This window comes from Pseudomonas sp. XP2 (assembly GCF_053557975.1).
The window spans coordinates 76,235-178,796 of the sequence record NZ_JBNRIK010000011.1; the positions used below are offsets into that span (position 1 = coordinate 76,235).

Below are 102,562 nucleotides of genomic sequence, written 5' to 3' on the forward strand. Positions count from 1 at the left end.
TGATGTAATCGCCCATTTTGGTGCCCAGCGAGCCATGGCCGCCGGCGGTTACCAGCACATACTGCTTACCATCCTTGCCGGTGTAGGTCATCGGCGTGGCCTGGCCACCCGCTGGCAGGCGGGCACTCCACAGTTCCTTGCCGTTGTTTACATCATAAGCGCGCAGGTATTGGTCCAGGGTGCCGCTGAGGAAGCCGACGCCACCGGCGGTGACGATCGAACCGCCCATGCTCGGCACGCCAACCGGCAGGCCGATCGGTACCGGGGTGCTGTCACGAGTGGTGCCGTTCCTGTGTTTCCACACCACCTTGTTGGTGAACAGGTCGATGGCGGCGACATAGCCCCAGGCCGGTGCCTGGCACGGTACGCCCAGCGGCGACATGAACGGGTGCATGGTGACCGCGTACGGCGCGCCGGTATTCGGCTGCACGCCGCTGGTCTCGCTTTCGCGCTTGCTGCCTTCGGCCACCTGCTCGCGCGGGACCATCTTCGACACGAAGGCCATGTAGTTGGGCGAGGTGAACAGCAGTTGGCGGACCGGGTCGACGGACACGCTGCCCCAGTTGAATACACCCACGTTGCCCGGGTAGATCAGCGAACCCTGCTCGGAAGGCGGGGTGTACTGGCCTTCGTAGCGCAGTTCGCGGAACTGGATGCGGCACAGCATCTGGTCGAATGGCGTAGCGCCCCACATGGCCTGTTCGGTCAGCTCAGGGCCCAGCAGGTTGAGGTCGGAGCGGGCCTGGGTCGGCGAGGTGTGGTCGCCCTTCACTGCGCCTTGCGGGGTGGGGATTTCGCGAATCGGCACGATCGGCGTACCGTCGCGGCGGTCGAGCACGTACAGGCTGCCTTGCTTGGTCGGCACGATGATCGCGGGTTTCACCCCATCGTCAGTCTTCAGGTGGACCAAGGTCGGCTGGCTGCCCACGTCCATGTCCCACAAATCGTGGTGGGTAAACTGGTAGTTCCAGCGGGCCTTGCCGGTGGCCAGGTCAAGGGCGACCACGCCGGCGCTGTACTTCTCGGCGCCCGGGGTGCGGTCGGCGCCCCACTGGTCCGGGGTCTGGTTGCCCAACGGCAGGTAGATCATGCCCAGGTCTTCGTCGACGCTGGCGATCGACCACATATTGGCCGAGTTGCGGCTGTACATCTTGCCGGCGGCCAACGGCTTGGTGTCATCCGGGTTGTTGCTGTCCCAGTTCCACACCAGGTGGCCGTCGTGCACGTCGTAGGCGCGGATCACGCCCGACGGCTCGTTGGTCGACTCGTTGTCGGTGACATGGCCACCAATGATCACCAGGTCACGGGTGATAGCGGCAGGCGAGGTGGAGTAGTAGCCGCCGGCAGTGAAGGGACCGATGCCGGTGGTGAGGTCGATCACGCCTTGGTTGGCGAAGCCTTCGCAGACTTTGCCGTTGTCGGCGTTGATGGCAATCAGGCGGGCATCTGCGGTAGGCAGGTACAGGCGGCGTGGACAGGCCTGGGCTACGGCCTGGCCGGCGTCGGTAATTTTCGGCGCCGGGCTGCCGTCGCGGCTGACATAGCGGTTTTCGTCATAGTACGAAACGCCGCGGCAGGTCATGTGGGCAAAGCCTTTGAAGGTGCCGGTCGGGCTCTTGACCTGCGGGTCGTAACGCCAGATTTCCGCGCCGGTGTCCGGGTCCAGGGCCAGCAAGCGGCTGTGTGCGGTGCAGGCGTAGAGCATGCCGTTGACCTTCAGCGGGGTGTTCTGGTTGGTCAGCTCCACAGGGTCGTTGTCGGTCGGCAGGTCACCGGTGCGAATGCGCCAGGCTTCTTCCAGGCGGTAGGCATTCTGCGGGGTGATCTGGCGCAGCGGTGAATAACGGTCGCCATGCTCGGTGCGGCCATAAGCCTGCCATTCGCCATCAGGCATGGATGGGGCGGCGCTGGCCATTTCGCTGCTTTCGCGGCCCAGTTCGCCGAACACTTCGCCGGGGTGGGTGAACTGGCTGCCCAGCGCACATGCGCCCGAAGCAACCACCGCAACGCCGAGCAGTGCAGTGTTGGCTTTGCTGGCCGGGCCGATCAACGGACGACGTGCCCACGGCAGCAGCAGCACCACGCCGATAGCAAACCAGATGGCCAGGCGTGGCACCAGTTGCCACCAGTCCAGGCCCACTTCAAGCAGCGCCCATACAGTGCTGCCCAGCAGCACCAGGCCGTACAGGCCCAAGGCAATGCGGCGTTGGGCCAGTAGCAGGATGCCCGAGAGGGCAAAGCCGATACCGGCAATCAGGTAGTACAGCGATCCGCCCAGCTGGCTTAGCTTGATACCACCGGCCAACAGGGCCAGGCCCATCAGCAACAGCAGCGCGCCGATCAGGCGAGGGAGCCAGCGGCTTCCTTGGTTGGCACCTTCAGTGCTCATCTTAGGTTCTCCGTCAGGTCAAAAAAGGGTGGTTAGAAACTGCTCTGGATCTTCAGGCCACCGATCAGGGCGCCATCGACCTGCGACACCCCGCCCGGGTGGCGGATGTACTGCAGGTTGGGGCGTACGGTGAGCCAGTCGGCCAAGTGGATGCCGTAGTACAGCTCGGCGCTGTACTCGGTGTCCTGCACCGGCAGAAAACCTGGATTGTCATAGTCGTAGAGGCCTGCGGCCTGGTTGGCCAGGCGGGCGTTCTTGCGGTAGGCGGGGTTGACGTGCACGCGGGCCAGGGCGAAACCGATGTCGTCCTTGGCGCGGGCGTCGAAAGGCCCTTTGTATACCAGTCCTGCCTGCACATAGTTGTCGATGGCATTGGTCTTCTTGTCGTGCACCGTGGCGTTGGCGAACAGGCTCAGGCCTCGCGACCTCTCGGATGCCAGCGAGGTTACTTGCTGCTGGGCGCCGAGCCACATGCCGTGCTTGCTCGAACTGCTGCGGTAGGCGGCGCCGCTGAGGGCGGCCGGCTGGCCGTTGCTGTCCTTGAGAACATCCTGTGCCTTGGCATTACTGTAGTAGTAGCCAGCGCGATATTCCCCTTTCAAACCTTGGATACGTGGGGTCCATACCAGTTCGACTGGCATTACCGCGCCTTGGGTGTCGCTGCCGCTGAGCTTGAAGCCGTTGCCAGATTCGAGGTTGGAGGGGTTCTGCTCGAACACGCCCACCTGGGTGTAAAGCGTGTCGCTGAGGTTGTAACGCACGCGCAGGGCCCATTGGCTGACCGGCCAGTTGTACCAGATGCCACCCACCCAGTTGCCTACCTGCGAGCCGCAGAAGGCCAGGTTCTGGAAGTCGCAAGGGAAGCTGTTGAAATCTTCGCCTTCGCCGAAGCGACCGAATTTCACATCCAGCGCACCCTCGAAGTACTTCTGCTTGATCCACATCTGCGTCAGCCGCCAGGTTTCGCCACGGCCCCAGACTTCCTGGGCCGAGGTGAAGCCGCCGACGCGAGGATCGTTGATGCGGTCGTTGCTGATGTTGTCGCCGTGGCGCTCGGTAAGGGTCAGCTGGAACTCGGTGTCATGCCAGCCGAAAATCTTGTCCAGGTCCAGGTGGCTGCCAAAGGTGAACTGGTCGCTGTAGCGAGCGGTACGGTCGTGGTCGAAGCCACCGTGCAGGTTGCTGCCCATCTCGCCGGTGTAGCCGAGGGTGAAGTCGTAGCCTTTTTCCAGCAATTCGCTGCGAGTGCCGCCCCAGTCACCGAGCATCCATGGGGAGTCGCTGGCGAACATTTCGCTGGCGGCGGCGGGTGTCGCCAAGGCGCTGAGGGCAAGGCCGATGTAACAGGTTTTGGGCAGTTGGAGCATGAGATAGCGCTATCTTTTTGATTATTGAAAAAACGGCAAGCGCATCGAAGGGCGTGCCCTTCAATGGATATGGCGACAGGATGGTTTTAGTGAAGCGATTCAGCTTCAGGCGGGCAGGATATAGCGGAAGTTGTAAGAAAAAAAGACAAATTGTCGCAGGGGATTGTTGTTCAGCGGGTAACAATAGCCTGAAGAGGGGCGCAAAGCGCCCCCGCGATTTCAGAAGGTGGTACGCAACCCCACTTCGACACTACGCCCCGGCGCCGGCGCGATATCGCGCAGGATCGAGCTGGCATAACGCACGGTCTGGTCGGTCAGGTTTTCGCCGCGCACGAACGCCAACCACTGGCTCTGGCCAACTTCGAAGCGGTAGCCAACGCTTGCACCCAGTGTGGTGTAGCCATCGGTGCTGGTTTCGTTGGCCGGTTTGCGGTGCTGCGACGCGGCATGCTGGACATCGACCCGCGCCTGCCAGCGGTCAAGTTCCCACACCAGGCCGCTGTTCAGGCGCAGCGGGGCGATGCGTGGCAGCGGTTCGCCGCTGTCGAGGTTCTTGGCCCGGGTGTAGTCACCAGACAACTCCAGCGCGAAGCTGCCGTAACGGTTCTCGACCAGTTGCCAGCGGTCCTGGGCCTCGATGCCGTAAAAGCGCGCCCGCACGCCCTGGTACTGGTATTCCGGGAAACCGTCGTGGTCATGGTCGTGATCGTGGTCGTGGTCTTCCTCGCCATGGTCGTGATCATGCCCGCCCTCGCGCAGGTTGCCGGTGCCGATCAGCCCGATGTAGTTGCGAAAGTGGCTGTAGAACACCCCGACACTGCCTTTGTGGGTGCCATTGTCGAAGCGCAGCGCCAGGTCGGCAGAGATGGCCTTTTCCTTGTTCAGGCTGGCGTCGCCAACTTCAAAAGCGCCGGTGGCCACGTGCGCGCCATTGGCGTACAGCTCGTAGAACGTCGGGGCGCGCTCGGTGTAGCCGAGGTTGGCGGCCAGCGACCAGATCGGGTCGAGCTGGTACACCGCACCTGATGACAGGCTGAAGGCGTTGAAGCTGCTGGCACTGTCGGCATCGACGAAGTTTTCGTTGCCTTTGGCGTCAGGGTCTACCCGAGTGTGCTCCACGCGTGCGCCCAGGCTCAGGTTCAGCCGCTGTGTGGCCTGCCATTGCTCCAGCATAAACAGCGCGAGGCTGTTGGTATGGGTGTGTGGGACAAAAGCCTCTTCGCCCAGGGCGGAAAATTCGTTGCGGCTGACCTGAGCACCGATCACCCCCTCCACCGGCCCGAGCGGTTGGTGGCGGGCTTCGATACGGGCTTCGTAGCCCTTGTTCTTGAAGGTGGTGTGCACCTCGCCTTCTTCGACCTCGCTGTGTTCGTAGTCGGTATAGCCAGCATCGACCTTGACGGAGCTGAACGGGCCATCCAGGTCACGCAGTTCGGAGGCGAAGGCGTAGTGGTCCTGTTTCATGTCCAGGCGCACACCGGATTCGGCCACCGAGCCGTAATTGCTGTCGTAGCGGCTATAAGACAGGCCGGCGTAACCGTGATCCCAGTGATAGGCGCCACCGACGGCACCGCCATCTTGGCGGCCGTCGCTGTTTTCCAGGCGGTGTTTGCTGCCGGGCTCATCGGCGTCACGTACCTTGGCGCTGCGGGCGTAGCCGGGGATGCGCAGGTCGTTGAATTGGCGGCTGTTGGCATCGAGATGCAGGGCGAAGGCACCGTTGCCCGCCTCCAATTTGCCGGCGCTGCTGCGGGTGGTGTCGGCGCCACCGTAGCGCAGCTCGCCGGCACCGTGGATGCCTTCGATCGGTGCGTCCGGGATGCGGTTGTCGAAGGTATTGACCACGCCACCGATGGCGTTGCCGCCGTAGAGCAGGGCGGCCGGGCCACGGACGATCTCGACGCGCTCGACGGTAACCGGGTCCAGCGGCACGGCGTGGTCATAGGACAGCGATGAGGCATCCAGGGCGCCGACGCCATTGCGCAGGATGCGGATGCGGTCGCCGTCCAGGCCGCGGATCACCGGGCGGCTGGCGCCAGGGCCGAACCAGGTAGAGGCGACCCCGGGCTGCTTGTTCAGGGTTTCACCGAGGCTGCCGTGCTGTTGTTGCAGCAGGTTGTCGCCTTCGAGCACGGTGCTGGGGGCGGTCAGCTGGCGGTTGCCCAGCGGATTGGCGGTAATTACCTGTGGTTCGAGTTCCACGGCCTGGCTGGGCGATGCAGCCAGCCAGAGCGCGACGGCAAGGGGGGAGAGACGAAGCGTTGGGTACAACATGGCGATGGGGCGTTCCTTGGCAGATGCTTTTTTAGTGTTACAACATAACATAACTATTTCAGCACAGAGGTTTTACGCCTGGCCAGCAGTTTTTCTGTCGACTTGACGGATCCCGCCCGCCACTACACTCGTGTAAGGTGCGCATCTTTCCAACGGAGCACAGCATGAGCACGGCCCAACACAACGCGCTGCACGGCAAGACCCTTGAACAGATCCTCACCGAGCTGGTGGCGCACTACCAATGGCAGGGCCTGGCCGAACGCATCGATGTGCGTTGCTTCAAGAGCAACCCCAGCATCAAGTCGAGCCTGGCCTTTTTGCGCAAGACACCGTGGGCGCGGGAAAAGGTCGAGCAGTTGTACGTGAAGCTGCAGCGCCAGGCCTGATATGCCGCGTCGCCCCTGGCTGACCAGCATCGCCGTGCTCGGCTGGTTCGGCCTGACCGTGCAGGTATACCTGGTGCTGCTGGCGCGCTGGCAGGAACAGGCCAGCCTGATTGGCGGCCTGATCAACGTGTTCGGCTATTTCACCGTGCTGACCAATACCTTGGTGGCGGCGGTGGTCAGTTATGCGGCGTTCGGTCGTGAAGGCCGAGTCAGGCGTTTTTTCCTGTCGCCGTCGGTGAGTACTGCGGTGGCTGCCAGCATCGTGCTGGTGGCGCTGGCCTACAGCCTGTTGCTGCGTCACTTGTGGCAACCGCAGGGCTGGCAATGGCTGGCGGACGAGTTGCTGCACGACGTGATGCCGGTGCTTTATGCCGTGTACTGGTGGTGGGAGGTGCCCAAGGGCAGCCTGAGGCTTTGGCAGTTGGCGGTGTGGGCGATTTACCCGGCGGTGTACTTCGCCTACGCGCTGTGGCGGGGGAGCGAGATTGGCGTGTATGCCTACCCGTTCATCGATGTGGCGAGCCTGGGGTATGGGCAGGTGATGCTCAATGCCCTGGGGGTGCTGGCGGGGTTCTGGGGGATAGGGCTGGTGTTGCTGGGGCTGGATAAGTGGCGCGGGTCGAACAGATTCGCTTAGCGTGCACTGGCCCTATCGCCGGCAAGCCACCTCCTGCAGGTACCCCATAGCCTTCATGGGCTGTGCAATGACTGTGGGGGCCGGCTTGCCGGCGATAGGGCCAGTACAGGCAACCAAGATCACTCGTCGTCCGCAGTCCCGTCGGCACGCCAGTAGGCCGCTGCCTTCAGCGCATCCTCCGGCACCCCTTTTTCCAGCAATAGCGCCTTGGCCTGGCGGGTCAGGGCTTTTTCCAGCGCCACCCAGCCGTACAACCGACCTTGCGGCAAGGTCAGGTTCTTCAACAGTTCCAGCAAATCTTCTTGCTGGCGACGCACCCAGATGACTTCGACTTGTGACTTGCTCGGCAGCGGCTGGCGCTCCTGCTCGTCTTCGATCTGGATCACCGCCAGCACCTGGCGGCCAGCCGGCAGTTCGTCCAACCGCCGACCAATCGCCGGAATGGCGGTTTCGTCACCGATCAGCAGGTAGCTGTCGAAAATATCCGGCACCACCATTGATGCTCGTGGCCCAGCGATGTCCAGGGTTTGCCCAGGCGCGGCCTGGGCGGCCCAGGTGGAGGCGGGGCCATCACCGTGCAGTACGAAGTCGATGTCCAGTTCATTGGCCACCAGGTCGATGCGCCGTGGCGTGTACTCGCGCATGGTCGGCCGTGCGCCACCGTCCCGGCCCATATTACGGGCCTCGATGGCCTGCTGTTGCTCCGGCGTTTCGGCGAACAGCAGCTTGATATGGTCATCACTGCCCACGCTGGTGAAACCCTGCAGTTCGGCACCGCCGAGGGTGATGCGGCGCATGCGTGGGGTCAGTTCGGTGACCCGCAGTACCTGCAAACGGCGTTGGCGGATCTGGTGGTTGACGCGGTGGATGGTGTCACTCATGGGAAGCCTCCTCCCTGACAGGTTCGGCCGGCCCGGAGGCGATGGCCTTGGCGGTATGGTTGAGCAAGTCGCGGACCCGTTGGATCTCTTCCGGTGTCCAGCGGCCGCTGTGCATGTGCAGTGCGTGGCGCAGGTTGCCGACTGCTTCATGGATTTCTGGCGGGCGGTCGTGGCCGCGCAGGGCGCGTTTGCTGACCTCGATGCGCATGCGCACGCCGTCCAGGGCGACAGCCTGCTCGGCCAGGGCGCTGCGCCCGGCGTCGGTGATGGCATAGAGGCGTTTGCTGCCTTGCACCTGGCCACTGATCAACTCGGCCTCTTCTAGAAAATTCAGCGTGGGGTAGATCACCCCGGGGCTAGGGCTGTAGCTGCCGTCGAACAGGTTTTCGATCTGGCGGATAAGGTCGTAACCGTGGCCGGGCTGGTCTGCGAGCAGGTCCAGCATCAGCAGCTTGAGGTCACCTGGGGCGAAGACGCGTGGACCGCGCTCGCCGCGGCCGGGGCGCCGCTCGAAGGGATCATGGGGGGTGTGTTCGCGCATGGGGACAGGGCTCCGTCGTTTGCGATATATCGTAAGATATTACTCAAGATATATCTAAAGACAAGCCTCTGGATGCTGATGATTATCATCTAGTCATTCGATACGTTCCCTGCCGCAGTCGTTGTGTTCACGGCCACCTGTGGCGGTTTGCACTCATTCGGATTGCCCGGCTGCAGGTACGGCATGAGAATCGGGGCCATGCCTTTGAGAACCTGCACCGGCAGCGCCGAGGTGAATTTGAATGCCTCTGCCGAGCGCCCCGGCACGAAGGCGGTGAGGGTGCCGAAGTGGTTGTCGCCAAGGAAGAACACAAAGGTGGCTGTACGGTTCAGCGAGCGCGAGCCAATCAGCCTGCCACCGGCGCCGAAGCTTTCAATGCGGTTGTCACCGGTACCGGTCTTGCCCCCCATCACCAGTGGTGTACCGTCCTGCAGCTTGAAACTGCCGGAAATACGCCGCGCCGTGCCTGCATCCACCACCTGCGACATGGCGCCTTTCAGTGCGCGCGCCACTTCCACGGGCAGAATCCGCACGCCCCGGTCCGGGTCGGTGATCAACTTGGTCTCATAAGGTGTATTGGCTGCAAAGTGCAGGGTGTCGATGCGCAGGGTAGGCAGGCGTATGCCGTCGTTCTGGATGATGCCGACCAGTTCGGACAGGGCGGCAGGACGGTCGCCCGAACTGCCGATCGCGGTGGCCAGCGAGGGCACGAGGTGGTCGAATGGATAGCCAACGCGCTTCCAGCGCTGGTGGATGTCGAGGAAGGCTTCGATCTCCACCATGGTGCGGATGCGGCTATCGCGGGCCCCTTGGTAGCGGCTCTTGAACAGCCAGCTGTACACCTCTTGGCGCTCGAAACGGCTGGCGTTGACCATTTCGGTCAAGGTCGAGCTCGGGTTCTTCAGCAGGTAGCCGAGCAGCCAAAGGTCCAGCGGGTGGACCTTGGCAATGTAGCCCTGGTCGGGCAGGTCGTATTTACCGGGGCCATAGGCATCGTACATCTCTGACAGGCGGCCGTCGGTCAACTTGCCCAAGGCAGCCTTGTCGCCCTTGAGGTGGGCACGTACGAAGGCATTGAAGGTTTCCTGCCCTGCTTCAGGGAACAGGTAGCGGTGCACCGCTGCCAGCCGCTGTGGGGTCACGCGCATGCTGTCCAGGAAGGTGTCCAGGCGCTGCTGCGAGGTTTTGCGCTGGTATTTCTTCCAGAAGCGCATCAGGTAGTTGGTGCCTTCCTTGTCGGCGAAGCGGGCCAGGTATTCCTGGCGGCGAGGGTCGGCGTCGTCCTTGAGCAGCGGCACGCGGTTGTACGGCTGCTGGTAGGTCACGTAGCGCACCAGGTCGCGCATCAGGCGGATGAACGGCAGGTTGATCGATTCGCGTAGGGCATCCTTGAGTGTCGGGTTGCGGCTGTTGTCTTCCTTGCGGAAGTTGTTGAACACGTGCATGCCGCCGCCTGTGAAAAAGGCTTCACCGGTATTGGCGGAGTATTTGCGCTCCAGCGCGGCGTCGAGCATGGCGTCCAGGCTCTGGTTCTTGCTGTTCTGCGCCAGCCATTCCAGCGACCACTGGGTAATGCGGTCGAGTTCGGCGACTTCGACCTTCTTCAACTCGGCAGCGGGCTTGCCGGCGTACTTGTCATGCAGTTCGGCGATGATCTCCAGGTATGTGGTCAGCACCCGCAACTTGGCGGTGGAGCCCAGCTCCAGCTTGCTGCCTTCGTTGATGTCAAAGGGCTGGTTGGTGCTGTCGGTCTGCACCCGTACTCGCGAGCCGTCGGCCGTGCGCTCAAACAAAGTGAAGCTGTAGCTCACCTGGTCGGTGGTCTTGGTGGTGAGCAGGCGCTCGCCGATCAGCCCCATCTGCGCGGCAAACTCGGGGTCGGCAAGGTTTTTCAGGTACTGGCTGACCTGCAGTTGCAGGTCGGCCTGCAGGGTACTGGTGGCCGACACATCGAGGCGGTCGAGATCATACAGCGGGCGGTTGAGCATGGCTGCCAGCCGGTTACGCGCCAGGCTGATGCCCTTGTTGGTGACGATCGGCACGATGGTTGGCTGCGCTACCCAGTCGCGATAGACCGCTTTGCTGGCCAGTGCGGCTTCGGCCAGTGGCTGCTCTATCACATTGTTTGCGGCGAGCACGCGGATGTGCGAATCGGTGAGTTCGGCCAGCTCGACCCGGCCCTTGGACAGGTAGTGGGACGGGCGGCGCTGGGCAATCATCAGCGACAGCACCTGGCGCAGGGCAAGGCCGCGTGTGGCCATGCTTTCGGCGTCAGTGGCGGTGGAATTCAGCGCCAGGTTGACCTGGTCGAAGTCGGCGCCGTACCACACCCGCAAGCCTTCGGCCATGCCGTGTACTTCGCCGTGCCCGGGCACGGCCGACAGCGGCACACTGTTGAGGTAGTCGCGCACGATGCGCTGGCGTGCTTCGGTGGTATCCGGGCCGCCCCGGTAGGCGCGCACGCTGGCAGAAATCATCTGTCGGATTTTCTCGGCACCCGACACGGTCAGGCCGTCCGGTGAGTGGCGGTACTTTTCCAGTTGCGTGGCCAACGTGCTGCCGCCCGCAGACTGACCAGGCAAAGCCAGGTACTTGGCCACCTGGCTGTAGGCGGCTTTGGCAAAGCGTGGCCAGTCCACGGCGGGGTTGTTGCGCGGGTCCTGGGTATCGAGCAGGTCGCGGTTCTCGATGAACAACAGGCTGTTGACCATCACCGGCGGGATCGCGGCAAAGTTCGGGTACAGGTGCTGTGGATAGTTGTACTGGTACAGCGTGTCGCCGCGGCAGTCAGTGATCGACAGGCCGGCCTGAATTTTCTCGATATAGGGCGCGAACAGCCCATGATCGACGTAGTTCATCAGCGCAGGGGAGAACCTCACCTGTTCAGTGATCAGGTAATCGCGCTTGAGCAGGCGTGGCAGGAATTCGCCCAGGGCGCTGTAGCCCAGTCGTTTGTCGAACGGCCCTTCACCGGGGTAGATAATGGCGTCACTAGGGCCAGGCTCCAGCGAGTAGGTCAGCGTAGCGGCCAGTTTGCTGAACTCGCGCGATTGCAGTTCGGAGGTGCGGAATTCGTCATACGCAGCGAAGCCGATGGCTACCAGCGCCACCAGCAGGATGAGGATGATCAGCCGCCACCAAAGCCGACGCTGACGGGGGGGCTTCGGTTGGGGCGTCTCGGCCGGAGGTATCTCGGGTGCTTCCGTTCTGCTTGGTTCCGATTGCCACAGTGCGCCCATAGTCTTCAATCCGGCCAGGTGTTTTCGTCTTGCTTGTCTGAAGCTTAGACGTTGAGCGGGTGAGGTGAAAAATTTGTAGGAGGTGGAGAAAAGCGGGTAGGGCTATGCGGCTTTGGTGTGGGTTTTTTGACCCCGAGATGTTGCTATGGTGCCGGGGCAGTTTTCCGGGCCGCTGCACGGGCGAGAAAACTTGCTGATTATTCCTGTATATACAGCGAAAAACCCTGCAACGGTCTTCCTATACTGCTCGGCCCCTTCGCCCTGCCGGGCGCTCTACCCCGGCACACGGGCCGGCCCACGAAGCCAGCCTGGCAAGCAGACGCCACGCCTATCGGCCTGGCCGGTGCTGCACGAAGGTCAAATCCAATAACAAAATGAGGTTGTATTGCTATGCCAGTCGGCAACCACTCTGCCCATGGCCAGGCCAATGAAGGCGGCCCGCTCAAGCGTGAACTGGGCGAACGGCACATCCGCCTGATGGCGCTGGGCGCCTGTATCGGCGTCGGTCTTTTCCTCGGTTCGGCCAAAGCCATCGAAATGGCCGGCCCTGCCATCATGCTGTCCTACATCATCGGTGGCTTGGCCATCCTGGTGATCATGCGCGCCCTTGGCGAAATGGCCGTGCATAACCCGGTCGCCGGGTCGTTCAGCCGCTATGCCCAAGACTACCTCGGCCCGCTGGCGGGCTTCCTCACCGGGTGGAACTACTGGTTCCTCTGGTTGGTGACCTGTGTCGCCGAAATTACTGCAGTAGCCATCTACATGGGTATCTGGTTCCCCGACGTGCCCCGCTGGATCTGGGCCCTGGCAGCCTTGGGTAGCATGGGCGCCGTTAACCTGGTAGCGGTGAAGGCCTTTGGTGAATTCGAGTTCTGGTTCGCCCTGATCAAGATTGTCACCATCATCGCCATGGTCCTTGGCGGCATCGGTGTCATTGCCTTCGGCTTCGGCAATGACGGTGTGGCTGTAGGTGTCTCCAACCTGTGGAGCAACGGCGGCTTCATGCCGAATGGCGTGACCGGCGTGCTGATGTCGCTGCAGATGGTGATGTTCGCCTACCTGGGTGTGGAAATGATCGGTTTGACCGCCGGCGAAGCACGCAACCCGCAAAAGACCATCCCACAGGCCATTGGCTCGGTGTTCTGGCGCATCCTGCTGTTCTACGTCGGTGCGTTGTTCGTGATCCTGTCGATCTACCCGTGGAACGAAATTGGCAGCCAGGGTAGCCCGTTCGTCATGACCTTCGAGCGCCTCGGCATCAAGACCGCCGCCGGCATCATCAACTTCGTGGTCATCACCGCGGCACTGTCGTCGTGCAACGGCGGGATTTTCAGCACCGGGCGCATGCTCTACAGCCTGGCACAAAACGGCCAGGCCCCTGCCGCCTTTGCCCGTACCTCGAAGAATGGCGTACCGCGCAATGCACTGCTGCTGTCGATCGGCGCGCTACTGCTGGGCGTGCTGGCCAACTACCTGGTGCCGGAAAAAGTGTTTGTCTGGGTAACGTCGATTGCCACCTTCGGTGCAATCTGGACCTGGGTGATGATCCTGCTGGCGCAGCTCAAGTTCCGTGCCGGTCTTTCCACTGCTGAGCGCAAGGCACTGAAGTACCGCATGTGGCTGTGGCCGCTGAGCTCCTACCTGGCGCTGGGTTTCCTGGTGCTGGTGGTTGGCTTGATGGCGTACTTCGAGGATACCCGTGTGGCCCTGTACATTGGCCCGGCGTTCCTGGTGCTGCTGACCGTGCTGTACTACGCGTTCCGTCTGGCGCCGAAAGACGTACAAGGTGTGGCCAGTACTGCTTCCTGATCTGAAACCTCTGGGGCCGCTTTGCGGCCCATCGCGGCGCAAGGCCGCTCCTACAGGAGATCGCGTATTTCTGCAGGAGCGGCCTTGTGTCGCGATCTGGCTGCGTAGCAGCCCCAGGGCTCTATCAGGCAGCCACTTCGCTGTGTGGCTCAAAGCTGTCGGCCCGGGCCAGTTGCCACATGCGTGAATAGAACTGCCCGTTCACCTCGCCGGTCAGCAACTCGCCCGGTTTCAAGAACACATGCATCTGCGAGAACAGCTTGATCTCGGTGGCCGAGACGCGCCGCACCAGGTGCTTGGCTTCCAGCTGCGCCGGGTGGTCCAGGCCCGCCGCCGCGAGCATTTCGGCCAGGGCACGCAAGGTGTTGTGGTGGAAGTTCAGCACCCGTTGGGCCTTGTCCGGCACCACCAGAGCGCGCTGGCGCAGTGGGTCTTGCGTGGCCACGCCGGTGGGGCACTTGTTGGTGTGGCAGCTCTGCGACTGGATGCAGCCAATGGCGAACATGAAGCCACGCGCCGAGTTGGCCCAGTCAGCACCAATGGCCAGCACGCTGGCGATGTCGAAGGCGCTGACGATCTTGCCGCTGGCCCCGAGCTTGATCTTGTCACGCAGGTTCAGGCCAACCAGCGTGTTGTGCACGAACAGCAGGCCTTCGCGCAGCGGCACACCGATATGGTCGGTGAACTCTACCGGTGCGGCGCCGGTGCCGCCTTCCTTGCCATCGACGACGATGAAGTCGGGCAGGATGCCGGTTTCCAGCATGGCCTTGGCGATGCCCATGAACTCCCACGGGTGGCCCAGGCAGAACTTGAAGCCGACTGGTTTGCCGCCGGACAGCTCACGCAGCTGGGCAATGAACTGCATCATCTCGATCGGCGTGGAGAAAGCGCTGTGGCGCGACGGCGAGATGCAGTCTTCGCCCATCAGCACGCCTCGGGTCTCGGCAATCTCTTGGGTTACCTTGTGTTTGGGCAGGATGCCGCCGTGGCCGGGCTTGGCGCCCTGGCTCATCTTGATTTCGATCATGCGCACCTGCGGGCTGCGCGCCTGGGCGGCGAAGCGTTCGGGGTCGAAACGCCCGTCCGGCGTGCGGCAACCGAAGTAGCCGCTGCCCAGTTCCCAGACCAGGTCGCCGCCATGCTCGCGGTGATAAGGGCTGATACTGCCTTCGCCGGTGTCATGGTGGAAGTTGCCCAGCTTGGCGCCCTGGTTGAGGGCGCGGATGGCATTGGCGCTGAGAGAGCCGAAGCTCATGGCCGAAATGTTGAAGATCGAGGCCGAGTACGGCTGGCTGCACTGCGGCCCGCCGACGATGACGCGGAAGCTGCTCGGGTCGGCCAGCGGCGCCGGGCGCATGGAGTGGCCGATGAACTCGAAACCAGACTCGTATACGTCTATCAGGGTGCCGAACGGTTTGTCCGAGGCTTCGTTCTTGGCCCGGGCGTACACCAACGAGCGCTGAGCGCGGGAGAATGGCAGGGCGTCGCTGTCGGACTCCAGCAAGTACTGGCGGATTTCCGGGCGAATGGCCTCGACCAGATAGCGGATGTTGCCCAGGATCGGGTAGTTGCGGCGTACGGCATGGCGTTGCTGCAGCAGGTCGAACAAGCCGATCAGGCTGAGGATGCCCGTGGTCAGGGTGAACGGCCACAACCATTCGTGGTGGGTGAAGGGCAAGCTCGCCAAGGTGAACAGCACGCAGGCTGCGAAGAAGGCATAGCGACTGAGGAGTGACAGGCTCATACAGGGTCCTTGCGATGGCGCGGTCAGGCTCAGGGCCTGGGGGCAAACCCCGACCATAGCCAAGTTGCGGGGCCCTGCAAATTAAAATCGGGGTAGCGAAAATCATTCTCGCCAAGTTATGTACTGGCTGTACCCGCCCTATCGCCGGCAAGCCAGCTCCTACAGGTCATCACCAGCTTCGAGCGAAGTGACATCTTTGTGGGAGCTGGCTTGCCGGCGATAGGGCCGGTACAGCCGCTAACGCTCAGTGCTTGTCACGCAGCAGTTTCTGCCGCCAGATTTCCTGCTCTTGTGCGAGCGCCTCGACCAGATACGAGTAACGCCCGGCCACCCGTACCGCCACCGGTACCCCGTCGCGATACAACAAGCGGTTACCACTCACCGCTGGCACTTTCGCCCCGGGCAGCAACGAGCCGGTCAGGTTCAGCGGGTCATTGCCACTCACTACCAGCAACGTCCCGTCCGGGTCGCGGCGGCGCACCTGCCGCAGCAACCCCACCGCCTCCGGCAAGGCGAACTGTTCACCCGCCAGCCCGGCAATGAAGCGCCCACCACGGATCTCGCCACGCGCCTCCAGCCGGTGATAGCAGCGCAGCAGTTCACGCCAGGGCGGCAGTACATCACTCTCGCGCTCCAGCAGCCGCCAGCAGATCACGCCATAGCGGCGCAGCAGGGTGCGGGCGATGTACTCCAGGCGCTGGTCTTGATCCGGTGGCGTAGCGCTGCGGCGCAGCAGTGCCCAGCGCCCGGCATGCGCCATGCTGCTGGAAAGCGGCGGGTGGCCACGGCGGCTGTTACGAGAGCTGCGCTTGGCTGCAGGGGTGATCAGGCTGCGTAAGCCGGTGAAACTGTCCGCACCGACCAGGCCCGAACCCACCAGCTCCTGCAGCGCAGTTTCCAGTTCGCTGGGCAGCAGACGTGCCTCATGCGCCAGTTCATCGAAGAACAGCGCCCCCTCGGTTTTAAGCGCTTCGTGCACACGTTGCGCACGCAGGCCAAGGGCATCCACCGTTGGGGCGGGCGCCAGGCTGCGCCATGTGTTCAGCTGGTCGCGCGGCAGCAGCACCAGTGGGGTACTTGATAGGGTGCTGCTCGCCAAAGTTGCCGCCAGCCGGCTCCAGGCAAACTGGCCGCTGCGGCAGGCATCGTCGAGCCAGTGGGGGCTGTAGTCCTTGATGCGCGAAGGCAGCAGTTCCGCCTCCCACGCCCCGGCGGCGCTGGGGAACCCCTGCAACTGGCCCAGCACTTCGGCCAGTGCCTGCGGACCACGCAAGCGCTCGTCAGGTGCCAAGTGCTGCCAGTCGAACAGAAAGCGCATGAAGTCCTGGAGGCTGACCGGTTCGATCTCCCGGCGCAGGCGTTTCACGGTGTAGCGATGAATGCGCGCCAGCAAATGGCGTTCGCACCACTGCAGGTCGGTTGCACCAGGGCTGAAATGCCCGCGCAGCACATAGCCTTCAGCTTCCAGGCGGGCCAGTGCCTGCTCGACGGCTGGCAACGGCTTGCCAAGCGGTGCGGCTATCTGTGGCGCGGTGCTGGGGCCATGGCCACTCAGACGGGCACGTAACAGTTCAGTCAGGGCAAGGTCCGGCTCGGGGGCCTGATCGAACCCAGGCAGCATCTGCAAGGCAGGTTCCAGCACAGCGTCCGGATACACGCTCTGCAGCAGGCCCAGTCGCTCACGCGCCAACCACAGCTTTTCGTCCGCCAGGCGCAAGGCCCGACCATTTTTGGCCAGTTGCCTGAGCAACAGGTCCCAGCTGGCATTGCCCTGCACTTCAGCTTGGCTGATGGCGCCCAGGCCCATCAGCGCTTCGTGCATTTCGTCTGCATTGCCTGGCTGTGGCCAGGCTTCTGCCGCGACGGCGGCGATGGCATCAGCGTCCAGCGCGCCCAGGTCGTCGCCACTGTGCACTTCGCTCCAGCGTCGGTTGAGTACTGCCTGGGTGCGCCGTTCTTCCAGCGGGGCATCGTCCAGAAAAGCGTACGGCTTGGCATTGAGAATGGCAGAGGCCAGTGGCGAAGGCGCGGGCAGGTCGCGGCACAACAGACGTACCGCCCCGCTTTCCATGCGTCGCAACAGGGCCAGCCAACCTTCGCTGTCCATCGCCTCATGCAGGCAGTCGTCCAGGGTTTGTTCGACCAGCGGGTGATCGGGTATCTGCCGCTCGCCGGCAATGTTTTCCAGGCAGGCGATCTGGTCTGGGAACACGGCGGCCACCAAGTCTTCGCTCTTCATGCGCTGGATCTGTGGCGCGACCTTGCGCCCGCCCACGAAGCGCGGGAGGGCCATTGCAACGCCGGCGTTCCAGCGCCAGCGTACGCCAAACAGCGGCGCATCCAGCACCGCCTGGACGAGGATCTGCTCGGCACTGCGGCTATTGAGGTAATGCCACACCTCGTCCAGCGCGAAACTGTGGCTGGTCGACAGCGACAGCACGATGGCATCTTCGCTGGCGGCAGCCTGCAGCTCGAAATTGAAGGTGCGGCAGAAGCGTTTGCGCAGGGCCAGGCCCCACGCGCGGTTGATGCGGCTGCCGTAGGGCGAATGGATGATCAGCTGGGTCCCGCCGGACTCATCGAAAAAGCGCTCCATCACCAGCGTGTCCTGCGAGGGCAGGGCGCCAAGCACCTCGCGGGTGCGGGCCAGGTAGTCGAGCAACTGGCTGGCGCTGTCTTCGTCCAGTTCGAAGGTAGCCTGCAACCATGCCAGTACCTCGACCATGTCGCCGTCAGCCTGGGCCAGTTGCTGGTCGACCCGTGCCTGCAGCCGCGCCACGGCGGCAGACAGCTCGTTGCTGCGCCCGGGCGCTTCACCCAGCCAGAACGGAATGGTCGGCGGCAGGCCATGGGCATCTTCCACCCGTACGCGGCCCGCCTCGACGCGCAGAATGCGATAGGAGGCGTTGCCCAGCTGGAAGATATCGCCGGCAATGCTCTCCACGGCAAAGTCTTCATTGACGCTGCCAATGTTCAGCGCCTGTGGTTCCAGCAGTACGGTGTAGTCGGCGTTGTCAGGGATGGTGCCGCCGCTGGTCAACGCCGTCAGTTGGCTGCCGCGACGGCCGCGCAAGGTGCCGCTGACCGCATCGCGGTGCAAATAGGCGCTGCGGATACCCTGGCGGCCGTTGTAGCCCTCGGCGAGCATGCTGAGCAGCGCCTGGTAGTGGCGCTGGTCGAGCTCGGTGTAGGGCGTGGCCTGGCGCAAGCAGTCGAACAGGGCTTGTTCGTGCCAGTCCTTGTTACTGGCTTCGGCCACGATCTGCTGGGCCAGCACGTCCAGCGGTGCCCGGGGTATGTGCAGCTCGTCCAGTTCGCCTTGGCGCACGCAGTCCAGCAGGGCCACGCATTCGATCAGGTCATCGCGTGAGGTGGCGAACAGGCGCCCCTTGGGCACGCCGTCCACCTGGTGGCCGGCGCGGCCAACCCGTTGCAGGAAGGCGGCAATCGAACCTGGCGAGGCGATCTGGCACACCAGGTCGATATCGCCGATATCAATGCCCAGCTCCAGCGAAGCGGTGGCGACCAGCACCTGCAAATGGCCGCGCTTGAGCCGCTGCTCTGCACCCAGGCGCAGCTCCTTGGACAGGCTGCCATGGTGCGCGGCGACCGCCTCCTTGCCCAGCCGGTCGCTGAGGTGACGGGTGATGCGCTCGGCAAGGCGCCGGGTGTTGACGAATACGAGCGTGGTGCGGTGTTCGCGGGCAAGGGTGGCCAAGCGGTCGTAGACCAGGCCCCAGACATCATTGGCCATTACCGCGCCAAGTGGCACCGGCGGCACTTCGATGGCCAGATCGCGTTCGCGCGCATGGCCTACATCGACGATGGCGCAGGGGCGCCCGCTACCGACCAGAAACTGTGCCACCCGCTCGACCGGGCGTTGCGTGGCGGACAGGCCGATACGCCGCAGTGGCCGTTTGCACAAGGCTTGCAGGCGTTCGAGGGTCAGCGCCAGGTGGGCGCCACGCTTGTTGCCGGCCAATGCGTGAATTTCGTCGACGATTACCGTGTGCACGTTGGCCAGGCCTTCACGGCCCGAAGCCGAGCCCATCAACACGTACAGCGATTCGGGGGTTGTCACCAGAATGTGCGGGGCCAGCTTGCGCATGGCAGCACGTTCCTTTTGTGGCGTGTCGCCCGTGCGCACGGCTGTGGTGATGTGTGGGGCGTTCAGGCCCTGGTCTGTGAGGGCCAGGCTGATGCCTTCGAGCGGGGCCTGGAGGTTCAGGCGAATATCATTCGACAGGGCCTTCAGCGGTGAAACGTAGATCACCTGGGTTTGCGCGGGCAGCTCACCTTGGTGCTCCAGGCCTTCACGGAACAGCTCGTCGAGCACCGCCAGGAAAGCACTGAGGGTTTTGCCCGAACCGGTCGGCGCGGCCAGTAACATCGACTGGCCCGCATGGATCAGCGGCCAGGCCTGTGCCTGGGCTTCAGTGACCGTGGCGAAATGGCGACGGAACCAGGTGCGCACGGCAGGGTGGAACAGCGCGAGCACCGGGTGGTGTTTGGCGGGCAGGTTCATGTGTTGGTTATGGAGTGTACGCGGCGGGTTGGCAAGGGGCCGTTCGTCGCGGATGCTATGTTGCCTGCGCTGGCCCTATCGCCGGCCAGCGCAGGCGATACCTTCTTTGATTTCTTGAGTGAGTATGATTCATGCCGAACATAATCCGCATCGCCGCCGCCCTGCTGATCGACCCTCAGGGCCGAACCCTGCTGGTGCGCAAGCGCGGCACCGGGGCTTTCATGCAGCCAGGCGGCAAGATCGATGCCGGTGAAACGCCGGTGCAGGCACTGGTGCGCGAGTTGAACGAGGAGCTGGGCTTGCACATCGACCCGGCCCAGGCTGTGCACCTGGGCCAGTTCAGTGCCCCAGCCGCCAACGAGCCAGGCTTCGAAGTGCAGGCCGAGTTGTTTCGTGTCGACAGCGCCGCAGCCGTGGTCCCGGCTGCGGAGATCGAAGAGGTTGTCTGGCTGGCCGCTGACCAGGCGCCCGTCATGCCACTGGCGCCGCTGACCCGCGACCTGATCCTGCCGCTGTACCGCCAGGCGCTCAACGCACCGCGCTGACCCCATCGAGGGTGGCGAACGAGGTGTCTTTGGCGGTCAGCAAAAAGTCGCGCATGTAAGGCGCATCGAGCATGTCGGTGCGCACGGCCGCATAAAGGGTGGCGAACAGGCCTTTCTCACCCAGGCGTTTGCCCTTCACATAGCCGCGCGAGCTGTACTCGTGCAGTGCCCAGTGCGGCATGCCGCATACCCCGCGGCCGCTGGCTACCAGCTGCATCATCATTACCGTCAGCTCCGAGGTGCGTACGGCGGCCGGCTCGATGTCGGCCGGCTCCAGGAAGCGGGTGAAGATGTCCAGGCGGTCGCGCTCCACCGGGTAGGTGATCAGCGTCTGGTCGAGCAGATCTTGCGGCACCATGTAAGGCTTGCTGGCCAGCGGGTGCTGGTTGGCCACCGCCAGCATTGCCTCATAGGTGAACAGTGGCACATACGTGATGCCTGCCAGGTCCACCGGGTCGGAGGTCACCACCAGGTCCAGGTCGCCGCGGGCCAGGGCCGGCAATGGGGCGAAGGCAAAGCCGGAGGCCAGGTCCAGCTCCACCTCCGGCCAGGCGTCGCGGAACTGGTCGATGGTTGGCATCAGCCACTGGAAGCAGCTATGGCATTCGATGGCCATGTGCAGGCGCCCGGCAGTGCCGCCGGCCAGGCGCGCGATGTCGCGCTCGGCGCCGCGCAGCAGCGGCAGGGTGGCATCGGCCAGTTGCAGCAGGCGAAGCCCGGCACTGGTGAAGCGGATCGGCTTGGTCTTGCGCACGAACAGGGGCAGGCCCAGGCGTTCTTCCAGTTCCTTGAACTGGTGCGATAGCGCCGACTGGGTCAGGTGCAGGCGCTCGGCGGCCTCCACCAGGCTGTCGGCTTCGCGCAGGGCATGAAGGGTTTTCAGGTGGCGGATCTCCAGCACTGCTGACTCCGGGGTTGAAATTTAAAGAAACAGGGGGTGAGTTGAGTTTCCCTCATGTTGGCGCGGCTGTCGACTGGGCATTTGGATGCACCGCCTGGCGGGAGTCATGAAACTGTCACCGAACTGTGGCAGCGCGATCGAACAGAATTCATCAGACTCGCGCTCTACTGGGGATCTGCATTCTGGTGTTTCTTTCATGCGGGCTTTTTGGCTTTTTCTTTTCTTCATGTTCAGCGTACCGGCGAGTTTCGCCGAACAGCATTGTGACGCCCATGTGCCGGTGCAGCGTGCCGAGCTGGGCGCCGTCAGCCTGGTGTACCAGAGCGTCGGGGCGCAGCGTGACCCGGCCTTGCTGCTGGTGATGGGCCTGGGCGGGCAGCTGATTCATTGGCCGGACGATGTGGTCGAGGCCCTGTGCCGCCAAGGCTTTCGGGTGATCCGCTACGACAACCGCGATGTCGGCCTGTCACGCTGGAACCAGGTGCCACCGTCGGCCAACCTGACGGTCGAGCTGTTGCGCTACAAGCTGGGCCTGCCGGTGGCGGCGCCCTATACGCTGACGGATATGGCCGATGACGGCTTGCGCCTGATGGACGCATTGGGTGTACGCCAGTTTCATGTCTTGGGCGTGAGCATGGGCGGCATGATCGCCCAGCATCTGGCAGCCATGGCCCCCGAGCGCGTGCGCAGCCTGACATTGGTCATGTCCAGTTCAGGGGCAGCGGGGCTGCCTGCGCCGGCCCCGGCGCTGGTGCAACTGCTGGCCCGGCGTAGCGCGCCGAACCGCGAAGTGGCCATCGAGCAGCAGGCCGACCTGCTGGCGGCTTTAGGCAGCCCCGAGGTGCGGGACGACCGCGCAGTATTGCTGCGCCAGGCGGCGGTCGCCTATGACCGGGCGTTCAACCCGGACGGGGCCAAGCGCCAGATCATGGCGATACTGGCCGAGCCCAGCCGCGTCGAGCTTTTGAACCAGCTTCGTGTGCCGACGCTGGTGGTGCATGGCACGGCCGACCCGTTGTTGCCGGTGATGCACGGCGTGCACCTGGCGGCGCATATCCAGGGCAGCCAGTTGCGCCTGATACCTGGGTTGGCGCACCGCTTTCAGGAGCCGTTCAAGGCGCCGCTGCTGGGGGCGGTATTGCCTTATTTGCAGGCGCACAGGCAAGAGGTCACGCACATCGCCGGGCTCTGACTCCGCGAAGCAGCCAGCGCGCATTTTGATCAGTGCATCCGCACCCACAAGGTCACCAGCACGGTCGCGGCCATCAGCCACGCTACCGTGGCCAGGGCCATCGACGTCTCCAGGCGCAGGCGGTCGACCAGCACATACAGGGTTGCCAGGTACACGAAATAGGGAATGATCGACCACATGCCGAACAGGATGGTGGCCTTCAAGTCGGCAATGCCGCGCCCCTTGCCAACGATGTAGTGGGCAATCAGGGCAAAGGTGGGAAACAGCGGCACCAGCCCTGCGATGTAGTAGTTGCGCGTCTTCGACAGCACCGCCAGCAGCACCACCACGCCAGCACCGAGCGCAGCTTTGAATACCAGGTCCACGTTTTCTTTCCAGTTTGGGTTGAGGTCAGCCGAGGCCGTACTTTTTCACTTTGTCGAACAGCGTGGTCTTGGCCATGCCCAGCTCCTGGCTGGCCTGGCTCAGGTTGCCGCCCGTGCGTTGCAGTGCATCGCTGAGCAGGTTGCGCTCGAACGCTTCCACTGCCTCGGCAAAGCCCAGGCCCTGGCTGGCGCCGCCGCTGGGGCCCTTTTTGAACGCCGGCAGGCCCAGGGCATAGCGTTCGGCCACGTTGCGCAACTCGCGCACGTTGCCCGGCCAGTCGTGGGCCATCAGGCGTGACAGGATCTGGCTGTCCAGCATCGGTGCTTCACGGTCGAAGCGCAGGGCTGACTGCTGGAGGAAGTGTTCGAACAACTGCGTGATGTCTTCACGGCGCTCGCGCAGGGGAGGCAGCTCCAGGGTTACCACGTTCAGCCGGTAGTACAGGTCGCTGCGGAACTGGCCGCTCTGGCCCATGCTATCGAGGTCGGCCTTGGTCGCTGCAATCACCCGGCAGTCCACCGGGATGCTCTGGTTCGAGCCCAGCCGCTCCAGCGTGCGTTCCTGCAGTACGCGCAGCAGCTTGATCTGCAGGTTGATCGGCATGCTTTCCACTTCATCGAGGAACAGCGTGCCTCCGTTGGCGTGTTCGATCTTGCCGATACGGCGTTTGCCGGCGCCAGTGAAGGCGTTGGCCTCGTGGCCGAAAATCTCGCTCTCGAACAGGTTTTCCGGCAGGCCGCCACAGTTCAGCGCTACAAAGGGCTGGCCCTGGCGCCGGCTGAAATCGTGCAGGCAGCGGGCGACCAGCTCCTTGCCGGTACCGGTCTCGCCTTCGATCAGCACGTTGGCCGAGGTATCGGCGACGTTGGCGATCAGTTCGCGCAAGTGTTCCATGGCCGGCGAACGACCAATGATGCGCCCCTCCAGGCTGCTCTGCTCGGCCAGTTGACGGCGCAGGGCCACCACCTCGCGTGACAGCCCGCGATGTTCGAGGGCGCGGCGCACCACGTCGACCAGGCGTTCGGGGGAGAACGGTTTTTCCATGAAGTCGTAGGCGCCATTGCGCATGGCACCGACCGCCATGTCGATGTCACCGTGACCGGTAATCAACACCACCGGCAGGCTGCGGTCACGGGCCTTCAGGCGGTTGAGCAGTTCCAGGCCATCGATGCCCGGCAGGCGGATATCGCTGACGACGATGCCGGCGAAATCGTCGCCGATGCGTTCCAGCGCTTGCTCGGCGCTGCCCACGCCCTCGCAGGCGATGTCCTCCAGGGCCAGTGCCTGCTGGCAGCCGAGCAGCACATGCGGGTCGTCTTCAACGATCAGGACGGTAAGTGGCGCTTGGTTCATGGTTGCTCTGCCGGTTCGCTAGGAGGGGTGACCAGGGGCAGAGCCAGGACGAAGGCCGTGCCGCCAGTGGCGGGGTGCTCGACATTGAGGCTGCCCTTGGCGGCGGCGGCAAGGCTCGCCGACAGGGTCAGACCCAGGCCCAGGCCATGTTCGCCCGGTTTGGTGGTGAAGAAAGGTTCGAACAGGTGCTTGCGCGCCTCAGCGTCGATGCCGTGGCCATTGTCGCGCACCTGCAAGCGGTACTTGTCACCCTGCAGCTCGCCTTCCAGCCACAGCTCGGGCAACGGTTGTGCGGCCATGGCATCGAGGGCGTTGCCGATCAGGTTGACCAGAATCTGCTCCAGGCGGGTCTGGTCGATGGCCAGTTGCTGGTCCTCGAACTGGTGGTGCAACTGCAAATGGCAGGCGCTGATGCGGTTGGCCAACACCTGCAAGGTGGCCTCTACCGCCTTGGCCAGTGAGGCCTGGCCGCTGTCGTCACTGCGCCGGGCGAACGAGCGCAGGCTGGCGGTGATGCGCCCCATGCGGTCGATCAGGTCGTTCATGGTACGCAGGTTGGTACTGGCCGTTTCCAGCGCCCCGCGTTCGAGGAAGCGCACGGTGTTGCCAGACAACGTGCGCAGCGCGGCCAGCGGCTGGTTCAGTTCATGGGCAATGCTGGTGGACATCTGCCCGATGGCGGCCAGCTTGCCAGCCTGCACCAGCTCATCCTGGGCGTGGCGCAGGGTCTGTTCGGCATGCCTGCGCTCGCGAATCTGGCCTTTCAGGCGTTCGTTGCTGGCGCGCAGGTCTGCCGTGCGTTCGGCAATGCGTCGCTCCAGCTGGTTGTTGGCTGCCTCAAGTGCTTCGCGGGCCGCCAGGCGGGTGGCAATGACCTTGCGCCGCTCGTTCCAGGCGATGCCGAGTATGGCCAGCAAGGCAAAGGCTACGCCCACCAGGACGCCCTGCACCATGGATTCGCGGCGCAGGTCCTGCAGCGGGGTCAGCAGGGTGAAGTGCCAGGGTGTATCGGCCAGGCGCCGGGTCTGGGCCAGGTAGGCGACTTCGTGCTGCTTGCCGTGCGCGGTTTCACTGTTGGCCGGAAAGGTCAGCTTTTCCACGCCATCGGCCAGGGTTTCCCGGGCCAGTGGCTGCAGTTCGTTGAGCGGCCACCAGTAGTATTGCAGGCTGCGCGCCAGGCGCTCCTTGATTTGCGGGGTCAGCGGGCGCACCGACTTCAGGCGTCGGGCCGGGTCACTGGAGAGGATGATGATGCCGTTCTCGTCGCTGACGAATGCTTCCAGGCGGGCACGCTGCCAGCGCTCCTCGAGCGTATCCAGACGCACCTTGATCACCGCCACGCCAATGATCTTGCCGTGTTCTTCAAGCCCATGGGCCAGGTAATAGCCGGCTTCGCCCGTGGTACTGCCGATGCCGTAGAAACGCCCGGGTTCGCCGCGCACAGCCGTCTGAAAGTAGGCGCGGAACGACAGGTCTTCACCGAGAAACGAGTCGGCGTCGCGCCAGTTGCTGGTGGCCTGTACCCGGCCATTGGTGTCGAGGACGAAGATGGCGCGGCTGCGGCTGCGCCGATTTAGCCCCTCAAGGTATTCATTGACCGTTTGGCGCGAGCCGCCGTCCGGCTCGGTGAGCAGGTGTGAAACGCTGTCTTCCAGCTCGAGCAGGCTGGGCAGGTAGGTATATTTGCTGATTTCGCTTTCGACCGTACGCGCGTGCAGCTCCAGCTGGCGCTCGCCGTTTTCGCTGAGGGTGCGGATGCCGTTGCTCTCGCTGATCAGGTAGCCAGCCATTCCCAGGCCGACCATCAGCAGAATGATCAGTGGCGGTAACAGCAATTGTCGGATCAGGCGGGAATTCACGGCAGGCTTGGCAGGGAGCAGTAGCGAGGGGTCGCATTTCATCACAGTGGCCTTGTCACGACCAGCATCCGCTGCCCGGTGGGTCCCGTGGCAGCGGATGCAGTGGCCGGATTAGTGCTGCAGGATCTTGCTGAGGAAGTGCTGGGTGCGCTGGTCGCGGGCACTCTGATCGCCGAAGAACTCTTCCTTGGTGCAGTCTTCGATGATGCTGCCCTTGTCCATGAAGATGACCCGGTTGGCGACCTTGCGGGCAAAGCCCATCTCGTGGGTCACGCACATCATGGTCATGCCTTCGTGGGCCAGTTGCACCATCACGTCCAGCACCTCGCTGACCATTTCAGGGTCCAGTGCCGAGGTGGGTTCGTCGAACAGCATGACGACCGGGTCCATTGCCAAGGCGCGGGCGATGGCCACGCGTTGCTGCTGCCCGCCGGAGAGTTGGCCGGGGTGCTTCTTGGCGTGGGCGCTGAGCCCTACACGGTCGAGCAGGGCCAGGCCCTTTTGGGTGGCTTCTGCCTCGCTGCGGCCCAGCACCTTGCGCTGCGCAATGGTCAGGTTCTCGGTGATGGTCAGGTGCGGGAACAGTTCGAAGTGCTGGAACACCATGCCCACCCGCGAACGCAGCTTCGGCAGGTTGGTCTTCGGGTCGGAGATCGACGTGCCGTCGACCACGATGTCGCCCTTCTGGAACGGCTCCAGCGCGTTGACGCACTTGATCAGGGTGGACTTGCCCGAGCCCGACGGGCCGCAGACTACCACCACCTCACCTTTCTTGACCTCGGTGCTGCAATCGGTCAGTACCTGGAAGTCGCCGTACCACTTGTTGACGTTCTTGATGGAAATCATACGGTGATCCTTTTTTGCAGGCGCTTGACCAGCCACGAAGCGGAGAAGCTGATGATGAAGTAGACGACGCCGGCGAAGATCAGGAACTCATGGGAGCGCCCGATGATATCGCCGTTGGAACGTGCCGAGTTGAGGAAGTCCACCAGGCCCACGGTGTATACCAGCGAGGTGTCCTGGAAGAGGATGATGCTCTGTTGCAGCAGCAACGGGGTCATCTTGCGGAAGGCCTGGGGCAGGATGATCAGGCGCATGGTCTGCGCGTAGTTCATGCCCAGCGCTTGCGCGGCGCCCATCTGGCCTTTGGAAATCGACTGCACGCCGGCACGCACGATCTCGCAGAAGTACGCCGCCTCGAACATCATGAAGGCTACCACGCAAGAGGTGAACGCACCCACTGGCGTGTCTTCGCCGGTAATCCACCGCAGCACGAACGGCACCGCCAGGTAGAACCAGGTGATCACCAGCAGCAGCGGGATCGAGCGGAAGTAGTTGACGTAGGCACCTGCCACACGTGACAGCAGCTTGCTCGACGACAGGCGCATCAGCGCCAGGATGGTGCCCAGTGCGATACCGCCGACAACGCCCATGACCATCAGCTGCAGGGTCATGACCATACCTTCCCAGAGGGCTGGCAGGGCCGGGATGATTTCGCTGAAATCCATGTCCATTTACTTGCCTCCCACGGAAATCAGGCCAGGCACGGCGACTTTCTTCTCGACCATGCGCATCAGCAGCATCAGGCCCATGTTCAGGGTGAAGTAGATCAGCGTGGCCAGGGTGAACGCCTCGAACAGGTTGGCGGAGAACTCGGCGGTCTGCTTGGTTTGCGCCAGCAGTTCCATCAGGCCGATCAGCGATGCCACCGAGGAGTTCTTGAAGACGTTGAGGAACTCGGAGGTGAGCGGCGGAATGATGATCCGGTAAGCCTGCGGCAGCAGCACATTGTTGTAGATCTGCGGGAGGCTGAAGCCCATGGCGCGTGCGGCGGCTTCCTGGCCTTTGGGCAGCGCCTGGATACCGGTACGTACCTGTTCACAGACGCGGGCGGCGGTGAAGAGGCCCAGGCAGACGACCACGCTGATCAGCGCCGAGGTAGTCGGGTTGAGGTCCTGCTTGAACCATTCCTGCAAGCCTTCCGGCAGCAGGTCCGGCACCAGGAAGTACCAGATGAACAGCTGCACCAGCAGTGGCACGTTGCGGAACAGTTCCACATAGGCGGTAGCGATGCCCGATACCAGACGGTTCGGCACGGTACGCATGACACCGAGGAGTGACCCCAGCAGCAGCGCAATGATCCAGGCGGTGATGGCGATGGCGATGGTCCAGCCCAGGCCGGTGATGTACCAGTCCAGATAGGTTTCGCTGCCCACGCCGGTGGACTTGAAGAACACGCCCCAGTCCCAGTTGTAATTCATCGGGATTTCCCCTCAGACGGTTGTTTCACGGGCACCTTCGAGCATCCGGGGGCGCTTGGCGCCCTCGGATGAAAGGTTAGACACTAATGAGTGGCCTGCAGAATTGATTCGTGCTGTTGAGCACCAGGCCACTATCTGAGGATCAGGACTTCTTCTCGTCCGCAGCCTTGTCGGTCGGCTCGGCGATCAGCTTTTTCAGCTCGTCGCTCATCGGGAACTGCAGGTTCAGGCCTTTAGGCGGGATCGGCTGATTGAACCACTTGTCGTAGCTCTTGTTGACTTCGCCCGATTTGAAGTAGCCCACGATGGCGTCGTCGACCGCTTTCTTGAACGCAGCATCTTCCTTGCGCACCATGCAGCCGTAAATTTCGTACGACTGCGGGGTACCGGTGATGACCCAGTCGGATGGCTTGCGTGCCTTGGCCATTTCACCGGCCAGCAGCGCATCGTCCATCATGAAGGCCACGGCGCGGCCGCTTTCGAGCATGTTGAAGGCTTCACCGTGGTCCTTGGCGGAAATCACGTTCATCTTCATTTGCTTGTCGGCGTTCATCGCCTTGAGGATGCGCTCGGAGGTGGTACCGGCGGTGGTCACCACGTTCTTGCCGGCCAGGTCCGGGAAGTCTTTGTATGCAGGTTGACCGTCCTTGACCTTGGTCAACAGGCGGGTACCGACTTCGAAGATGCCGACCGAGAAGCCGACTTGTTGCTGGCGCTCGACGTTGTTGGTGGTGGAGCCGCACTCAAGGTCGACGGTGCCGTTCTGCACCAGCGGGATGCGGGTCTGGGAGGTGACCAGGTTGTAACGGACCTTGATGTCCGTACCCAGTTGCTTCTTCAGGGCGTCGACGACAGCCAGCTGGATGTCATGCGAGTAGCCCACGGGCTCGGGTTTGCCGGCCAGGTAGGAAAACGGGATGGAGGAGTCGCGGTGGCCCAGGGTGATGGTGCCCGATTCCTTGATCTTCTTCAGGGTGCCAGTCAGTTCTTCGGCCATGGCCGGCGAAGCGATCACAGCGGCCGCGATGGCGGCGCCCAGCAATTGACGAACGATACGCATCAAATTTTCCTCGACGTGTTTGTTTTTTTTATGGAGCCGTTGGCGGACTCTTTCGTTCAACGAATACAGCAAGAAGCGAGTGCATTCGGCTACCAAGTGTAGAGCATGAGTCGTGCCAAGCCCTGCCAATGATCATAACCCCGCGCAAAGCCTGGGCATGAACCCTGTATGAAGGTTTTTGAGCATTCTTCTGTTGTCGGATTACCGAACGAGGGGCGGTATCGCGTTCGGCTATCCGAACGAATGCCGGCGCTCTGACCGCGGTGCGCCAGCATTAAGTAACACCCGCCACTTAAGGCGAGCTGTTGAGCTTGCAGCTTCATCTTGTGGAGCTCCTGCCGTGTCCGTGATCCCGATACCTTCTGATTCCGTCGACGCCTTCATTGCCCGCCAGATGGCGGATTGGTTGAAAACGGCCGATGCCGACCTTCTGTTGACCTTGCACCGGGCGCTGCGCACTCAGCAGGCAGCAGCCGAACGTGTAAAGGAAACGCTGGCCAGCATACCCAGCCTGGAGGCCTTTGCCACACAGGTGCTCGAGCCGGCATTGCGCGCCGAGGGGCTGGCCGACGTCGATGTGCGCAGCATGCGGGTGTACATCGAGGATGATGTGCCGATGCCCAGCGCTGCGCCACGCCTGCATACGCCTTGGCGCACGCTCTACAGCGTGCAACCTTTACTCACGGCCGCGCTGCACAACTTCCACGAAGCCGATACCGTGCCGTCATTCATGCGGCGTGCCCACCTGCAGGACGCGCAGGGGAGCAAGCTGGCGCTGACCTATGAGGCGTTTGCCCGCTGCTGCCGGAAACTCGATATCGGTGGGCAGTACCAGCAAAAGTTGCGCGCCCAGCTGTTCCCGAAAAGCCGGCCGCCAGCGCCTGAAAACCTGGCCCGGGAAGCGGTGCAGCGCATGCTTGAAGAGAGCTTGCGGGCGAAGATGGATGTTGCGGTGCGCATGGCCCGCATCAAGTCCGAGCTGGACGAGGTCGACTACCTGCGCTTGTTGCCTGTGTTCGCCGCCAAACCTGTCGTGCCTGCGGTCACTGGCGTTGTCACACCGCGTCAGTTGTACCTGCTGGGCAAGCGTATCCATGGGGTGGTCACACTGGAGTTGCGCGAACACGCCGACGGGCCGCTGGAAGGCATCGTCAGCTGGATCCCCCTGGACCCGCAGCGAGCGGTGGCCAAGCACGCTTCCTGGGAGGCTTTTTACCTGTGGCTGGCCAAGCGCATGCGCGCGCCCCACTACCGCTGGTTTTTCAGTCGCTTCATCAGCGAACGGGACAGGCCGACCTTCACGGCAACCCTTGAGCGCTTGATCGCGGCGAGCAGTGCGCAGGCACCCGCGGTTCTGGATGGACGGCATTTCGCCATCGAGACACCGCTTTTTGCCTACCTGCGTGGCTTGCAGGTAGACAAGATGCTCGATGATGCAAGAATCCTGGCGGTGCCGACCGCTGACGAGGCCGCTATCGAGCGCCATGAGCGGCTGGAGGTCCTCAAGAGTGCAGGGCTCGATACACTGAATCTGGCGGCACTGTTCATTCCGGTACTGGGCGAGGTGATGTTCGCCGTGGCAGCGGTGGATGTGGTCAGCGAGGTGTACAAAGGCTATGAGGACTGGCGCCTCGGCGACCGTCAGGGGGCGCTCGATCACCTCATGGGCGTGGCGCAGAACCTGGCGGCCGGCGCCGTGGTGGGCGCTGTGCATGTGGGCGTAAGCCGTGTGCTCGAACGTGTGCCCTTTGTCGATGCGTTGAGGCCCCTACACGAGGGCGAGGGCCGGGCCAGGCTGGCGCACTGGCCGCCTTCTGCTCATTACCTGGAGGGTGGTGGTGCGCTGATGCGCAGGTTTGACGGCGCCCTGGCGCAAATCCCTGACCAACAGGCTGAAACGCTCCTGCGTATCACCGGCCTGGATCACGAGCAGTTGCGCCATTTGCACCTGCAAGGTCAGCCCGGCCCTGCGCGCCTGCGCGATGCCCATGAACGCTACGAGCTCCATGCGTCGGAGCCTCATTTGCAGGGGCGCGCATTCGAACGAGAGCTGGCCGCCGGGCAAGATAAGGCATCGGTTGCGGGGGCTTCGCTGATCAAGGTCTTCCCCGGCTTGTCGGTGCGTGGCGCCGAAGAGATCCTTGCCTTGGCCAGTGGGGCACAGATCAAGGCATTGCTGGACAGTGGCCGGGTGCCGCTGGTCTTGGCCGAGCGTGCCCGCTGGTTCTTGCGCGAGAGCCGGGTGGACCGTGCGTTGATGGGATTCGAGCACGAAGGAGCAGTAAATGCCGATACGCAGCGTGTGATACTGGGATGGATTGCTCATCGGGCCCCTTGGCCGGCTTCGATGCGTATCGAGTTGCGCCTGGGTGAGGCGGGGGGGCGTCTGGTAACCGCCAGCGGGGACGTCAACGCAACTGATATCAGAACCATCATCCACACCGAACAGGGTTATCAATTGGCCGATGCCCGCGCCCCGGTACTGGGCCAGGGCTTTCTGCCATGCCTGATCCACACGCTGGACGCGGGGCAGCAGGCCATGCTTGGCGCAAGCCAGCTCACGGCGCATGAACTCGGCGACCGGATTGCGCGTCTGGCCAGTGCGGATCGGGAAAGAACGGCGAAGTTGATGGGGCTGACGCCTATTGCAGAACGCTATCGTCCGCCGCTGCGAATCGACAGCCGCGTCGGTTATGCACTCAGTGGAGGGGGCGAAAGTAGCCGGCGGGCAATCCGTAGCGGCATCCATGACATTTTCCCGACCTTGACTGACGCACAGCTGGACGCTTATCTGCGCAATCTTGCGGACCGCGGGGTTGGCCTGTGGGACCACCTCAGCCAGCTTCAGCGGCAGCTGCACAGTTTGCGCGAGGCGCTGGACACCTGGCAACGCCAGCGCGTGAGCTTCATGGACGGGCTGCGCAGGCAACGTGTGGCCAACCAGATACGGCGGACCTGGCGGCGCAAGACCGCTGGCCTCGCCGGTGACGATTTTTCACTGCATATCGACGGCGAAGAAGTGGGCAGCCTGCCGAGCTTGCCGGCGGACATCGACTTTGGCCATGTTCGGCGCCTGACGTTGCGCAATATGGCCCTTGAGCAGATCGAAGAGGATTTTCTGCGCAGGTTCACTCACCTTCGCGAACTCGACTTGCGCAACAACCAGTTGACCCGTTTGCCGGTTGGCCTGGAGCAGTTTACCGGCCTGCGCAGCCTGCATCTGGCGGGTAACCAGATCATCGTCGATACCCCAGGCAGCCAAAGGCTGGCCAGCCTCACGTCACTCCAGGTGCTCGACCTGAATTACAACCCGTTGGGTCAGGTGCCTGACCTTTCAAGCTTGCGCCACTTGCGTGAGGTATCGCTGCGCGCAACCGGGCTGCAAACCTTGCCCGATGAAGCTGCGATGCCGTGGCGTGGCCTGGTGGACATGCGGGAAAACCAGATCCGCCAGGTCACCGGGCATCTGCGCACACTGGGCGCCCGTCTGCAACGCCTGTCGCTGCATGACAACCCTCTGGACGAAGCGAGCGAGGCGTCGATTGCCAGTAGCCTCAGCGATTCGCCGGTCAACCGCAGCAGCTCCTATCATCATGCCATTGCCGATGTCGGCACGTTTGAGGAATGGCTGGGAAGTGCAAGCGAGGCGGTACGCACCCGGCGCATGCAGATCTGGACCCAGCTGGCCGAGGAGCCGCAGTCGGCAGACCTGTTTCGTTTTCTGGCAGATTTCGCCGGCTCTGACGACTTCATCGAACACCCGCGCTATTACCGAGCAAGGGTATGGCGGATTCTGGAGCTGTGTACCGACAACACCGACGTACGCGAAGCCGTGTTCTGGCAGACCCAAGGGCGCCGGACCTGTGAGGACCGGCTGCTGCTGATTCTCAGTCAGCTGGAAGTCAGGGCCCACATTGCCCTGAGTTCGCCCGGTAACGGTTCTGCCATCCAGGCCGAACAGGCATTGCTGCCCCTGGGGCGTTCCCTGTATCGCCTGGATCAGGTGGACAGCATCGCCGCCCGGCATATTCAGGAGCTGCGCCGTGACCCTTACGCTGCCGTGGATGATATCGAGGTTTACCTCGCCTACCGCGTCAACCTGGCTGAGCGGCTTGGGCTGCCAGCGCAACCTGGGCACATGAATTACCCCGAACACAGCCGTGTGACGGCAACCCAGGTACGGCGTGCGGGCGCTGAAGTGCTGGCGGGAGAGAACATCGAGGTGCTCAGCCGCGCACTGGCGGAGCGCGATTTCTGGCAAGAGCATGTGCGTACCCGTTACCTGGAGCGCTTCGAAGCGCTGGCTGCTCCCTTTCATGAACAGTTGGAGCAGGCCGAGCGCGAGGTCGCAGAAGCGGGCGAGCAGCGCTATCTGGAGCGCGCCGCTGCGTTGATGGAGTCGCTCAATGCCCAAGAGCGCGAACTGTACCTGGAATTGGCCCGTGAGGCGTACCAGCGGGAAGCCTAAGGGGAGGGGGCGACCGGCTGGCGGTCGCCCGGGCGGTTCAGGCGGCGTTGCTGCGGGCGTCGCCTTGAGCCAGGTAATCGGCCAGTGCCCGCTGCTCGCTGGGGCTGGTGAACAGGCCAAGTTTGCTGCGCCGCCACAGGATGTCCTGGGCGGTGACGGCCCACTCGGTCGCACGCAGGTAGTCGACTTCGCGGGTGAACAAGCCACCCCCCATGGCCTGGCCCAGGTCTTCCGGGCCCTGTGCGCCGTCCAGCAGTTGCCAGGTGCGGCTGCCATAGGTCACCGCCCAGCGTTTGGCGATGTCCACTGCCAGCCATTGATGCCGTGCCAGCAGCGCTTCGACCAATGCCTGGGGCGTGCTCATGTCTTCACCGCCGGGCAATGGTGCGTCGGCAGTCCAGCTTTTGCCCATCTGGCTGAAGAACGGCTTGAGTTCGCTCATGGCCGACTCCGCCAGCTTGCGATAGGTGGTCAGCTTGCCGCCAAACACCGACAGCAATGGCGCCTCGCCAGACGCTGCGCTAAGCGCGAGGGTGTAGTCACGTGTGACGGCAGACGGGTTGTCGGATTCATCGTTGCACAGCGGGCGCACGCCGGAGTAGGTGTGCAGGATATCACCGTGGCTGAGTTGATGATTGAAGTGCGCGTTGACCACTTTCAACAGGTAGTCGGTTTCCTGTTCGGTGATCGCCACCTTGGCAGGGTCGCCGCTGTACTCGCGGTCCGTGGTGCCTATCAGGGTGAACCGGTCCAGGTAAGGGATACAGAAGACAATGCGCTGGTCTTCGTTCTGCAGGATGAAGGCATGTTCCCCTTCGTACAGGCGCGGCACGATGATGTGGCTGCCCTGAATCAGGCGGATGCCGTACGGCGCATCGAGCTTGAGGTCGTCCTTGATGAAACTGGCGACCCATGGGCCGGCGGCGTTGACCAGGGCGCGAGCACGAATGCTCTGCAGGGTGCCATCGGCATGCTGCAATTCGACCTGCCATACGCCGTCTACGCGCTCTGCGCGCAGGCAGCGGGTGCGGGTATGGATGTGCGCGCCATGCTCACGGGCGGCCATGGCATTGAGCACCACCAGCCGCGCGTCGTCCACTGCACAGTCGGCGTATTCGAAGCCGCGGGTGATCGCCGGCTTGAGCGGGTAACCCGGGCCAAAGCGCAGGCTGCGCGAGGCCCCCAGGCGCTTGCGTTTGCCCAGGTGGTCATACAGGAACAGGCCGGCGCGAATCATCCAGGCCGGGCGCAGGTGTGGGCGATGGGGCAGAACGAAACGCATCGGTTTGACGATGTGCGGTGCCTTGGCCAGCAGCACTTCGCGTTCAGCCAAGGCTTCGCGCACAAGGCGGAACTCGTAGTGCTCCAAGTAGCGCAAGCCACCGTGAATCAGCTTGCTGCTGGCCGACGAGGTGTGCTGCGCCAGATCGTCCTTTTCGCAAAGGAACACCTTCAAGCCGCGCCCGGCGGCGTCGGCAGCGATGCCCACGCCATTGATGCCACCGCCGATCACGGCGAGGTCATAGCAGTCAGCGAGTGGTGGCTGGGACGAAACGGGCTGGGACACGGGCAAGGCCTCCTGAGGCTGTTCACATCGAATATGAACATTTATGTTCGTTTCCGAAAATACTAGCGCAACAGAAAGCCCGTCGCCAGTCAGTCTTTATAGAAAAAACTGATCAGATGACAATAAAGTGAACATTTTCGAAAATTTCGGCGGTATGGTTTGAGGTTGGCGGGTGCATGCCGCAACATTTTTGGCGCCTGTGAGATCGAGCGCCGCCCGCGCGGCGCTCGATCTCACAGGCGCCAAAAATGTTGCGACAAGCACCCGTCAGCCCTCAAACCACCTCGAGGCGGATCTTGTACTGGTTCAGCAACTGAGTGAGGGTAGGGGTAGGCGCCTGGTCAGTCACCAGGCAGTCGACCAAGCTGATCGAGCCCAGACGCACCATGGCGTTGCGTCCGAATTTGCTGGAGTCCGCGGCAAGGATCACTTGCCGGGCATTGGCGATGATCGCCTGGGATACCCGCACTTCCTGGTAGTCGAAGTCGAGCAGGCTGCCGTCCTCGTCGATGCCGCTGATACCCACCAGGGCGAAATCCACCTTGAACTGGTTGATGAAGTCGACACTGGCCTGGCCGACCACACCGCCGTCGCGGCGCACCGTGCCACCCGCCACCAGCACTTCGAAATCGTCTTTGGCAGCCAGGATCGCCGCCACGTGCAAGTTGTTGGTGATGACCTTCAGGTGGTTGTGGTTGAGCAGTGCGCGGGCGATGGATTCGGTGGTGGTGCCGATGTTGATGAACACCGAGGCATGGTCAGGAATCTGCCGGGCCACGGCGTCGGCAATACGCTGCTTTTCATCGCGCATCTGGTCGGCACGCATGGCGTAGGCCGTGTTCTCGATACTGGAGTCATACGCCGCGCCACCGTGGTAACGGCGAAGCAGGTTGAGTTCGGCAAGCTGGTTGATATCACGACGGATGGTCTGGGGTGTCACGACGAACAGCTGCGCCATTTCTTCGATACTGACGTAACCGCGCTCGCGCACCAGTTCGAGGATTTGTTGTTGGCGGGGTGGCAGATTCATGGGCGGTCCTTTGGGGCAGCCGGACAAATTCTGCAATGATGCCGTAGGAAGGGGATGACGGCCAGTAGACGATGGGGGCCGCATGGCGGCCCCCATGTGCTTTACGCCTCGTGATCTTCCCAGTCACGGGTGCGTTCGACGGCCTTCTTCCAGCCGGCGTACAGCTTCTCTTTCTGCGTTTCATCCAGCTGCGGGCTGAACTCGCGCTCGATGATCGCCTTGTCGCGCAGTTCGTCCAGGCCGCTCCAGAAGCCGCAGGCCAGGCCGGCCAGGTAGGCAGCGCCCAAGGCCGTGGTTTCGCGCATTTGCGGGCGTTCTACGCACGTTCCGAGAATATCGGCCTGGAACTGCATGAGGAAGTTGTTGGCCACCGCGCCACCGTCCACACGCAGCTCGGACAGGCGCTGGCCGCAGTCCTGTTGCATGGCATCGAGCACATCGCGGGTCTGGTAGGCGATCGACTCCAGTGCAGCGCGGATGATGTGGTCCACCTTCACGCCGCGGGTCAGGCCGAACAGCGCACCACGGGCATAGGGGTCCCAGTACGGTGCACCCAGGCCAGTGAAGGCCGGCACCAGGTAGACGCCGTTGCTGTCCTTGACCTTGCTGGCGAAGTACTCGGTATCCAGGGCGTCGTTGACGATCTTCAGCTCATCACGCAGCCACTGCACGGTGGAACCACCGTTGAACACCGCGCCTTCCAGCGCATAGGCCACCTCGCCGCGCGGGCCGCAGGCGATGGTGGTGAGCAGGCCGTGGGACGATTTGACCGCCTGTTCGCCGGTGTTCATCAGCAGGAAGCAGCCAGTGCCGTAGGTGTTCTTGGCCTGGCCCGGCTCCACGCACATCTGGCCGAACAGTGCCGACTGCTGGTCACCCGCAATGCCGGCAATGGCAATCCCGCTCTTGGTATGGCCGTACACTTCGGAAGAAGAACGAACCTCGGGCAGCATCTGCCGCGGGATGCCGAGGATTTCCAGCAGCTTGTCGTCCCACTGCAGGCTATGGATGTTGAACATCAAGGTGCGCGAGGCATTGGTGTAGTCGGTGACGTGCACCTTGCCGCCCGAGAACTTCCAGATAAGCCAGGTATCGATGGTGCCGAACAACAGTTCGCCACGCTCGGCGCGTTCGCGGGCGCCCTCGACATTGTCGAGGATCCACTTCAGCTTGGTGCCGGAGAAGTATGGGTCGGTGACCAGGCCGGTGGTTTCGCGAATGTAGTCTTCATGGCCGTCACGCTTGAGCTGGGCGCAGATCTCGGTGCTGCGGCGGCACTGCCAGACGATGGCGTTGTAAACCGGGCGGCCGGTTTCCTTGTCCCATACCACGGTGGTTTCGCGTTGGTTGGTGATGCCGATTGCGGCGACCTGGGCATGACTGATGCCTGCCTGTGCCAAGGCCTCGACCATGGTCGCGCTCTGCGTGGCGAAGATTTCCATCGGGTCGTGCTCGACCCAGCCCGCCTGCGGATAGTGCTGGGCGAACTCGCGCTGGGAGGTGCCCACCACATTGGCGTCGCGGTCGAAAATGATGGCACGCGAACTGGTGGTGCCCTGGTCCAGGGCGATGATGTAGTTCTTGTCCTGGGTGTCTGTCATGGTCGTAGGCCTTGCAAGAATAGGAGGTCAGGGCTGTGCGTGTTGCCGGCATCAATTGGCTTGAGTATCGCCCTGGCGATTGTCATTTGTCTCAGGGTTCGCGGCAGGTGCCATTGGCAAGTTGCGGGCAATCAGGCCGCGATAGGTCGCGGCACCCAGGCAGGCGCCAAGGATCGGTGCGAACACCGGAACCAGGAAATACGGTATGTCCCGACCGCCAGTGAAGGCGATTTCACCCCAACCGGCCAGGAAGGTCATGAGTTTTGGCCCGAAATCGCGGGCAGGGTTCATGGCAAAACCGGTCAGCGGGCCCATGGCGCTGCCGATCACCGCGATCAGCAGGCCGATCAGCAGCGGAGCCATGGCGCCACGTGGCAGGCCGTTGTTGTCGTCAGTCAGGGCCATGATCACGGCCATCAGGATAGCAGTGATGACTACTTCAACCAGGAACGCCTGGCCGGTGGACAGCGACGGGTGCGGGTAGGTGGAGAACACCGAGGCCAGCTCCAGGCTGGCTTCGCTACCGCGCAACATCGCATGGGCCTGTTCGAAATCGAAGAACAGATTGCTGTACAGGGTGTAGACCAGCGCCGCGCCACAGAACGCGCCGCATACCTGGGCCAGCATGTAGAAGGGCAGCTTGCGCTTGTCGAAACCGGCGAACAGGGTGAGGGCGATGCTCACCGCCGGGTTCAGGTGCGCGCCGGAAATGCCGGCCGTGAGATAGATCGCCATGCTTACGCCGACGCCCCAGATGATGCTGATCTCCCAAAGGCCGAAACTGGCGCCGGCGACCTTGAGCGCGGCAACACAGCCGGTGCCGAAGAAGATGAGCAGGGCAGTGCCGAGAAACTCGGCCAGGCACTGGCTGGACAGCGTGGGTTGGCGTAGAGCAGTCGTCATGTATGACCTCGTTTTTTTTGTTGTGAGGCGCGTGGCGCTCGACAGCAAAGCCCGGTGTCGATCCCCATTGACCCCGGGCAGATACAGGAAACGCACCTTAAAAGTGCGCCATTTGTTCAGATGCGAAAAAATATAGACAAGAAACGCTGATGTCAAAGGTCGAAAGTGAACGACCAGTCACGAAATGGCCCGTAAAATCAGCCGCGGATGCCCGTACTAGAGGCGCGCGATTGTGGTGCGCTGGCTGGGATGTGGGATTTGTCCTAAAGTAGCCGCCGAGCCGTCCCAGACCGGAGCCTTTGCATGACCCCCGCCCTAGACCTGTTGAAGAAGCATCGCGCCGAACACCGTGTGCACAGTTACGAGCATGACCCCAAGTCGGCTTCTTACGGTCTGGAGGCAGCGGAAAAGCTTGGCCTGGACCCGCAGCAAGTGTTCAAGACCTTGTTGGCGAGCAGCGAGAAGGGGGAGTTGCTGGTAGCGGTGGTGCCTGTGGTGGGTACCCTGGACCTCAAAGCCCTGGCCCACGCTGCCGGGGTAAAGAAATGCGAGATGGCAGACCCGGCGGCGGCGCAGCGGGCTACGGGTTATCTGGTAGGTGGGATCAGCCCGTTGGGGCAGAAGAAGCGCCTGCGCACCTTTATTGATGACTCGGCGCAAAATTTTGCAACTATCCATGTCAGCGCCGGTAGGCGCGGGTTGGAAGTGGAGTTGGCGGCGGCGGTGCTGGCCGAGCATACCCAGGGCAAGTTTGCCGGGATCGGCAGAGGCTGAGATCTGGGCCGCAAAGCGGCCCAGGAATCTGCAATCAGGTCGCGGAACTGTACCGACGCACGCCATTCTCCTGCTGCGGCAACTGCGCCGCAACGCTGCCAGGCACCGGGAACAGCACCAGGTGATCAGCTTGCACCTCAATCCCCACATCCTCACCGACCTCATGGTCGTTATGGCTAGGGAAGATTGCTTCCAGCTGGCTGCCGGTCGGCAATTGCAGGCGGTACAGGGTCGATGCCCCCAGGAAGCTCTTGCCGATGATGTTCGCCTGCAGCGCGCTGCCGGGTGCATGCACGATATCGTCGGGGCGCAGCAGCACGTCCACCGAACTGCCGGGCGCCATGATGTAGGCACGGTTGCCGCGCAGTTCACCCAGCTCGGTATTGACGGCCTCGTGGCTGCTCATCTGGCCACGGATGAAGTAGCCCTGGCCAATGAAGCTGGCCACGAACGGCGTCTGTGGTTCGTGGTAAAGGTTGTAGGGCGTGTCCCACTGCTCCAGGCGCCCCTCCTTGAACACACCGACCTGATCGCTGACGGCAAAGGCTTCTTCCTGGTCATGGGTAACCAGGATGGCGCTGGTGCCACGGCTTTTGAGGATATCGCGAACCTCATGGCTCAGGCGCCGACGCAACTCCACGTCAAGGTTGGAGAACGGCTCGTCGAGCAGCAGCAACTGCGGTTCAGGCGCCAGCGCGCGGGCCAGGGCGACCCGTTGCTGCTGGCCACCAGACAGCTCATGCGGGTAACGCCCGCCCAGGCCCCCCAGCTTGACCAGTTCGAGCATCTCTTCGATGACGGCGGCCTGGCGTGGGTGCTTGGCGATGCCGAAGGCAATGTTCTGCGCCACGGTCAGGTGCGGGAACAGCGCGTAGTCCTGGAACACCATGCCGATGCGGCGCTTTTCCGGGGCCAGTGTGAAGCCAGCGCGGGAAATGACCTCGCCGGCCAACTGGATCTCGCCTTCATGCACCGGTTCGAAACCTGCAATGGCACGTAGCGTGGTTGTTTTCCCGCAACCGGATGAACCCAGCAGGCAACCGATGTCGCCTGCGTTCAGGTGCAGGTTGAGGTTCTGGACGATGCGCTGGTCGCCGTAGCCGCAGGCGAGGTTGCGCAGGTTGAGCAGTAGGGGTTGACTCATGCGTGGTGGTAAGCCGGTTCTACAAGAAATTCGAGAAGCGCCTTCTGTGCATGCAGGCGGTTTTCAGCCTCGTCCCAGGCGACCGAACGTGGGTCGTCGAGCAGGTCCTGGCTGATTTCCTCGCCACGGTGGGCGGGCAGGCAGTGCATGAAGAGGACATCGGGTGCCGCCAGGTCGAGCAGTTCGCGGGTGACCTGGTAAGGCGCGAAATGCGCCAGGCGCCGTGCAGTTTCCTCCTCCTGCCCCATGGAAGTCCAGACATCGGTAACCACAAGGTGTGCGCCACGCACGGCTTCCTTGGCATCACGGATGATCTGTACGCGGTCACCGCCCAGCGCCATGAAGCGCTGATCCGGCTCGTAGCCTTCTGGGCAGGCGATGCGCAGCTGGAAATCGAACTGCCTGGCGGCCTCGATGTAGGAGTTGCACATGTTGAAGCCATCGCCGATCCAGGTCACGGTCTTGCCCTGGATCGAGCCGCGGTGCTCGAGGAAGGTCTGCATGTCGGCCAGCAGTTGGCACGGGTGCGACTCGTCGGACAGGCCGTTGATCACCGGTACGCGCGATTTGGCGGCGAACTCGGTCAGGGTGCTGTGGGCGTGGGTACGAATCATCACCACATCGACCATGCTCGACAGCACGATGGCGCTGTCACCGATCGGCTCGCCACGGCCCAGCTGGGTGTCGCGTGGCGACAGGAAGATGGCCTGGCCGCCCAGCTGGATCATGCCAGCCTCGAACGACACGCGGGTACGGGTCGAGGATTTCTCGAAGATCATGCCCAGCACGCGGTTCTTCAGGGGCTCGAACAGCACGCCTCGTTTGCGCAGGTCCTTCAGCTCGATGCCGCGGCGGATCACCCCGAGCAATTCGTCGGTGGTGAAGTCCAGCAGGGAGAGAAAGTGCCTAGCGCTCATGATTGACTACCTTATCTGCAACGGTATGCAGGTCGACCGTATGGTTTTTTTTGACAACGGGATTGACCTGCGGCGTAAGCCGCACGGGGCGGACGAAAATAGGGAAAGGCGCAATACTATAAGTAAATGTCGCCTGAAGCCAAGGGGGAACAGCGGCCTGATTGCAAAGGGTGTCTTCACCCGGCGGCCTGTGCTGTTTTTTATTTGCTACACGAGGTTGTACAGGGCTTGCTGGCAATTTGGCAAATGGCTGTCGCAAATCGTGTGCCTGATGTCGGTGGATTCACGCGGCGAAGGGCGCTGGCGGGGGGCTGGGACCGGGCGCATAGTCACTGTTCGACAACAACAAGGCAGAGGCGGCCATGACCAAGACCCTGCATCACCGTGCCTGTCACCTGTGCGAAGCAATCTGCGGGTTGAACATCGAAGTCAGCCATGAAGCTGACGGGCAGGCGCTAATCAGCTCGATCAAGGGCGACCCCCAGGACCCGTTCAGCCGTGGCCACGTCTGCCCCAAGGCCGTCGCCTTGCAGGACATCCAGAACGACCCTGACCGCCTGCGCCAGCCCCACAAGCGGGTAGGGGAGCGTTGGCAGGCCATCGGCTGGGACGAGGCCTTTGCCCTGGCCGCCGAAAAGTTGTGGGCGGTCCAGCAGGCTCACGGGCGCAATGCCGTGGCGGTCTACCAGGGCAACCCAAGCGTGCACAACTACGGTTTGATGACCCACAGCAACTACTTCCTCGGCCTGCTCAAGACACGCAACCGTTTCTCGGCCACCTCGGTGGACCAGCTGCCACAACACCTGGTCAGCCACCTGATGTATGGCCATGGCCTGCTGCTGCCGATTCCGGATATCGACCACGCCGACTTCATGCTGATTCTTGGCGGCAACCCGCTGGCCTCCAACGGCAGCATCATGACCGTGCCCAATGTGGAAAAGCGCCTCAAGGCCCTGCTTGGCCGGGGCGGGCGCCTGGTGGTGGTGGACCCTCGGCGCAGCGAAACGGCGGCCATGGCCGATACCCACCTGTTTATCCGCCCGGGCGGAGATGCGGCCTTGTTGTGCGGCCTGCTCAACACCCTGTTCGAGGAAGGCCTGGCGCAAGGTTCGCACTTGCCGATCAACGGCCTGCAGCAGGTGCGCGAAGCGCTTGCACCGTTCAGCGCCGAAGCCATGAGCACGCACTGCGGTATTGCCGCCACGCAGATTCGCCAGCTGGCACGGGACTTCGCCGCGGCAGAAAAAGCCGTGTGCTATGGCCGCATGGGCGTTTCGACCCAAGCCTTCGGCACCCTCTGCCACTGGCTGGTGCAACTGATCAACCTGGTAACCGGCAACCTCGACCGTGAAGGCGGCGCTTTGTGCACCGAGCCCGCTGTCGACCTGGTGGCTGCCACCTCCGGCGGCCATTTCAACGCCTGGCAGAGCCGGGTGTCGGGCTTGCCCGAGTACGGCGGCGAGCTGCCTGTGGCGGCCCTGGCCGAAGAGCTGCTTACACCGGGCGAAGGGCAGGTTCGCGCCTTGGTGACAGTGGCTGGCAACCCGGTGCTGTCCACGCCTAACGGCCGTCAGCTGGATGCGGCACTGCAAGGCCTGGAGTTCATGCTCAGCATCGACCTCTACATCAACGAAACCACGCGCCATGCCGACCTCATCCTGCCGTCCACGTCGTCGCTGGAAAACGACCACTATGACAGCACCTTCAATTTGCTGGCCGTGCGCAACGTCACCCGCTTCAACCGGGCGATTCTGGCCAAGCCGGACGGGGCGTTGCACGACTGGGAGATCTTCGTCGGCCTGGCCCAGGCGTTTGCCAGGCGTGCCGGGCTTGAATTGAAGCCGACCTTGGCGCCTGCGCAGATGATCGATCTGGCCTTGCGCAAGGGGCGCTATGGCCAAGCAACACCTTGGCGCCTTTCCCTCGCAACACTGGACGATCATCCGCACGGCCTGGACCTGGGCCCTTTACGCAGCAATCTTGCTGCACGCCTGGCGACTGCCAGTCAGGCTGTCGAAGCCGCACCCCAGGTGTTGCTGGACGACCTGCGCCGCCTGACGCAACTGGCACCTCCTGTACCGGGTGAACTGCTGTTGATCGGCCGCCGCCATGTGCGTAGCAACAACTCGTGGATGCACAATTTCCACCGTCTGGTGAAAGGCAAACCACGGCATCAGCTGTTGATGCACCCGCAAGACTTGCAGCAACGGCAACTACAGGACGGCCAGCGGGTGCGTATCCGCTCGCGTACGGGTGATCTCGAAGTCGAGGTGCAAGCCTGCGAGGACATGATGCCCGGTGTGGTCAGCCTGCCCCATGGCTACGGTCATGCTCGTCAGGGTGTGCACCTGCAGATCGCCCAGGCGCAAGCCGGCGTGAGTGCCAACGACCTGACCGACGAGCGCTTTCGCGACCCGGTGTCCGGCAACGCTGCGCTCAATGGCGTACCTGTGCAGGTGGAGGCCGCGTAAGGAACAGTAAGGCCGAGCACGCTGCTCGGCTTTCCGTTACAATGCGCCACCGTGCCGACAACAGCGTCGCAAAGTTAAGCCGAGGTGCTACATGGATATCATCGAAACGATCAAAGAGCAGATTGCCAACAACACCATTCTGCTTTACATGAAAGGCTCGCCGAATGCCCCGCAGTGCGGGTTCTCGGCCAAGGCATCGCAAGCTGTGATGGGTTGTGGCGAGAAGTTCGCCTACGTCGACATCCTGCAGAACCCGGAAATCCGTGCCAACCTGCCCAAATATGCCAACTGGCCGACCTTCCCGCAGCTGTGGGTAGCCGGCGAGCTGGTTGGCGGTAGCGATATCATGCTGGAAATGTTCCAGAACGGCGAGCTGCAGACCCTGATCAAGGACGCTGCTGCCAAAGCCAAGGCTTCCGAAGCCTGATTTTCCGGCAAGCATAAAAAAACCCGCTGATCGCGGGTTTTTTTATGGGGCGAATATTTACTCTTCGCCCATCTGCGACTGCAGATAATTTTCGATGCCGATCTTGTCGATCAGACCCAGTTGGGTTTCCAGCCAGTCGATATGCTCTTCCTCGGATTCGAGGATATCTTCGAGCATGTCACGCGAGCCGAAGTCGCCAGCGGTTTCGCAATGGGCAATGGCTGCCTTCAGGTCGGCCAAGCCTTTCTTTTCGAGCTTCAGGTCGCACTCGAGCATTTCCTTGGTGTGCTCGCCGATCAGCAGCTTACCCAGGTCCTGAACGTTGGGGATGCCTTCAAGGAAGAGAATACGCTTGATCAATTTGTCAGCGTGCTTCATCTCATCGATGGATTCCTTGTACTCGTGCTTGCCGAGTTTGTTCAGGCCCCAATCTTCATACATGCGTGCGTGCAGGAAGTACTGGTTGATCGCGACCAGCTCGTTTCCGAGGATCTTGTTGAGATGCTGGATGACGCTTACGTCGCCTTTCATTTCGGGTTCCTGCCCTGTAGAAGTGTGCCAATACAGTGAAGTTTGAGCCCGATACTTAAGAGTGTCAAACCTAAGTTATTGAATAATAAGTGAAAATTAATAGGAATAAGAATGTTTGTGAACCGCGTTGGAGCGCTAACTTATTGAATTTAAGGCATAAAAAAACCGGACACAGGGTCCGGTTCTTGGAATCAGGGGCTTTCAGGCTGCGGTAAATTCCACGGGGTAGGGCAGGGCTGCCTGGCTGACCTGCAGCTCGGTCAGGGTCTCGCGGACCACTTCCTTGGCCAGGCAGGCGCATTTGCCACACTGGCTTGCGACATTGGTCGCGGCTCGCACTTCCTTGTAACTGCAGCATCCTTCATAGATCGCATCGCGGATCTGTCCGTCGGTGACGCCGACACAAAGACACACATACATAAGGGCTGACCATCGCGGGTTGAGTCGATGGATGGGAGCTTAATGTGAATGAGAATGCTTGTCAAAGTGCTTTCTAAAAAGGCCGTGCTTGAGCGACCGGTGGTTGTCTGCCTGATGGATTCGGCCTGTCATCAGAAGCCGTGTATGATGGTCGGCCTTTGTTGGATGTCGGGCAAGCCCGTCTGGCCCGGCAAACGGTTTTTCACCCTCATCAGGAGATTACAATGAGCGTACTCGTTGGTAAGAAAGCCCCCGATTTCACCGTTCCAGCCGTGCTGGGCAATGGCGAGATCGTCGACAGCTTCAACCTGGCTTCGGCCATCAAGGGCAAGTACGGCCTGGTGTTCTTCTACCCGCTGGACTTCACCTTCGTCTGCCCGTCCGAGCTGATCGCCCTGGACAACCGCATCCCTGACTTCCAGGCGCGCAATGTCGAAGTGATCGGCGTGTCGATCGACTCGCACTTCACTCACAACGCCTGGCGTAACACCCCGGTCAACAACGGCGGCATCGGTCAGGTGAAGTACACCCTGGCTGCCGACATGACCCACGAAATCTGCAAAGCCTACGACGTAGAGTCCGAAGGCGGCGTGGCCTTCCGTGGCGCCTTCCTGATCGACACCAACGGTGTTGTACGCTCGCAGATCATCAACGACCTGCCACTGGGCCGTAACATGGACGAGCTGCTGCGCTTGGTCGACGCCCTGCAGTTCCACGAAGAGCACGGCGAAGTCTGCCCTGCCAACTGGAAAAAAGGCGACAAAGGCATGAACGCTTCGCCAGAAGGCGTTGCTGCCTACCTGAGCGAGAACGCCGGCAAGCTGTAATTGCCGCTCGCATAAAAAAAACCGGCCCTCGTTGGCCGGTTTTTTTATGCCGTTCTGTGCCGGCCTCTTCACGGGCGCGCCCGCTCCCTCCGATTCTCTGCATGCCTGACGGCAAAGGTGAACCTGTGGGAGCGGGCATGCCCGCGAATGCTTTTGCAGCTCAATCGTTGAAGTCGCGCCAGCCGCCCATCTCTTTCCAGCGGTTGACGATGCCGCAGAACAGCTCGGCCGTCTTCTCGGTGTCATAACGCGCCGAGTGCGCCTCACGCCCGTCGAAGTCGATGTCCGCGCTCTGGCAGGCACGCGCCAGCACGGTCTGGCCATACGCCAAGCCCGCGAGGGTAGCGGTGTCGAAGCTCGAAAACGGGTGGAACGGATTGCGCTTCAGGTCGTTGCGCGCCACCGCCGCATTGAGGAAGCCCAGGTCGAAGCTGCTGTTGTGGCCGACCAGGATCGCCCGCTTGCAGCCATTGGCCTTGAGTGCCTTGCGTACACCGCGGAAGATATCGGTCAGCGCGCTTTCCTCGCTAACAGCCATGCGCAGCGGGTGGTCCAGCTTGATGCCGGTGAACTCCAGCGCGGCGGCTTCGATATTGGCGCCCTCGAACGGTTCCACTCGGTGGAAGTAGGTGTGCTCGGGGAACAGGAAGCCTTTCTCGTCCATGCCGATCGTGACGGCGGCAATTTCCAGCAGCGCATCGGTGGCGCTGTTGAAACCACCAGTCTCCACATCCACCACCACCGGCAGGTAGCCGCGGAAGCGCTCGGCCATCGGGTGGCGCGAACCGCTGCTGCCCTGGGTGTCCATGTCGTCTTCGTAGAGGTCTTCGCTCACGCGTTTTCCTCCAGCAGGCGCCAACGTAGTTTTTCACCGGCGCGCAGCGGGATCACGGTCTGCTCGCCAAACGGCAGGCTGTCCGGGGCGGTCCATTCTTCACGCACCAGGGTAATGGTGTCGGTGTTCGCTGGCAGGCCGTAGAAGGCAGGACCGTGCAAGCTGGCAAAGCCTTCGAGCTTGTCCAGCGCGTTACGCTGTTCGAACGCTTCGGCGTACATTTCGATGGCCGCGTATGCGGTGTAGCAACCGGCGCACCCGCAGGCGGCTTCCTTGGCGTGACGGGCGTGCGGTGCCGAGTCGGTGCCCAGGAAGAACTTCGGGTTGCCGCTGGTGGCCGCGTCCAGCAGCGCCACCTGATGGGTGTTGCGCTTGAGGATCGGCAGGCAGTAGAAGTGCGGGCGAATGCCGCCAACCAGCATGTGGTTGCGGTTGTACAGCAGGTGCTGTGCAGTGATGGTCGCGCCGACGTTGGCCGGGGCCTCGGTGACGAACTGAGCGGCATCGCCGGTGGTGATGTGTTCGAACACCACTTTCAGCGTCGGGAAGCGCTCGACCAGACGACGCATGTGCTCGTCAATGAAGCGCTTCTCGCGGTCGAACACGTCGATCTCGCTGCGGGTCACTTCGCCATGCACCAACAGTGGCATGCCGACTTCCGCCAGCGCCTCGATGGCCGGGAAGATGTTGTCGATGCTGGTCACGCCCGAGTCGGAGTTGGTAGTGGCGCCGGCCGGGTACAGTTTGGCGGCGTACACGATGCCGCTGGCCTTGGCCGCGCGGACATCCTCGGGGCTGGTGCGGTCGGTGAGGTACAGCACCATCAGCGGCTCGAAGCGGCTGCCGGCAGGGCGGGCGGCCAGGATGCGCTCACGGTAGGCACTGGCCTCGTCGGCATTACGCACCGGAGGAACCAGGTTTGGCATGATGATGGCACGGGCAAAAGTGCGCGCCACGTCGCCAACGGTGTGGGGCAGGACGGCACCATCGCGCAGATGGATGTGCCAGTCGTCGGGGCGCAGGAGGGTCAGGCGATCGGACATTGGGGATTCCAGGCGGGTCGAACTCAAGCCCCAATGCTACCGGAAAAGCCTGGGGCGAGCACGGCTATCAAGTTTTCCGGCCGGCGTCCGATAGCCTGCAGGTAAGCCGTCAGAATTTGTGGAGCCGCCCGTGCGCCAGCGTTACCTCACCCTGTTGACCCTGTTCGCCAGCCTGCCGGCCGGTGCACTGACTTTTCAGACGCGCATGGAAAATATTGCCTGGAAGGTCGAGGGCGACCCGTTCGAGTGCCGTCTGATCCAGCCGATAGAAGGTTTTGGTAGCGGTGAGTTCGTGCGTCGGGCAGGTGAACAGCCCGTTTTTCAGCTACGTTCGGACAACAATGTACTGGGTGCAGGTACAGCCAGCCTGCTGGCGGCGGCGGCGCCGTGGCAGCCTGGGCGGGGTGATATCAACCTGGGCAACGTGCGGATGGCCCGCACCGGTGTGCTGTTCAGTTCTTCCCAAGGCCAGGCCAGCCGCCTGATCAACGGCTTGCTCGACGGGCGTAGCACAGTGGTGCGCAACTACACCGGTGAGGCCGGAAGGCCAATTGAGGTACGCGTTCTGCCGGTCAGCTTCGCCAAGGCCTACAGCGACTATCTGGTCTGTGCCGGCAAGCTGCTGCCTATGAATTATGATCAGGTGCGCCAGACCCAGGTGGGTTTCCCCGGGGGCGGCACCGAGCTGGACGCGTCGGCGCGTGCACGGCTGGATGTGATCCTGGATTACATCAAAGCTGACCCGACGGTGAACCACATCGAGCTCGACGGCCACTCCGACAACAGTGGCAACCGCCTGACCAACCGAGACCTGTCGCGCCGTCGTGCGCTGGCTGTTGCTGATTACTTCAAGGCCCATGGATTGACTGAAGAACAGATCACGGTGCGCTTCCATGGCGAGCAGTACCCGTTGGTGAAGAACAACAGTGCGGCCAACCGGGCACGCAATCGCCGGGTAAACATCGAGCTGGATCGGGTTTCGGTGGTTGAGAAACCTGTGGAAAAACCGGCTGAGCCAGCGGCGCCTGCCGCCCCAGCACCAGCCAACCCGGCTGCTGCCGCGCCGGGGGCGAAGGCACCCTGAGATCGGGGGGGGCCTTCAGGTGTTTGCCACGACATTTCCAGCGCCTGTGAGATGGTCATGCATACCCCCGTCGCCCTTCCGACAGTTCTTGTCGCTTTGTCGTCAGAAGCTGTCGCCCCACTGTAAATTTTTCCGCAAGGCCGTTAGAATCGACCCCTTTCCGTACAACCCCGTGGAGTGATGGCATGGCGGACGTAAAAAAGGTCGTACTGGCGTATTCCGGCGGCCTTGATACTTCGGTGATTCTCAAGTGGCTGCAGGATACCTATAACTGCGAAGTGGTGACCTTCACCGCTGACCTGGGTCAGGGCGAAGAGGTCGAGCCGGCCCGTGCCAAGGCCCAGGCAATGGGTGTTAAAGAGATTTACATCGACGATCTGCGCGAAGAGTTCGTGCGTGATTTCGTGTTCCCGATGTTCCGCGCCAACACCGTCTACGAAGGTGAGTACCTGCTGGGTACTTCCATTGCCCGCCCGCTGATCGCCAAGCGCCTGATCGAAATCGCCAACGAAACCGGCGCTGACGCCATTTCCCATGGCGCTACTGGCAAAGGCAACGACCAGGTTCGTTTCGAACTGGGTGCATACGCCCTGAAACCAGGCGTCAAGGTTATCGCCCCGTGGCGTGAGTGGGACCTGCTGTCCCGCGAAAAACTGATGGACTACGCCGAAAAGCATGGCATTCCGATCGAGCGCCACGGCAAGAAGAAGTCGCCGTACTCGATGGACGCCAACCTGCTGCACATCTCCTACGAAGGCGGTGTCCTGGAAGATACCTGGACCGAGCACGAAGAAGACATGTGGCGCTGGAGCGTCTCGCCTGAGAATGCCCCGGACCAGGCCACCTACATCGAGCTGACCTACCGTAACGGTGACATCGTTGCCATCGACGGCGTCGACAAGAGCCCAGCCACCGTTCTGGCCGATCTGAACCGTATCGGTGGTGCCAACGGCATCGGCCGCCTGGACATCGTCGAGAACCGTTACGTCGGCATGAAGTCGCGTGGCTGCTACGAGACCCCTGGCGGTACCATCATGCTCAAGGCCCACCGTGCCATCGAGTCGATCACCCTGGACCGCGAAGTCGCTCACCTGAAAGATGAGCTGATGCCGAAGTACGCCAGCCTGATCTACACCGGTTACTGGTGGAGCCCGGAGCGTCTGATGCTGCAGCAGATGATCGACGCCTCCCAGGTCAACGTGAATGGCGTAGTGCGCCTGAAGCTGTACAAGGGCAACGTCACCGTGGTCGGCCGCAAGTCGGACGACTCGCTGTTCGATGCCAACATCGCCACCTTCGAAGAAGATGGCGGCGCGTACAACCAGGCGGACGCTGCCGGCTTTATCAAGCTGAACGCTTTGCGCATGCGCATTGCTGCCAACAAGGGCCGTTCGCTGCTCTGATTGCTGGCGCGTGTCTTGAAAACCCCGGCTTAGGCCGGGGTTTTTTATGTGCTCAGAAAAGTTTGGGCATTCAGTGCTCGTCGTTCACGACGTGGCCATCAAGTGCACTGATGGACAGCTGCGCACATTGACGTCTGTCCAGGTTGCAAAAGCGCCAGGTTCGCGCCGGTAGGGGAGGTTGGGCAAGTGCAGAAAGCAGTTGCTGCTCCATCATGCGATTGGCGTCGGGGCCGGAAAACATGAATGTGACAGGCTCCCCTTGAACTGCTTCGCGGGCACCGTCGGCCATTGCAGGCGTGGCCACGCTATTTTCAGCCAGCGTGGTGCCGTTCGCCGCCCTGTCGGATGATGGACTGTAGAACGACTTGTAGTTGAAATTGAGCGTCAGGAAGAACAGCGCAGTCAGAAAGAATGGGAAACCCACCAGAAACCAGGTGTAGAGCTTCTGGCTAGACTCGCTAAGAAACGGAAGTGTGGCAAGGGCAGAGGCTTCGATTATCCCCGCGAAGATGGCAATGATCGTCAGCGGGGCGACAGGTTGTGCTTGGGTCATTTGGGCCGTCTCCAGCAGTTTTAGCCATCTTTACCTACCGTTGCGCTCAACTAAATACCGGATTGATTTCCGGGCGAGGAATAATCGCCAAATAGCCTGATAGCTCCGACTTTTCACCTTTTTCGAATTGGCTCTTTCTTCAATTGAGCGTCAGTTTTCAACTGGTGCGCACCTGCAGCCCAATGCTACCGTCAGTTTGGGAATAAAGATTTTAGTTGTTACAACTATCGCCGTTATTTGTAGGAAATTTCTCTAACTTATGTAGGTTTCATCTGCTCATGAGTTTCGCCGAGAATTCGCCGCGCCATCGGGCGCCCTGTCGGTTATCGTGGCGTGCCAAAGCAAAAATAATGAATCAATGGATATCGCATGAATAAAGTGCTTATCGTGGATGATCATCCGGTCATACGCCTGGCCGTGCGCATGCTGATGGAGCGGCATGGGTACGACGTCGTGGCGGAGACCGACAATGGGGTGGCTGCACTGCAACTCACTCGGCAACACTTGCCGGATATCGTGGTGCTCGACATTGGAATCCCCAGGCTGGATGGCCTGGAGGTTATTGCGCGCATGGCCACTTTCAGCCCAGGCAGCAAGGTGCTGGTGCTGACGTCGCAGGCTCCCGGCAACTTCTCGATGCGCTGCATGCAGGCGGGGGCATCGGGTTACGTCTGCAAGCAGCAGGAACTCACCGAGCTCCTGAGCGCTATCAAGGCCGTGTTGTCGGGTTACAGCTACTTCCCCAATCAGGCCCTCCATGCGTCGCGTGGCAGGGGAGGGGGGAGCGAGACGGATATGGTAAACCGTCTCTCGGCGCGCGAGATGACGGTGTTGCAACAGCTGGCGCGGGGGCGCTCGAACAAGGAAATTGCCGACAGCATGTTCCTCAGCAACAAGACGGTCAGCACCTACAAGTCCCGCCTGTTGCTAAAGCTCAATGCGCGGTCGCTGGTTGACCTGATCGAGCTGGCGCAGCGGCAAGGGCTCAACTGACTGCCGGCCCGCAAAGCCTCCATTCAGGAGGCTTTGCCAGTGCTCCGCAGCCGCACTACAGGTCGTAGTCGAAATCGGCCAGCTGCTTTTGCAGGCGCCGTTCTTCCAGCATATTGTCGATGGTGCGGCGTTTGCTCAGGTTGGTCTTGGCGATCTCCACCTGGGGTTCCGCTTCATCTTCTGTGGCAACAAAATCATCTTCGATCGACAGTTCGTCTTTATCGGTGCTCATGAGTCGCTCCAAGCCAAGGGGCCATTGGCCGTCCTTATAACCAGAAAGCAGACGCCGGTAAAAAAGATTTTTTCAATCGCTCGAGTGGTTTCAAGCTATCGGCTCAATCGTCGCTGGTCTTATGCTTGTATTCGCACAAGTCCTCGATCCGGCAACTGCCACACCTTGGCTTGCGTGCCTGGCAGACATAGCGCCCGTGCAGGATCAACCAGTGATGGGCATCGAGCAGGTAATCCTTTGGCACGAACTTGACCAGTTTCTTCTCTACCTCCAGCACCGTCTTGCCTGGCGCAATGCCTGTGCGGTTGCTGACCCGGAAGATATGGGTATCCACGGCCATGGTTGGTTGGCGGAATGCAGTATTGAGCACCACGTTGGCGGTCTTGCGGCCAACGCCGGGCAGTGCCTCCAGGGCTTCGCGGGTCTGCGGCACCTGGCTGCCGTGCTGCTCTATCAGCATGCGGCAGGCTTCGATGACGTTCTTGGCCTTGCTGTTGTAAAGCCCGATGGTCTTGATGTATTCGCTCAGGCCCTCAACGCCCAGGGCATAGATGGCCTCCGGGGTGTTGGCGACAGGGAACAGGCGGGCGGTGGCCTTGTTGACGCCGACGTCGGTGGATTGCGCGGACAGCGTCACGGCGACCAGCAGTTCGAACGGCGTGGTGTAGGCCAGTTCGGTCTTCGGGTCGGGGTTGTCTTCGTGCAGCCTGCGAAAGATCTCCAGGCGTTTGGCGGCATTCATGAAATCAGCGCTTTCCTTGACGACGTGGGTGGGCGGGGCCCGGACGCAGGCGATTGTACAAGGCCAGCAGCAGTCCGAGCAGTAGCAGTGCGCCGGGGGCCAGGCTGGCCAGGTGCAGGCCGGCCAACTGGGCCAACCCTTGGCGGCTGGCACCGAGCAGCAGGCAGATGGCAAGCATGGCACCAAGGTGCCTGACCAGCAGGCGCCAGCGCCCCTGGCTGGGTAGCAGGTGGTCGTAAACCAGGCATTGCAGGCAAAGCAGCGCAGGATAGTGGCCCAGGGCAATGGCCAGTGGCAGTAGCCACGCACGCAGGGCCAGTTGCAGGCAACTGGCCAGGGCGGCCAACAGCAGCAGGCTTGCCAGCATGTACGCCCAGGTGGCCAGCCGCTGGCGCAAGGGTGCCAGCAGTAATTGGTGCAGCGTGCTCATCAGTATCGCGCACACGCCAATGGCGGCGCCCTCTCGCAGTGAGCCGGTGGCGCCAAGCACGGGCACAAGGCTTGCGGCCAGCCAGTAGACGCTATTCATGCGTGGGGGCCTCCAGCAGCAAGTTGCGCTGCTCATCGAAATAGCTCAGGCCTTCCTGCAACGCTGTGATCACTGCCCGTGAAGTCACGGTTGCGCCGGCCAGTTGGTCAAAGTCACCGTGGTCCCGCTTCAGCGCCCAGTGGTCGCCCAGCTGACGGTTGGCAAACTGCCCCAACCAGTGCACCTGCGGGTCTCCCAGGCGTGCGCCCAACCCTGGGGTTTCCTGCTGCTCGACCACTTGGCTACCGATCAGGCGGCCGTCTGTGCCGATGGCAATGCTCAGCACGATCGGCCCGGCATACCCTTGGGCTTGGGTGATCAGGATGATGGCGGTTGGCTCGCCTGCTCGCGTTGCGCGGTAAGCTGCCAGGATACGACTGTTTGGCCGCTGTGCGGCGGGCATGGCCAGGGGGGTGTCCAGTGGCTGGTTGTCGTAACTGCCTTCAGGCAGCACCGCCAGCCGCTGGCGGCTTTGCAGTTGCTTCTCGGCGCTGGCGACGGCAGTACTGGTCCATTGTCGCCATGCCAGCGTGACAGACACAGCCAGTGCCACGGTTAGCAGCAGCAGGCCTGCATCCCGCGCCAGGCGGCTCATCGGGTGGCCTGCTGATGCAGCAGGGCCAGGCGCTCAAGGCTCGGTGCCATGAGGTTCATCAGCAGGATGGCGAAAGCTGTGCCATCCGGGTAGCTGCCCCAAGTGCGAATCAGGTAGATCAGCAGCCCTGCTCCTAAGCCGAAGCCCAGCTTGGCCCACTCATTTTTTGGGCCGGAGACGGGCTCGGTGGCAATGAAGAACGCCGCCAGCATGGTCGACCCGGAGAACAGGTGCAGCAAAGGTGAGCCATTGGAATCCGACCCCGAACCGTTCCAGCCCAACAAACTGAACACGAACAGCCCTGCCAGCAAGCCCGCGGGCGCATGCCAGCTGATCACCTTGCGCTGCAGCAGGAACAGGCCGCCGAGCAGGAACGCCAGGTTGGCCCATTCGCTTTCCCTCCCGCCAATACTGCCAAAACCTGGGTGACTGGCGAATAGCTCATCAATGGTGAGGCTGCGGTTGTGGCGCAGGCCATCGAGCAGCGTAGGGCTGGCCCAGGCATCAATGTGCTCGCTACCCGCAAATGCCTGCTGCAGGCTTTCCATCAGGCCCGGTGCAGGCCCCGGCCAATGGTTCATGTGCAACGGGAAGCTCAGCAGTACAAAGGCATAACCGACCATGGCCGGGTTGAACAGGTTGCGGCCGACACCGCCAAAGGCCTGTTTGCCGATACCGATGGCAACGCTTGTGGCGACCACCGGCAACCACCATGGCGCCAGGGTAGGAAGTGCGCACGCCAGCAACACAGCGGTCACCAGAGCGCTGCAGTCGTCTAACGCCGGCTTCAGTGCTTGCCCGCGCATTGCCAGCAGCAGGGTTTCGCACAGCAAGGCGGCGCTGGTGCAGAGCAACAGGTTCACCAGAAAACCCCAGCCATGGAGCCACAGCAGCGTCAGCAGGCCAGGTACGCAGGCCAGCAAGACCAGGCCCATGCTGGTGCGTAGTCGCGGGTCAGGGCTGGTATTCATTGCGCAAACAACCCATTGAAACCGGAAAACGCCATGGCCATTACCCCGGCACCGATCAATTCGATGGGCAGGCCGCGCAGTACGCCGGGGATATCGGCATGGGCACTGCGCTGGCGCAGGTCGGCGAGCAAGGCCAGCGCCAGCCAGAAGCCGCCACCGCCCAGCAGGCCTAGCAGGAGTGTGGCTGGCCAGGTGCTGTCGTCGCTGGCCAGCCGCAGCGCCAGCCCCAACGCTGCGCTGTTACTCAAGAGCAGTGCTGGCAACCCCGTTACGGGCCAGTTCGGGCGCCATTTGGCCAGCAGCCATGGCACGCCCCAGGCGAGCAGCGCCAGCCAGGGCAACAATACGAAAAGGGCAAGGTCGTGGATGTGCAATGGAGCAAGCACCCCTCGCACCAGCAACTGAGCACCGATCACGCCCAGCGCAATGCATAGCGCGCAGGCCAGGCCATGCACATGCAGGTGCAGCCTGGAGACTGATGGTTGCAGCAGGCACAGGTGATTGACCAGCGCGGCGCTGATCAGGACCAGGATGTAGTCGCTCATGAGATGACGATAGCCGGGAATCATGGTGATTGTCCGGCAATCAAGGCGCAGAGGGAACTGCCCCGGCACAAAGGCCGGGGCAGGGCTGTTACTTGATGCGCTGGCCTGGCTTGGCGCCGCTGTCCGGGCTCAGCAGGTAGATTTCTTCACCGCCAGGGCCGGCCGCCATGACCATGCCTTCGGACACGCCAAAGCGCATCTTCCGTGGCTTGAGGTTGGCTACCATCATGGTCAGGCGGCCTTCCAGCTTGGACGGGTCAGGGTAAGCCGACTTGATACCGGAGAACACGTTACGGCGCTCGTCACCGATGTCCAGGGTCAGTTGCAGCAGCTTGTCGGCACCTGCCACCGCTTCGGCCTTGACGATCAGTGCCACGCGCAGGTCAACGGCAGCGAAGGTGTCGAATTCGATTTCTGCCGACAGTGGGTCCTTGCTCAGCTCGCCGTTACCCGCCGGGGCCTTGGCTTCGGCGGCCAGCAGGTCCTCCTTGCTGGCTGCGACCATGGCTTCGACCTTGGCCGGTTCGATGCGGCTCATCAGTGCCTTGAACGGGTTCAGCTGGTGGTTTTCCAGGCGCGACTGGTGGTCGTTCCAGGCCAGCGGGGCAACGTTGAGGAAAGCCTCGGCGTCGGCAGCCAGCACGGGCAGCACTGGCTTGAGGAAAATCACCAGCTGACGGAACAGGTTGATGCCCTGGGCGCAGATGGCCTGCACTTCATCCTGCTTGCCTTCCTGCTTGGCCAGCGACCACGGTGCTTTGTCGGCGATCCAGGCGTTGGCGCGGTCGGCCAGCGCCATGATCTCGCGCATGGCGCGGCCAAAATCGCGGCCTTCGTAGGCTTCGGCAATCGACGGGGCAGCGGCCAGGAAGGCCTCGGTCAGCTCCGGTGCGGCATCGCCGGCCACCATCACGCCTTCATTGCCTTTGTGGATGAAGCCGGCGCAGCGGCTGGCGATGTTGACCACCTTGCCCACCAGGTCGGAGTTGACCTTCTGCACGAAGTCTTCCAGGTTCAGGTCCAGGTCGTCGACGCCACGGCCCAGCTTGGCTGCGTAGTAGTAACGCAGGTATTCCGGCTGCAGGTGGTCAAGGTAGGTGCGGGCCTTGATGAAGGTGCCGCGGGACTTGGACATCTTGGCGCCGTTTACGGTCAGGTAGCCGTGCACGTTGACCGCAGTCGGCTTGCGGAAACCGGCGCCTTCGAGCATGGCGGGCCAGAACAGGGCGTGGAAGTTGACGATGTCCTTGCCGATGAAATGGTACAGCTCGGCCTTGGAGTCTTCTTTCCAGAAGGCGTCGAAGTCCAGCTCGGGGCGGCGTGCGCACAGGTTCTTGAAGCTGGCCATGTAGCCGATTGGCGCGTCCAGCCATACGTAGAAGTACTTGCCTGGTTCGCCCGGGATTTCGAAGCCGAAGTACGGCGCGTCACGGGAGATATCCCACTCCTGCAGGCCGGAGTCCAGCCATTCGGCGAGTTTGTTGGCCACGGCGTCCTGCAGGGTGCCGCTGCGGGTCCACTGCTGCAGCATCGCCTGGAAGTCTGGCAGCTTGAAGAAGAAGTGCTGTGAATCACGCAGTACCGGGGTGGCCCCGGAAATCGCCGACTTGGGGTTCTTCAGCTCGGTGGGCGCGTAGGTCGCGCCGCATTTTTCACAGTTGTCGCCGTACTGGTCTTCGGCCGCGCACTTGGGGCAGGTGCCCTTGATGAAGCGGTCGGCCAGGAACATGCCCTTTTCCGGGTCGAAGTACTGGGTTACCGAACGGGTGGCGATGTGCCCGGCTTCACGCAGGCGCGTGTAGATCAGGCTCGACAGTTCGCGGTTTTCTTCGCTGTGGGTGGAGTGGAAGTTGTCGAACTCCACCAAAAAGTCGGCGAAGTCGCCGCTGTGCTCGGCCTGGACGTTGGCGATCAGCTGTTCCGGCGTGATGCCTTCCTTTTCGGCACGCAGCATGATGGCCGAGCCGTGGGCGTCGTCGGCGCACACGTAGATACACTGGTTGCCGCGCATTTTCTGGAAGCGTACCCACATGTCTGTCTGGATGTACTCGAGCATATGGCCAAGATGGATGGATCCATTGGCATAGGGCAAGGCGCTGGTGACGAGAATCTGACGTGGCTCGGACATGGTGGCTCGGCTACTTATCTGGCGACGGGGTAAAAATAAGGATGATCGGCCACTATAAAGGGCTGGCGAAGATATTTCACCCCGCATGCGCATCTGCTGACGATTGACGGGTTAGGATAGGCGCCTGTTCTACATCAAGTTTGCCAATGGGAGTCTCCATGAGTGCCGTCACCCGTGCCGCCGTTGAAGGCGTGCTTCGCCAGTACACCGACCCCTATCTGAACCAGGACCCGGTCAGCGCCGGTTGCGTGCGCGCCATCGATATCCAGGGCGGTCAGGTCAGCGTGCAGTTGCAGTTGGGGTATGCCGCCGGGCTGTTCAAGAACGGCTGGGCCCAGGTGCTGCAGACCGCCATCGGCAACCTCGAGGGCGTCAGCAGCGCCCAGGTGTCGATCGATTGCCAGGTGGCCGCGCACAAGGCCCAGGCCCAGGTACCGGCCATGGCCAACGTCAAGAACATCGTCGCCGTGGCCTCGGGCAAGGGTGGGGTGGGCAAGTCGACCACCGCGGCCAACCTGGCCTTGGCCTTGGCCCGCGAAGGCGCGCGGGTGGGTATTCTCGATGCCGACATCTACGGCCCAAGCCAGGGCGTGATGTTCGGTATTGCTGAAGGCACCCGCCCACAGATCCGTGACCAGAAGTGGTTTGTGCCGATCAAGGCTCATGGTGTGGAAGTCATGTCCATGGCGTTCCTCACCGACGACAATACGCCGATGGTCTGGCGAGGCCCGATGGTCTCCGGTGCGCTGCTGCAACTGGTGACTCAAACCGCCTGGGACGACCTGGATTACCTGGTGATCGACATGCCGCCGGGTACCGGCGATATCCAGCTGACGCTGGCGCAGAAAGTGCCGGTGGCCGGCTCTGTGATCGTCACCACTCCGCAGGACCTGGCGTTGCTGGATGCCAAGAAGGGCGTGGAGATGTTCCGCAAGGTCAACATCCCGGTGCTCGGCGTGGTCGAGAACATGGCCGTGCATATCTGTTCAAACTGTGGTCATGCCGAGCATCTGTTCGGCGAAGGCGGTGGTGAGAAGCTGGCGAGCCAGTATGGCGTCGACCTGCTGGCCTCGCTGCCGTTGTCGATGCTGATCCGCGAGCAGGCCGACAGCGGTAAGCCCACGGCGATTGCCGAGCCGGAAAGCCAGATTGCCATGGTCTATCAGGAACTGGCCCGCCAGGTGGGTGCACGCATCGTACTGCAGGAAGCAGCCGCACCGGCGATGCCGAGCATTACCATCAGCGAAGACTGACGCATTTCCTGTGGGAGCGGCCTTGTGCCGCGAAAGGGCCGCAAAGCGGCCCCGGCAATATGTGGTTGGATCACCTATCTTGGGGGTGCTTCGCACCCCTTTCGCGACACAAGGCCGCTCCTGCACAGGCATAAAAAAACCCGCCAGAAGGCGGGTTTTTTTGAAAGCTAGGAAGCGAGATCGACTTAGGCGATCTGAACTTCTTCAGCCTGCATGCCTTTCTGGCCGCGGGTAGCGACGAAAGTAACAGCCTGGCCTTCTTTCAGGGTTTTGAAGCCGTCAGCTTGGATGGCTTTGAAGTGCACGAACAGGTCGTCACCCGACTGAGGGGTGATGAAGCCGTAGCCTTTCTCATCGTTGAACCACTTAACGGTACCGGATTGGCGATTGGACATTTTTCTGTCTCCTTGGACAATTTAATAACGGTCAGGAAAAACCCTGCCCGGGACTGAGCGCAAAGAGAGCAGAAAATTCAGCGATGGGCCGATCAGGATCGTGCATCAAACTAGAGATTCTCGGTGTCACGTGCAGCACAGTGGCGTCACCTTACCCCACTTTCCGCAACCTGCCAATGGTCTGGAGAAGCTTTAGGCAAATTCGGATCGACGGCGGCTGCAGCCTCCGCCCGGCGCGGGATGCGGCATAGAACTTTAACCTGCGCGCCGGGACCGGTAAGATGCGCCTCACGATTTTTACCACGCAACTCTTCAGGACACCCCCGCCATGAGCATCAAATCGGACAAGTGGATTCGCCGCATGGCGCAGGAACACGGCATGATCGAACCGTTCGTCGAGCGCCAGGTGCGCGGCGAACAGGACAGCCGGGTCATTTCCTTCGGTGTTTCCAGCTACGGCTACGACGTGCGCTGCGCCGACGAATTCAAGGTTTTCACCAATATCAATTCGGCCACCGTCGACCCCAAAAACTTCGACGCCGGCAGCTTTGTCGATATCAAGAGCGACGTGTGCATCATCCCGCCGAACTCCTTCGCCCTGGCCCGCACCGTCGAGTATTTCCGCATTCCGCGTGACGTGCTGACCATCTGCCTGGGCAAGAGCACCTACGCCCGCTGCGGCATCATCGTCAACGTCACCCCGCTCGAGCCCGAGTGGGAGGGCCACGTGACGCTGGAGTTCTCCAACACCACCACGCTGCCGGCGAAAATCTACGCCAACGAAGGCGTGGCACAGATGCTGTTCCTGCAGTCGGACGAAGAGTGTGAAGTGTCCTACAAGGACCGTGGCGGCAAATACCAAGGCCAGCGCGGCGTTACCCTGCCACGTACCTGAACCGACAAACGCGGGGAATTACCCGTGGCTTTGGCACTCCAACGCTGTAATGCCGATGCGCATGATGCGCATCGGCTTACGTCAGGAGCAGCCAATGAAACTCCATCCCGCAATCAGTGCCAAGCTGGCAGGCCTGCAGCCCAACCACGTCGGGTTGTTGCCCTGGTCACTGCTGGCGCACCCGCTGCCGATGCAGGCGGGGGGCGTGCCGCACCAGCCTGGTCCCGATACGCCACAGCCCCCGCAGCCAGGCGATACACCTCTTACGGAGCCAGGCGAACCCACCTTGCCTGACGAGCCGCCTCCGGCGCCTGTCGCCTGAGCGCATTTACACCGGCCAGACGCGCCCCGCGCCAGACAGGTAGATCTTGCTGGCGTCGGCTGGCGTAATTTCCCAGCCACCGGTGAATTCACCAAATGCCGGCAGCAGGCTCACGCGGGCATCGATCAGGAAGCAAGGCAGGCGCAGTCGTTGGCGAGCCTTGCCGCGCAGGACGAAGACCGGGTGAACATGGCCTGCCAGCACCGGATGGGTGGGGTGTGGTTGAGGTTCGTGCTGTAGCGCGAACGGTTCCAGTAGCCAAGGTTCATCTTGCACTTCAATGCGCAGCGAAGCGGGGGGATCGCCTGCGTTGCGATCATGGTTGCCGCGTATCAGGACTATTTGCAGATTTGCATGCCGTTCCCGCCAATCATGCACCTTGGCCAGTGTCGCCGGGGCGCGTGCCGTTCGGGCATGCAGAAAATCGCCCAGAATGATCAGCAGCTCACAGTCATAAGCCACCAGCAGGCTATCAAGCCGCGCGAGTGTGGCCTGTGTGGTGCCGCGTGGTACCGGCTGATGGAGGGCGCGGTAGCTGGCGGCCTTGCCGATGTGCACGTCTGCTACCAGCAGAGCGCGGCGGGCAGGCCAGTAGATGGCTTTGTCGGGGAGCAGCCAGAGCGTTTGGCCACAGAGGGTGATGGGCTGATGATTCATGGTTCAGTCGGGCCCATTGACGCAGCGCTTTCCAGCTCAGCCACCATTCGCGCAATACGGTCCGCCAGTTTTTCGGTGCTCAGCGTCTCGCGCATGCCTTCCACGAGCAACGCAAATGCCAACGGTCCCGGCCGCTTCAACATACGCAGGTCCAAGCGCAGGCTGCCCATTTTCAGCAATTGCTGATGCAGCCGGTCAATTTCCAGCTCCTCTCTCAGCACCTCGTCCCGCGCCTGGCCCAGTAGCAGGTTGTCAGCGTCATGCTTGCGGAAAACCTCGTAGAACAGCCCACTGGATGCCTGGATCTGCCGGGTACTTTTCTGTGCTGCCGGGTACCCGCCAAAAACCAGCCCGGCGATCTGGGCGATCTCACGAAAACGCCGCAACGCCATTTCTCCCGCATTCAGGCTGGCCAATACATCCTCCAGCAGGTGTTCGGTAGCAAGCGCCTGTGGCAAGTACGCTGCCCAGTCCACGGTGCCAGGGCTGAGCAGCTCGAACCCATAATCGTTGACGGCAATCGATACCGACAGCGGCTGCACGCGGCTGACCCGCCACGCAATCAGGTTGGCCAGGCCCAGATTGGCCATGCGCCCGGCAAACGGGTAAAGGAACAGGTGCCAACCCTGGCGGGATTTGAACGTCTCGGCCAGCAGCGTGCCTGTCGTGGGCAACGCCGACCATTGAGCCTGTAGCGCCAGCAGCGGGCGCACCGCGCGCATCTCTGGGCCCTCGAAGCGCTCATGGGCTGCGGCATCGAGTTGTTCAACCAGCGCGTCGGCCAGTTCGCTGGAGAGCGGCATGCGCCCGCCATTCCAGCGCGCCACCGCAGCCTTGCGCGCAGTACTGCGACGCACATAGGCCGTCATGTTTTCCACCCGTACCAGTTCCAGCACTCGCCCGCCAAATACCAGCGTATCGCCCGGGCGCAGGCGGGCGATGAACGCTTCTTCGACACTGCCCAGCGTTTTGCCCCCGCCGCCCTTGCTCCAGTATTTCAACTGCAGGTGGGCATCACTGACAATGGTGCCGATGCCCATGCGGTGACGGCGCGCCAGGCGTTCACTGGCCACGCGATAGGTGCCGTCCTCCTGGCGTTCAACACGCTGGTAATCAGGGTAGGCGCTGAGTGAGCCTCCGCCGTGGCAGACGAAGTCCAATGCCCATTGCCACTGGTTGTCGCGCAACTCGGCGAACGCCCAGGTGCTGCGCACTTCGGACAGCAATTGTTCTGCGCGAAAACCACTGCCCAAGGCCATGCTGACCAGGTGCTGCACCAGGACGTCCATGCACAGGCGTGGCGAGAAGCGCGCTTCAATGTGCCCGGCTGCCAGTGCCTGGCGGGCTGCTGCTGCTTCCACCAGTTCCAGGCTGTGAGTAGGCACCAGGGTTATTCGCGAGCGACGCCCCGGTGCATGACCGGAGCGACCGGCCCGCTGCATCAGGCGGGCAATACCCTTGGCCGAGCCGATCTGCAGCACCCGCTCCACCGGTAAAAAGTCCACGCCAAGGTCCAGGCTGGACGTACAGACCACTGCCTTCAGGCTGCCCTGCTTGAGGCTGCGCTCGACCCAGTCACGGGTGTCCCGGGCGAGCGAGGCATGGTGCAGGGCAATCAGCCCGGCCCAATCGGGGCGGGCGTCAAGCAGGGCCTGGTACCACAGTTCGGCCTGGGCACGGGTGTTGGTAAATACCAGGCAACTGGCACTGGCGTCGATCTCATGGCTGACCTGCTCGAGCATCTTGAGGCCCATGTGCCCGGCCCAGGGGAAGCGGTCAATCGCCGCCGGCAGCAGGGTATCAACCTGCAGCGCCTTGTCCTGGCGGCCCTGCACCAGCAGGCCACCTTGTGGCAGGAGTACCTCCAACGCGTGTTGCAGGTTGCCCAGCGTGGCAGAGAGACCCCAGGTGGGCAGCCCGGGGTGCCACCGGCGCAGGCGGGCGAGGGCCAGCTGCAGTTGTACCCCGCGTTTGTTGCCCAGCAGTTCGTGCCATTCATCCACCACCACCAGGCGCAGCGTGGCGAAGTCTTCGCGGGCCTGTGCCCGGGTCAATAGCAAGGTGAGGCTTTCGGGGGTGGTCACCAGTACACTGGGCAGGCGCCGTGCTTGCCGGGCGCGTTCGGCGCTGCCAGTGTCGCCGCTGCGCACCCCTATGCTCCAGGGCAGCTCGAGCTCATCAACGGGCGCTTGCAAGGCACGGGCAGTGTCGGCGGCCAGGGCTCGCATGGGTGTCACCCATACCACCTGCAGAGGTACAGGTTGGCGGCCCTGTGGCAGGGCCTTGAACGCACGTAGCGCGGCGAGCCATACCGCGTAGGTCTTGCCTGCGCCGGTACTGGCATGTAACAGGCCAGACTCGCCACGTTCCACGGCTGCCCAGACACGTCGCTGGAAAGCGAACGGCTTCCAGCCGCGTTTGGCGAACCAGGCATTGGCAAGGTCAGTGGCGGTGGGCATGAGGCAGTGGTCCGTCCAAGGTTGTGCTTCTACAGACCAGCCGCCAGTGGCAATGGTTTTACCGAATCAGTTGCCCAGCAGATAGCCGCTGCGGCATACCTGCTCGCCGGCCACATGGGCGATGACCATGCCCGCGGTTGCCATGCGCCGCACGCTGCGGGCGTACAACAGGCCTGGCTGGCTGTTGCGTACGGCGGTCACCCGGTCGCTGAGCGGGTCGATGATTTCTGCGATCAACTGACCGGCTTCCAGGTGCTGCCCTGGTTTGGCGTGATACACCAGCAAACCGCCCAGTGGCGTCGACACCGGCTCGACAGCAGCCAGCGCAGTGGCGGGGTTGAGCAAGGCCGGCAAGGCGGGGCTGGTGCCCTCGATAACACCCGCGTGGGTCAGGAAGTCGATTATCGCCTGGCAATCCTGGCTGGCCAGGTCATGGCTGACATCGGCCTGGCCACGCAGTTCGACAGTCACCGAGCAGCAGCCCAGCGGGATAGGGAAGCGCTTGCCGAAGCGTTGCTGCAACTGCCACCAGACCAGGCTGAAGCATTCGTCGAACGACTGCCCGCCCGAGTCGGTGGCCAGCAGGCTGGCCTGGGCGCCCAGGTAGCGGGCCAGCGGCTCGATCTGCTGCCAGGCGTCGGGCGTGGTGTACAGGTGCTCGACCGCCTCGAAATCGCAATGCAGGTCCAGCACCATGTCGGCGTCGCAGGCCAGGCGCTGCAGGATCAGGCGCTGGGCCTGCAGGGGCGTGCGGGCCGGGTGTGCCTCCAGCCCTCGGCGCAGGTATTCGCGAATCAGCGCAACGTTATGCACCGGGTCCTGAGTCAGGTGTGTTTCGATCTGGTCGCCAATGGTGTCCGACAGGTCGACGAAGTTGCGGTTGAAGTTTTCGCCGCTTTGCAGTTCGAAGCGCCCCAGTGGCGCATCCAGCAGCACTTGTTCCAGGCCGACCGGGTTGGCCACCGGTACCAGGACGATTTCACGCTGCAGGCGGCCCTGTTGTTCAAGTGCCATCAAGCGGTGTTTGAGGTGCCAGGCCACCAGCATGCCTGGCAGCTCGTCGGCGTGCAGCGAGGCCTGGATATAGACCTTGCCGCCACCACGGGGGCCGAAGTGAAAGCTGTGCAGTTGGCGGGTGATGCCCGGAACGGGTGAGAGCAGGTCGTGGGTTGAATGGTGCATGGCGGTCCTGGATGCGTGGCGAATACGGTCTGCGACACGGGTCGGCTCAAAGATAGAAGCATAATTTTTGGCCTTGCGCCTGCATCGCTTTCGCTCCGTTGATCGCGCTGGCTTCTTCGCGGGCCAGAATTGCCTCAGGCCAGCAATGCCTGCAAGGTTGCCAGGTCATCCGCCTCTTCCACCGGCTTGTCCAGCCGCCAACGCAGCATGCGTGGAAAGCGCACGGCGATGCCGCTTTTGTGGCGCTTCGATAAAGCGATGCCTTCAAAGCCCAGTTCGAACACCAGCGTCGGCGTCACGCTGCGCACCGGGCCGAAGGTTTCCACCGTGGTCTTGCGAATAATGGCGTCGACCTTGCGCATTTCTTCGTCACTGAGGCCGGAGTAGGCCTTGGCAAAGGGCACCAGTGCGCGGCCCGGTGTGCCGGCCGGTGCATCCCACACGGCAAAGGTATAGTCGCTGTACAGGCTGGCCCGCCGGCCGTGGCCGCGCTGGGCGTAGATCAGCACGGCATCGACGCTGAACGGGTCGATCTTCCACTTCCACCAGGTGCCCATGTCCTTGGTGCGCCCCACGCCGTACAGGGCTTCACGCTGCTTGAGCATCAGGCCCTCGACACCCAGGCTGCGTGATTGCTCGCGCTGGCGGGCGAGGTCAGCCCAGTCGGGGCCTTCGAGCAGGGGCGAAAGCAGCACCGGGGCCAGTGGGTGGTCTTGTACCAACTGTTCCAGCTGCCGGCGGCGTTCGTGCTGCGTCCGGTTGCGCCAGTCCTCGCCTTGCCACTCCAGCAGGTCGTAGGCTTGCAGTACCACCGGTGCATCGCTCAGCAATTTCTTGCCCAGCGTCTTGCGGCCGATGCGCTGCTGTAGCAAAGCAAAGGGCTGTACCGCCAGTTCAGCGGGGGTATCGCCTGGCTTCCATACCAGGATTTCACCATCCAGCACGACGCCGTCGGGTAACGTCTGCGCCAGGCTGTGCAGCTCGGGGAAGCGATCAGTGACCAGCTCCTCACCACGCGACCAGACCCACAGCTGGCCTTCTCGTTTGACCACTTGCGCGCGGATACCGTCCCATTTCCACTCGATTTGCCAGGCGCTTGGTGGCCCGAGCAGTGCGTCGAACTGTTCGGTTGGCGCTTGCAGCGGGTGCGCCAGGAAGAACGGGTAGGGCAGGCCGCCGCGCTGGCTGTGTTCATCGGCCGACTCGGCGGCAATCAGCTTTTCATAGCTGGCGGGCGTGGGGCGGTGGCTGATATCGGTGTAGCCGACCATCCGCTGGGCGACGCGTTTGGCGTCCAGCCCGGCCAGTTGCGCCAGGGCACGGGTGACCAGCAGCTTGGACACGCCTACGCGAAAACTGCCAGTGATCAGTTTCAGGCACAGCATCAGGCTGGGGCGGTCCAGCTGCGCCCACAGCGGCTGCAGGCGCTGTTGAGCCTGCTCTGGTGGTAGCCCGCGCAGGGGCAGCAAGTACTGCTCCACCCAGGTGGCAAGGCCTTCATCGCTGCCCTCGGCATGGATGGGCAACAACAGCGAAATGGTTTCGGCCAGGTCACCCACTGCCTGATAACTTTCTTCGAAGAGCCAGTCCGGTAACCCGGCCCTGGCCATTGCCTGTTCGCGCAACAGGCGAGTGGGCACCAGCTGGCGTGGGCGTCCGCCGGCCAGAAAGTACACGGCCCAGGCCGCATCTGCGGCGGGAGCACTGGCGAAATACTCGCGCAGCGCCTCTAGCTTGGCGTTGCTGGAAGTGGTCGCATCCAGGCGCAGGTACAACGTGGCGAAGGCTTTCATAGTGTGGGTTCGGTAGTGATAACGTCGTCCTCGTCGCCGTATTCGGTGGCGAAGGCGCGGGCATCAAGGCCTTGCTCGTTGAGGTAGCGCACCAGCACGTTGACCGAGCCGTGGGTGACCATCACCCGTTCGGCGCCCGTCTGGCCGATGGCCCACAGCAGGCCGGGCCAGTCGGCATGGTCCGAGAGCACGAAGCCCCGGTCTACGCCGCGGCGCCGGCGGGTGCCGCGCAGCAGCATCCAGCCACTGGCGAACGCATCGCTGTAGTCGCCGAAGCGGCGCATCCAGCTGCTGCCGCTGGCCGAGGGGGGCGCCAGGACCAGCGCCTGGCGCAGCAAAGGGTCGTTGCGCGGTATATCGCCGGCATAGCGCGTTTCTGGCAGGTGTACGCCGGCGTCCCGGTATACCCGGTTGAGGGGTTCGACGGCGCCATGAACGAGGATCGGGCCGAGGCTGGGGTCCAGCCCATGCAGAATCCGCTGGGCCTTGCCGAAGGCATAGCAAAATAGCACGCTGGCCTTGCCCTGTTCGCTGTTGGCCCGCCACCAGGCATTGATGCCGGCGAAGATGTCGGCCTGGCTGGGCCAGCGGTAGATTGGCAGGCCAAAAGTGGATTCGGTGATGAAGGTGTGGCACGGCACCGGTTCGAAGGGTGTACAGGTGGCATCGGGCTCAACCTTATAGTCACCTGAGGCGACCCAGACTTGGCCCTGATGCTCCAGGCGCACCTGCGCCGAGCCCAGCACATGCCCGGCCGGGTGCAGGCTCAGGGTCACGCCGTGGTGTACCAGGCGCTCGCCGTAAGGCAGGGTCTGCAAGTTGATGTCTTGGCCCAGGCGGCTACGCAGGATGCCGGCGCCGGGGCTGGCGGTCAGATAATGGCCATTGCCGGTGCGTGCATGGTCACCGTGGCCATGGGTGATCACGGCGCGGTCCACGGGCCGCCAAGGGTCTATGTAGAAATCACCGGGCGGGCAGTAGAGGCCTTCGGGGCGGGCGATGACGAGGTCCATGGCATGGGCGCCGGTTTGGAGTTACCAGTTAGGAGCCATGCTGGAGAGAGGAAGTTCGACCGAGAATGGTTGGGGCTGCCAAGCAGCCCCGAAAAAGGCGATGGCGTTTATTTGCCGGGCACCAACGTGAGCCGCGGGTTGCCATATGCCCTGCCAAAATTCTGCGGCTGTAGCGGCAGGTTCATGAAGCGCCCTTTGAACCACGCATCCAGCCCGTCACTGTAATGTGCGCTGGCCGGGTTGCCCGACTGCCCGCTGCTGGTCAGCACCTGCAAAGGTTCGGCCTGGCCGAAGTCGACGATCATCCGCGCCGAGGCCGGCAGGCGGGTGTCGAAGTCGCTGCCCCAGGCGTACGGCGTGAGTGCCAGGGTAGTGAGGTCGCCGCCTGCCGCCAGCGGCGAACGGCTGGTGGCATCGCCCAAACCATGATAGGCCGGTGCCGGCCAGCGGTATTGGTGCAGCTTGCCCCACTGCCAGGCGCGGCGGTCTGCGCCCAGTTGTGCGGTGCCGGCATCCACCGCGCCAGCCAGGCTGCGGGCGAGGATGGTGGGCTTGTCTTCTTTCTGCGGGGTGCTGCGGTCATCCCAGAACGGGCTGTCATCGCGACCGAGCAAGTGATCGGCCTGCGCCGAGAAGGACAACCGTGCATTGTTGACGAAGGCCTGCCAGGCCGGGCCGGACTCCGGGCCAAGGTCGTCGAGGAACGTCTGTCGTGCCACTTCCTGAAGGAACAGCTCATACAGCGCTGCATCAGCCGACACCGTGCTTAGACGGCCGTCGAACGCCTTGAGCCGGGCCAGCGCACCTTTGGCCTTGTCGCGCTGGGCGGCGGGCAGCGCATCGATCGCCTGCTTCAGTGGCTGGGCCATGCCGGGGGCATCGAACATCTGCTTGAGCTTGCCGGCCAGCAGGGTCACCTGGTCGTTCTGCATTGCCATCAGGCTGCGGCTGTCGTGGCGGCCATTGCCGGCCAGCTGGGCCAGGCGCTCAGCGCGTTCCGGGTAATACCAGGTGCTGGACAGCTGCATGCCATAGCCTCGCGGCAGGCTGCGCTGGTTGGCGTGGCCGATCCAGCCGGCAGGTGGGTCCTGGTCGTAGGGGTGCAGCATCGGGTCGGCATAGCCGTCCCAGTCATAGCGCCCGTCCCAGCCGGGCGAGGGCAGCAGGCCCTGGCCTTCACGGCGATTGGGGTAGCGGCCGCTGACCTGCCAGCCGATGTGTTCAGGTTCGGCGAAGACGAAATTGAGGGCAGCAGCAGTCACTTCACGGGTACTGTCGAAGGCGCGCTCCACGTTCTTGGCCCGGGTCAGGTCAAACAGCGCATCCAGGCTGCGGTCGCCCTTGAACTGCGGCAGGTTCAGCGCCAGGCCCAGGCCGGCGTTGTCGGGTTGGGCCAGCAGGGTGCCGTGGCGGGTGTCGTACATCACCTCGCGCAGCGGGCGCTGGCCACGGACAAAGAAAGTTTCGCTACGGGCGCGGGCCGGCAGCCATTTGCCATCGGCCAGGTAACTCAGCTGGTTGCCCTGACGTCGCAGTTGCTCCAGGTACAAGTCCTGGTTGTCGGCCATCACGGCGCTGCTGCTCCAGGCCAGCTTGCCGTTGTAGCCGGCCAGCACGATTGGCAGGCCGGGAAACGACAGGCCGGCGACCTGGTACTTGCCAGTGTGGATTTGCACCGGGCTCAGGGCCCAGGCGGCACGGCTGTCGCTGGCCAGCAGGCTCTTGCCACTGCGGCTGCGCTGCGGCCCCAGCGCCAGGTTGGCCGAGCCCGGGCTGCCGAGCAGGCCAAGGTCGGCCAGTTTCTGGCTGGCGGCCGCCAGTGCGTGAAGGCCCGGCAGCTGGCTGGCCAGGTTCAGGCCCTTGAGCTTGTCCACTTCGCCTTGAGCCAGTGGCTCATCCGGGGCGCCGGGCAGCAGCCAGGCCAGTTTGTCACTGCCGGCCTTCTCTGCCAGGGTCAGGGCGCTCAGTTCTTCCTGCAGGTTCACCGACTGGCTGAACGCGTACAGGCAGAAGATCAGCGCCGAGTCCTCAGGCTTCCAGTATTCGGGGCGATAGCCACTGTTGGCCAGACCGGCCGGCAACTTGTCGCGGTAGCGGAACAGGTAGGCGTTGACCCCGCGTGCATACACTTCGAAGAAGCGCTTGAGCCGTGGCGATGCGTCGGCGTATTGCTGGGCGGCGCTCTGCTTGAGGTTGGCAGCGCGCATCAGGCGGTCGATGTCCAGCGCGTCGCTGCCGGCCAGTTCGGCCAGGCGACCCTGGGCGAGCAGGCGCATGGCAACCATCTGTTCGATGCGGTCGCCGGCGTGCACATAGCCCAGACTGAACAGCGCATCATGGAAGCTGCTGCTTTCGATCAGCGGCGCGCCCATCGCGTTGCGGCGCACCGAGACGTTTTGCGCCAGGCCCTTGAGTGGCTGCACGCCGCTGGTCGGTGGCACGCTGTCCTGGTGGCCGCCCGTCTGGCAGCCGGCCAGCCCGAGCATACCGAGCAGCGTTGCGGCGGTTGCAAACCGCAGGCGTAAGGGAGGAAAGGCGGGGGCGGCCATGACAAGGGCTCCTGCAAGGCGAGGCGGGTTTCGAAAGGCGCTAAGGTAGTAAGCGCGCAGGCGCCATGCAAGGTCCTATGTCGGTTTATTTACCTGCGCAGGCTCAAACGTTGAAGTGGTCTGCCAGCGTGTCGGAAAAATGCGTGCAGTTGATGCGCGCATAGCGCCGGTAGTCACGGGTGACTGCGAACGCAGAGCCGGGCATCAGCAGGATCTTGTTCTGCTCCAGTTTGCGTACCAGAGGTTGCAGGTCTGGCAGGTCCGGGTGATAGACCCAGAGGAACATGCCCCCTTGCGGCGCGATCTCGAACTGCCAACCGCGCTCAAGCAACAAGCGTTGGGTCTGAACTTGTTGCCGTATCAGGCGCTGCTGCACATCCTTCATATGCCGGGCATAGGTGCCATCCGACAATATGGTGTTGACGAATCGCTCGCAAAACGCAGGCACGGCTACGCAGGTCAGCAGTTTCAGGCGGGTGAGGGGTTCTATCAGGTCTTGCGAGCAGGCGATGAAGCCCACGCGTAACGAGGCGGACAGGCATTTGGAAAAACTGCCGATGTAGATGACCCGGTCAAGGTTGTCCAGTTCGGCGAATGTCTGGCGCACGGCAGGGCTGAAGTCGCCATATACATCATCCTCGACCACGTAGAACTCGTGCTCCACTGCCAGGCGCAGCACGCTGAAGGCGTTGTGCGGGCTGATGTTGCTGCCGGTGGGGTTGTGGAAGGTGCTGTTGCAGAAAAACGCCTTGACCTTGTGCCTGGCCAGGTGGCTTCTCATTTCCTCCACGTCCGGCCCGTCCTGGGTCCGCCGAATGCCGACAACGTGCCCGCCCGCCAGCTGGATCAGCTTGATCAGGTTGCCGTTGCCCGGCTCATCGACGAAAACGTGGTCGCCTGGCTTGATCAGCAAGCGGGCGACCAGGTCCAGGCCTTGGGTAGCGCCTAGCGTCGTCAGCAACTGGTTGGGGCGGGCTTCGACACGGGTCAGCCGTTTCATGTGCACACACAGCTGTTTGCGCATGGGCAGGTAACCCTGGATATCGCCATATTCTGCCAGCGAACTTTGCTCCAGCCGCGCCGTGCGCCGGATCGCCTTGGCCAGCAGTTCGGTGTCCCGCCATGCGGGGGGCAACCAACCGCTGCCCAGTTTGGTGTAGTGCTGGCCGCCTTGCAGCAGACGGAACAGCGGGTCTCCGGCCATGCACTCGGGCTCGTGGATCACGCTGGTTTGCCGGGTGCGGTTTGCGACGAAGTAACCGCGACCGGGCGAGGCCGTCAATACACCTTCGCTGACCAGCTGGGCATAGGCCGATACCACGTCGTGGTAACTGAAGTCGACCGCTGCTGTCAGCTTGCGAATGGAGGGCATGCGTTGCCCGGGCAACCATTCGCCTGCATCCAGGCGTTGTTTTAACAGGTGATGAAGGCTGCAGGGGTTCATGGCAGGTCCGAAACCGTTAGAAAAAAAAGCCTAACAGTTAACGGAAATGCTTGTCGACTGTTCGTTTGCTAATGGCCAGTACATGCCACTATCCCCTTGTCGGAACTTTCGGCTGCCAGCAACGGCGGCACTTTTAACGTCTGTGCAGACCAGATAACTGGATATCAAGCCCATGCAGATTATGGACATGCAATCAGCCGTCATTGCCAGGCTTCCTGTGCCTGACGAACTGGCCTCATTCAAAGTTGTGAAAAACCTTGTGACCTCGGCGTTATTGGAGTGCTGCTCAATCGATGAGTTCGAGGCACTTGTTCAAACATCAGTGATTGAAAGTGTTTCAGAACAGGCGCATGCCGATTTACAGGCCTTTGCCCAGAAAGACCCGGCTGCTGGCCGTGACCTGGTGTTCATTGCAAGGACCTATACCTCTTATTCTGCAGTTCTGCATTATCGGCTTGCCCATTGGATATATAACAATACTGCTTCTACCTACGGCGCTGGTGGCCAATGCCTGGCCGCGATGATCTCCAGGCGCGGGAAAATGCTCTCGGGTGCGGAAATCCATTTCCGCAGCCGTATCGGTGCGCGTTTCATCATCGATCACGGCATGGGCACCGTCATTGGTGAAACCTCGACCATTGGTGACGATTGCTACGTGCTGGGCGGCGTCACGCTGGGCGCTCGCGGCATCAGCGACAACCCTTCGAGCCCTCGCCATCCAACCCTCGGCAACCGGGTCCAGATCGGCGCTTTCGCCAGTGTACTCGGCGCTATCCATGTGGGTGACGGCGCCTTTATAGGGCCTGGCTGCATTGTTACAAAAGACGTACCTGCGGCTGCCCGGGTGCAGGTTAAAACATCATTGCAGGTGGTACTGGAATCATGAATGCTCTGAACTATGAAGTGCTACGCAATACTGAAAAGCTGTATTACAAAGACCAGTATCTGGCGGGCGCAAGTACGCAAGTAACGCGGGTGCACAGTGACGGTATCGAGTTGCAAAGTACCGTGGCCTATCCAGAAGGTGGTGGCCAGGAGGCAGACGTCGGCACCATTGAACTACCGATCGGTACCGTGCGCTTTGTCTGGGTAAAAAAACTCTATGGCAGCCCTATTCGCCTGGAAGGTTTCAAGGGCGGAAAACTGGGCGGCATCATAATTCACAGCCTGCACCCTGATGACTTGCATCTGCTGGACGAAGTCACCGTTGGCATGCCGGCCCGCGTCACTATCGATACTGAACGGCGCGAACGGTTGACGCTGTCTCACAGTGCCAGTCACTTCCTGTATGCCGCGGCGATCAGCCTGCGAGAAGAATTGAAACAGTGGACCATCGGCTGCCACATCAAGGAAGGCTCTGCGCGGTTCGATTTTCTGGTTGAGGACGCCTTCACTGCCGAAGACGTGGTTGAGATAGAGCGGCGTGCAAATGAGCTGATCGCCTGCAATGCGCCCATCGAGCACTACGCGGTGCAGGGCCTGGAAGACGCGCGGTTGTGGACCTACAACGGCATCGAAATCCCGTGTGGCGGCACACACCTTGAGTCGCCTGGTCGCATCGGGCGCCTATCCGTGCGGCGCAAACGCCTGGGCAAGGGCAAAGAGCGGCTGATCTGTGTGTTCCCGGATGCCGAAATCGATCTGTCCACCTATCACGAGCCTGCGCTATGAACAGCACACTCCCGCGGCGGACTTACCTGTACTTCAGCGCACAGTCGATCAACCTGACGACCGCCGTCATGTCCGTGACCATGGCCGCCATTGTCGGTGCGGCATTGGCACCCGCTGCTGCGTGGTCCACCGTGCCCTACGGGTTCCAGTTCCTGTGCCTGATGCTGGCGACCTACCCCGTCTCCAGGTTGATGAGCCGTATCGGTCGCAAGAAGGCCTTCATGCTGGGGGCGATCCCTTTGGCGGCTTCTGGTATCAGCGGTTATCTGGCTGTGGAGTACCAGCAGTTCCAGCTGCTGGTGTTGAGCCATTCGGCGTTGGGCGTGTATATCGCCTTTGCCAACTTCAACCGCTTCGCGGCCACTGACAATCTGGCCCAGAGCCTCAAGCCCAAAGCCCTTTCACTGGTTGTGGCGGGGGGCGTGATTGCCGCAGTGGTGGGGCCGACACTGACCGAATGGCTCAGGGACGTTGGCGGGTACCCGCTGTTTTCGCTGTGTTATGCCTCGTTTGTTGGCCTGGCGGTGATTTCGCTGATGATTGCCGTTTGCCTGCCCAACGATGCCGGCACCGCCAAGGCTCGTCAGCACGCGGAAAAATCGGCCACTCCCCGCGCCGAACCGTTCAGCCCGGCCGTGAAAGTTGCCATGGCGGTGGCGGCACTGAGCTACGGGATCATGAACCTGCTCATGATTCAGGCATCGATGCACATGAAACACATGCATGAGGACTTCTCTGACGTGCGCCTGGCAATCCAGTGGCATGTGGTAGCCATGTTTGCACCGTCGTTTTTCACCGGCGCAATCATCCAGAAGCTGGGCATCAAGACCACCATCTGTGCCGGGTTGGCCCTGTTGATCGGATGCTCGGCGCTGAATATCTGGTCCCACAGCTACGCCATGATGACCCTGGCGCTGATTGCCCTCGGGCTGGGCTGGAACCTGACCTATGTGGGCGGCGGTGCATTGCTGGCCCAGGCGCTGCAGAACAGCCCGGCAGCGATGCAGATGCAGGGCAAGAACGACTTGGCCATTGCCATATTGGCAACCGTCGGTGCCTTCAGCCCTTCACTGTTGCTGAGCACGGTTGGCTGGGATGGCACCAACGCCATCTGCATGGCCCTTTGCATCGGTTTGCTTTTCGCCACTGCTGGCCTGCTGCAGAACAAGGCCTGCCTGCACACTTCCATGGAAGGTAGCCGCAAATGAGCGAACTCATCAGCGTCAGCGAACGCATCTACACCAAACTGGAAATGAACAACCCAGGCGGTAGCCACAAGTACCGGGCAGCCCGGCTCATCGTGGAACATGCCTTGCGCAATGGCGACATCATCCCAGGTGTGACGACGGTCATCGAAAAAACCGGTGGCAGTTTCGGTTTCGGCTTGCTGGCGGCCTGCCACAAATACCAGGTTGCCGTGGAGCTGGCGGTAGGGCTTGGCTTCAGCCAGACCAAACGGGACTTGCTGGAGTGTTTTGGTGCCAGGCTGATCGGCAAGGAAATGCTGGTGGCCGGTGCCACGCCCAAGGATGTCGTGATGCATCACCTGGATAACCAGGTCGCGCTGGGCAAGTCCTATTTCTATACCGATCAATTCAACAACCCGGTGGGCATTGAAGCCCATCGTTACCAGACGGCCAGCGAACTGGCCGTGCAATTGACCAACGTCGGGGCTGGGCGGGAAATCCTGTTTGTCGGCTGCGCCGGCACTGGTGCAAGTTTTACAGGTATTACCCTGGGGCTGAAGGACCACGGTTTTGACGTTTCGACGGTGTTGGTCGACCCCAGCGGTTGTGATTCAAGGGCGGGCGTGTTCACGGACCATCGCTTTGAAGGCATGGCGGTGGGTGTTTGCCCACCCTTCATGGACTGGTCGCTGGTGGACGAACGGGCTCAGGTGCAGCACGCCGAAATGCTGGCCGCACAGCGCTGGTTCTACATGCAAAGTGGCATTTTCGTGGGGAATACCGCCGCAGCCTGCCTCGCTGTTGCCCAGCGCATGGCACAGCACCCGCGGTATACCGCGACCACCCTGGTCACCATCGCCTATGACGCGGGGCTCTGGTACCAGGACTTGCTGGGGGCGACCCGGCGAAAGGCCGCGTAGCAGGTTTTTAATCGAGCCAGTCGATCAGGCGCCGTGGCACTTCTTGAACTTTTTCTCGCTACCGCACGGGCAAGGGTCGTTACGGCCAACGTCCTTCAGGGCGTTGCGTACCGGCTCCTGGTGGCCGTGGTTGCAGTGCGGGCCGTGTACATGGCCATGATCGTGGTGGTGGTCATGATCATGGTCGTGGTTGCAGTCAGGGCCATGAACGTGAGGTTGTTGGGACATTGCAGGGTTACTCCGGGATGTGATCGCCGGGGATTATCTCACCACTGCGCGATAAGTGCAGGTCCCGATGGATGAGCAGCCCGGTCGCCAGCTCGCCCTGCAGGGTGTAATGCAGCGGCTGCTTGCTTCTGAGCAGCTTGGCCAGTGGCTTGAGGTGCTGCCACAGGTTGGTTCGCGCGGTAATCTTGAAGGTGCGTCGGGCGTGCCCGCCCACGCTGCGCCATACGCTGGCTTCATCCTGTACCAGCAGCAGGTCGTTGAGGCGTATTGCATACGACAGGTTGCGGATGAACAGGCGGCTGTCATTGGGGTTGTCGACCCGCACGTGCAGCACGAACTCTTGCTCCAGCAACCTGGCCTTGACCGTTTCGACCTCGATCAGGTGCACTTCGGGTTCGCGCCAGTCGTCACCCCCCCAACTGGCGCAGCCCGCCAGCAACGCCAGGCATGCCATCAGGGTGCAGGGCATTAGCAGACGGGCGCGGGTCATCATGGTCAGCTCCCCACGTAACTGGCGCAGCATTTCTTGAACTTCTGCCCGCTGGCGCAAGGGCAAGGGTCGTTACGCCCGGCCTTCAGCCCGACCGTAGGGTCGATGAAGTACCAGCGCCCGGCATGCTGGACGAACGCCGAACGTTCACGGTGCTGGTGATCACCATCCTGGTCGTGCCAGCGTGCGGTGAAGGTGACAAACCCATGCTCCGGCTGGCCGCCCAGCACTTCGGCGCCTTCCACCTCCAGCCCCAGCCAGGTGCTCTGGGCGCTCCAGGCAGCCATGGCGGCTTTGTCCAGGTCGGCTTGCTGGGCCGGCAGGGTGGTGGCGACCAGGTAGTCGACCAGGCCCAGCACGTAGGCACTGTAGCGTGAGCGCATCAGCGCCTGGGCATCGGGTGCCGGGGTGCCGGCATGGTAATGCCCGCAACAGGCGTCGAGCAGGTTGCCACTGCCGCAAGGGCAGACCGAGACACTCATCATCACCACCAGTACTTGCCGAAGTTTTCAGGATTGGCCCAGAACCGGGCGTTGAGCCAGTCCGGGACCTGCTTGTAGTCATGTAGATCATAGGTGAACAGGCTCAATACCTGCTGGTCACGGCGGAATTTCTCGCTGGCCGACAGGGCCAGGGCAAAGAAGTCAGTATCTTGCCAGCCGCAGGCGGTCAGGTCGGTCAGCACCGCGACCCGGCTGGCATTGAGGTTGCGAATGCCGCCGAGCAGTTCCAGGCCGGTGCGCTTGGGCAGGTGTTCCAGGCAGTCCACCAGCACCGCCAGGTCAAAGCGTTGTGCCGCCAGTTCGGCCGGCAGCGGGCCCGGGGCTGCAGTGGCAATAGTCACCTGGGGGTGCGCCTGGGCGAAGGCATCCAGCGCCGGAAAGCGCGTGCCGACCAGCAGCAGGCGTTGTGGGGTGAAGCGTTCGAGCAGGGCCGCGAGGGCCTGCTGCGGGGTGCGTTGGGAAAAACCGTCGGTCATTGCCAATCCTCGTTCAAGTCGTCCAAGACTAGCGGGCTGCGGCGTGCGGGCAAAGAGGCTTGTGACCATGTCGTGGCTTATTGCTGGCAGGGTTCGAATGCCCGGTCTTTACTCCCAGAGATCGGCCTTATGCCGATTCCCCCTAGGAGAAGCAATGAAATGAGCATAGTACGCACAGCGTTACCCCTGGTACTGCTCACCAGTGTGTTGACTGGTTGTGCAGGTTTGCAGAAAACCGACTGGCCGAAATGTGCCGCCGTCGGGGGTGTAGGTGGCGCCGCATTGGGCGCTATTGAAAGTTCCAGCTGGGCTGGCTGGGGTGCGTTGTTGGGCGGTGGCCTGGCGGCGGGCTATTGCTGGGCCCATGGCGATGGTGACGAGGATGGCGACGGCGTGCCGGACAGCCGTGACAAGTGCCCGGGCACACCCCGTGGTGTGCAGGTCGATGCCAACGGCTGCCCGCCTGAGCCGGTAGCAGTGGTGGAGGAAGTGGTGGTGCAGAAGGAAGAGGTCATCGTCATCCGCGATGTGCACTTCGAGTTCGATTCTGCACGCCTGACCGCCCGTGACAAAGAGCGCCTCAACACCATTGCCACGCGCCTGAAGCAGGAAGCGCCCTCCGCCCGCCTGAGCGTCAGCGGCCATACCGACAGCGTTGGCTCCGATAGCTACAACCAGAAACTGTCCGAGCGTCGGGCCCACTCGGTGACCGATTACCTGGTCGAGAGCGGTGTATCGCGCAGCAGCTTCGTTTCGGTGGTCGGCGCTGGTGAAACCCAGCCGGTGGCGGACAATGCCACGGCCGAGGGGCGTGCCATGAACCGCCGTACCGAAATCAAGATCCAGCGGTAGACGGTGTGCGCCCGTGCCTTGAGCAGTGGCACGGGCGCGTCTTCATGCCGGTCAGCCGTTCGTGGCCAATGACACAGGAGCATTCAGCATGAGTGTGACGTCGAAGGCGGCGCTGCCGCTGTTGGTGGCTGCCAGCCTGCTCGCGGGCTGTGCAACCCACAGCGATGGTGGCGCGCCGCTCAACCAAAGGACCTGGCCCATCTGCAGCCTGCTGGGAGGCCTGGTCGGGGGCGGCCTGGGCGCTATTGAAAGCTCCACTTGGGCCGCAGGTGGCGGCGCTCTGGGCGCCATTGCCGGGGGGTTGATCTGTTACGCCCAGGACGGTGACGAAGATGGCGACGGCATTTTCGACCGCCGCGATCATTGCCCCGATACTCCCGCCAACACTGCAGTCGACCATATGGGTTGCCCGCTGAAGGAGTACCCCGCAGCGCCGCCTGCCACTGTACCTGAGCCCTCGCCGGAGGTGATCATCCTCGATGACAACGGCGCGGTGATGTTTGCCTTCGATTCCGCCGACCTGACCTCAGCGGCGCAGCAACGGCTGCAAGGCCTGGTGGCGAAACTCGACTCACCGACCATCGCCAAGGTGAGCGTGATCGGACACACCGACAACGTGGGTTCCGACAGCTACAACCAGGCGCTTTCCGAGCGCCGTGCCAGCAGCGTTGCCGAGTACCTTATCAGCCAGGGCCTGGAACCGGGCAAGGTCACCAGCCAGGGCCGTGGAGAAAGCGAGCCTGTCACTGATAACGAAAGCGAGGAGGGCCGCGCGCGCAACCGACGAGTGGAGCTGCACCTCAACTGAGCGGTGCTGGCGCCTGCCTTGGCATTGCAGTTAATGTTGGTCGCATGGCCCGCTCGAACGGGCTGTCTCGACAAAACAACAATTTATAGGGGCGGGGTATGAAGTTCATCCTGGGCCTGGGCAAGGTCCTGACGGTCGCTTTCTGGGGTGTGGTGTTGTTCAATCAATTGATGCCACAACCTTTGCCCTTCAATCTGTTGATCAATGCCGCCGGCATCGTCCTGTTCAGCTTGCACCTCCTCGAAGTGCTGTTCTTCAATGGCAGCTTGCGTGGGCGCAGCCACCGCTGGTTCGACCGTTTGCAGATCCTCTTGACGGGTATCTTCCATGTCATGTCCATTCCCCGTGCGCAGGAGGCGCCCCGAAATGCGTAATTTGATGTTGCTGGCCATGTTGGCCGCTCCCTTGGCCCAGGCTGAAAGCCTGGAGGTCGCCGCCAATTCCATGCTGCGCCTGCCCGACAAGTCGGCCAGCGTGCATTTCACGCACCTGCGTGTCGCCGATGCGGCAACCCTGCTGCTGCCAGCCTCGCTTGCGCAATTGACGGTCGATCACCTGGAACTGGGCCGTGATGCGCGTATCGCCATTGCACCCTCCGACAGCCCCCTGGTCATCGAGGCGCGTAGTGCGAGGTTGGGTGAAGGCAGTGAATTCAGTGCCCCCGGAGCGGCGGGTAGTTATCAGCGGGCAGCTCGGCCAGGCCGCAGCCTGGACCTGAAACTGGCTGAAGTGGATGCCGAGCGGGTGGCGATCGATGCCCGTGGTGGCGCGGGGGCGCCGGGTTATGTGGGCCTTGATGGTGGCAACGGGCAGGCGGGTGGTTGCACCTGGGGCCAGGCCAGCCGTGGTGCCAATGGCGATGACGGCGGCAACGGGCACGATGGTGCGCCGGGCGGGCGCATCCGCCTCAGCGTGCCGCAGGGGTTCGCGCAAGAGCGCGTTGTCGTGCGCCTGGAGGGTGGCGCCCCAGGCAAGCCCGGAGCGGCGGGCAAGGCGGGTAAAGGTGGGGCTAGCAAGGGTTGCCTGGTGTACAGCACCGATGCTGGCGCCAATGGCCGGCCAGGGCAGCCTGGGCAGCCCGGCCTGGCAGGCGCCGCAGGTGAGCTGATTCTGCAACACCTGTAAACCTTTTTGGCTGCGAAGTTCTCGCCAGGGAAATTGCAGCGCCTATGCGATCGAGCGCCGCCCGCGCGGCGCTCGATCTATCTCCAACGCATAACTCAGCTGTCAGATCATCAGGCGCGAGCTGGCCACAGCGACCACTGCCAGGCCCAGCAGCAGGTTGACCCCCACCATCCGCCGAATGCGCCCGAGCACCGCCGCCCCCGTCGGCCAGTCCTCGGCTTGGACCGCCGTCTTCAACTCCGGCAGCAGCAACGCCTGAATGCGCATGAACAAGGCAAACATGACGATGCCCCCACCGATCATCACCTGTACGTACTTCGGTGCAGTCTCGAAACCGCTGAAACGCAAGTGCAACATGCCGATACCACTTATCGCCAAGATCGCCACCGCCAGCCAGACCCAGCCAAAGAAGCGTCGGAAAACTTCCACCCACAGCCGCAGCCGCGCAGGCCCTTCAAGGGCCGCAACCGTTGCCGGGCGCAGCACCAGCCAGGCGAAGAACATGCCGCCGACCCATACCAGGGCAGCCAGAACATGCAGTGTGTAGGGCAGGGCAAAGGCGAGCATCCGGATCTCCATGCGGCATAAAGGGCAATAGCGGGGTATGATAGCCGCCCATGCGAAACACTGAAAATATATCCAGCCCTACGGGCGCCTGCAGACCATGATCAGCAACGAACTCAAAGCCACCATCCAGGGCGCCTACTCGCGTTTTCTCGAAGCCAAGAGCCTCAAGCCCCGCTATGGCCAGCGCCTGATGATCGCCGAAGTGGCCAAGGTACTGGGCGACATTGCCTGCGACGATGAAGGCCGCCGCGCCGGCGAGCCTGCCGTGGTTGCCGTCGAGGCGGGCACCGGTACCGGCAAGACGGTGGCCTATAGCCTCGCCGCCATCCCGGCCGCCAAGGCAGCCGGCAAGCGCCTGGTGATTGCCACCGCTACCGTGGCCCTTCAGGAGCAGATCGTCTTCAAGGACCTGCCCGACCTGATGCGCAACAGCGGGCTCAATTTCAGCTTCGCCCTGGCCAAAGGCCGTGGCCGCTATCTGTGCCTGTCCAAGCTCGACATCCTCCTGCAGGAGGGCCACGCCCAGTCGGCTACCGCTCAGCTGTTCGAGGAAGAAGGCTTCCGCATCGAAGTCGACGAGCGCAGCCAGAAGTTGTTCAACAGCATGATCGAGAAGCTTGCCGGCAACCGCTGGGACGGCGACCGTGACAGCTGGTCAGAAGCCCTGGAAGACCAGGACTGGGCCCGGCTGACCACCGACCATAGCCAGTGCACCGGCCGACACTGCCCGAATTTCCAGCAGTGCGTGTTCTACAAGGCCCGTGAAGGCATGGGCAAGGTCGACGTGATCGTTACCAACCATGACATGGTGCTGGCCGACCTGGCCCTGGGCGGCGGTGCGGTGCTGCCTGACCCGCGCGACACCGTGTATGTGTTCGACGAAGGCCATCACCTGCCAGACAAGGCCATCGGCCACTTCGCCCATTATTCCCGCCTGCGCTCCACCGCAGACTGGCTGGAGCAGACCGCCAAGAACCTGACCAAGCTGCTGGCCCAGCACCCGCTGCCCGGCGATCTGGGCAAGTACATCGAGCAGGTCCCAGAGCTGGCGCGGGAAGTGCGCACCCAGCAGCAGTTCATGTTCACCCTCTGCGAGCAGGTGGCCGACTTCCGTCCCAGTGAAGACACCGAGGGCCGTGAGCGCCCCCGCTATCGCTTCGAAGGCGGCGTCGTGCCGGAGCAGCTGCGCGAAGTGGGTATCGAGCTGAAGAAGGGTTTTGCCCGCCTCAACGATCTGTTCACCCGTCTGGCCGACCTGCTCAAGGAAGGCATGGACGGCGAGGTCAACATTGGCATCGCCAGCCACCAGGCCGAGGAGTGGTACCCGTTGTTCGGCAGCCTGGTCACCCGTGCCCAGGGGAACTGGGAACTGTGGACAGCCTTTACCGCCGAAGACCCGCAAGACAGCCCGCCCATGGCTCGCTGGCTGACGTTGGCCGAAAGCGGGGCGATGTTCGACATCGAAGTCAACGCCAGCCCCATCCTCGCTGCCGAAATGCTTCGCCGCAGCCTGTGGAGCGTTGCCCACGGCGCGTTGGTGACCTCGGCGACGTTGACCGCGCTGGGTAAATTCGACCGCTTCCGCATGCGCTCGGGTTTGCCGCGTGACGCGGTCACCTGTGTGGTGCCCAGCCCGTTCGTGCACGGCGACGCCGGTCTGTTGCGGGTGCCCGACCTCAAGGCCGACCCACGCGACGCAGCGGCGCACACCGCCGCCATCATCCGCGAGCTGCCGAACATCGTCGAAGATGCCCGCGGCGCACTGGTGCTGTTCTCCTCGCGCAAGCAGATGCAGGACGTGTTCGATGGCCTGGACCGTGACTGGCGCAAGCTGGTACTTATCCAGGGCAACCTGTCCAAGCAGGAAACCCTGAACAAGCACAAGGCGCGGGTCGACGATGGCCAGCACAGCGTGCTGTTCGGCCTGGCAAGCTTTGCCGAGGGTGTCGACCTGCCTGGCGCCTATTGCGAGCATGTGGTGATTGCCAAAATTCCGTTTGCCGTGCCCGATGACCCGGTCGAAGCCGCGCTGGCGGAGTGGATCGAGGCCCGTGGCGGCAACCCGTTCATGGAAATTGCCGTACCCGACGCCTCGCTGAAGCTGATCCAGGCCTGCGGTCGCCTGCTGCGTACCGAGCAGGATCGCGGTGTCATTACCTTGCTTGACCGGCGCCTGGTCACCCAGCGCTATGGCAAGGCTATTCTCAATGCGCTGCCGCCGTTCCGGCGGGAGATTTGCTGACCGCCGGGGCACTTGCTTCGGCACGTCGTACATTACTCAGTCCAGGGCCCGTGAGTGGCCTGAAGGAGAGCCCCAGCCTTATGGTCCGCCTCACCCTGCCCGCCGTTTTCGCCCTGCTGTTCAGCTCGCCCTTGCTGGCTGGGCAGCAGACGCTGTTCAGCTTCGTGCGCCCGGCCTCGGTGGTCAATGTGGCAACCGAGGATGCCGGCATGCCCCAGTACAACGCCGAGCAGACGGCCGAAGGCGAGGTGTTGCGGCGTGTGGTGTTCAACCCGGCCGAGCGGCCGACCCTGCGGCTGAGCCCGCAAGGTGGGGCGTGGGACTGGTCCGCCGGGCAGTTCCTCACCTTGCGCCTGCAGAGTGGTATGGACTGGGCGCTGACAGTGGATGTCACGGTGCAAGGCAGCGATGGCGGCACATTGACCAGCCGGATTGACCTGCCGGCCGGTCCCGCGCAAACCGTGATGGTGCCGCTGACGGCCACCTCGCCGCTGAGCCAGGGCATGCGCGCCGGCCCGCCCATGCCGTGGAGCCATGGCGGCCAGCGCTTGCTGCTGACCAGCAGCGCTGGCGCGGTGGACCTCAAACAGGTGGCCTCGGTCAGCCTGAGCATCCCCAACCCCAAGGTGGCGCAGAGCCTGCTGATCGAGCGGGTGGGGATCCAGGATGACGACCTGGCCTACAAGGCGGCGTACCAGGATCTGATCGATGCCTACGGCCAGTCCACTCGCGGCAATTGGCCCGAGAAGGTTGCCAATGACGAGCAGCTCAAGGCGGCCGATACGCGTGAACAGCAGCAGCTCAAGGGCTGGCTGGCTGAGCGGGGCAGGCAGCAACTGGACGGCTATGGCGGGCTGCTGGCCGGGCCGGCGTTCGAGGCCAAAGGTTTTTTTCGCACCGAAAAGCGTGATGGGCGCTGGTACCTGGTAACGCCGGAGGGCCACCCGTTCTATTCCCTGGGGGTGAATGCCGTCGCCGCAGACGGCGGGCGTACCTACGTCGCCGGCCGTGAAGGCATGTTCAAGGCGTTGCCGGGCGAGGGCGATGCGCTGGCCGCATTCTACGGCGAAGGCAACAACGACGATGGCAATGCCTCGTCTCAAGGGCGCAACTTCAAGCAAGGGCGTTGGTTCGATTTCTATGCCGCCAACCTGCAACGTACCTACGGCAAACCCTGCCCGCCGGCCGCTGAAGGGCAGCCCGTTAATTGCCCGCCACAGGTACTGGACGCTGCCCGCTGGCAAACGCATGCGCTCGACCGTTTGCAGGCCTGGGGTTTCAACACGGTCGGCAACTGGAGCGAGCCCGCTCTGGGCCAGGCCAAACGTATGCCCTACACCTTGCCGCTGTCGATCGTGGGTGATTACGCCAGCATCAGCACTGGCATGGACTGGTGGGGCAGCATGCCCGACCCGTTCGACCCGCGTTTTGCCATGGCCACCGAGCGCGCAGTGGCCATTGCTGCCCGAGATCACCGTGACGACCCTTGGCTGATCGGCTACTTCGCCGACAATGAACTGGCCTGGGCTGCCCCCGGCAGCGACCCTAAAGCACGGTATGGCCTGGCCTACGGCACTTTGCGCCTGACCACCGATGTACCGGCCAAGCGCGCCTTCCTCAAGCAGCTGCGCGACAAGTACCGTAACCAGCAAGGGCTGTCCAAGGCCTGGGGCATCGAACTGGCCGCCTGGGAACTCATGGAAGACCCGGGCTTCGAAGCACCGCTGCCCGACCCGGAACATCCGGAAATCGAGCGCGACTACCAGCACTTCCAGCAAGTGTTCGCCGAGACCTACTTCAAGACCATTGCCGACTCACTGAAGTGGCACGCCCCCAATCACCTGCTGCTCGGTGGTCGCTATGCGGTCAGCACGCCGGAGGCGGTCAAGGCCTGTGCCGAGTTCTGCGATGTGCTCAGCTTCAACTTCTATACCCTCAAGCCACAGGACGGCTACGATTTCGCCCGCCTGGCCGAACTGGACAAGCCGGTGCTGGTGTCCGAGTTCCAGTTCGGCTCGCGTGATCGCGGGCCATTCTGGCCGGGGCCGCTGGAGCTGGCGCGGGAAGAAGACCGCGGTCCGGCCTATGGCAACTTCCTCAAGGCGGCCCTGGCGCAGCCGATGATCGTTGGCGCGCACTGGTTCCAGTACCTCGACCAGCCAGCCAGTGGTCGGCTACTTGACGGCGAGAACGGCCACCTTGGGCTGGTGGCGATCACCGATGTGCCGTACCCGGGTTTTGTCGACGCCGTACGCAAGGGCAACCTGCAGGCGATGGGCCAATTGCGCACCCAGCTGGAAAAACAGGCGCCCTGAGCACAAGCTACCGTTCGTCGCGACCATTTGGCCCAAGCCAGTTTGCAAAACACCTAACTACTGAAACAATGCACACCTTTTTTGGACATGGTCGTACGGAGTACAGCGGGTGCAGATCCAGGGTCACTATGAGCTGAAGTTCGAAGCCGTGCGCGAAGCCTTTGCCGCGCTGTTCGAAGATCCCCAGGAGCGTGGCGCTGCGCTGTGCATCCAGGTCGGTGGCGAAACCGTCGTCGACCTGTGGGCCGGCAGTGCCGACAAGGATGGCCAGCAGGCCTGGCACAGCGACACCATCGCCAACCTGTTCTCCTGTACCAAAACGTTCACCGCCGTCACCGCCCTGCAACTGGTGGGCGAGGGCAAGTTGGCCCTCGATGCCCCTGTGGCCAACTACTGGCCCGAGTTCGCCCAGGCTGGTAAACAGTCGATCACCTTGCGCCAGCTGCTCAGCCACCGCGCCGGGTTGCCGGCCATCCGTGAGTTGTTGCCGGCCGAAGCCCTGTATGAATGGGGGACGATGGTCAATGCCCTGGCGGCTGAAACGCCATGGTGGACGCCGGGTCGCGAGCACGGTTATGCCGCCATCACCTACGGCTGGCTGATCGGCGAGCTGATTCGCCGCGCCGATGGCCGGGGCCCTGGCGACTCGATCGTGGCCCGTACCGCTCGCCCGTTGGGGTTGGACTTTCATGTTGGCCTGGCAGATGAGGAGTTCTACCGCGTGGCGCATATCGCCCGGGGCAAAGGCAACCAAGGGGATGCCGCAGCGCAGCGCCTGCTGCAGGTGACGATGCGCGAACCCGAGGCGCTGTCGACCCGTGCTTTCACCAACCCGCCGGCGATCCTGACCAGCACCAACAAACCGGAATGGCGGCGTATGCAACAGCCAGCGGCCAATGGCCATGGCAATGCCCGCAGCCTGGCGGGTTTCTATGCCGGGTTGCTGGACGGCAGCCTGCTCGAATCCGAACTGCTTGATGAACTGACCCGCGAGCACAGCATCGGACAGGACCGCACCTTGCTCACCCAGACCCGCTTTGGCCTGGGCTGCATGCTCGACCAGCCCGACGTATCCAATGCCACCTTTGGCCTGGGTGCCCGTGCCTTCGGCCACCCAGGGGCCGGTGGCTCGGTTGGTTTTGCCGACCCGGAGCATGACGTGGCCTTCGGTTTCGTGGTCAATACCCTCGGCCCGTATGTGCTCATGGATCCCCGAGCACAGAATCTGGTACGTGTCCTTGCCGACTGCCTTTGATCGGGTAATGCGGGTATTGCCCCACCCCTTTGACTATCCTCAATGCCAACGCCTCAAGTGTGTTGGCAAAATATCTTTCAATTTCATGGTGTATCGCTGATGTCTTCACATAAAACCTTAGCACTCGCCCTGTGCCTGACCGCCGTTACCGGCTGCGCCAGTCATTCCCCGGACGGCTCCAAGGAAGGTGGCTCCAGCTGGTGGCCTTTTGGTTCGGACAAGGTCGCCGAGCAGGAAGTGAAGGCAGCCGTCACTGAAAACGTGGCCAAGGCTGATGCCAAGTCCGATAGTGCCAGCCGCTGGTGGTGGCCGTTCGGCGGTGATGACAAGCAAGCCAAAGGGCCGGTTGTGCCGAAGATCGACCAGAAGGCCACCCAGGCCTGGCTGGACGAGTACGAGCCCAAGCTGCGCGAAGCCATCAAGGACAGCAAGCTGGAACTGGAGCGCCGCGACAATGTGCTGGCGGTCACCCTGCCGGTGGACAGCTCGTATAACCCCGATCGCCCGAACATGCTGCTGCCAATGACCCTTGGTCCGATCACCCGCGTGGCCAAGACTGTCGAAGGTGACCCCAAGACTGCCGTGCTGGTACTGGGCCATGCCGACACCAGCGGTGCTAGCGCTGCCAACCAGAAACTCAGCCTGGAGCGCGCCGCCTCGGTGTCGGCCATCTTCCGCCTCAGCGGCTTGCAGCGTGACCGCCTGACCCTCAAGGGCATGGGCTCGGTCATGCCACGTGCCGCCAACGACAGCCCCGAGGGCCGTGCCCTGAACCGCCGCGTGGAAATGCTGTTGACCCCGCAGAACACCATGGTCGCGCTGCTGGCCAAGTACCAGCAGGCCACTCCGGCACCTGCACCTGCCTCAATGGTTGCGGTGCAAGATGCCAAGGCTCCTGCCGCCAAGGCCGTCGACAGCAAGCCAGCAGCAAAGAAGCCTGCGGCGAAGAAACCCGTCGCCAAGGCCAAGGCCCCTGCCAAGACCACGGCCAAGAAGAAAGCCGCGCCGGCCAAGCCAGTCGCCAAGAAAGCTACCGCTGACAAGAAAGTAGCTGCCAACAGCCCTGCGAAGACCAACTGATCGTCAAGGAACGCAGCAATGACCCAATCCCTGGCCGATATGCGCCGCGACTACACCCGTGATGGCCTGGCAGAAGCCCAGGCACCGGGGGAGCCGTTTGCCCTGTTCCACCAGTGGTTTGCCGATGCGGTGAAAACCGAGCAGGTACCCGTGGAAGCCAACGCCATGACCCTGGCCACTGTGGACGGCGAAGGCCGCCCGCATTGCCGTGTACTGCTGCTGAAGGGGCTCGACGAGCAGGGTTTCACTTTCTTCACCAACTACGAAAGCGCCAAGGGCCAGCAACTGCAAGCCAACCCCTTTGCCGCCATGACGTTCTTCTGGCCGGCGCTGGAGCGCCAGGTGCGTATCGAAGGGCGAGTGGAAAAGGTCACCGCCAAGGAGTCGGACGACTACTACCAGGTGCGCCCGCTGGGCAGCCGCCTGGGGGCCTGGGCCTCGCCGCAAAGCCGGGTGATTGCCGGTCGTGAAGAGCTGGAAGGTTTGGTCAAGGCCACTGAAGCGCGCTTCTCCGACACCCAGCCGCACTGCCCTGAACATTGGGGTGGGTATCGCCTGTTGCCTGAGCGCATCGAGTTCTGGCAGGGGCGGGCGAGCCGCCTGCATGACCGGTTGAACTACCGGCTGGTGGATGGGCAATGGCTGCGCGAGCGGCTGGCACCCTGAGCATTTGGGGCCGCAAAGCGGCCCCAGTGATCCATCAGACTACCCCGGATACCCCGCCGCCTCCCGCTCCAACCACTCTGCCAGTTGCTTGCGCCCCACCTTCTCCTGCCGCGCCTGCGCCAACCTTTCCAGCATGTACTCACGCTTTTCAGGGTCAGCCCCCGCCAGCGACAACGCCAGGTCACGGTCCATCCAGCGGCGCATACGCACGTATAGCCACCCGTGGAAATAAAGCCCCGCAACGGTGGTGACCACGACGATGAAGTAATCCATGGCTATCCTTGGTCTCAATTGAAGAGCCTATGGCACAACCGCCCAGGCTGTACCCCGGCTGAATGAAACCAATTTTATTACGTTTGTACCGTGACAGCCGTCAACGTGCAGCGTCTAATGAGCACCTGAATTATGGAGACTTTACCCATGCGTAAATCCGCTTTGCTGGTGGCGACTTTTACCACCATGTCGTTGCTGCTGGGGGGCTGTGCCTCGAGCCTGACCGGTGACAGCTACTCCCGTGATGAAGCCCGCCGCGTGCAAACCGTGCGCATGGGCACCATCGAATCCCTGCGCCCGGTCAAGATCGAGGGTACCAAGACCCCGATCGGCGGTGGCGCTGGCGCCATCGTCGGTGGCGTGGCCGGCAGCGCCGTGGGCGGCGGCCGTGGCAGCATCGTTGCTGCCGTGATCGGTGCCGTGGCCGGTGGCCTGGCGGGTTCCGCTGCAGAGGAAGGCCTGACACGTACCCAAGGCGTCGAAATCACCGTGCGTGAGGACGATGGCAGCATGCGTGCCTATGTGCAGGCCGTGCAGGAGAATGAAATTTTCCGCGTCGGCGACCGTGTGCGCATCATGACAGTTGACGGTACCAGCCGCGTCTCGCACTGACCGTAGCGCAGCAAAAGAAAACCCCGACATGGCGGCTGCCAGTCGGGGTTTTTTTATGCCTCAGCCAAGTCAACCAGCACTGGTTTTTCGGCTGGCCAGGGCGGTAACGGCGTAGCCGATCACTGCGGCGAAGAACGAGCCGGTAAGGATCCCCATGCGATCCATGCCCGCGTAATCACTGCTGCCCGGGGCAAAGGCGAGTGAGCCAACAAACAGGCTCATGGTGAAGCCAATACCGCAGAGTATCGCCACCCCCAGTATCTGCCCCCAGCCAGCACCCGCAGGCAGCGCTGCCAGGCGCAGCTTGACCGCTACCCAAGTCAGGCCGAAAACGCCCACGGTCTTGCCCATCAGCAGGCCAATCGCAATGCCCATCGGCACCGGGTGGGTGAAGCTTTCCACGGTCATGCCTGCCAGTGAGACGCCAGCATTGGCGAAGGCAAACAGCGGCAGGATCGCATAGGCAACCCAAGGGTGCAGGGCATGCTCAAGGGACAATAGCGGCGAAGTCTCGGCGTTGCGTGTACGCAGCGGGATACACAAGGCCAGGGCGACACCGGCCAGCGTGGCGTGCACGCCGCTCTTGAGTACGCAGACCCACAGGATCAGGCCAACGATCATGTACGGCCCAAGCTTGACCACCCCAAGCCGGTTCATCGCGATCAGCACCACCAGGCAGGCCGCTGCCAGCAGCAGCGATACGCTCGACAAGGTGCCTGAGTAGAAAAGGGCGATGACGATGATTGCACCAAGGTCGTCAATGATCGCCAGGGTCATCAGGAACAGCTTGAGCGAAACCGGTACGCGTTTGCCCAACAGGGCCAGCACGCCGAGGGCGAAGGCGATGTCGGTGGCGGTGGGGATCGCCCAGCCGGCCACGGCCGCCGGGTTGTCACGGTTGATGAACCAGTAGATGAGCGCCGGCACCACCATGCCGCCCACAGCAGCAGTGGCGGGCAGGATCACCTGGGAGGGCTTGGACAGGTGACCATCGACCACCTCGCGTTTGACCTCCAGGCCAATGAGCAGGAAGAACAGGGCCATCAGGCCGTCATTGATCCACAGCAACAAAGGCTTGGCGATATTCAGCGCGCCGACCTGGACGGCGACGGGGACGTCGAGCAGGCCGCTGTACAGATAGGACAGGGGTGAGTTGTTGATGATCAGGGCCAGAACGGCGGCGGCGATCAGCAGCAGACCGCTGGCGGCTTCAAGCTGGAAGAATCGGGTAAACAGGCTACGCACGGGCTATAGGCTCTCCATGAGCAGTTTACGAAGGGTACGGGCGTACACCCTAGCCTGTGACGATATGCTTTCAAACAAAAACTATATTCGTTTTTGTTATATGGTGTTGCTGTCTGGGCTGAGTGAAGCCTAGATGCAGATGGGAGGAAAGGGGGGAGGGAAAGGCTGGTGTTTGGGTCGGATATTTCTGATCCCTGTCAGGGCCTCTTCGCGGGCTGGCCCGCTCCCACAGGTACTGCACAGTTTCAGAATACTGTGGAGTACCTGTGGGAGCGGGCGAGCCCGCGAAAGGGCCCTTGCAGGCGATACAAAATTACAGGCCGAGCATGTCCCGCGCTACCGCCTCGGCGATACGAATACCGTCCACACCCGCCGACAGGATCCCGCCCGCATACCCGGCGCCTTCACCCGCCGGGAACAGGCCTTTCAGGTTCAGGCTCTGGTAGTCCTCACCCCGGGTAATCCGCAGGGGCGACGAGGTACGCGTCTCGATCCCGGTCAACACTGCATCATGCAGGTTGTAGCCTTTGATCTGCCGGTCGAACGCTGGCAGGGCCTCTCGGATCGCTTCGATGGCGAAGTCCGGCAGGCTTGGTGCCAGGTCACCCAGGGTCACGCCCGGTTTGTAGGATGGCTCGACACTGCCCAGTGCGGTCGATGGCCGGCCGGCGACAAAGTCACCCACCAGCTGCGCCGGGGCCTGGTAGTTGCTGCCGCCCATTACGTAGGCGTGGGCTTCCAGACGCTCTTGCAGTTCAATACCGGCCAGCGGGCCGCCCGGGTAGTCGCGCTCGGGGTCAATGCCGACGACGATACCGGAGTTGGCGTTGCGCTCGTTACGTGAGTACTGGCTCATGCCGTTGGTCACCACGCGGCCCGGCTCGCTGGTAGCGGCGACCACGGTGCCACCCGGGCACATGCAGAAACTGTACACCGAGCGGCCATTCTTGGCGTGGTACACCAGCTTGTAGTCGGCGGCGCCGAGTTTCGGGTGGCCGGCGTATTTGCCAAGACGCGCCTTGTCGATCAGCGTCTGCGGGTGCTCGATACGGAAGCCGACCGAGAACGGCTTGGCTTCCATGTAGACGCCTTTGGCATGCAGCATACGGAAAGTGTCGCGGGCACTGTGGCCAAGGGCCAGGACTACATGGCGCGAGTGCAGTTGTTCGCCACTCTCCAGCACCACACCGGTCAGCTGACCGTCTTCGACCAGCAGGTCGGTGACCTTCTGCTGGAAGCGCACTTCTGCGCCGAGGGCGATCATGTCTTGGCGCATCTGCTCGACCATGCCGGTGAGGCGGAAGGTGCCGATGTGCGGTTTGTTGATGTACAGGATCTCGTCCGGCGCACCGGCCTTGACGAACTCTTCCAGCACTTTGCGGCCGTGGTGCTGCGGGTCCTTGATCTGGCTGTACAGCTTGCCGTCAGAGAAGGTGCCGGCGCCGCCTTCGCCGAACTGCACGTTGGACTCGGGGTTGAGCACGCTTTTGCGCCACAGGCCCCAGGTGTCCTTGGTGCGCTGGCGCACTTCCTTGCCACGTTCGAGGATGATCGGCTTGAAGCCCATCTGCGCCAGCAAAAGGCCGGCAAAGATGCCGCAGGGGCCGAAGCCGACCACGATAGGGCGTTCCTGGATGTCGGCCGGGGCGTGGCCGACGTATTTGTAAGTCACGTCCGGTGCCGGGCCGATGTTGTGATCGTCGGCGAACTTGCTGAGCAGTTCGGCTTCGTTGCTAACTTCGAGGTCGATGGTGTAGATGAACAGCAACTCGCTGTTCTTCTTGCGCGCATCGTAGCTGCGCTTGAACAGGTTGAAGCTGAGCAGTTGCTCGTCGCGGATGCCCAGGCGCTGGACGATGGCTTCACGCAGCGCTTCGTCGGGATGGTCCAGGGGCAGCTTGAGTTCGGTGATTCGTAGCATGGCAGGGTCCAGTATCCCGGCCATGGGCGGCCGGCGGCTTTACACAAACCGCCAAGTATAAGCTGTTAGCCGCCCCGACTGGCAGGATAAAAGTGCCCGACGATCAGTTGTCGCGTGCGCCGCCGTAGTAGCCGCAGCCCTGCAGGGTCTTGCCGTCGATGCGCAGTTCGGCACGCAGGTGGTGGACCGCGCCAGTGGCGCTGTCTACGCAGCGCTGCGGCGCGACCCACAGTTCCACGTGCTGGCCGTTGGCTTCGCTGGTGAGGGTCAAGCCGCCACCGGGTACTTCCTCTTCAAGGAACGGCAAGGGCAGGGGCTCCTGCCCGACTCGGCTGAGGACCATGCCCTTGCCGCTGGCCTTGATGTCCCAGTCCGGCTCGTGGCCATTGGCGCGCAGGGTCAACTGCTTGAAGTTGGGGTCTTCGCAGGCGCGGGTGGAAGGTTCCAGGCGGTACAGGCGGCGTACTTCCAGCTGGCCATCATTGTTGGCCTGCTTGCTGCCGGTAAGGCGCCCACGGACGTCGGCGAACAGCTTGTCGTTGGCGTCCTTGGCGAGGTTGGCGGCCTCCTGCAGGATGCCGGTAGCGCCGACGTCGTTGATCACGAACGTGCGGTTTTCGCTGCACGGCTTGAACAGCAGCTGGCCACCGGCCGCCCGCAGTTCGCCCTGCATGCGCGTGGTGCCGATGTTCGGGTCGCTTGGCGCTTCAGCCATGAGCTGGCAGCCGGCGAACAGGGGCAGCAGGGCAGTGAGCAGCAGGGTGGGGGTGAGGCGCATCGGGCGAACTCCGGGAATCTTTGGTAAAGAGCTGGCCACGTTACTCAGGCCGGCGGTGGATCTCAAGTTAATGGTTACCCGTGCGGGCCCCTTCGCGGGTAAACCCGCTCCCACAGGTACTGCACAGTTTCCAAAGGCCGTGGGTTTCCTGTGGGAGCGGGTTTACCCGCGAAAGGGCCGGCACTGGCAATGCATTTCTGGCAGGCATAAAAAAGGGCCCGAAGGCCCTTTCCCATTTAACCGCCGAGGTACGCGTCGCGCACCTTCGGGTCGGTCAGCAGTGCTTCACCCGTCCCTTGCATCACCACCCGACCGTTCTCCAGTACATACGCGCGGTCGGCGATCTTCAGCGCCTGGTTGGCATTCTGCTCCACCAGGAACACCGTCACGCCATCACGGCGCAGCTGTTCGATGATGTCGAAGATCTGCTGGATGATGATCGGCGCCAGGCCCAGTGAAGGTTCGTCGAGCAGCAGCAGCTTGGGCTTGCTCATCAGCGCACGGCCAATGGCAAGCATTTGTTGCTCGCCACCGGACATGGTGCCGCCGCGCTGGATGTAACGTTCCTTCAGGCGCGGGAACAGTTGCAACACCTTGTCCAGCTGCTCCTGGTAGTCGCCCTTGTCGGTGAAGAAACCGCCCATGGCCAGGTTTTCCTCGACGGTCAGGCGGGCGAACACGCGCCGCCCTTCCGGCACCACGGCAATGCTCTTGCGCATGATGTGCGAGGACGGCTGCCCGACCAGCTCTTCGCCCAGGTACTTGATGCTGCCACTGTGCGCCTGGGGCGAGCCGCACAGGGTCATCAGCAAGGTCGACTTGCCGGCGCCGTTGGCGCCGATCAGGGTGACGATCTCGCCCTGGTTGATCTCCACGTTGACGCTGTGCAGCGCCTGGATCTTGCCGTAGAAGGTGGAAACGTTTTCGAACTTCAGCATTTTACGCTTCCCCCAGGTAGGCTTTGATCACATCAGGGTTGTCGCGGATCTCTTCCGGTGTGCCGTGGGCCAGGGGGGTGCCCTGGTTGATCACCACGATATGGTCGGAAATGCTCATCACCAGCTTCATGTCGTGCTCGATCAGCAGCACGGTGACGTTGTGCGACTCACGCAGGTAGGCGATCAGTGCCTTGAGGTCTTCGGTTTCCTTCGGGTTCAGGCCCGCCGCAGGTTCGTCGAGCATGATGATGCGCGGCTGGGTCATCATGCAGCGGGCGATTTCCAGGCGGCGTTGCTGGCCGTAGGCGAGGGTGCCGGCGGTACGGTTGGCGAATTCGGTCAGGTTGACCTTTTCCAGCCAGTACTGCGCGCGTTCCATGGCCTCCTTCTCGCTGCGGCGGAAGCTCGGGGTCTTGAACAGGCCGGCGAAGAAGTTGGTGTTCAGGTGACGGTGCTGGGCGATCAGCAGGTTTTCCAGCGCGGTCATGTCCTTGAACAGGCGCACGTTCTGGAAGGTGCGCACCACGCCCTTGCGGGCGATCTGGTGGCCGGCCAGGCCCTGGATCGGCTGGCCATCGAGCAGGATGGTGCCGCCGCTGGGTTTGTAGAACCCGGTCAGGCAGTTGAACACCGTGGTCTTGCCGGCGCCGTTCGGGCCGATCAGCGCCACCACCTGTTTTTCCTTGACGGTCAGGGCCACGCCGTTGACCGCCAACAAGCCGCCGAAGCGCATGCTCAGGCCGCTGACTTGCAGAATTTCGCGGCTCATCGACGCAGCTCCATGTGTGGACGTTGCATAGGCAGCAGGCCTTGCGGACGCCAGATCATCATCAACACCATCAGCGCACCGAACATCAGCATCCGGTATTCGCTGAACTCACGCATCAGCTCGGGCAGCAGGATCATCACGATGGCCGCGAGGATCACGCCCAGTTGTGAGCCCATGCCGCCAAGCACGACGATGGCGAGGATGATTGCCGACTCGATGAAGGTGAACGACTCCGGTGTCACCAGGCCTTGGCGCGCTGCGAAGAAGCTGCCGGCGAAACCGGCGAAGCAGGCACCCAGGGTAAACGCCGAGAGCTTGATCACGGTCGGGTTCAGGCCCAGCGCACGGCAGGCGATCTCGTCTTCACGCAGGGCTTCCCAGGCGCGGCCGATTGGCATGCGCAGCAGGCGGTTGATGACGAACAGTGCCAGCAAGGCCAGCAGCAGTGCCACCAGGTAGAGGAAGATGACCTTGTTGATCGAGTTGTATTCCAGCCCGAAGAACTCGTGGAAGGTCTGCATGCCCTCGGCGGCACGGCGTTCGAAGGTCAGGCCGAAGAACTCTGGCTTGGGGATGTTGCTGATGCCGTTGGGGCCGCCGGTCCAGTCGGTGAGGTTGCGCAGGAACAGGCGGATGATCTCGCCGAAGCCGAGGGTCACGATCGCCAGGTAGTCACCGCGCAGGCGCAGCACCGGGAAGCCAAGCAGGAAGCCGAAGGTGGCGGCCATCAGGCCGGCAATCGGCAGACATACCCAGAAACTCCAGCCCAGGTAGTGCGAGAGCATGGCGTAGCTGTAGGCGCCGACGGCGTAGAAGCCGACGTAACCGAGGTCGAGCAGGCCCGCCAGGCCGACCACGATGTTCAGGCCCAGGCCCAGCAACACGTAGATCAGGATCAGCGTGGCGATATCGACCGCACCGCGCGAGCCGAAGAACGGCCACACCAGTGCCGCAACGATCAGACCAACGATCACATAGCGCTGGGTCTTGGGCAGGGTCAGGTAATTGCTGACGGCCGGCGGGATCAGCTTGCGATCCGAGCGGCGGTTCATCACCGAACTCCACTGCTTGTCGAACAGCACGCGCAGGAACATCAGCACCGAGCACACGGCGATGATGCTGATGGTGAACGAGCCCTGGCTGTGCACGACCAGGCTGATGCCGTCGATGCTCAGTTTCAGGCCCAGCACCGGGAAGGCCACCGCCCAGACCAGCAAGGCGCTGAAGAACGCCTGTTTGAGATTTTTGTTCATACTTTTTCAACCTCCGGGCGGCCCAGGATGCCGGTCGGCCGGAATAGCAGGACAAGCACCAACAAGCCGAATGCCACCACGTCCTTGTACTGGTCGCCGAAGATGTCGGCGCCAAACGCTTCGGCCACGCCCAGCACCAGCCCGCCGAGCATCGCGCCCGGAATGCTGCCGATGCCACCCAGCACCGCCGCGGTGAAGGCCTTGAGGCCTACCAGGAAACCGGCGTTGGGGTTGATCACTCCGTACTGCATGCTCAGCAGCACGGCCGCTACGGCGGCCAGGGCGGCACCGATGACGAAGGTGAGGGCGATGATGTTGTTGGTGTTGATGCCCAGCAGGTTGGCCATCTTGATGTCCTCGGCGCAGGCACGGCAGGCGCGGCCCAGACGGGAGCGAGAGATGAACAGGGTGAGCAGGGTCATGGCTACCAGAGTGACCACGAACACCAGGATCTGCATGTAGCTGATCAGAACTTCCTCCGCGCCGCCCGGCCCGAACGAGAAGCTTCCGGGGATCAGGTTGGGGATGGACTTGTCCTTGGAGTCTTGCGAAAGCAAGACGGTGTTCTGCAGGAAAATCGACATGCCGATGGCGGAAATCAGCGGGATCAGACGGTTGCTGTTGCGCAAGGGGCGGTAGGCAACCCGTTCGATACTGTAGCCATAGGCACTGGTGACGAAGATCGTCGCGACGAAGGCAACGGTCATCAGGATCGGCAGCGAATGGATACCCATCATGGCCAGGCCCGCGAGGGCGATGAAGGCCACATAGGAACCGATCATGTACACCTCGCCGTGAGCGAAGTTGATCATGCCAATGATGCCGTACACCATCGTGTAGCCGATGGCGATCAAGGCATAGGTGCTGCCGATGGTCAATCCATTAACCAGTTGTTGGAAGAAATGGTAGATCTCAGGCATTACAGCGCTCCTAAAAACCTGATTTGCATTTCGCTGGCGGGGGTATGCCAGGAAACCGCGGGTGACGGTTTTAAGATTTTCAGGTGGGCTAGCCCCCGGATCGCGGGGATCGGGCCCATGAACCTCATAAAACAAAGCCCACTGCTCGCACAGTGGGCTCGTAAGTCAGCTATTTAGTCACGCAGTTACTGAGGGGAGACTTCGGTCTTCGGCTTGCCGAAGTGCCATTCGTAGACCACGAACTTGAAGTCTTTCAGGTCGCCTTTCTCGTCATACGACAGGGTGCCGGTAGGGGTCTTGAAGGAGCCGGCATGGATGGCCGCTGCCACTTTGTCGGTATCTTCGGACTTGGCCGCCTTGATGCCTTGTGCGATCAGCTCGACAGCCGAGTAGGCAGGGAACACGAACGGACCGCTTGGGTCCTTGCCGTCAGCCTTGATGGCGTCGACGATCTTCTTGTTCTCCGGGTCGGCATCGAACGACTTCGGCAGGGTGACCAGCAGGCCTTCGGAGGCGTTCTGGGCGATCTGCGAGATCGAGTCGTTACCCACGCCCTCTGGGCCCATGAACTTGGCTTTCAGGCCTTTTTCCTGTGCCTGGCGCAGGATCAGACCCAGCTCTGGGTGGTAGCCGCCGTAGTACACGAAGTCGACATTGTTCTGCTTGAGCTTCTGGATGATCGAGGAGAAGTCCTTGTCACCCGCGTTCAGGCCTTCGAATACGGCAACCTTGGTACCCTTGCTTTCCAGGGTCTGCTTGACGGCGGTGGCGATGCCTTCACCGTACTGTTGCTTGTCGTGCAGGACGGCAACGACCTTCGGCTTGACGTGGTCGGCGATGTAGTTGCCGGCGGCCGGGCCCTGGGCGCTGTCCAGGCCAATGGTGCGGAAGATCAGCTTGTAGCCACGGGCGGTGATTTCCGGCGAGGTGGCGGCCGGGGTGATCATGATCACGCCTTCGTCTTCGTAGATGTCGGATGCAGGCTGGGTAGAGCTGGAGCACAGGTGGCCGATGACGAACTTGACGCCGTCGTTGACCACTTTGTTGGCGATTGCCACGGCCTGTTTAGGGTCGCATGCGTCGTCGTATTCCTTGGCTTCGAGCATCTTGCCATCGACGCCGCCCGCGGCGTTGATATCCTTGATGGCTTGCTTGGCGCCGATGAACTGCATGTCGCCGTACTGGGTCACAGGACCCGTCTTGGGACCGGCGATGCCGATCTTGATGGTATCGGCGGCAAACGAATGGCTGGCTACCCCGGCCAGTACCATTGCGGCGAACAGCTTGGAAATCTTGATCATAGTGCTCCACTCATTCTGTTGTAATTCTTATAGTCCTGGCGGCCAGGGCTACAGACCGGGCGGGATTTGCGGCGTGGCCATGCCAACGCGCAAGCCCACCTTCCCCCGGAACATGTCCCGGAACTGTACCGGTACAGTGTAGAGCGCTGTTCGAGCGCTTGAAAAGCGTTCAAAAAGTGCCTGTTTCCTGGGTTGTCGCTTGTTCGACAGAAAGATACAAAAAGGCGCCATCAAATTGCCTGTATCTGCGACCCCGCCCCACAAGTTCGGGGTCAATCGACCAAATTACATATTTGAAACCGGGTTTTTCTGCAAAAATGCCGACCTTTTTTATTGGCCGATTTTTGCGGATACCACCCATGACTGATCAAACAAGCACCCTCTATGCCAAATTGCTTGGCGAGACAGCAATCATCGAGTGGAAAGCGCTGGAGCGTTTCTGGGCCAAGGGTGACCTGATTTGGGTCGACCCCAGCTTGGACCTGATCACCGTTGCCGAGGCAATGGCCGAGAATCGCGGCGAAATCTTCGCCAAGTGGCGTAGTGATGGCACCGTTGGGCCGGTGTCGGCCGAGCAGGCGCTGGACCTGCAAAGCCGCGATCCAGAGATCTGGGCGGTGGTGGTTTCGCCGTTCATCGTGATCCAGGTGAAGCGTCCGGTTGAGGCGTGATCTTTTTTGGTGCGCAAAAATGCGCAGCAGCTCCGTTTTGGTGCTCGAAGGCGTTCAAGGCGGGTAGAGGTAAGTAACAATTCGGCGTGGCGGTAACAGTTTACGGGATGCGTAATATGCCCACCGTTCTGGCCAGCCTGGAAAACAATTCGAATAGTCAGGAGTCATTCATGAGCACTGCATTGCCTTCGCTTGGATTTGCCGGCATCGGCCTGATGGGCCTGCCCATGTGTCGACGCCTGTTAGCGGCTGGCTACCCGCTGACCGTGTGGAACCGCAGCCCGGACAAGTGCGCCGCGCTGGTCGCCGCCGGCGCGCGCCTGGCCAACAGCCCTGCCGAACTGTGCCAGGGCAGCGATATGGTATTGCTGTGCCTGGCCGATACGGCCGTGGTGCGTGAGGTGGTGTTCGGCGAGCAAGGGATTGCCCAGGGTGGGCGCAGCGGCCAGTTGCTGATCGATTTCTCCAGCCTGGAACCCACCGCCACCCGTGAAATGGCCGCCGAGCTCGCGGTACTGTGTGGCATGGCCTGGCTGGATGCTCCGGTGTCCGGCGGCACGCCAGGTGCCGAGGCCGGTACCCTGGCGATCATGGTTGGCGGTGAAGCGGCCGACCTGGAACGTGCACGGCCAGTGCTGCAGGTGCTGGGTCAGCGTGTGACGCACATGGGGGCGGTGGGGGCGGGGCAGGTGACCAAGGCCTGCAATCAGATGATCGTGGCATGCAATGCCCTGGTCATTGCCGAAGTGGTGGCGTTGGCCGAGCAATCCGGGGTGGACGCGACGCTGATCGCCGAAGCGCTGGCCGGTGGTTTTGCTGATTCCAAGCCGCTGCAGATCCTTGCGCCGCAAATGGCTGAAAGCCGCTTCGAGCCGATCAAGTGGCACGTGCGCACGCTGCTCAAGGACCTCGATGGCGCAGTGAAGTTTTCCCGTGAGCAGGGGGCGGCGACGCCGCTCAGCGGCCTCGCCGCGCAATTGATGCGCCTGCACGGTAGCCAGGGTTACTTGCAAAAAGATCCGGCGACCCTTGTAGAACTTTACCGCAACAAGGGATGAGTACCTGGCTTTGACGCTGCAGCCGCTCCAGTAGTGGCCGTAGCTCGGCCAGCGGTACCGGGCGGCCCAGCAGGTAGCCCTGCAGATAGTCACAGCCATGGTCTTGAAGGAAAGCCTGCTGTTCGGCGGTTTCCACGCCTTCGCTGACGACCTGCAAGTGCAGGGTATGCGCCATGACGATTATCGCCTGGACGATCTCGCGATCCTTCTGGCTGCCCGGCACATCCTGCAGGAAGCTGCGATCGATCTTCAGTACGTCCAGCGGCAGGCGCTTGAGGTAGGCCAGTGACGAGTAGCCAGTGCCGAAGTCGTCGATTGACAGCGCCACGCCCAAGGCACGAACGCGCTTGAGCAGGTTGACGGTACGCTGGATATCGCCCATCAGGGCATTTTCGGTCACTTCCAGCTCCAGGTGCCGGGGTGCGAGCCCTGTGTGGAACAGCGCTTTCTCCACTTCGTTGGGCAGCTCGTCGTGGCTCAAGGTTACTGCCGAGCAATTGACCGTCACCTTGATATCGCCATAACCGTGGCGGTGCAGGTGTGCCAGGTCGGCACAGGCGTGGCGCATTACCCAGAGGTCAAGGTCGATGATCAGGCCATTGGCTTCGGCAATGCCGATGAAACGGTCGGGCCCCAGCAAGCCGTGCTGCGGGTGATGCCAGCGCACCAGGGCCTCGAGCTTGGCCACCTGCCCGCTGCGCATGTCGAAGATGGGTTGGTAATGCACGCACAACCCACGTTCTTCGAGCAGGGCGATGCGCAGTTCTTCTTCGAGTTGCAAGGCGAGGGATGCCTGGTTTTTCAGGGTTTCGTTGAAAAAGTGCAGGCCGTTACGCCCACTGTCCTTGGACTGGTAAAGGGCCAGGTCGGCATGTTTGAGCAGTTCTTCGGCGCTGGTGCCGTCGTCGGGGAAGATGCTGATGCCAATACTGGTGGTCATGACCATGCGCCGACCACCCAGGTCGATGGGTTCTTTCATCCGTTGCATGATGCGTTGTGCCAGGTGGCGCGCTTCGTCGCAGTTGCTGAGGCTGGTGACCACGCAGAACTCGTCGCCGCCCAGGCGTGCGACCAGGTCTTGATGGCGGGTGGCGGCCTTGATGTGGCTGGCGATCACCTTGAGCAGTTCGTCTCCAGCGTCGTGGCCAAGGCTGTCGTTGATGCGCTTGAAGTGGTCGATGTCGAGGAACATGACTGCCAGGCGGTTTTCAGTGGCGTGGTGTTCGGCCAGGCGCTCTTCGAATACCTGGTTGAAGCCACGGCGGTTGACCAGGTTGGTCAGGGCATCGTAGTGCGCGGCCTGCTGCAGCGATGCACGGGCCTGGTCCAGTTGGCTGAGCAGCACGTTGACCCGGCGCAGATCGTGCTCCTTGCTCTGCAGCTTCTTGTCGGCCAGTGCGGCGCTGATGCTGGCGCCACTGATCAGCAGGGTGATGAAGCCGATGCCCAGCCCCAGTTGCAGGCTGTTGTCGGCGGAGGGCAGGCGCAGCGCGGTGTCGGGCGGGATCACCAGGGTCATGGCCGACATCGCGGTGAAATGGGTGGCGACGATGCCACCGGCCATCAGCAGACTGGCGCCGTACTTCATTGCCTGGTGCAGGGTGCCGCTGCCATTGCTGAAGTACCGGGCCAGGTATAACGCAGCCAGGCCGGTGAGCAGGGCAATGGTGGCAGAGGCCAGCAGCAGGCCAGTCTGGTAATACTGCTGGGCGCCGGTGTCCATCGCAGCCATGCCGACAAAGTGCATCAGGATAATGCCCATGCCGATCAGTACGGCGCTTTGCAGGAAGTGCTGCACGCGCATCTGGCTGCGGTCGAGGCTGCGCATGGTCACCCAGGCGACGGCCAGGGCGATGAGTAGCGAAAGAATGGTCAGGGAAACGTCGTAGTGCACCTCTATCGGTGCCTGGAAGGCCAGCATGCTGATGAAGTGCATGGCCCAGATGCCACCGGCCAGGCAGCAGGCGCCAAGCATGTGCCATTGTCGGTGGGCAGTGGGGTCTTCGCTGTGGGACTGGCGCTCGGCCATGTCCAGGGTCGCGAAGCAAGCCGCGCAGGCAACGAAGTAGGCGAGCAGGACCAGAAACGGTTCATGGCGGCAATCGATAACGATGTGCCCGAATGCCGGAAGGTCGGCGAACAGTTGCAGCCCCAGCCATTCCATTGATTGCCCCATGATCGAGTTTTCACTCGTCTGCGCTACAGCCCTGTGCAGACTGTCCAGAGGCAGTATAGGAAGAGGTGTTTAAGCCTTCCTGAATAATGGCAGTTTGATTTCTACGATTTGGTTATCAACCCAATCGCCAGCAGGCATAAAGAGGGACATATAGGTGTAGGCGCAGCCTTGTGCTGCGAAGAGGCCGTATGCCTCACAACAATCTTGTGGGGCATACGGCCTCTTCGCAGCACAAGGC

At 62.5% G+C, this 102,562-nt stretch carries 89 protein-coding genes; 32 read left to right on the forward strand and 57 right to left on the reverse strand.

Annotation, left to right across the window (positions count from 1 at the left end):
* The 3 genes from ACK1VC_RS14175 to ACK1VC_RS14185 all read right to left on the reverse strand — a co-directional run.
* On the reverse strand, positions 1–2,389 hold a 2,389-nt coding region (locus ACK1VC_RS14175; RefSeq protein ID WP_449117972.1), incomplete at its 3' end, for a glucose/quinate/shikimate family membrane-bound PQQ-dependent dehydrogenase.
* A gap of 32 nt (positions 2,390–2,421) precedes the next feature.
* A complete protein-coding gene (locus tag ACK1VC_RS14180) occupies positions 2,422–3,756 on the reverse strand; it encodes a carbohydrate porin (protein WP_449117973.1) in 1,335 nt (444 codons plus the stop codon).
* Positions 3,757–3,975: 219 nt separating this feature from the next.
* Complete coding sequence (locus ACK1VC_RS14185; RefSeq protein WP_191086915.1) at positions 3,976–6,030, reverse strand: TonB-dependent receptor; 2,055 nt, start codon at positions 6,028–6,030, stop codon at positions 3,976–3,978.
* Between the two features lie 164 nt (positions 6,031–6,194).
* Between ACK1VC_RS14185 and ACK1VC_RS14190 the strand changes: the two genes are divergently transcribed.
* Together ACK1VC_RS14190 and ACK1VC_RS14195 are read left to right on the forward strand one after the other, a co-directional pair.
* Positions 6,195–6,416 carry a VF530 family protein gene (locus tag ACK1VC_RS14190; RefSeq protein WP_016488810.1) on the forward strand — a complete coding sequence of 74 codons (222 nt, stop codon included), beginning with the start codon at positions 6,195–6,197 and terminating at the stop codon, positions 6,414–6,416.
* Between the two features lies 1 nt (position 6,417).
* A complete protein-coding gene (locus ACK1VC_RS14195; protein ID WP_191086914.1) occupies positions 6,418–7,053 on the forward strand; it encodes a Pr6Pr family membrane protein in 636 nt (211 codons plus the stop codon).
* Between the two features lie 119 nt (positions 7,054–7,172).
* Here the strand turns inward: ACK1VC_RS14195 and ACK1VC_RS14200 are convergent, their stop codons facing one another.
* From ACK1VC_RS14200 to ACK1VC_RS14210, 3 genes are all read right to left on the reverse strand, one after another.
* Complete coding sequence (locus ACK1VC_RS14200; RefSeq protein ID WP_016488808.1) at positions 7,173–7,934, reverse strand: siderophore-interacting protein; 762 nt, start codon at positions 7,932–7,934, stop codon at positions 7,173–7,175.
* The gene (locus ACK1VC_RS14205) at positions 7,927–8,475 is read right to left on the reverse strand and encodes a PadR family transcriptional regulator (protein ID WP_191086913.1); all 549 of its coding nucleotides are present in this window, start codon (positions 8,473–8,475) and stop codon (positions 7,927–7,929) included. Before ACK1VC_RS14205 ends, ACK1VC_RS14200 begins: the two co-directional genes overlap by 8 nt.
* Positions 8,476–8,564: 89 nt before the next feature.
* Positions 8,565–11,714, reverse strand: coding sequence for a transglycosylase domain-containing protein (locus tag ACK1VC_RS14210; protein ID WP_191086912.1), 3,150 nt, complete (start codon positions 11,712–11,714; stop codon positions 8,565–8,567).
* A gap of 390 nt (positions 11,715–12,104) precedes the next feature.
* On the opposite strand from ACK1VC_RS14210, the gene ACK1VC_RS14215 reads away from it, so the two are divergent.
* Entirely contained in the window at positions 12,105–13,523 is a 1,419-nt protein-coding gene (locus ACK1VC_RS14215; protein WP_016488805.1) for an amino acid permease, read from the forward strand.
* A 124-nt stretch (positions 13,524–13,647) separates the two neighbouring features.
* Here ACK1VC_RS14215 and ACK1VC_RS14220 read toward each other — a convergent pair whose 3' ends face one another.
* Positions 13,648–15,267: an FMN-binding glutamate synthase family protein gene (locus ACK1VC_RS14220; RefSeq protein WP_016488804.1), complete on the reverse strand. Its 1,620-nt coding sequence runs from the start codon at positions 15,265–15,267 to the stop codon at positions 13,648–13,650.
* A gap of 244 nt (positions 15,268–15,511) precedes the next feature.
* The gene (locus tag ACK1VC_RS14225) at positions 15,512–19,792 is read right to left on the reverse strand and encodes a DEAD/DEAH box helicase (protein ID WP_191086911.1); all 4,281 of its coding nucleotides are present in this window, start codon (positions 19,790–19,792) and stop codon (positions 15,512–15,514) included.
* 131 nt (positions 19,793–19,923) lie between these two features.
* Between ACK1VC_RS14225 and ACK1VC_RS14230 the strand changes: the two genes are divergently transcribed.
* Positions 19,924–20,337, forward strand: coding sequence for an NUDIX hydrolase (locus ACK1VC_RS14230; protein ID WP_023047129.1), 414 nt, complete (start codon positions 19,924–19,926; stop codon positions 20,335–20,337).
* On the opposite strand, the gene metR is transcribed toward ACK1VC_RS14230, so the two are convergent.
* A complete protein-coding gene (gene metR, locus ACK1VC_RS14235; protein WP_016488801.1) occupies positions 20,321–21,238 on the reverse strand; it encodes a transcriptional regulator MetR in 918 nt (305 codons plus the stop codon). The two genes, ACK1VC_RS14230 and metR, sit on opposite strands and share 17 nt — an antisense overlap.
* Before the next feature lie 196 nt (positions 21,239–21,434).
* Between metR and ACK1VC_RS14240 the strand changes: the two genes are divergently transcribed.
* Positions 21,435–22,430, forward strand: a complete 996-nt coding sequence (locus tag ACK1VC_RS14240) for an alpha/beta fold hydrolase (protein ID WP_016488800.1) — start codon at positions 21,435–21,437, stop codon at positions 22,428–22,430.
* Positions 22,431–22,459: 29 nt separating this feature from the next.
* Here the strand turns inward: ACK1VC_RS14240 and ACK1VC_RS14245 are convergent, their stop codons facing one another.
* The 7 genes from ACK1VC_RS14245 to ACK1VC_RS14275 form a co-directional block, all read right to left on the reverse strand.
* The gene (locus ACK1VC_RS14245; protein WP_191086910.1) at positions 22,460–22,795 is read right to left on the reverse strand and encodes a GlpM family protein; all 336 of its coding nucleotides are present in this window, start codon (positions 22,793–22,795) and stop codon (positions 22,460–22,462) included.
* 25 nt (positions 22,796–22,820) lie between these two features.
* The gene (locus ACK1VC_RS14250; RefSeq protein WP_016488798.1) at positions 22,821–24,149 is read right to left on the reverse strand and encodes a two-component response regulator AauR; all 1,329 of its coding nucleotides are present in this window, start codon (positions 24,147–24,149) and stop codon (positions 22,821–22,823) included.
* Entirely contained in the window at positions 24,146–26,050 is a 1,905-nt protein-coding gene (locus tag ACK1VC_RS14255) for a two-component sensor histidine kinase AauS (protein WP_016488797.1), read from the reverse strand. The genes ACK1VC_RS14250 and ACK1VC_RS14255 overlap by 4 nt, the downstream gene beginning before the upstream one ends.
* 69 nt (positions 26,051–26,119) lie before the next feature.
* Positions 26,120–26,854 (reverse strand): amino acid ABC transporter ATP-binding protein, encoded by a 735-nt coding sequence (locus tag ACK1VC_RS14260; protein WP_016488796.1) that lies wholly within the window; start codon positions 26,852–26,854, stop codon positions 26,120–26,122.
* Positions 26,851–27,522: an amino acid ABC transporter permease gene (locus ACK1VC_RS14265; RefSeq protein ID WP_016488795.1), complete on the reverse strand. Its 672-nt coding sequence runs from the start codon at positions 27,520–27,522 to the stop codon at positions 26,851–26,853. Before ACK1VC_RS14265 ends, ACK1VC_RS14260 begins: the two co-directional genes overlap by 4 nt.
* A complete protein-coding gene (locus tag ACK1VC_RS14270; RefSeq protein WP_016488794.1) occupies positions 27,523–28,269 on the reverse strand; it encodes an amino acid ABC transporter permease in 747 nt (248 codons plus the stop codon).
* 142 nt (positions 28,270–28,411) lie between these two features.
* Positions 28,412–29,329 carry a glutamate/aspartate ABC transporter substrate-binding protein gene (locus ACK1VC_RS14275; protein WP_060520009.1) on the reverse strand — a complete coding sequence of 306 codons (918 nt, stop codon included), beginning with the start codon at positions 29,327–29,329 and terminating at the stop codon, positions 28,412–28,414.
* Positions 29,330–29,669: 340 nt separating this feature from the next.
* Here ACK1VC_RS14275 and ACK1VC_RS14280 point away from each other — a divergent pair, with 340 nt between their 5' ends.
* Complete coding sequence (locus tag ACK1VC_RS14280) at positions 29,670–33,797, forward strand: NEL-type E3 ubiquitin ligase domain-containing protein (protein ID WP_191086909.1); 4,128 nt, start codon at positions 29,670–29,672, stop codon at positions 33,795–33,797.
* A gap of 37 nt (positions 33,798–33,834) precedes the next feature.
* On the opposite strand, the gene glpD is transcribed toward ACK1VC_RS14280, so the two are convergent.
* From glpD to ACK1VC_RS14300, 4 genes are all read right to left on the reverse strand, one after another.
* Entirely contained in the window at positions 33,835–35,364 is a 1,530-nt protein-coding gene (gene glpD, locus ACK1VC_RS14285; protein ID WP_016488791.1) for a glycerol-3-phosphate dehydrogenase, read from the reverse strand.
* Between the two features lie 274 nt (positions 35,365–35,638).
* Entirely contained in the window at positions 35,639–36,394 is a 756-nt protein-coding gene (glpR, locus tag ACK1VC_RS14290) for a DNA-binding transcriptional repressor GlpR (RefSeq protein ID WP_016488790.1), read from the reverse strand.
* Positions 36,395–36,495: 101 nt separating this feature from the next.
* Positions 36,496–37,995 carry a glycerol kinase GlpK gene (gene glpK / locus ACK1VC_RS14295; protein ID WP_016488789.1) on the reverse strand — a complete coding sequence of 500 codons (1,500 nt, stop codon included), beginning with the start codon at positions 37,993–37,995 and terminating at the stop codon, positions 36,496–36,498.
* A gap of 51 nt (positions 37,996–38,046) precedes the next feature.
* The gene (locus ACK1VC_RS14300; protein ID WP_016488788.1) at positions 38,047–38,898 is read right to left on the reverse strand and encodes an MIP/aquaporin family protein; all 852 of its coding nucleotides are present in this window, start codon (positions 38,896–38,898) and stop codon (positions 38,047–38,049) included.
* A gap of 303 nt (positions 38,899–39,201) precedes the next feature.
* Between ACK1VC_RS14300 and ybaK the strand changes: the two genes are divergently transcribed.
* On the forward strand, positions 39,202–39,672 hold the full coding sequence (gene ybaK, locus ACK1VC_RS14305) for a Cys-tRNA(Pro) deacylase (protein WP_016488787.1): 471 nt from the start codon (positions 39,202–39,204) through the stop codon (positions 39,670–39,672).
* 34 nt (positions 39,673–39,706) lie between these two features.
* On the opposite strand, the gene ACK1VC_RS14310 is transcribed toward ybaK, so the two are convergent.
* Positions 39,707–40,816: an ABC transporter ATP-binding protein gene (locus tag ACK1VC_RS14310; protein WP_016488786.1), complete on the reverse strand. Its 1,110-nt coding sequence runs from the start codon at positions 40,814–40,816 to the stop codon at positions 39,707–39,709.
* Positions 40,813–41,733, reverse strand: a complete 921-nt coding sequence (argF, locus tag ACK1VC_RS14315; RefSeq protein ID WP_016488785.1) for an ornithine carbamoyltransferase — start codon at positions 41,731–41,733, stop codon at positions 40,813–40,815. Before argF ends, ACK1VC_RS14310 begins: the two co-directional genes overlap by 4 nt.
* A gap of 362 nt (positions 41,734–42,095) precedes the next feature.
* On the opposite strand from argF, the gene ACK1VC_RS14320 reads away from it, so the two are divergent.
* Both ACK1VC_RS14320 and grxD read left to right on the forward strand, forming a co-directional pair.
* Positions 42,096–44,204, forward strand: coding sequence for a molybdopterin-dependent oxidoreductase (locus tag ACK1VC_RS14320; RefSeq protein WP_191086908.1), 2,109 nt, complete (start codon positions 42,096–42,098; stop codon positions 44,202–44,204).
* 91 nt (positions 44,205–44,295) lie between these two features.
* Entirely contained in the window at positions 44,296–44,631 is a 336-nt protein-coding gene (gene grxD / locus ACK1VC_RS14325; RefSeq protein WP_016488783.1) for a Grx4 family monothiol glutaredoxin, read from the forward strand.
* 57 nt (positions 44,632–44,688) lie between these two features.
* On the opposite strand, the gene bfr is transcribed toward grxD, so the two are convergent.
* Both bfr and ACK1VC_RS14335 read right to left on the reverse strand, forming a co-directional pair.
* Positions 44,689–45,162, reverse strand: coding sequence for a bacterioferritin (gene bfr / locus ACK1VC_RS14330; RefSeq protein ID WP_016488782.1), 474 nt, complete (start codon positions 45,160–45,162; stop codon positions 44,689–44,691).
* A gap of 201 nt (positions 45,163–45,363) precedes the next feature.
* Entirely contained in the window at positions 45,364–45,582 is a 219-nt protein-coding gene (locus ACK1VC_RS14335) for a bacterioferritin-associated ferredoxin (protein ID WP_016488781.1), read from the reverse strand.
* A gap of 224 nt (positions 45,583–45,806) precedes the next feature.
* On the opposite strand from ACK1VC_RS14335, the gene ACK1VC_RS14340 reads away from it, so the two are divergent.
* Positions 45,807–46,409 (forward strand): peroxiredoxin, encoded by a 603-nt coding sequence (locus ACK1VC_RS14340; protein ID WP_012273884.1) that lies wholly within the window; start codon positions 45,807–45,809, stop codon positions 46,407–46,409.
* 160 nt (positions 46,410–46,569) lie between these two features.
* Here ACK1VC_RS14340 and rnt read toward each other — a convergent pair whose 3' ends face one another.
* Together rnt and pyrC are read right to left on the reverse strand one after the other, a co-directional pair.
* Complete coding sequence (rnt, locus tag ACK1VC_RS14345) at positions 46,570–47,217, reverse strand: ribonuclease T (protein WP_217435874.1); 648 nt, start codon at positions 47,215–47,217, stop codon at positions 46,570–46,572.
* Between the two features lie 23 nt (positions 47,218–47,240).
* Complete coding sequence (gene pyrC, locus ACK1VC_RS14350) at positions 47,241–48,287, reverse strand: dihydroorotase (protein WP_016488778.1); 1,047 nt, start codon at positions 48,285–48,287, stop codon at positions 47,241–47,243.
* Positions 48,288–48,417: 130 nt separating this feature from the next.
* Here pyrC and ACK1VC_RS14355 point away from each other — a divergent pair, with 130 nt between their 5' ends.
* Positions 48,418–49,371 (forward strand): flagellar protein MotY, encoded by a 954-nt coding sequence (locus tag ACK1VC_RS14355; protein ID WP_016488777.1) that lies wholly within the window; start codon positions 48,418–48,420, stop codon positions 49,369–49,371.
* A 185-nt stretch (positions 49,372–49,556) separates the two neighbouring features.
* Complete coding sequence (locus ACK1VC_RS14360) at positions 49,557–50,774, forward strand: argininosuccinate synthase (RefSeq protein ID WP_016488776.1); 1,218 nt, start codon at positions 49,557–49,559, stop codon at positions 50,772–50,774.
* A 70-nt stretch (positions 50,775–50,844) separates the two neighbouring features.
* Here ACK1VC_RS14360 and ACK1VC_RS14365 read toward each other — a convergent pair whose 3' ends face one another.
* Positions 50,845–51,327, reverse strand: a complete 483-nt coding sequence (locus ACK1VC_RS14365) for a hypothetical protein (protein ID WP_016488775.1) — start codon at positions 51,325–51,327, stop codon at positions 50,845–50,847.
* A gap of 369 nt (positions 51,328–51,696) precedes the next feature.
* On the opposite strand from ACK1VC_RS14365, the gene ACK1VC_RS14370 reads away from it, so the two are divergent.
* The gene (locus ACK1VC_RS14370; protein ID WP_016488774.1) at positions 51,697–52,320 is read left to right on the forward strand and encodes a response regulator transcription factor; all 624 of its coding nucleotides are present in this window, start codon (positions 51,697–51,699) and stop codon (positions 52,318–52,320) included.
* Positions 52,321–52,375: 55 nt separating this feature from the next.
* On the opposite strand, the gene ACK1VC_RS14375 is transcribed toward ACK1VC_RS14370, so the two are convergent.
* The 7 genes from ACK1VC_RS14375 to metG all read right to left on the reverse strand — a co-directional run bounded on the left by ACK1VC_RS14375 (position 52,376) and on the right by metG (position 58,062).
* Positions 52,376–52,552 (reverse strand): PA3496 family putative envelope integrity protein, encoded by a 177-nt coding sequence (locus ACK1VC_RS14375; RefSeq protein WP_016488773.1) that lies wholly within the window; start codon positions 52,550–52,552, stop codon positions 52,376–52,378.
* A 103-nt stretch (positions 52,553–52,655) separates the two neighbouring features.
* On the reverse strand, positions 52,656–53,294 hold the full coding sequence (gene nth / locus ACK1VC_RS14380) for an endonuclease III (protein WP_016488772.1): 639 nt from the start codon (positions 53,292–53,294) through the stop codon (positions 52,656–52,658).
* A 4-nt stretch (positions 53,295–53,298) separates the two neighbouring features.
* Positions 53,299–53,823: an Rnf-Nqr domain containing protein gene (locus tag ACK1VC_RS14385; protein ID WP_191086907.1), complete on the reverse strand. Its 525-nt coding sequence runs from the start codon at positions 53,821–53,823 to the stop codon at positions 53,299–53,301.
* Positions 53,816–54,418, reverse strand: coding sequence for an RnfABCDGE type electron transport complex subunit G (locus tag ACK1VC_RS14390; RefSeq protein WP_016488770.1), 603 nt, complete (start codon positions 54,416–54,418; stop codon positions 53,816–53,818). The genes ACK1VC_RS14385 and ACK1VC_RS14390 overlap by 8 nt, the downstream gene beginning before the upstream one ends.
* A complete protein-coding gene (locus ACK1VC_RS14395) occupies positions 54,415–55,389 on the reverse strand; it encodes an RnfABCDGE type electron transport complex subunit D (RefSeq protein ID WP_023048366.1) in 975 nt (324 codons plus the stop codon). Before ACK1VC_RS14395 ends, ACK1VC_RS14390 begins: the two co-directional genes overlap by 4 nt.
* Positions 55,386–55,934: an Rnf-Nqr domain containing protein gene (locus tag ACK1VC_RS14400; protein ID WP_060520019.1), complete on the reverse strand. Its 549-nt coding sequence runs from the start codon at positions 55,932–55,934 to the stop codon at positions 55,386–55,388. Before ACK1VC_RS14400 ends, ACK1VC_RS14395 begins: the two co-directional genes overlap by 4 nt.
* A gap of 88 nt (positions 55,935–56,022) precedes the next feature.
* Positions 56,023–58,062, reverse strand: a complete 2,040-nt coding sequence (gene metG, locus ACK1VC_RS14405; RefSeq protein ID WP_060520022.1) for a methionine--tRNA ligase — start codon at positions 58,060–58,062, stop codon at positions 56,023–56,025.
* 158 nt (positions 58,063–58,220) lie between these two features.
* Between metG and apbC the strand changes: the two genes are divergently transcribed.
* Positions 58,221–59,315: an iron-sulfur cluster carrier protein ApbC gene (gene apbC / locus ACK1VC_RS14410; RefSeq protein WP_016488766.1), complete on the forward strand. Its 1,095-nt coding sequence runs from the start codon at positions 58,221–58,223 to the stop codon at positions 59,313–59,315.
* A 185-nt stretch (positions 59,316–59,500) separates the two neighbouring features.
* Here apbC and ACK1VC_RS14415 read toward each other — a convergent pair whose 3' ends face one another.
* Positions 59,501–59,710 carry a cold-shock protein gene (locus ACK1VC_RS14415; protein WP_016488765.1) on the reverse strand — a complete coding sequence of 70 codons (210 nt, stop codon included), beginning with the start codon at positions 59,708–59,710 and terminating at the stop codon, positions 59,501–59,503.
* Between the two features lie 328 nt (positions 59,711–60,038).
* Between ACK1VC_RS14415 and dcd the strand changes: the two genes are divergently transcribed.
* Both dcd and ACK1VC_RS14425 read left to right on the forward strand, forming a co-directional pair.
* Complete coding sequence (dcd, locus tag ACK1VC_RS14420; RefSeq protein ID WP_003258001.1) at positions 60,039–60,605, forward strand: dCTP deaminase; 567 nt, start codon at positions 60,039–60,041, stop codon at positions 60,603–60,605.
* Between the two features lie 94 nt (positions 60,606–60,699).
* Positions 60,700–60,927: a hypothetical protein gene (locus tag ACK1VC_RS14425; RefSeq protein WP_016488764.1), complete on the forward strand. Its 228-nt coding sequence runs from the start codon at positions 60,700–60,702 to the stop codon at positions 60,925–60,927.
* 6 nt (positions 60,928–60,933) lie between these two features.
* Here ACK1VC_RS14425 and pdeM read toward each other — a convergent pair whose 3' ends face one another.
* The 7 genes from pdeM to ACK1VC_RS14460 form a co-directional block, all read right to left on the reverse strand.
* On the reverse strand, positions 60,934–61,584 hold the full coding sequence (pdeM, locus tag ACK1VC_RS14430) for a ligase-associated DNA damage response endonuclease PdeM (protein WP_191086906.1): 651 nt from the start codon (positions 61,582–61,584) through the stop codon (positions 60,934–60,936).
* Positions 61,581–64,043, reverse strand: a complete 2,463-nt coding sequence (locus ACK1VC_RS14435) for a ligase-associated DNA damage response DEXH box helicase (protein ID WP_060520026.1) — start codon at positions 64,041–64,043, stop codon at positions 61,581–61,583. Before ACK1VC_RS14435 ends, pdeM begins: the two co-directional genes overlap by 4 nt.
* A gap of 66 nt (positions 64,044–64,109) precedes the next feature.
* The gene (locus ACK1VC_RS14440) at positions 64,110–65,225 is read right to left on the reverse strand and encodes a succinylglutamate desuccinylase/aspartoacylase family protein (protein ID WP_024717445.1); all 1,116 of its coding nucleotides are present in this window, start codon (positions 65,223–65,225) and stop codon (positions 64,110–64,112) included.
* A 134-nt stretch (positions 65,226–65,359) separates the two neighbouring features.
* Positions 65,360–67,018: an ATP-dependent DNA ligase gene (locus ACK1VC_RS14445; RefSeq protein ID WP_191086905.1), complete on the reverse strand. Its 1,659-nt coding sequence runs from the start codon at positions 67,016–67,018 to the stop codon at positions 65,360–65,362.
* On the reverse strand, positions 67,015–68,031 hold the full coding sequence (locus tag ACK1VC_RS14450) for a ligase-associated DNA damage response exonuclease (protein WP_016488759.1): 1,017 nt from the start codon (positions 68,029–68,031) through the stop codon (positions 67,015–67,017). The genes ACK1VC_RS14445 and ACK1VC_RS14450 overlap by 4 nt, the downstream gene beginning before the upstream one ends.
* 107 nt (positions 68,032–68,138) lie before the next feature.
* A complete protein-coding gene (locus ACK1VC_RS14455; protein ID WP_191086904.1) occupies positions 68,139–70,580 on the reverse strand; it encodes a penicillin acylase family protein in 2,442 nt (813 codons plus the stop codon).
* Between the two features lie 103 nt (positions 70,581–70,683).
* Complete coding sequence (locus tag ACK1VC_RS14460; protein ID WP_016488757.1) at positions 70,684–72,024, reverse strand: aminotransferase-like domain-containing protein; 1,341 nt, start codon at positions 72,022–72,024, stop codon at positions 70,684–70,686.
* 172 nt (positions 72,025–72,196) lie between these two features.
* Between ACK1VC_RS14460 and ACK1VC_RS14465 the strand changes: the two genes are divergently transcribed.
* The 4 genes from ACK1VC_RS14465 to ACK1VC_RS14480 are packed head-to-tail and all read left to right on the forward strand — an operon-like array spanning position 72,197 to position 75,802.
* Positions 72,197–72,910, forward strand: coding sequence for a serine O-acetyltransferase (locus tag ACK1VC_RS14465; RefSeq protein WP_023049356.1), 714 nt, complete (start codon positions 72,197–72,199; stop codon positions 72,908–72,910).
* Positions 72,907–73,695 carry an alanyl-tRNA editing protein gene (locus ACK1VC_RS14470; protein WP_191086903.1) on the forward strand — a complete coding sequence of 263 codons (789 nt, stop codon included), beginning with the start codon at positions 72,907–72,909 and terminating at the stop codon, positions 73,693–73,695. Before ACK1VC_RS14465 ends, ACK1VC_RS14470 begins: the two co-directional genes overlap by 4 nt.
* Positions 73,692–74,903: an MFS transporter gene (locus ACK1VC_RS14475; RefSeq protein WP_016488754.1), complete on the forward strand. Its 1,212-nt coding sequence runs from the start codon at positions 73,692–73,694 to the stop codon at positions 74,901–74,903. The genes ACK1VC_RS14470 and ACK1VC_RS14475 overlap by 4 nt, the downstream gene beginning before the upstream one ends.
* Positions 74,900–75,802, forward strand: coding sequence for a pyridoxal-phosphate dependent enzyme (locus ACK1VC_RS14480; protein ID WP_191086902.1), 903 nt, complete (start codon positions 74,900–74,902; stop codon positions 75,800–75,802). The genes ACK1VC_RS14475 and ACK1VC_RS14480 overlap by 4 nt, the downstream gene beginning before the upstream one ends.
* A 24-nt stretch (positions 75,803–75,826) precedes the next feature.
* Here the strand turns inward: ACK1VC_RS14480 and ACK1VC_RS14485 are convergent, their stop codons facing one another.
* From ACK1VC_RS14485 to ACK1VC_RS14500, 4 genes are read right to left on the reverse strand one after another with little or no spacing between them, the layout of a single operon-like run.
* Positions 75,827–76,030 (reverse strand): SEC-C metal-binding domain-containing protein, encoded by a 204-nt coding sequence (locus ACK1VC_RS14485; protein ID WP_019471879.1) that lies wholly within the window; start codon positions 76,028–76,030, stop codon positions 75,827–75,829.
* Positions 76,031–76,037: 7 nt separating this feature from the next.
* On the reverse strand, positions 76,038–76,523 hold the full coding sequence (locus ACK1VC_RS14490) for an LEA type 2 family protein (RefSeq protein ID WP_031312595.1): 486 nt from the start codon (positions 76,521–76,523) through the stop codon (positions 76,038–76,040).
* Between the two features lie 2 nt (positions 76,524–76,525).
* Complete coding sequence (locus ACK1VC_RS14495; RefSeq protein WP_016488750.1) at positions 76,526–77,002, reverse strand: YchJ family protein; 477 nt, start codon at positions 77,000–77,002, stop codon at positions 76,526–76,528.
* 2 nt (positions 77,003–77,004) lie between these two features.
* Complete coding sequence (locus tag ACK1VC_RS14500) at positions 77,005–77,499, reverse strand: DUF6231 family protein (protein ID WP_024717443.1); 495 nt, start codon at positions 77,497–77,499, stop codon at positions 77,005–77,007.
* A 159-nt stretch (positions 77,500–77,658) separates the two neighbouring features.
* Between ACK1VC_RS14500 and ACK1VC_RS14505 the strand changes: the two genes are divergently transcribed.
* The 4 genes from ACK1VC_RS14505 (at position 77,659) to ACK1VC_RS14520 (ending at position 80,284) form a co-directional block, all read left to right on the forward strand.
* Positions 77,659–78,351 carry an OmpA family protein gene (locus ACK1VC_RS14505; protein ID WP_191086901.1) on the forward strand — a complete coding sequence of 231 codons (693 nt, stop codon included), beginning with the start codon at positions 77,659–77,661 and terminating at the stop codon, positions 78,349–78,351.
* Between the two features lie 88 nt (positions 78,352–78,439).
* Positions 78,440–79,159, forward strand: a complete 720-nt coding sequence (locus ACK1VC_RS14510; RefSeq protein WP_016488740.1) for an OmpA family protein — start codon at positions 78,440–78,442, stop codon at positions 79,157–79,159.
* Positions 79,160–79,257: 98 nt separating this feature from the next.
* On the forward strand, positions 79,258–79,533 hold the full coding sequence (locus tag ACK1VC_RS14515; protein WP_016488739.1) for a DUF1145 domain-containing protein: 276 nt from the start codon (positions 79,258–79,260) through the stop codon (positions 79,531–79,533).
* Positions 79,526–80,284 (forward strand): collagen-like triple helix repeat-containing protein, encoded by a 759-nt coding sequence (locus ACK1VC_RS14520; RefSeq protein ID WP_070086457.1) that lies wholly within the window; start codon positions 79,526–79,528, stop codon positions 80,282–80,284. Before ACK1VC_RS14515 ends, ACK1VC_RS14520 begins: the two co-directional genes overlap by 8 nt.
* A 102-nt stretch (positions 80,285–80,386) precedes the next feature.
* Here ACK1VC_RS14520 and ACK1VC_RS14525 read toward each other — a convergent pair whose 3' ends face one another.
* Positions 80,387–80,851, reverse strand: a complete 465-nt coding sequence (locus ACK1VC_RS14525) for a CopD family protein (protein WP_016488737.1) — start codon at positions 80,849–80,851, stop codon at positions 80,387–80,389.
* Positions 80,852–80,948: 97 nt separating this feature from the next.
* On the opposite strand from ACK1VC_RS14525, the gene dinG reads away from it, so the two are divergent.
* From dinG to pdxH, 5 genes are all read left to right on the forward strand, one after another.
* Positions 80,949–83,093: an ATP-dependent DNA helicase DinG gene (dinG, locus tag ACK1VC_RS14530; RefSeq protein WP_060520043.1), complete on the forward strand. Its 2,145-nt coding sequence runs from the start codon at positions 80,949–80,951 to the stop codon at positions 83,091–83,093.
* Between the two features lie 80 nt (positions 83,094–83,173).
* Positions 83,174–85,408, forward strand: coding sequence for a beta-galactosidase (locus ACK1VC_RS14535; RefSeq protein ID WP_191086900.1), 2,235 nt, complete (start codon positions 83,174–83,176; stop codon positions 85,406–85,408).
* 109 nt (positions 85,409–85,517) lie between these two features.
* The gene (locus ACK1VC_RS14540; RefSeq protein ID WP_095115960.1) at positions 85,518–86,663 is read left to right on the forward strand and encodes a serine hydrolase domain-containing protein; all 1,146 of its coding nucleotides are present in this window, start codon (positions 85,518–85,520) and stop codon (positions 86,661–86,663) included.
* Positions 86,664–86,762: 99 nt separating this feature from the next.
* Positions 86,763–87,743, forward strand: coding sequence for an OmpA family protein (locus ACK1VC_RS14545; RefSeq protein WP_060520048.1), 981 nt, complete (start codon positions 86,763–86,765; stop codon positions 87,741–87,743).
* A gap of 18 nt (positions 87,744–87,761) precedes the next feature.
* Positions 87,762–88,409, forward strand: a complete 648-nt coding sequence (gene pdxH, locus ACK1VC_RS14550) for a pyridoxamine 5'-phosphate oxidase (RefSeq protein WP_016488732.1) — start codon at positions 87,762–87,764, stop codon at positions 88,407–88,409.
* A 39-nt stretch (positions 88,410–88,448) separates the two neighbouring features.
* On the opposite strand, the gene ACK1VC_RS14555 is transcribed toward pdxH, so the two are convergent.
* Positions 88,449–88,682 carry a hypothetical protein gene (locus ACK1VC_RS14555; RefSeq protein WP_016488731.1) on the reverse strand — a complete coding sequence of 78 codons (234 nt, stop codon included), beginning with the start codon at positions 88,680–88,682 and terminating at the stop codon, positions 88,449–88,451.
* A 147-nt stretch (positions 88,683–88,829) separates the two neighbouring features.
* On the opposite strand from ACK1VC_RS14555, the gene ACK1VC_RS14560 reads away from it, so the two are divergent.
* Positions 88,830–89,294 (forward strand): outer membrane lipoprotein, encoded by a 465-nt coding sequence (locus tag ACK1VC_RS14560; RefSeq protein WP_009684613.1) that lies wholly within the window; start codon positions 88,830–88,832, stop codon positions 89,292–89,294.
* Positions 89,295–89,363: 69 nt separating this feature from the next.
* Here the strand turns inward: ACK1VC_RS14560 and nhaA are convergent, their stop codons facing one another.
* The 8 genes from nhaA to ACK1VC_RS14600 form a co-directional block, all read right to left on the reverse strand.
* Complete coding sequence (nhaA, locus tag ACK1VC_RS14565) at positions 89,364–90,539, reverse strand: Na+/H+ antiporter NhaA (RefSeq protein WP_060520052.1); 1,176 nt, start codon at positions 90,537–90,539, stop codon at positions 89,364–89,366.
* A gap of 313 nt (positions 90,540–90,852) precedes the next feature.
* Complete coding sequence (locus ACK1VC_RS14570; RefSeq protein ID WP_191086899.1) at positions 90,853–92,460, reverse strand: NAD(P)/FAD-dependent oxidoreductase; 1,608 nt, start codon at positions 92,458–92,460, stop codon at positions 90,853–90,855.
* Positions 92,461–92,563: 103 nt separating this feature from the next.
* Complete coding sequence (locus ACK1VC_RS14575; RefSeq protein WP_102688893.1) at positions 92,564–93,238, reverse strand: COG3650 family protein; 675 nt, start codon at positions 93,236–93,238, stop codon at positions 92,564–92,566.
* Between the two features lie 236 nt (positions 93,239–93,474).
* Positions 93,475–94,176, reverse strand: coding sequence for an ABC transporter ATP-binding protein (locus ACK1VC_RS14580; protein ID WP_003254879.1), 702 nt, complete (start codon positions 94,174–94,176; stop codon positions 93,475–93,477).
* A gap of 1 nt (position 94,177) precedes the next feature.
* On the reverse strand, positions 94,178–94,945 hold the full coding sequence (gene livG / locus ACK1VC_RS14585) for a high-affinity branched-chain amino acid ABC transporter ATP-binding protein LivG (RefSeq protein WP_016488727.1): 768 nt from the start codon (positions 94,943–94,945) through the stop codon (positions 94,178–94,180).
* Complete coding sequence (locus tag ACK1VC_RS14590) at positions 94,942–96,198, reverse strand: high-affinity branched-chain amino acid ABC transporter permease LivM (protein ID WP_016488726.1); 1,257 nt, start codon at positions 96,196–96,198, stop codon at positions 94,942–94,944. The genes livG and ACK1VC_RS14590 overlap by 4 nt, the downstream gene beginning before the upstream one ends.
* On the reverse strand, positions 96,195–97,118 hold the full coding sequence (livH, locus tag ACK1VC_RS14595) for a high-affinity branched-chain amino acid ABC transporter permease LivH (RefSeq protein ID WP_008097482.1): 924 nt from the start codon (positions 97,116–97,118) through the stop codon (positions 96,195–96,197). Before livH ends, ACK1VC_RS14590 begins: the two co-directional genes overlap by 4 nt.
* Positions 97,119–97,303: 185 nt before the next feature.
* Positions 97,304–98,419 (reverse strand): branched-chain amino acid ABC transporter substrate-binding protein, encoded by a 1,116-nt coding sequence (locus tag ACK1VC_RS14600; RefSeq protein WP_060520058.1) that lies wholly within the window; start codon positions 98,417–98,419, stop codon positions 97,304–97,306.
* A gap of 359 nt (positions 98,420–98,778) precedes the next feature.
* Here ACK1VC_RS14600 and ACK1VC_RS14605 point away from each other — a divergent pair, with 359 nt between their 5' ends.
* Positions 98,779–99,090 (forward strand): DUF2288 domain-containing protein, encoded by a 312-nt coding sequence (locus ACK1VC_RS14605; protein ID WP_016488723.1) that lies wholly within the window; start codon positions 98,779–98,781, stop codon positions 99,088–99,090.
* Between the two features lie 170 nt (positions 99,091–99,260).
* Positions 99,261–100,148: an NAD(P)-dependent oxidoreductase gene (locus ACK1VC_RS14610; RefSeq protein WP_023048581.1), complete on the forward strand. Its 888-nt coding sequence runs from the start codon at positions 99,261–99,263 to the stop codon at positions 100,146–100,148.
* Here the strand turns inward: ACK1VC_RS14610 and ACK1VC_RS14615 are convergent.
* Positions 100,048–102,312, reverse strand: coding sequence for a putative bifunctional diguanylate cyclase/phosphodiesterase (locus ACK1VC_RS14615; protein ID WP_016488721.1), 2,265 nt, complete (start codon positions 102,310–102,312; stop codon positions 100,048–100,050). The genes ACK1VC_RS14610 and ACK1VC_RS14615 overlap by 101 nt on opposite strands.
* Positions 102,313–102,562: the final 250 nt, after the last annotated feature.

Bases quoted from the DNA above. Each gene is read 5' to 3' on its own strand.
- ACK1VC_RS14400 (WP_060520019.1), bottom strand. From the start codon at position 55,934: ATGAGCGACTACATCCTGGTCCTGATCAGCGCCGCGCTGGTCAATCAC.
- ACK1VC_RS14510 (WP_016488740.1), top strand. From the start codon at position 78,440: ATGAGTGTGACGTCGAAGGCGGCGCTGCCGCTGTTGGTGGCTGCCAGC.
- ACK1VC_RS14590 (WP_016488726.1), bottom strand. From the start codon at position 96,198: ATGAACAAAAATCTCAAACAGGCGTTCTTCAGCGCCTTGCTGGTCTGG.
- ACK1VC_RS14475 (WP_016488754.1), top strand. From the start codon at position 73,692: ATGAACAGCACACTCCCGCGGCGGACTTACCTGTACTTCAGCGCACAG.
- ACK1VC_RS14520 (WP_070086457.1), top strand. From the start codon at position 79,526: ATGCGTAATTTGATGTTGCTGGCCATGTTGGCCGCTCCCTTGGCCCAG.
- ACK1VC_RS14545 (WP_060520048.1), top strand. From the start codon at position 86,763: ATGTCTTCACATAAAACCTTAGCACTCGCCCTGTGCCTGACCGCCGTT.
- ACK1VC_RS14455 (WP_191086904.1), bottom strand. From the start codon at position 70,580: ATGGCCGCCCCCGCCTTTCCTCCCTTACGCCTGCGGTTTGCAACCGCC.
- metG (WP_060520022.1), bottom strand. From the start codon at position 58,062: ATGTCCGAGCCACGTCAGATTCTCGTCACCAGCGCCTTGCCCTATGCC.
- ybaK (WP_016488787.1), top strand. From the start codon at position 39,202: ATGACCCCCGCCCTAGACCTGTTGAAGAAGCATCGCGCCGAACACCGT.
- ACK1VC_RS14535 (WP_191086900.1), top strand. From the start codon at position 83,174: ATGGTCCGCCTCACCCTGCCCGCCGTTTTCGCCCTGCTGTTCAGCTCG.
- ACK1VC_RS14360 (WP_016488776.1), top strand. From the start codon at position 49,557: ATGGCGGACGTAAAAAAGGTCGTACTGGCGTATTCCGGCGGCCTTGAT.
- ACK1VC_RS14610 (WP_023048581.1), top strand. From the start codon at position 99,261: ATGAGCACTGCATTGCCTTCGCTTGGATTTGCCGGCATCGGCCTGATG.
- ACK1VC_RS14185 (WP_191086915.1), bottom strand. From the start codon at position 6,030: ATGTTGTACCCAACGCTTCGTCTCTCCCCCCTTGCCGTCGCGCTCTGG.
- pdeM (WP_191086906.1), bottom strand. From the start codon at position 61,584: ATGAATCATCAGCCCATCACCCTCTGTGGCCAAACGCTCTGGCTGCTC.
- ACK1VC_RS14270 (WP_016488794.1), bottom strand. From the start codon at position 28,269: ATGAATTACAACTGGGACTGGGGCGTGTTCTTCAAGTCCACCGGCGTG.
- ACK1VC_RS14505 (WP_191086901.1), top strand. From the start codon at position 77,659: ATGAGCATAGTACGCACAGCGTTACCCCTGGTACTGCTCACCAGTGTG.
- ACK1VC_RS14470 (WP_191086903.1), top strand. From the start codon at position 72,907: ATGAATGCTCTGAACTATGAAGTGCTACGCAATACTGAAAAGCTGTAT.
- ACK1VC_RS14265 (WP_016488795.1), bottom strand. From the start codon at position 27,522: ATGGACATGGATTTCAGCGAAATCATCCCGGCCCTGCCAGCCCTCTGG.
- bfr (WP_016488782.1), bottom strand. From the start codon at position 45,162: ATGAAAGGCGACGTAAGCGTCATCCAGCATCTCAACAAGATCCTCGGA.
- ACK1VC_RS14495 (WP_016488750.1), bottom strand. From the start codon at position 77,002: ATGAGTGTCTCGGTCTGCCCTTGCGGCAGTGGCAACCTGCTCGACGCC.
- ACK1VC_RS14605 (WP_016488723.1), top strand. From the start codon at position 98,779: ATGACTGATCAAACAAGCACCCTCTATGCCAAATTGCTTGGCGAGACA.
- ACK1VC_RS14560 (WP_009684613.1), top strand. From the start codon at position 88,830: ATGCGTAAATCCGCTTTGCTGGTGGCGACTTTTACCACCATGTCGTTG.
- ACK1VC_RS14615 (WP_016488721.1), bottom strand. From the start codon at position 102,312: ATGGAATGGCTGGGGCTGCAACTGTTCGCCGACCTTCCGGCATTCGGG.
- ACK1VC_RS14580 (WP_003254879.1), bottom strand. From the start codon at position 94,176: ATGCTGAAGTTCGAAAACGTTTCCACCTTCTACGGCAAGATCCAGGCG.
- ACK1VC_RS14260 (WP_016488796.1), bottom strand. From the start codon at position 26,854: ATGATTTCCATCAAGAACGTCAACAAGTGGTACGGCGACTTCCAGGTA.
- ACK1VC_RS14310 (WP_016488786.1), bottom strand. From the start codon at position 40,816: ATGAGTCAACCCCTACTGCTCAACCTGCGCAACCTCGCCTGCGGCTAC.
- ACK1VC_RS14480 (WP_191086902.1), top strand. From the start codon at position 74,900: ATGAGCGAACTCATCAGCGTCAGCGAACGCATCTACACCAAACTGGAA.
- ACK1VC_RS14275 (WP_060520009.1), bottom strand. From the start codon at position 29,329: ATGCGTATCGTTCGTCAATTGCTGGGCGCCGCCATCGCGGCCGCTGTG.
- ACK1VC_RS14425 (WP_016488764.1), top strand. From the start codon at position 60,700: ATGAAACTCCATCCCGCAATCAGTGCCAAGCTGGCAGGCCTGCAGCCC.
- grxD (WP_016488783.1), top strand. From the start codon at position 44,296: ATGGATATCATCGAAACGATCAAAGAGCAGATTGCCAACAACACCATT.
- ACK1VC_RS14250 (WP_016488798.1), bottom strand. From the start codon at position 24,149: ATGAACCAAGCGCCACTTACCGTCCTGATCGTTGAAGACGACCCGCAT.
- ACK1VC_RS14500 (WP_024717443.1), bottom strand. From the start codon at position 77,499: ATGACCGACGGTTTTTCCCAACGCACCCCGCAGCAGGCCCTCGCGGCC.
- dinG (WP_060520043.1), top strand. From the start codon at position 80,949: ATGATCAGCAACGAACTCAAAGCCACCATCCAGGGCGCCTACTCGCGT.
- ACK1VC_RS14415 (WP_016488765.1), bottom strand. From the start codon at position 59,710: ATGTCCAATCGCCAATCCGGTACCGTTAAGTGGTTCAACGATGAGAAA.
- ACK1VC_RS14490 (WP_031312595.1), bottom strand. From the start codon at position 76,523: ATGATGACCCGCGCCCGTCTGCTAATGCCCTGCACCCTGATGGCATGC.
- ACK1VC_RS14445 (WP_191086905.1), bottom strand. From the start codon at position 67,018: ATGAAAGCCTTCGCCACGTTGTACCTGCGCCTGGATGCGACCACTTCC.
- livH (WP_008097482.1), bottom strand. From the start codon at position 97,118: ATGCCTGAGATCTACCATTTCTTCCAACAACTGGTTAATGGATTGACC.
- glpK (WP_016488789.1), bottom strand. From the start codon at position 37,995: ATGACAGACACCCAGGACAAGAACTACATCATCGCCCTGGACCAGGGC.
- ACK1VC_RS14320 (WP_191086908.1), top strand. From the start codon at position 42,096: ATGACCAAGACCCTGCATCACCGTGCCTGTCACCTGTGCGAAGCAATC.
- ACK1VC_RS14435 (WP_060520026.1), bottom strand. From the start codon at position 64,043: ATGCCCACCGCCACTGACCTTGCCAATGCCTGGTTCGCCAAACGCGGC.
- ACK1VC_RS14485 (WP_019471879.1), bottom strand. From the start codon at position 76,030: ATGTCCCAACAACCTCACGTTCATGGCCCTGACTGCAACCACGACCAT.
- ACK1VC_RS14600 (WP_060520058.1), bottom strand. From the start codon at position 98,419: ATGATCAAGATTTCCAAGCTGTTCGCCGCAATGGTACTGGCCGGGGTA.
- apbC (WP_016488766.1), top strand. From the start codon at position 58,221: ATGAGTGCCGTCACCCGTGCCGCCGTTGAAGGCGTGCTTCGCCAGTAC.
- ACK1VC_RS14395 (WP_023048366.1), bottom strand. From the start codon at position 55,389: ATGAATACCAGCCCTGACCCGCGACTACGCACCAGCATGGGCCTGGTC.
- ACK1VC_RS14450 (WP_016488759.1), bottom strand. From the start codon at position 68,031: ATGGACCTCGTCATCGCCCGCCCCGAAGGCCTCTACTGCCCGCCCGGT.
- nth (WP_016488772.1), bottom strand. From the start codon at position 53,294: ATGAATGCCGCCAAACGCCTGGAGATCTTTCGCAGGCTGCACGAAGAC.
- ACK1VC_RS14515 (WP_016488739.1), top strand. From the start codon at position 79,258: ATGAAGTTCATCCTGGGCCTGGGCAAGGTCCTGACGGTCGCTTTCTGG.
- ACK1VC_RS14300 (WP_016488788.1), bottom strand. From the start codon at position 38,898: ATGACGACTGCTCTACGCCAACCCACGCTGTCCAGCCAGTGCCTGGCC.
- ACK1VC_RS14370 (WP_016488774.1), top strand. From the start codon at position 51,697: ATGAATAAAGTGCTTATCGTGGATGATCATCCGGTCATACGCCTGGCC.
- livG (WP_016488727.1), bottom strand. From the start codon at position 94,945: ATGAGCCGCGAAATTCTGCAAGTCAGCGGCCTGAGCATGCGCTTCGGC.
- ACK1VC_RS14225 (WP_191086911.1), bottom strand. From the start codon at position 19,792: ATGAACCTGCCCGCCAAACACCACCCGGTGCTCGCGCTGTTCCACCCT.
- ACK1VC_RS14440 (WP_024717445.1), bottom strand. From the start codon at position 65,225: ATGCACCATTCAACCCACGACCTGCTCTCACCCGTTCCGGGCATCACC.
- ACK1VC_RS14385 (WP_191086907.1), bottom strand. From the start codon at position 53,823: ATGAATAGCGTCTACTGGCTGGCCGCAAGCCTTGTGCCCGTGCTTGGC.
- ACK1VC_RS14365 (WP_016488775.1), bottom strand. From the start codon at position 51,327: ATGACCCAAGCACAACCTGTCGCCCCGCTGACGATCATTGCCATCTTC.
- ACK1VC_RS14230 (WP_023047129.1), top strand. From the start codon at position 19,924: ATGCCGAACATAATCCGCATCGCCGCCGCCCTGCTGATCGACCCTCAG.
- ACK1VC_RS14340 (WP_012273884.1), top strand. From the start codon at position 45,807: ATGAGCGTACTCGTTGGTAAGAAAGCCCCCGATTTCACCGTTCCAGCC.
- ACK1VC_RS14210 (WP_191086912.1), bottom strand. From the start codon at position 11,714: ATGGGCGCACTGTGGCAATCGGAACCAAGCAGAACGGAAGCACCCGAG.
- ACK1VC_RS14525 (WP_016488737.1), bottom strand. From the start codon at position 80,851: ATGCTCGCCTTTGCCCTGCCCTACACACTGCATGTTCTGGCTGCCCTG.
- ACK1VC_RS14375 (WP_016488773.1), bottom strand. From the start codon at position 52,552: ATGAGCACCGATAAAGACGAACTGTCGATCGAAGATGATTTTGTTGCC.
- ACK1VC_RS14465 (WP_023049356.1), top strand. From the start codon at position 72,197: ATGCAGATTATGGACATGCAATCAGCCGTCATTGCCAGGCTTCCTGTG.
- ACK1VC_RS14570 (WP_191086899.1), bottom strand. From the start codon at position 92,460: ATGCTACGAATCACCGAACTCAAGCTGCCCCTGGACCATCCCGACGAA.
- ACK1VC_RS14335 (WP_016488781.1), bottom strand. From the start codon at position 45,582: ATGTATGTGTGTCTTTGTGTCGGCGTCACCGACGGACAGATCCGCGAT.
- argF (WP_016488785.1), bottom strand. From the start codon at position 41,733: ATGAGCGCTAGGCACTTTCTCTCCCTGCTGGACTTCACCACCGACGAA.
- ACK1VC_RS14190 (WP_016488810.1), top strand. From the start codon at position 6,195: ATGAGCACGGCCCAACACAACGCGCTGCACGGCAAGACCCTTGAACAG.
- ACK1VC_RS14220 (WP_016488804.1), bottom strand. From the start codon at position 15,267: ATGAGCCTGTCACTCCTCAGTCGCTATGCCTTCTTCGCAGCCTGCGTG.
- ACK1VC_RS14255 (WP_016488797.1), bottom strand. From the start codon at position 26,050: ATGAAATGCGACCCCTCGCTACTGCTCCCTGCCAAGCCTGCCGTGAAT.
- glpR (WP_016488790.1), bottom strand. From the start codon at position 36,394: ATGAATCTGCCACCCCGCCAACAACAAATCCTCGAACTGGTGCGCGAG.
- ACK1VC_RS14180 (WP_449117973.1), bottom strand. From the start codon at position 3,756: ATGCTCCAACTGCCCAAAACCTGTTACATCGGCCTTGCCCTCAGCGCC.
- dcd (WP_003258001.1), top strand. From the start codon at position 60,039: ATGAGCATCAAATCGGACAAGTGGATTCGCCGCATGGCGCAGGAACAC.
- ACK1VC_RS14555 (WP_016488731.1), bottom strand. From the start codon at position 88,682: ATGGATTACTTCATCGTCGTGGTCACCACCGTTGCGGGGCTTTATTTC.
- rnt (WP_217435874.1), bottom strand. From the start codon at position 47,217: ATGGACACCCAGGGCAGCAGCGGTTCGCGCCACCCGATGGCCGAGCGC.
- ACK1VC_RS14200 (WP_016488808.1), bottom strand. From the start codon at position 7,934: ATGAGTGACACCATCCACCGCGTCAACCACCAGATCCGCCAACGCCGT.
- pyrC (WP_016488778.1), bottom strand. From the start codon at position 48,287: ATGTCCGATCGCCTGACCCTCCTGCGCCCCGACGACTGGCACATCCAT.
- ACK1VC_RS14390 (WP_016488770.1), bottom strand. From the start codon at position 54,418: ATGAGCCGCCTGGCGCGGGATGCAGGCCTGCTGCTGCTAACCGTGGCA.
- ACK1VC_RS14205 (WP_191086913.1), bottom strand. From the start codon at position 8,475: ATGCGCGAACACACCCCCCATGATCCCTTCGAGCGGCGCCCCGGCCGC.
- ACK1VC_RS14240 (WP_016488800.1), top strand. From the start codon at position 21,435: ATGCGGGCTTTTTGGCTTTTTCTTTTCTTCATGTTCAGCGTACCGGCG.
- ACK1VC_RS14215 (WP_016488805.1), top strand. From the start codon at position 12,105: ATGCCAGTCGGCAACCACTCTGCCCATGGCCAGGCCAATGAAGGCGGC.
- ACK1VC_RS14195 (WP_191086914.1), top strand. From the start codon at position 6,418: ATGCCGCGTCGCCCCTGGCTGACCAGCATCGCCGTGCTCGGCTGGTTC.
- pdxH (WP_016488732.1), top strand. From the start codon at position 87,762: ATGACCCAATCCCTGGCCGATATGCGCCGCGACTACACCCGTGATGGC.
- ACK1VC_RS14460 (WP_016488757.1), bottom strand. From the start codon at position 72,024: ATGAACCCCTGCAGCCTTCATCACCTGTTAAAACAACGCCTGGATGCA.
- ACK1VC_RS14575 (WP_102688893.1), bottom strand. From the start codon at position 93,238: ATGCGCCTCACCCCCACCCTGCTGCTCACTGCCCTGCTGCCCCTGTTC.